At 67.5% G+C, this 113,151-nt stretch carries 96 protein-coding genes (1 of these 96 only partly in view); 56 read left to right on the forward strand and 40 right to left on the reverse strand.

The window, feature by feature from the left end; genetic code table 11:
• Positions 1–259 precede the first annotated feature (259 nt).
• Together AC1DW3_RS10960 and AC1DW3_RS10965 are read right to left on the reverse strand one after the other, a co-directional pair.
• Positions 260–1,051: an ABC transporter substrate-binding protein gene (locus AC1DW3_RS10960; RefSeq protein WP_477931327.1), complete on the reverse strand. Its 792-nt coding sequence runs from the start codon at positions 1,049–1,051 to the stop codon at positions 260–262.
• A complete protein-coding gene (locus AC1DW3_RS10965) occupies positions 1,048–1,713 on the reverse strand; it encodes an HD-GYP domain-containing protein (protein WP_477931329.1) in 666 nt (221 codons plus the stop codon). Before AC1DW3_RS10965 ends, AC1DW3_RS10960 begins: the two co-directional genes overlap by 4 nt.
• 121 nt (positions 1,714–1,834) lie before the next feature.
• On the opposite strand from AC1DW3_RS10965, the gene AC1DW3_RS10970 reads away from it, so the two are divergent.
• The 7 genes from AC1DW3_RS10970 to AC1DW3_RS11000 all read left to right on the forward strand — a co-directional run bounded on the left by AC1DW3_RS10970 (position 1,835) and on the right by AC1DW3_RS11000 (position 7,739).
• Complete coding sequence (locus tag AC1DW3_RS10970) at positions 1,835–2,383, forward strand: response regulator (RefSeq protein ID WP_477931455.1); 549 nt, start codon at positions 1,835–1,837, stop codon at positions 2,381–2,383.
• Positions 2,384–2,397: 14 nt separating this feature from the next.
• Positions 2,398–3,132: a response regulator gene (locus AC1DW3_RS10975; RefSeq protein WP_477931331.1), complete on the forward strand. Its 735-nt coding sequence runs from the start codon at positions 2,398–2,400 to the stop codon at positions 3,130–3,132.
• A gap of 151 nt (positions 3,133–3,283) precedes the next feature.
• Entirely contained in the window at positions 3,284–3,745 is a 462-nt protein-coding gene (locus tag AC1DW3_RS10980) for a response regulator (protein ID WP_477931333.1), read from the forward strand.
• A 104-nt stretch (positions 3,746–3,849) separates the two neighbouring features.
• The gene (locus AC1DW3_RS10985) at positions 3,850–5,415 is read left to right on the forward strand and encodes a DUF1800 domain-containing protein (protein ID WP_477931334.1); all 1,566 of its coding nucleotides are present in this window, start codon (positions 3,850–3,852) and stop codon (positions 5,413–5,415) included.
• A 5-nt stretch (positions 5,416–5,420) separates the two neighbouring features.
• A complete protein-coding gene (locus AC1DW3_RS10990) occupies positions 5,421–6,665 on the forward strand; it encodes a DUF1501 domain-containing protein (RefSeq protein WP_477931336.1) in 1,245 nt (414 codons plus the stop codon).
• 130 nt (positions 6,666–6,795) lie between these two features.
• A complete protein-coding gene (locus tag AC1DW3_RS10995) occupies positions 6,796–7,152 on the forward strand; it encodes a hypothetical protein (RefSeq protein ID WP_477931338.1) in 357 nt (118 codons plus the stop codon).
• Positions 7,153–7,235: 83 nt separating this feature from the next.
• Positions 7,236–7,739, forward strand: a complete 504-nt coding sequence (locus AC1DW3_RS11000) for a hypothetical protein (protein ID WP_477931340.1) — start codon at positions 7,236–7,238, stop codon at positions 7,737–7,739.
• Between the two features lie 6 nt (positions 7,740–7,745).
• Here the strand turns inward: AC1DW3_RS11000 and AC1DW3_RS11005 are convergent, their stop codons facing one another.
• The 3 genes from AC1DW3_RS11005 to AC1DW3_RS11015 are packed head-to-tail and all read right to left on the reverse strand — an operon-like array spanning position 7,746 to position 11,362.
• Positions 7,746–8,345: a DUF6151 family protein gene (locus AC1DW3_RS11005; RefSeq protein WP_477931341.1), complete on the reverse strand. Its 600-nt coding sequence runs from the start codon at positions 8,343–8,345 to the stop codon at positions 7,746–7,748.
• A gap of 37 nt (positions 8,346–8,382) precedes the next feature.
• Complete coding sequence (locus AC1DW3_RS11010) at positions 8,383–9,720, reverse strand: DUF1501 domain-containing protein (RefSeq protein ID WP_477931343.1); 1,338 nt, start codon at positions 9,718–9,720, stop codon at positions 8,383–8,385.
• 1 nt (position 9,721) lies between these two features.
• On the reverse strand, positions 9,722–11,362 hold the full coding sequence (locus AC1DW3_RS11015; protein WP_477931345.1) for a DUF1800 domain-containing protein: 1,641 nt from the start codon (positions 11,360–11,362) through the stop codon (positions 9,722–9,724).
• 204 nt (positions 11,363–11,566) lie between these two features.
• On the opposite strand from AC1DW3_RS11015, the gene AC1DW3_RS11020 reads away from it, so the two are divergent.
• The 6 genes from AC1DW3_RS11020 to AC1DW3_RS11045 all read left to right on the forward strand — a co-directional run bounded on the left by AC1DW3_RS11020 (position 11,567) and on the right by AC1DW3_RS11045 (position 18,772).
• Positions 11,567–12,844, forward strand: a complete 1,278-nt coding sequence (locus AC1DW3_RS11020) for an efflux RND transporter periplasmic adaptor subunit (protein WP_477931347.1) — start codon at positions 11,567–11,569, stop codon at positions 12,842–12,844.
• Between the two features lie 672 nt (positions 12,845–13,516).
• Positions 13,517–14,215, forward strand: coding sequence for an ABC transporter ATP-binding protein (locus tag AC1DW3_RS11025; protein ID WP_477931349.1), 699 nt, complete (start codon positions 13,517–13,519; stop codon positions 14,213–14,215).
• Positions 14,216–14,219: 4 nt separating this feature from the next.
• On the forward strand, positions 14,220–15,494 hold the full coding sequence (locus AC1DW3_RS11030) for a TolC family outer membrane protein (RefSeq protein ID WP_477931351.1): 1,275 nt from the start codon (positions 14,220–14,222) through the stop codon (positions 15,492–15,494).
• A complete protein-coding gene (locus AC1DW3_RS11035; RefSeq protein WP_477931353.1) occupies positions 15,494–16,801 on the forward strand; it encodes an ABC transporter permease in 1,308 nt (435 codons plus the stop codon). The genes AC1DW3_RS11030 and AC1DW3_RS11035 overlap by 1 nt, the downstream gene beginning before the upstream one ends.
• Positions 16,802–16,859: 58 nt before the next feature.
• Entirely contained in the window at positions 16,860–18,086 is a 1,227-nt protein-coding gene (locus AC1DW3_RS11040) for an ABC transporter permease (protein WP_477931354.1), read from the forward strand.
• A 62-nt stretch (positions 18,087–18,148) separates the two neighbouring features.
• On the forward strand, positions 18,149–18,772 hold the full coding sequence (locus tag AC1DW3_RS11045) for an alpha/beta hydrolase (RefSeq protein ID WP_477931355.1): 624 nt from the start codon (positions 18,149–18,151) through the stop codon (positions 18,770–18,772).
• Between the two features lie 6 nt (positions 18,773–18,778).
• On the opposite strand, the gene AC1DW3_RS11050 is transcribed toward AC1DW3_RS11045, so the two are convergent.
• The 3 genes from AC1DW3_RS11050 to AC1DW3_RS11060 are packed head-to-tail and all read right to left on the reverse strand — an operon-like array spanning position 18,779 to position 20,602.
• A complete protein-coding gene (locus AC1DW3_RS11050; RefSeq protein WP_477931356.1) occupies positions 18,779–19,606 on the reverse strand; it encodes a DUF6279 family lipoprotein in 828 nt (275 codons plus the stop codon).
• Between the two features lie 58 nt (positions 19,607–19,664).
• Positions 19,665–20,141 (reverse strand): BON domain-containing protein, encoded by a 477-nt coding sequence (locus AC1DW3_RS11055; RefSeq protein WP_477931357.1) that lies wholly within the window; start codon positions 20,139–20,141, stop codon positions 19,665–19,667.
• The gene (locus AC1DW3_RS11060; RefSeq protein WP_477931358.1) at positions 20,138–20,602 is read right to left on the reverse strand and encodes a DUF6265 family protein; all 465 of its coding nucleotides are present in this window, start codon (positions 20,600–20,602) and stop codon (positions 20,138–20,140) included. Before AC1DW3_RS11060 ends, AC1DW3_RS11055 begins: the two co-directional genes overlap by 4 nt.
• Positions 20,603–20,930: 328 nt before the next feature.
• On the opposite strand from AC1DW3_RS11060, the gene AC1DW3_RS11065 reads away from it, so the two are divergent.
• From AC1DW3_RS11065 to glcF, 8 genes are read left to right on the forward strand one after another with little or no spacing between them, the layout of a single operon-like run.
• A complete protein-coding gene (locus AC1DW3_RS11065) occupies positions 20,931–21,416 on the forward strand; it encodes a retropepsin-like aspartic protease family protein (protein WP_477931359.1) in 486 nt (161 codons plus the stop codon).
• On the forward strand, positions 21,413–22,336 hold the full coding sequence (locus AC1DW3_RS11070; RefSeq protein WP_477931360.1) for a TraB/GumN family protein: 924 nt from the start codon (positions 21,413–21,415) through the stop codon (positions 22,334–22,336). Before AC1DW3_RS11065 ends, AC1DW3_RS11070 begins: the two co-directional genes overlap by 4 nt.
• Positions 22,337–22,368: 32 nt before the next feature.
• On the forward strand, positions 22,369–23,151 hold the full coding sequence (locus AC1DW3_RS11075) for a PhaM family polyhydroxyalkanoate granule multifunctional regulatory protein (protein ID WP_477931361.1): 783 nt from the start codon (positions 22,369–22,371) through the stop codon (positions 23,149–23,151).
• Between the two features lie 31 nt (positions 23,152–23,182).
• A complete protein-coding gene (locus AC1DW3_RS11080) occupies positions 23,183–24,040 on the forward strand; it encodes a substrate-binding periplasmic protein (RefSeq protein ID WP_477931362.1) in 858 nt (285 codons plus the stop codon).
• A 12-nt stretch (positions 24,041–24,052) separates the two neighbouring features.
• Positions 24,053–25,531, forward strand: coding sequence for an FAD-linked oxidase C-terminal domain-containing protein (locus AC1DW3_RS11085; RefSeq protein ID WP_477931363.1), 1,479 nt, complete (start codon positions 24,053–24,055; stop codon positions 25,529–25,531).
• Positions 25,528–26,598, forward strand: a complete 1,071-nt coding sequence (gene glcE, locus AC1DW3_RS11090; protein WP_477931364.1) for a glycolate oxidase subunit GlcE — start codon at positions 25,528–25,530, stop codon at positions 26,596–26,598. Before AC1DW3_RS11085 ends, glcE begins: the two co-directional genes overlap by 4 nt.
• Complete coding sequence (locus tag AC1DW3_RS11095) at positions 26,598–27,377, forward strand: class I SAM-dependent methyltransferase (RefSeq protein ID WP_477931365.1); 780 nt, start codon at positions 26,598–26,600, stop codon at positions 27,375–27,377. The genes glcE and AC1DW3_RS11095 overlap by 1 nt, the downstream gene beginning before the upstream one ends.
• Before the next feature lie 4 nt (positions 27,378–27,381).
• Complete coding sequence (gene glcF, locus AC1DW3_RS11100) at positions 27,382–28,629, forward strand: glycolate oxidase subunit GlcF (protein ID WP_477931366.1); 1,248 nt, start codon at positions 27,382–27,384, stop codon at positions 28,627–28,629.
• Between the two features lie 69 nt (positions 28,630–28,698).
• Here glcF and AC1DW3_RS11105 read toward each other — a convergent pair whose 3' ends face one another.
• Positions 28,699–28,983, reverse strand: coding sequence for a hypothetical protein (locus tag AC1DW3_RS11105; RefSeq protein WP_477931367.1), 285 nt, complete (start codon positions 28,981–28,983; stop codon positions 28,699–28,701).
• A 137-nt stretch (positions 28,984–29,120) separates the two neighbouring features.
• Between AC1DW3_RS11105 and AC1DW3_RS11110 the strand changes: the two genes are divergently transcribed.
• Positions 29,121–29,786 carry a response regulator gene (locus tag AC1DW3_RS11110; RefSeq protein WP_477931368.1) on the forward strand — a complete coding sequence of 222 codons (666 nt, stop codon included), beginning with the start codon at positions 29,121–29,123 and terminating at the stop codon, positions 29,784–29,786.
• A gap of 98 nt (positions 29,787–29,884) precedes the next feature.
• Here the strand turns inward: AC1DW3_RS11110 and AC1DW3_RS11115 are convergent, their stop codons facing one another.
• Together AC1DW3_RS11115 and metK are read right to left on the reverse strand one after the other, a co-directional pair.
• On the reverse strand, positions 29,885–31,426 hold the full coding sequence (locus AC1DW3_RS11115; RefSeq protein ID WP_477931369.1) for a methyl-accepting chemotaxis protein: 1,542 nt from the start codon (positions 31,424–31,426) through the stop codon (positions 29,885–29,887).
• A 140-nt stretch (positions 31,427–31,566) separates the two neighbouring features.
• Positions 31,567–32,748 (reverse strand): methionine adenosyltransferase, encoded by a 1,182-nt coding sequence (metK, locus tag AC1DW3_RS11120; protein ID WP_477931370.1) that lies wholly within the window; start codon positions 32,746–32,748, stop codon positions 31,567–31,569.
• 130 nt (positions 32,749–32,878) lie between these two features.
• On the opposite strand from metK, the gene AC1DW3_RS11125 reads away from it, so the two are divergent.
• The 6 genes from AC1DW3_RS11125 to AC1DW3_RS11150 all read left to right on the forward strand — a co-directional run bounded on the left by AC1DW3_RS11125 (position 32,879) and on the right by AC1DW3_RS11150 (position 38,994).
• The gene (locus AC1DW3_RS11125) at positions 32,879–33,757 is read left to right on the forward strand and encodes a lysophospholipid acyltransferase family protein (RefSeq protein ID WP_477931371.1); all 879 of its coding nucleotides are present in this window, start codon (positions 32,879–32,881) and stop codon (positions 33,755–33,757) included.
• A gap of 78 nt (positions 33,758–33,835) precedes the next feature.
• On the forward strand, positions 33,836–34,675 hold the full coding sequence (gene dapF / locus AC1DW3_RS11130; protein ID WP_477931372.1) for a diaminopimelate epimerase: 840 nt from the start codon (positions 33,836–33,838) through the stop codon (positions 34,673–34,675).
• Positions 34,672–35,382 (forward strand): DUF484 family protein, encoded by a 711-nt coding sequence (locus AC1DW3_RS11135; RefSeq protein WP_477931373.1) that lies wholly within the window; start codon positions 34,672–34,674, stop codon positions 35,380–35,382. The genes dapF and AC1DW3_RS11135 overlap by 4 nt, the downstream gene beginning before the upstream one ends.
• Positions 35,379–36,302, forward strand: coding sequence for a tyrosine recombinase XerC (locus AC1DW3_RS11140; protein WP_477931374.1), 924 nt, complete (start codon positions 35,379–35,381; stop codon positions 36,300–36,302). Before AC1DW3_RS11135 ends, AC1DW3_RS11140 begins: the two co-directional genes overlap by 4 nt.
• Positions 36,299–37,816 carry a hypothetical protein gene (locus AC1DW3_RS11145; protein WP_477931375.1) on the forward strand — a complete coding sequence of 506 codons (1,518 nt, stop codon included), beginning with the start codon at positions 36,299–36,301 and terminating at the stop codon, positions 37,814–37,816. Before AC1DW3_RS11140 ends, AC1DW3_RS11145 begins: the two co-directional genes overlap by 4 nt.
• The gene (locus AC1DW3_RS11150; protein WP_477931376.1) at positions 37,813–38,994 is read left to right on the forward strand and encodes a class I SAM-dependent rRNA methyltransferase; all 1,182 of its coding nucleotides are present in this window, start codon (positions 37,813–37,815) and stop codon (positions 38,992–38,994) included. The genes AC1DW3_RS11145 and AC1DW3_RS11150 overlap by 4 nt, the downstream gene beginning before the upstream one ends.
• Before the next feature lie 56 nt (positions 38,995–39,050).
• Here the strand turns inward: AC1DW3_RS11150 and AC1DW3_RS11155 are convergent, their stop codons facing one another.
• Both AC1DW3_RS11155 and AC1DW3_RS11160 read right to left on the reverse strand, forming a co-directional pair.
• The gene (locus AC1DW3_RS11155) at positions 39,051–40,103 is read right to left on the reverse strand and encodes an NF038122 family metalloprotease (RefSeq protein WP_477931377.1); all 1,053 of its coding nucleotides are present in this window, start codon (positions 40,101–40,103) and stop codon (positions 39,051–39,053) included.
• An 86-nt stretch (positions 40,104–40,189) separates the two neighbouring features.
• Positions 40,190–40,660, reverse strand: a complete 471-nt coding sequence (locus AC1DW3_RS11160; RefSeq protein WP_477931378.1) for an Lrp/AsnC family transcriptional regulator — start codon at positions 40,658–40,660, stop codon at positions 40,190–40,192.
• 136 nt (positions 40,661–40,796) lie between these two features.
• Between AC1DW3_RS11160 and glmS the strand changes: the two genes are divergently transcribed.
• Positions 40,797–42,656 (forward strand): glutamine--fructose-6-phosphate transaminase (isomerizing), encoded by a 1,860-nt coding sequence (gene glmS / locus AC1DW3_RS11165; protein WP_477931379.1) that lies wholly within the window; start codon positions 40,797–40,799, stop codon positions 42,654–42,656.
• Positions 42,657–42,872: 216 nt separating this feature from the next.
• Here the strand turns inward: glmS and AC1DW3_RS11170 are convergent, their stop codons facing one another.
• Positions 42,873–43,391, reverse strand: a complete 519-nt coding sequence (locus AC1DW3_RS11170) for a hypothetical protein (protein WP_477931380.1) — start codon at positions 43,389–43,391, stop codon at positions 42,873–42,875.
• Between the two features lie 371 nt (positions 43,392–43,762).
• Positions 43,763–44,653, reverse strand: a complete 891-nt coding sequence (locus AC1DW3_RS11175; protein ID WP_477931381.1) for a hypothetical protein — start codon at positions 44,651–44,653, stop codon at positions 43,763–43,765.
• A gap of 317 nt (positions 44,654–44,970) precedes the next feature.
• Between AC1DW3_RS11175 and AC1DW3_RS11180 the strand changes: the two genes are divergently transcribed.
• Together AC1DW3_RS11180 and AC1DW3_RS11185 are read left to right on the forward strand one after the other, a co-directional pair.
• Positions 44,971–45,585 (forward strand): OmpA family protein, encoded by a 615-nt coding sequence (locus tag AC1DW3_RS11180; protein ID WP_477931382.1) that lies wholly within the window; start codon positions 44,971–44,973, stop codon positions 45,583–45,585.
• 480 nt (positions 45,586–46,065) lie between these two features.
• Positions 46,066–47,424, forward strand: coding sequence for a sensor histidine kinase (locus AC1DW3_RS11185; protein ID WP_477931383.1), 1,359 nt, complete (start codon positions 46,066–46,068; stop codon positions 47,422–47,424).
• Between the two features lie 82 nt (positions 47,425–47,506).
• Here the strand turns inward: AC1DW3_RS11185 and AC1DW3_RS11190 are convergent, their stop codons facing one another.
• The 3 genes from AC1DW3_RS11190 to AC1DW3_RS11200 form a co-directional block, all read right to left on the reverse strand.
• Entirely contained in the window at positions 47,507–48,796 is a 1,290-nt protein-coding gene (locus AC1DW3_RS11190) for an MFS transporter (RefSeq protein ID WP_477931384.1), read from the reverse strand.
• Between the two features lie 117 nt (positions 48,797–48,913).
• Positions 48,914–50,308 (reverse strand): sensor histidine kinase, encoded by a 1,395-nt coding sequence (locus AC1DW3_RS11195; RefSeq protein WP_477931385.1) that lies wholly within the window; start codon positions 50,306–50,308, stop codon positions 48,914–48,916.
• A complete protein-coding gene (locus tag AC1DW3_RS11200; RefSeq protein WP_477931386.1) occupies positions 50,305–50,961 on the reverse strand; it encodes a response regulator in 657 nt (218 codons plus the stop codon). Before AC1DW3_RS11200 ends, AC1DW3_RS11195 begins: the two co-directional genes overlap by 4 nt.
• 136 nt (positions 50,962–51,097) lie before the next feature.
• Here AC1DW3_RS11200 and AC1DW3_RS11205 point away from each other — a divergent pair, with 136 nt between their 5' ends.
• The 3 genes from AC1DW3_RS11205 (at position 51,098) to AC1DW3_RS11215 (ending at position 53,025) form a co-directional block, all read left to right on the forward strand.
• Entirely contained in the window at positions 51,098–52,285 is a 1,188-nt protein-coding gene (locus AC1DW3_RS11205; protein ID WP_477931387.1) for a serine hydrolase domain-containing protein, read from the forward strand.
• 109 nt (positions 52,286–52,394) lie between these two features.
• The gene (locus AC1DW3_RS11210) at positions 52,395–52,601 is read left to right on the forward strand and encodes a hypothetical protein (RefSeq protein WP_477931388.1); all 207 of its coding nucleotides are present in this window, start codon (positions 52,395–52,397) and stop codon (positions 52,599–52,601) included.
• 223 nt (positions 52,602–52,824) lie between these two features.
• The gene (locus AC1DW3_RS11215) at positions 52,825–53,025 is read left to right on the forward strand and encodes a hypothetical protein (RefSeq protein WP_477931389.1); all 201 of its coding nucleotides are present in this window, start codon (positions 52,825–52,827) and stop codon (positions 53,023–53,025) included.
• Between the two features lie 4 nt (positions 53,026–53,029).
• On the opposite strand, the gene AC1DW3_RS11220 is transcribed toward AC1DW3_RS11215, so the two are convergent.
• Genes AC1DW3_RS11220 through AC1DW3_RS11240 form a run of 5 tightly spaced genes read right to left on the reverse strand, consistent with a single transcriptional unit; the run spans position 53,030 to position 58,230 of the window.
• On the reverse strand, positions 53,030–54,208 hold the full coding sequence (locus tag AC1DW3_RS11220) for an alginate lyase family protein (protein ID WP_477931390.1): 1,179 nt from the start codon (positions 54,206–54,208) through the stop codon (positions 53,030–53,032).
• A complete protein-coding gene (locus AC1DW3_RS11225) occupies positions 54,205–55,233 on the reverse strand; it encodes an ABC transporter ATP-binding protein (protein WP_477931391.1) in 1,029 nt (342 codons plus the stop codon). The genes AC1DW3_RS11220 and AC1DW3_RS11225 overlap by 4 nt, the downstream gene beginning before the upstream one ends.
• Before the next feature lie 5 nt (positions 55,234–55,238).
• Positions 55,239–56,072: a carbohydrate ABC transporter permease gene (locus AC1DW3_RS11230; protein ID WP_477931392.1), complete on the reverse strand. Its 834-nt coding sequence runs from the start codon at positions 56,070–56,072 to the stop codon at positions 55,239–55,241.
• Positions 56,069–56,938 (reverse strand): carbohydrate ABC transporter permease, encoded by an 870-nt coding sequence (locus tag AC1DW3_RS11235; protein WP_477931393.1) that lies wholly within the window; start codon positions 56,936–56,938, stop codon positions 56,069–56,071. Before AC1DW3_RS11235 ends, AC1DW3_RS11230 begins: the two co-directional genes overlap by 4 nt.
• A complete protein-coding gene (locus tag AC1DW3_RS11240; RefSeq protein WP_477931394.1) occupies positions 56,935–58,230 on the reverse strand; it encodes an ABC transporter substrate-binding protein in 1,296 nt (431 codons plus the stop codon). The genes AC1DW3_RS11235 and AC1DW3_RS11240 overlap by 4 nt, the downstream gene beginning before the upstream one ends.
• Positions 58,231–58,362: 132 nt before the next feature.
• Between AC1DW3_RS11240 and AC1DW3_RS11245 the strand changes: the two genes are divergently transcribed.
• Positions 58,363–59,364, forward strand: coding sequence for a LacI family DNA-binding transcriptional regulator (locus AC1DW3_RS11245; protein ID WP_477931395.1), 1,002 nt, complete (start codon positions 58,363–58,365; stop codon positions 59,362–59,364).
• Between the two features lie 272 nt (positions 59,365–59,636).
• Here AC1DW3_RS11245 and AC1DW3_RS11250 read toward each other — a convergent pair whose 3' ends face one another.
• The gene (locus AC1DW3_RS11250) at positions 59,637–60,632 is read right to left on the reverse strand and encodes a LacI family DNA-binding transcriptional regulator (protein WP_477931396.1); all 996 of its coding nucleotides are present in this window, start codon (positions 60,630–60,632) and stop codon (positions 59,637–59,639) included.
• 67 nt (positions 60,633–60,699) lie between these two features.
• On the opposite strand from AC1DW3_RS11250, the gene AC1DW3_RS11255 reads away from it, so the two are divergent.
• The 5 genes from AC1DW3_RS11255 to AC1DW3_RS11275 are packed head-to-tail and all read left to right on the forward strand — an operon-like array spanning position 60,700 to position 67,694.
• Positions 60,700–62,502: a hypothetical protein gene (locus AC1DW3_RS11255; protein ID WP_477931397.1), complete on the forward strand. Its 1,803-nt coding sequence runs from the start codon at positions 60,700–60,702 to the stop codon at positions 62,500–62,502.
• Positions 62,503–62,538: 36 nt separating this feature from the next.
• Positions 62,539–64,956: a TonB-dependent receptor gene (locus AC1DW3_RS11260; protein WP_477931398.1), complete on the forward strand. Its 2,418-nt coding sequence runs from the start codon at positions 62,539–62,541 to the stop codon at positions 64,954–64,956.
• A gap of 5 nt (positions 64,957–64,961) precedes the next feature.
• Positions 64,962–65,723: a 2-dehydro-3-deoxy-D-gluconate 5-dehydrogenase KduD gene (gene kduD, locus AC1DW3_RS11265; protein ID WP_477931399.1), complete on the forward strand. Its 762-nt coding sequence runs from the start codon at positions 64,962–64,964 to the stop codon at positions 65,721–65,723.
• 4 nt (positions 65,724–65,727) lie between these two features.
• A complete protein-coding gene (locus tag AC1DW3_RS11270) occupies positions 65,728–66,396 on the forward strand; it encodes an IclR family transcriptional regulator domain-containing protein (RefSeq protein ID WP_477931400.1) in 669 nt (222 codons plus the stop codon).
• A 50-nt stretch (positions 66,397–66,446) separates the two neighbouring features.
• Positions 66,447–67,694, forward strand: a complete 1,248-nt coding sequence (locus AC1DW3_RS11275; protein ID WP_477931401.1) for a GDSL-type esterase/lipase family protein — start codon at positions 66,447–66,449, stop codon at positions 67,692–67,694.
• Here AC1DW3_RS11275 and AC1DW3_RS11280 read toward each other — a convergent pair.
• The 3 genes from AC1DW3_RS11280 to AC1DW3_RS11290 are packed head-to-tail and all read right to left on the reverse strand — an operon-like array spanning position 67,681 to position 70,264.
• A complete protein-coding gene (locus AC1DW3_RS11280) occupies positions 67,681–68,391 on the reverse strand; it encodes a ribonuclease activity regulator RraA (protein WP_477931402.1) in 711 nt (236 codons plus the stop codon). The genes AC1DW3_RS11275 and AC1DW3_RS11280 overlap by 14 nt on opposite strands.
• A gap of 11 nt (positions 68,392–68,402) precedes the next feature.
• Positions 68,403–70,130, reverse strand: a complete 1,728-nt coding sequence (araD, locus tag AC1DW3_RS11285) for an L-arabinonate dehydratase (RefSeq protein ID WP_477931403.1) — start codon at positions 70,128–70,130, stop codon at positions 68,403–68,405.
• Entirely contained in the window at positions 70,127–70,264 is a 138-nt protein-coding gene (locus AC1DW3_RS11290; protein WP_477931404.1) for a hypothetical protein, read from the reverse strand. The genes araD and AC1DW3_RS11290 overlap by 4 nt, the downstream gene beginning before the upstream one ends.
• Before the next feature lie 46 nt (positions 70,265–70,310).
• Between AC1DW3_RS11290 and galB the strand changes: the two genes are divergently transcribed.
• Positions 70,311–73,073 carry a beta-galactosidase GalB gene (gene galB, locus AC1DW3_RS11295; protein ID WP_477931405.1) on the forward strand — a complete coding sequence of 921 codons (2,763 nt, stop codon included), beginning with the start codon at positions 70,311–70,313 and terminating at the stop codon, positions 73,071–73,073.
• A 262-nt stretch (positions 73,074–73,335) separates the two neighbouring features.
• On the opposite strand, the gene AC1DW3_RS11300 is transcribed toward galB, so the two are convergent.
• The 3 genes from AC1DW3_RS11300 to AC1DW3_RS11310 all read right to left on the reverse strand — a co-directional run bounded on the left by AC1DW3_RS11300 (position 73,336) and on the right by AC1DW3_RS11310 (position 75,702).
• The gene (locus AC1DW3_RS11300; RefSeq protein ID WP_477931406.1) at positions 73,336–74,781 is read right to left on the reverse strand and encodes an IS1182 family transposase; all 1,446 of its coding nucleotides are present in this window, start codon (positions 74,779–74,781) and stop codon (positions 73,336–73,338) included.
• A gap of 246 nt (positions 74,782–75,027) precedes the next feature.
• A complete protein-coding gene (locus AC1DW3_RS11305) occupies positions 75,028–75,453 on the reverse strand; it encodes a hypothetical protein (RefSeq protein WP_477895244.1) in 426 nt (141 codons plus the stop codon).
• A gap of 63 nt (positions 75,454–75,516) precedes the next feature.
• Positions 75,517–75,702 (reverse strand): DUF3606 domain-containing protein, encoded by a 186-nt coding sequence (locus AC1DW3_RS11310; RefSeq protein WP_477895246.1) that lies wholly within the window; start codon positions 75,700–75,702, stop codon positions 75,517–75,519.
• A 360-nt stretch (positions 75,703–76,062) separates the two neighbouring features.
• Here AC1DW3_RS11310 and AC1DW3_RS11315 point away from each other — a divergent pair, with 360 nt between their 5' ends.
• Complete coding sequence (locus AC1DW3_RS11315; RefSeq protein WP_477895248.1) at positions 76,063–77,634, forward strand: methyl-accepting chemotaxis protein; 1,572 nt, start codon at positions 76,063–76,065, stop codon at positions 77,632–77,634.
• Between the two features lie 232 nt (positions 77,635–77,866).
• Here AC1DW3_RS11315 and AC1DW3_RS11320 read toward each other — a convergent pair whose 3' ends face one another.
• Complete coding sequence (locus AC1DW3_RS11320; protein WP_477931407.1) at positions 77,867–79,759, reverse strand: diguanylate cyclase domain-containing protein; 1,893 nt, start codon at positions 79,757–79,759, stop codon at positions 77,867–77,869.
• A gap of 360 nt (positions 79,760–80,119) precedes the next feature.
• On the opposite strand from AC1DW3_RS11320, the gene AC1DW3_RS11325 reads away from it, so the two are divergent.
• Genes AC1DW3_RS11325 through AC1DW3_RS11335 form a run of 3 tightly spaced genes read left to right on the forward strand, consistent with a single transcriptional unit; the run spans position 80,120 to position 84,671 of the window.
• Positions 80,120–81,988: a sodium:solute symporter family protein gene (locus AC1DW3_RS11325; protein WP_477931408.1), complete on the forward strand. Its 1,869-nt coding sequence runs from the start codon at positions 80,120–80,122 to the stop codon at positions 81,986–81,988.
• Positions 81,989–82,021: 33 nt separating this feature from the next.
• Entirely contained in the window at positions 82,022–83,725 is a 1,704-nt protein-coding gene (locus AC1DW3_RS11330; RefSeq protein ID WP_477931409.1) for a DUF5060 domain-containing protein, read from the forward strand.
• Positions 83,712–84,671, forward strand: coding sequence for an MOSC domain-containing protein (locus tag AC1DW3_RS11335; RefSeq protein ID WP_477931410.1), 960 nt, complete (start codon positions 83,712–83,714; stop codon positions 84,669–84,671). The genes AC1DW3_RS11330 and AC1DW3_RS11335 overlap by 14 nt, the downstream gene beginning before the upstream one ends.
• Here the strand turns inward: AC1DW3_RS11335 and AC1DW3_RS11340 are convergent, their stop codons facing one another.
• The 9 genes from AC1DW3_RS11340 to AC1DW3_RS11380 form a co-directional block, all read right to left on the reverse strand.
• Entirely contained in the window at positions 84,672–86,246 is a 1,575-nt protein-coding gene (locus AC1DW3_RS11340) for a methyl-accepting chemotaxis protein (RefSeq protein ID WP_477931411.1), read from the reverse strand.
• Positions 86,247–86,492: 246 nt separating this feature from the next.
• Entirely contained in the window at positions 86,493–87,545 is a 1,053-nt protein-coding gene (locus AC1DW3_RS11345; RefSeq protein ID WP_477931412.1) for a LacI family DNA-binding transcriptional regulator, read from the reverse strand.
• A gap of 128 nt (positions 87,546–87,673) precedes the next feature.
• Entirely contained in the window at positions 87,674–88,570 is an 897-nt protein-coding gene (locus tag AC1DW3_RS11350; protein WP_477931413.1) for a carbohydrate kinase family protein, read from the reverse strand.
• Positions 88,567–89,793, reverse strand: coding sequence for an AGE family epimerase/isomerase (locus AC1DW3_RS11355; protein WP_477931414.1), 1,227 nt, complete (start codon positions 89,791–89,793; stop codon positions 88,567–88,569). The genes AC1DW3_RS11350 and AC1DW3_RS11355 overlap by 4 nt, the downstream gene beginning before the upstream one ends.
• 27 nt (positions 89,794–89,820) lie before the next feature.
• Positions 89,821–90,921: a glycoside hydrolase family 26 protein gene (locus AC1DW3_RS11360; protein ID WP_477931415.1), complete on the reverse strand. Its 1,101-nt coding sequence runs from the start codon at positions 90,919–90,921 to the stop codon at positions 89,821–89,823.
• 120 nt (positions 90,922–91,041) lie between these two features.
• The gene (locus AC1DW3_RS11365; RefSeq protein ID WP_477931416.1) at positions 91,042–94,050 is read right to left on the reverse strand and encodes a TonB-dependent receptor; all 3,009 of its coding nucleotides are present in this window, start codon (positions 94,048–94,050) and stop codon (positions 91,042–91,044) included.
• Positions 94,051–94,096: 46 nt separating this feature from the next.
• On the reverse strand, positions 94,097–96,604 hold the full coding sequence (locus AC1DW3_RS11370; RefSeq protein WP_477931417.1) for a beta-mannosidase: 2,508 nt from the start codon (positions 96,602–96,604) through the stop codon (positions 94,097–94,099).
• A 234-nt stretch (positions 96,605–96,838) separates the two neighbouring features.
• A complete protein-coding gene (locus AC1DW3_RS11375) occupies positions 96,839–98,956 on the reverse strand; it encodes an SGNH/GDSL hydrolase family protein (protein ID WP_477931418.1) in 2,118 nt (705 codons plus the stop codon).
• 112 nt (positions 98,957–99,068) lie between these two features.
• Positions 99,069–100,970: an RICIN domain-containing protein gene (locus tag AC1DW3_RS11380; RefSeq protein ID WP_477931419.1), complete on the reverse strand. Its 1,902-nt coding sequence runs from the start codon at positions 100,968–100,970 to the stop codon at positions 99,069–99,071.
• A gap of 312 nt (positions 100,971–101,282) precedes the next feature.
• Here AC1DW3_RS11380 and AC1DW3_RS11385 point away from each other — a divergent pair, with 312 nt between their 5' ends.
• The 11 genes from AC1DW3_RS11385 to AC1DW3_RS11435 form a co-directional block, all read left to right on the forward strand.
• Positions 101,283–102,791 carry a tryptophan halogenase family protein gene (locus tag AC1DW3_RS11385; protein WP_477931420.1) on the forward strand — a complete coding sequence of 503 codons (1,509 nt, stop codon included), beginning with the start codon at positions 101,283–101,285 and terminating at the stop codon, positions 102,789–102,791.
• The gene (locus tag AC1DW3_RS11390) at positions 102,788–104,302 is read left to right on the forward strand and encodes a tryptophan halogenase family protein (RefSeq protein WP_477931421.1); all 1,515 of its coding nucleotides are present in this window, start codon (positions 102,788–102,790) and stop codon (positions 104,300–104,302) included. The genes AC1DW3_RS11385 and AC1DW3_RS11390 overlap by 4 nt, the downstream gene beginning before the upstream one ends.
• A gap of 152 nt (positions 104,303–104,454) precedes the next feature.
• Positions 104,455–105,408 (forward strand): Bug family tripartite tricarboxylate transporter substrate binding protein, encoded by a 954-nt coding sequence (locus tag AC1DW3_RS11395; protein ID WP_477931422.1) that lies wholly within the window; start codon positions 104,455–104,457, stop codon positions 105,406–105,408.
• Between the two features lie 1,059 nt (positions 105,409–106,467).
• Complete coding sequence (locus tag AC1DW3_RS11400) at positions 106,468–106,917, forward strand: Hsp20/alpha crystallin family protein (RefSeq protein WP_477931423.1); 450 nt, start codon at positions 106,468–106,470, stop codon at positions 106,915–106,917.
• Between the two features lie 25 nt (positions 106,918–106,942).
• Positions 106,943–107,335 (forward strand): Hsp20/alpha crystallin family protein, encoded by a 393-nt coding sequence (locus AC1DW3_RS11405; RefSeq protein ID WP_477931424.1) that lies wholly within the window; start codon positions 106,943–106,945, stop codon positions 107,333–107,335.
• A 16-nt stretch (positions 107,336–107,351) separates the two neighbouring features.
• Positions 107,352–107,888, forward strand: coding sequence for an Hsp20/alpha crystallin family protein (locus AC1DW3_RS11410; RefSeq protein ID WP_477931425.1), 537 nt, complete (start codon positions 107,352–107,354; stop codon positions 107,886–107,888).
• A 281-nt stretch (positions 107,889–108,169) separates the two neighbouring features.
• Positions 108,170–108,478, forward strand: coding sequence for a hypothetical protein (locus tag AC1DW3_RS11415; RefSeq protein ID WP_477931426.1), 309 nt, complete (start codon positions 108,170–108,172; stop codon positions 108,476–108,478).
• Positions 108,479–108,609: 131 nt separating this feature from the next.
• Positions 108,610–109,608, forward strand: coding sequence for a hypothetical protein (locus AC1DW3_RS11420; protein WP_477931427.1), 999 nt, complete (start codon positions 108,610–108,612; stop codon positions 109,606–109,608).
• A gap of 406 nt (positions 109,609–110,014) precedes the next feature.
• Positions 110,015–112,426, forward strand: a complete 2,412-nt coding sequence (locus tag AC1DW3_RS11425) for a catalase (RefSeq protein ID WP_477931428.1) — start codon at positions 110,015–110,017, stop codon at positions 112,424–112,426.
• Positions 112,427–112,459: 33 nt separating this feature from the next.
• Positions 112,460–112,990, forward strand: a complete 531-nt coding sequence (locus AC1DW3_RS11430; protein ID WP_477931429.1) for a low affinity iron permease family protein — start codon at positions 112,460–112,462, stop codon at positions 112,988–112,990.
• Between the two features lie 49 nt (positions 112,991–113,039).
• Positions 113,040–113,151, forward strand: the beginning of a protein-coding gene (locus tag AC1DW3_RS11435; RefSeq protein ID WP_477931430.1) for a hypothetical protein. Its footprint extends 137 nt past the window's final position; 112 of the gene's 249 nt are visible here — the first part of the coding sequence; its start codon is at positions 113,040–113,042; its stop codon lies beyond the right edge, outside the window.

The following is a 113,151-nucleotide window of genomic DNA, read 5'->3' on the forward strand; positions in this document are numbered from 1 at the left end:
GGCCTGCCATGGGCCAGAGGCCCATGTCCTTCCGTAGGCACAAGCAGTCCGCAGGGACTGCTTGTGTCCGACTCCAGTTCCCTAGCCGGCCCGCACAGGCGATGTGCCTGGCGGTCGATCCGCCAGGCATCGCCGCCCCCTCGGGGGCTGAGGCCGGACAGGGCGCGCCCAGTGGGCGCGGTGTGCCTGCCGAAGGGCTGCGGCACAAGCCGCGGCGCGGTCTGCAAGACCGGCCAAGGTACGCCTTGGACGGGGGGCATCAGTTACTGCGCACGATGGCGCTGAGGCCGTGGCGTTTGGCGGCGGCCTGCAGCCGGCCGTCGCGCTGCATGCGGCTGACGAATTCGTCCACCGTGGCCAGCCAGGCGGCGTCGCCAGGCTTGACGGCATAGGCATAGGGCAACACGAAGAAGGGCGTGGGCGGCGCGACGAGGCGGGCCCAGTCGGCGTTGTCCAGCAGTCGGCGGCTGTAGGGGTAGTCGGTCATGAAGGCATCCACGCGGCCGGCCTCGAGCTCGCGCTCGCGCGTGTCCGGCGGCCGCACGACGACGAGGTTAGCCTGTTTGAGGGCCGCCGCCATGACGGGTTCCATGAAGGTGCCGGCCTGCACGGCGATGCGCACGCCCGGGCGGTCCAGGTCTTGCCATTGCTTCACGACCCGGCTGCTGCGCGTGGTCACCGCATAGATGTCGCTTTCCAGGTAGGGCCGGCTGAAGCGCAGCACCTGGGCGCGCTGGGGCGTCATGCCGACGGCGAACATGGCGATGTCGCAGCGGTCGCGCTGCAGGTCTTCGACGAGGGTCGCGAAGGACGAGTCGACATAGACCGGCTTGACCTTGAGGTCGGCGGCGAAGGCGGCCGACAGGTCGATGTCGATGCCGGCGAGCTGGCCGGTGCGCGGGTTGCGCAGCGAGACGCCGTAGTAGTCGGGCCAGATGCACACGCGCAGCTCGCCGCTTTCCTGCACGCGCTGCGAGGCGGTGGCGGCGGGTGCCGCGCAGGCGGTGGTGGCGGCCAGCAGGCCGAGCAGGGCGGCGGCCAGCCGCCTCATGCCTGGGCTCCCGGGCGCATCGCGTTGACGTGGTCGCGCAGGGCAATCAGCTCGGTCGCGTGGCTCAGGAAGGCGGCGACGATGGCGGGGTCGAAGGCGCTGCCGGCCTGCTCCGCCAGCATCGCCAGCGCGCGGTCGTCGGCGCGGGCCGGGCGGTAGCTGCGGGGCATGGTCAGCGCGTCGAAATAGTCCACGACGGCAACGATACGCCCAGACAGCGGGATGGTCTCGCCCTGCAGCCCCTCGGGATAGCCGCTGCCGTCCCAGCGCTCGCGGTGGTGCAGCGCGATCTCGGCCGCGAGCGCGAACAGCGGCAGGCTGGAACCCGCGAGCAGGGCCGCGCCGCGGCGCGGTTGGGCCTGCCGGCGGTGGCGCTCCTGGTCCCGCGTCAGCGGCCAGGGCGGTTCGGTGCAGCTGTCGGCGGCGTCGAGCTCGCCGACGTCGTGCAGCGGGGCGGCCAGGCGCAGCTGGCGGGCGCTGTCGGCGTCCAGCCCCAGGCGCAGGGCCAGGGCTTCGGCCAGATGCCCGAGGCGCACGCGATGGGCGCTAAGGTCCGCGGCCGGTTCGGGCGGCGGCAGCGTCAGCGGTGGCGTGGGCAGGTCGAGGGTGGCGGTGGGCAGCATGGCGAATTCCTTGCAGATCTCGCATTCTCTGAGCGTCATCAGTTTTATCAAATATGCCGACTCGGCCATTGCTGGCAAATTCGGCAAAATATGGCGGGTGAACCGCGCCCCGACCGTGCCCGATACCTGTTCGACCACCGAAGCCGCCCAACAGCTGGGCATGGCGGTGCGGTCCGTGCAACTGATGGTGGACCGCGGCGAGTTGCAGGCCTGGAAGACCCCCGGTGGCCATCGCCGCATCCTGCGCAGCTCATTGGAGGCCTGGCTCACCGCCCGCGCGGGTGCCGCGTCGACAGCGCTGCCAGCCGACGCCCGGACCGGCGTGCGGCCCGTGACGCTGCTGCTCATCGAAGACTCGGTGCACTTCCAGAACCTCATCAGCCTGGTCGTCAAGCGCGAGTTGCCAGAGGCCGAACTGCATGTCGCTTCCGACGGCATCGCCGGCCTGGCCATGGCCGGCCGCCTGGAACCAGACGTGCTGCTCATCGACATCCTGCTGCCCGGCATCGACGGCGCAGCGCTGATCACCAGCCTGCGCTCGCACCCGCAGTTCGCGCGCAGCCGTCTCATCGTCGTCACCGCACTGGACGAAGCCCAGCGCGCGCCCTACGCCTTTGCGCTGGACGGTGTGCCGCTGGTGCACAAGACAGCCCTTGTCACCGAGTTGCCACGGCTGCTGGTCGAGGCCGCCCAGGCCCAGCCGGCCTGAGTGCGCACCCATCAATGGCCGCGCGCCTGCTGCTGATCGAGGACGACGCGTCGATCGCCCGTTTCGTTGAACTGGCGCTCGAGGAATTGCCCGGCCATGACGCCGCCGCGCCCGCGGTCGAACTGACGGTCGTGCGCCGCCTGGCCGATGCGCGCACGGCGTTGGCGGCCGGCGGCTGGCAGCTCGTCATCAGCGACCTGATGCTGCCCGACGGCTCGGCCGAAACCCTGCTGGCCGAGGGCCTGGCGGAATCGGCCGGCGCACCGCCGTGGGTGGTCTTCAGTGCCGGCGTGCACCCCCAACGCCATGCCGCCCTGGCCGCGCTCGGCGTGGTGCGCACGCTGCGCAAGCCCGTGCCGCTGGCCGAGCTGCTGGACACCATCGGCGAGTTGCTGGGTAGCCGCGGCGCCAGCGCGGCGCCCGCCGTGGCCGTCCTCGGTGTCGACCCGGTGCAGCAGCATTTCGGCGGCGATCGCGGCCTGTACGAGAGCTTTCGTGCCGGCTGCCTCGAACGTTTCGCCGACGATCTCGCGCAAGGCAATGCGGCCGTCGCCAGTGGCGACGCACCGGCGCTACGCCGCGTCGCCCATGGCCTGAAAGCCGTGCTCGAGTTGCTGGGCCACCCCAGCCTGGCCGCCCAGGCCCTCGTGCTGGAAACGGCCGCCGCGGACTGGGCGCCGGGTCGCCCCCTGCCGGAAGGCTGGTTGCCGCTGTCCCGGGCCGTGGCGGAACTGCGCCGGCGCACTTAGGGCCTGCGACGCCGCGCCGGCTGGCCCTAGACCAAGCGCGCGGCAAGCGTCGCGCAATATTTGGCAAATCCTCTGCGACCCCACCCGTTCAGGGGCAGAGCATTGATCGTCTGTATTAATAGATTTGATAATTGCAGCAAAATCCAACGCCATGCTGCTATGCGCCTCGCCTGCCGACAACACCCCGACCGACCCGAACTTCGGCTGCCTGCCGGCTGCTGCTGAAGGGGCGGGCATGACGACCAGCCAGGTTCTCTACGTCGAAGACGATCCGGTCAACGCGATGCTGATGCAGGGCATCCTGGAGCTGCGCCCGGGCTGCAGCCTGCTGGTGGCCCGCAGCGGCGCCGAAGCCCGGCGCCTCGTGACGCAGGGCCGTGTCGACCTGCTGCTGTGCGACCTGCGCCTGCCCGACATCGGTGGCGACGAGTTGCTGGCCCAGTTGCGCGAAGCCGGCCTGCCCGAAGACGTGCCGGCCCTGCTGGTGACGGCCGAATCCGAATTCGTCGCCTCGCAGCTGGCGCGCCGCCATGGTTTCGACGGCTACTGGAGCAAGCCGCTGGACGTGGCAGCCACGCTGCGCAGCCTTGAGCACTGGCTAGGGAAGCGCTGAAGCTGGAAACAGCCTCGCGCTGACACAAATCTTTGCGCATTGGCCACAAGGCCTTGCGCCCTCGGCAGGATGCTTCGGTGAAAGACGGACACCGGAGACCGCCCATGAAAAACCGCCGCTTTGTGCTGAGCAGTGCCGCCGCCCTGGCGAGCGGCGTCATGCTGGCGGCGCGCCGCAGCCAGGCGGCGGTCGCGGTGGCTGCTCCGGCCCTGAGCGCCGATGAGCGCGCCCTGCATGCGCTCAACCGCCTCGGCTACGGCCCGCGCCCGGCCGACGCCGCCGCGATGGCCGCCCAGGGCGCCGACAAATGGCTGGAGCGCTTCCTCACCGAACAGCTGGAGCCGCGCCGCCTGCCGCAGCCGGAAAGCCTGAGCACCCGGCTGGCGGGTCTGGACGTCCTCAAGCTCGGCCAGGCCGAGTTGCTGGGCCGCTACCGCGAGGCGGTCAAGGCGGCCCGCGAGGCCCGCCGTGAACAGGCCCAGGGCATGAAGGCCGATGCCGATGCGTTGAACGCGGTGCGCGAGAAGATCCGCCCCCTCGTCGCCCAGGCCGCGACGGCCCGCCTGTCGCGGGCGCTGCAGAGCCCGGCCCAGCTCGAGGAGGTGATGACCGAGTTCTGGTTCAACCACTTCAACGTCTTCGCCGGCAAGAACGCGGTCGGCGTCCTCGTGGCCGACTACGAACAGCGCGCCATCCGGCCGCATGTGCTCGGGCGCTTCCGCGACATGCTGGGTGCCACCGCCAGGCATCCGGCCATGCTGATCTATCTCGACAACGCCCAGAGCGTCGTCGCCGGCTATGAACCGCCGCAGCGCGCCCGCCGCTTCCTGGCCGAGCGGCCGGAGCTGAAGGCACGCGTGCCCAGCGGCCTCAACGAGAACTACGCCCGCGAGCTGATGGAGCTGCACACGCTGGGCGTGGACGGCGGCTACAGCCAGCATGACGTGACCGAGCTCGCGCGCATGCTGACCGGCTGGGGCCTGGACTCGCGCAAGGCCCTGGTGGGCGGCACGGGCGATTTGTTCGTGTTCGATGCGCGCAAGCACGACCACGGCAGCAAGACCTGGCTGGGCCAGACCGTGAAGGGCGCCGGACAGGCTGAAGGCGAACACGCGCTGGACGTGCTGGCCGCGCACCCGGCCACGGCCCGCCACCTGGCCGCCAAGTTCGCCCAGGCCTTCGTGGCCGACGACCCGCCACCCAGCCTGGTGCAGAAGCTGGCCGACAACTTCAAGGCCACGGGCGGCGACCTGCGAGAGTTCACGCGCACGCTGATCCGCGCCGACGAGTTCTGGAGCCGCGAGGCCTACCAGGCCAAGTTCAAGACGCCCTATCAATACCTGCTGTCCAGCCTGCGCGCGCTGGACCTGCAGCCGGCCAACCAGCAGAACCTGCTGGGCGCCCTGGCCCAGGCCGGCCAGCCGCTGTACGGCGCGGCCACGCCGGATGGCTACAAGAACACGGCCGCCGCTTGGCGCAACCCCGAGGCGTTGACGCAGCGCGTGCAACTGGCGACGACGCTGGGGCAGCGCAGTGGCATCAGTGCCGAGAAGCTGACCAGCACCCTTGGCGCATCGGTCAGCGAGCCGACCCGCCGCACGCTGGCCGCCGAGCCCGCCGGACAACAAGTGGCTCTCCTTCTCGCCAGCCCCGATTTCATGAAGAGGTGACCGCCATGCTGCGTCGTCAACTGCTGCACTTTGGCGCCTTCACCCTTGGCGGTCTGCCGGTGTCTCTCGTGCAGGCCCAGGGCCAAAACGGCGAGTTCAGGCAGAAAAAGCTCGTCGTCGTCATGCTGCGTGGCGCGGTGGATGGCCTCTCGGTCGTCGCGCCCTATGGTGAGCGCGAATACGCCGCCAGCCGTCCGCAGATCGCACTCGCGGCACCGGGCGCCGAGGACGGCCTCATCAAGCTCGATTCGCTGTTCGGCCTGCACCCCTCCCTGGCACCGCTGAAGCGCCACTGGGACGGCGGCCAGCTCGCCTTCGTGCATGCCAGTGGCTCGCCCGACACGACACGCTCCCACTTCGACGCCCAGGACTATTTCGAATCCGGCACGCCGGGCCGCAAGTCCACGCCGGATGGCTGGATGAACCGGCTGCTGACGGCCCTGCCGGGTGAGCCGGCGCCGACGCGCGCCATCAGCCAGGGCAGCACGCCGCCGCGCATCTTTGCCGGCACGGCCAGCGTCGCCAGCCTCGGCCTGGGCCCCAACGCCATGCAGCGCCGCGCCATCGACGACCCGCAGATGCAGGCCGGCCTGGCCAAGCTCTACGCCAACGACGCCCAGCTCAGCGGCACGCTGCGCGACACCTCGCGAGCCCGTGAGGAAATGAGCCGCAGCATGGCCGCAGCCGAGCCCAAGTCGATGGACCCGAGCGCCGACGCCGGCGCGCCGTCCGCACGCAGCTTTGCCGCCGACGCGCGCCGCCTGGGGCAGCTGATCCGCAAGGACGCCCACACCCAGCTGGCCTTCACGGCCGTGGGAGGTTGGGACACCCACGTCAACCAGGGCGCCGCCCGCGGCCAGCTCGCCAACCGCCTGGCCAGCCTGGGCGAGGGCCTGGACGCTTTGACCGCCGGCCTGGGCGACACCTACAAGGACACCGTCATCGTCGTCGTCAGCGAGTTCGGCCGCACGCTGCGCCAGAACGGCAACGGCGGCACCGACCATGGCCGCGGCAACGTCATCTGGCTGCTGGGCGGCCCGGTGGCCGGCGGCCAGATGCTGGGCGAATGGCCGGGCCTGGACGCCAGCGCCCTGGCCGATGGCCGCGACCTGGCCGTGCGCACCGACTTCCGCCAGGTGCTGGCGCCGCTGCTGCAGCGCCATCTGGGCCTGTCGGAAACCGCACTGGCAACAGTGTTTCCCCAAGCCCCGCAAACTTGGCGTTATGCAGACAAGCTGCTGCGTGCCTGAGGCATGCAGCAGCAGCGTTCAATCAGATGGGAGAACGACATGATGCGAAGCGCTTCCTCCTTGTTCGGGCTGTGCCTGTGGGGCGCCGTGCTGGCCTACTGCTTCCTCGTCGCGGTCGGGGCCTGAGGGCGTGCCCGTCGTCGACGTCCTCTGGGCCGGCGCCCTGCCGCCGGCTGCCGAGGCGCTCGCCGCTCATCTGGCCGACGTGATCGGCGACGTCCTCGGCCTGGACCCGGGGCGGGTCTGGGTCAGGCTGGACGGCATCGGCCACTACGCCGAGAACGGCGGTCCGCTGGAAGGCGAGCCACCGGTCTTCGTGCGCATGCTGCATGCGCGCCCGCCGGTGGGCGAGGCGCTGAAGGCCGAGATCACCGCGCTGACGGCGGCCATTGCGGCGGCGGCCGGCCGGCCGACCCATCTCGTGCATCTCGAGTACGCGCCGGCTGGGGCGGGGCGTGTCGCCTTTGGCGGCCGCCTCGTCGAATAGGGCACCCCACGAACGAAGTCGTCGCGGCGCATGACGTCTGCGTTGAGGCTGGCAGCATTCGCCAACCTTCCAACACTGTCGCCATGCGCCCACTCCTTCCCGGTCTTGTTCTCGTGGCTTTTGCCTGCACGGCGCAGGCCGAATCCATGCAGAGCTGCGATGAGGCCGTCGTCCTCTACTCAGCGCCTCAGCTCATCCCGCTGAAGGACCATGTCACCATCAAGCGCCTGGCCGTGCGGCCGGCGGCGCCGCCGGCAAGCGATGAGGCCGAAGACAAGCGCTGGGCACCGCAGCGCACCGCCGCCTTCACGCGGGTGACCCAGCCGGGTCTCAACGGACCGGACACGGTGGCCCTGCAGATCTTCTCGACCAAGACCCGCGCGCGCTGGCGCATGGACTTCGACCACGAACTCGACAGCGTCGAGGCCCAGTGGCTCAACGAAGAGCTGCTGTTCGTGCGCGCCTGGTGGGGACGCATCGTGTCCACCGACCTGATCTTCGACGTCGGCAGCGGCCGCTTCCTGTACGCGAAGGAAGCGAACTACGGGCTGCTGACCCAGCCCTGCGCCAAGCCTCAGCCGAAATAGCCGCCCTCAGCCCACCCGCTTGGCCGCCGCCAGTTCCGCGGTCGAGAGCACTTGCGGCTTCGCGACCGGCATGCCGGTCTGCGGATTGAAGAACGGACTGGCCCGGTAGGTCCCGCGCAGACGGCCCTTGATGATCATGGCAAGGGTCTTGACGATGCCGCTGAACATGCCGGCCGCCTTCGGCTTGCTGTCGCCCAGGGCACCGTCGACGCCGACGCGCATCGTGACCGGTCCGAATGATTCGTCCACGGAGGGCTTGCCAGGGCCGAGGCCCGTGTGGATGAGGCCGACGAAATCGGCCTTCCGGTCCGCGAGCGTGTTGCCTATCGGTGTGCGGCAGCAGCTCGCATACCAGCGCAGCATGCCCTTGTCGGTCAGTCGGATGCAGGCCAGCCGTTGCTGGCCCTGCGTGAACACGACGTGGGATGCCGGGACCTGGACGATGTCGGTGCCGCCCTGGCGGTCCAGCGTGTCCTGCGCGCCCAGATGCCGGGCAAAGGCCTGGCAGTCGGTGCAATGGCAGACGCAGCGATTGGACGGGCGCGTGGGCTCAAGCAGGCCGCGGAGCTGGCCGCAGCGGCACTGGATCTTGTGGTTGTCGGGCATCGGGCGGTTGTACCAGTCGATCCTTCCAGTTTTGTCATCAGCCGAAGTAGCCGAGGTTCTTGACGCTGAAGTTGGCCAGGTGGGGGAAGACGCCGCCGAGGTCGGCCGCGCCGACGCCGAACCAGCTGGCCAGCGTCGCGCTCATCTGGTCCACCGACGTCGTCGGCAGCCAGCGGCCTTCATCGCCGGAGTCGTCCGGCCCGCCGAGCACGAGCTGGGGCATGCGGCCATAGAGGCCACCCTTGACGGCGCCGCCGAGCACGAACTGGTGGTTGCCCCAGGCGTGGTCGGTACCGCCGCCCGAGGCCGGTTGCAGGGTGCGGGCGAAGTCGCTGGCGGTGAAGGTGGTCACCCCATTGGCGACGCCGAGTTGCTGCATCGCGTCGTAGAAGGCCTTCAACGCCGGGCCGAGGTCGGCGAAGAGCTGGTTCTGCTGGTTGAGCTGGTCGTTGTGGGTGTCGAAACCGCCCATGCTGACGAAGAAGAGCTGGCGCGTGACGCCCAGGCCCGAACGGCCCTCGATCATCTTGGCCACCGTCAGCAGCTGCTGGGCCACGCCGCTGTTCAGGCCATTGAAGAGGCCGGCGACGCTGCCGGTGCCGGACAGCGCCGTGTTCAGCACATTGCTGGCCTTGACGGCCTGGTTGAGCACGCTGGCCGCGGCACGTTCCTCGGCGTTGGCATAGGGCTGCTGCAGCAGGCTCTGGTAGAGCTGGTAGAGGGGGCTGGCGCTCGGGTTGTTGCCGAAGCCCTTGATCGCGAAGCTGGTGCCGGAACCGACGGTCAGGCCGGCGTTGCTGGCGCCGTTCATGAAGACGTTGTTGCCGCTGACCGACAGCGCCATGGGCACCACGCCATTGCTGGCCTGCAGGTCGGCGATGCGGCCGCCCCAGCCCGTCACCGAGGTGGCCTGGTTGCCGCTGAAGGATTGGCCACGCTGCCATTGGTCCTGCTGGTCGTCGTGGGAGAACAGATTGCTCGGCCGCTGCGCATTGGCCGCGTTGAACTCGGCCTTGGTCATGGGCCTCACGAGCGGGCCGACATTGGCCTGCACGGCCAGGTGGCCCTGGTTCCAGATGTCGGCCAGCGGCGTCAGGGCCGGGTGCAGGCCGACGCCGCCGCCGTTCAGTGGCGCGAGGGCCGATTGCGGCAGCGTCAGCCCGCCGGCACCGGCGGTGCCGCGCGCCCTGGCATAGGCAGCGTAGCTGGCCGCGTCGGTCGGGATGACCATGTTGTTGCCGTCGTTGCCGCCATAGAGGAAGACGCAGACCAGGGCGCGGTAGTCGCTGCCCAGCAGGGGCGCGGCCAGCGAGGGCAGGGCGGAGGCGCCGGCGAAGGCCGCGGCGTGGGAGAGCAGATGGCGTCGGGACAGCATTTCAGTTCTCCACCAGGTATTCGGGCGACATCGCGGCGAGGAAGAGTGCCGCCTTCGCGCGGTCCAGCGGCTTGGTGGCCGGTCCGATCTGCGCTGCTTTCAGCAGGGCTGTCTGCAAGCTGCTGCTGGCGCGGCCGGCGAAGAGCACGCGGTTGATCTCGGCGACGAGGCTGGCCGGCGTCGCCGCCAGGGCCTGCCAGCGGGCCAGGTCGATCTTGGTGCCTACCGAGCCGGCCACCGTCGGGTCGGCCGCCACGCCCTTGCCGTTCAGCGCCGTCTGCAGCACGCCGCTCAATTTGAAGGCGGCGCTGGCGTTGAAGACGCCGAAGGCCGGGCCGTCCAGGGCCGGGTTGTCGGGCAGGTCGTAGTCGGGCGGGAAGAAGTTGAAGACGCTGGCCGGGCTGTAGACGGTCTGGCCCAGGCCGGCGGCCTGGCTGCGCAGCCAGACGCCGTCACTCGTGCCACCCAGCGCACGCAGCAGATGGGTCAGTTGCAGGATGGGTTCGCGCAGCTTGCCGAAGTTGGCGGGTGCCTGCGGCGTGATCGTCTCGGGATCGGTCAGGATGGCCTGCAGCACGGCCTTCATGTCGCCGCGCTTGTTGCGTTGGCCACCATTGAAGGTCGTGGCCACGCGCTGCACATAGGCCGGGCTGGGGTTGGCCGTGACGAGTTGCTGGATCAGCTGGCGGCCGATGAAGACGCCGACATTGGGGTGGTTGAAGATGTTGTCGATGGCCGCGTCGAGGTCGGCCTGGGCCGTCTGGCCGCCGGGCAGCACGGTGCCGTTGAGCAGCTTCTTGCTGCCTTTGTCATGGTGGTCGTCGAAGGCGACCATGGGCGCGTCGTAGTAGCTCGGGTTGCCGAACTTGTTCTTCGTGGCACCCGGCCGCGGCGCATAGGTCCAGCCGGTGAAGGCATGGGCGAAGCCTTCGACGGTGTCCTGGTCATAGCTCGGCAGCGGCTGGCCGCTGCTGTCGAGCTTCAGGCTGCCGTCGAGGTTGAGCTGCCACAGGCCGATGGAGAAGAGCTGCAGCACCTCGCGGGCGTAGTTCTCGTTGGGCTCTATGCCCTTGGTCGGGTTGGCCTTGTCGTTGTTGGCCATGTTCAGGAAGCGCCCCATGGCCGGGGACAGCGTCACTTCCTTCAGCACGTCGCGGAAGTTGCCGAAGGCGTTGCGCAGGAAGATGCGCTGGTAGTTGGCCATCGCATTGGGCAGCTTGATGACATTGCCCGACACGACCAGGATCTCCGACAGGGCCAGCGCCGTGCGCTGGCGCAACTGGTCGGGCTGGTTCACCGCGTTCGCGAAGAACTGCACCTGCACCGGGAACAGGCTGTAGTTGTCGCGCTTGCAGGTGGCCGGCGAACCGGCGGGGCAGCCCTTGCTGGAGTCCGGGTCGACATAGGGCACGCCGCTGAAATCGGATGTGGCCAGATTGAATTGACCCGTGATCCAGGCCGTGCGGCCGCGCGCGATCAGGTCGCTGACCGCGGCGTCCGTCGGGCCGAAGCTGGCCAGGGCCAGAAAGCGCCGGGCTTCGGATTCGGTCATCGTGGTGGTGGTCGGCGGCGTGTCGGCAGCCAGGGCGGGCCAGCTCAGGGCGGCCAGCGCGGCCCACAGGCAAAGTCGGGCGAAGGGCATGGTGGTCTTTCGAAGCGGCGCCATCTTTGTTGGCGCCGCTCGTGTCGTCTCGCCACCATTTGTTCAGTTTGGTAAGCAAACGATGCGGCGGGTTGCGGACATTGTTCGGACTGTCCGCAAGCTGTCCGCGGACAGTCCCGGCGCTGCCAAGCCGTTGATTTGTCACGCGCGGCGGCCTGGCACGTGGCTTGCGAAATACCGGCCATGAACACCCGCTTTCGCGACACCACCGAGCAGGACCGCCCCGTGGCGCCCCAGTCCCGGCGCTGGCCCTGGCTGGTCGGCGGCGGCGCCGCCGTCGTGGCCGTGCTGGCCCTGACCAGCGGCGGCCGTATCAAGCAGATGCTGTCCGCCGACCAGGCGGTCAGTGTGGCCCGCCTGTCCCTGGCCACCGTCGACGTCGGGCCGCTGACGCGCGATGTCGCCGGCGAGGGTCGCGTCGTCGCCGCCCAGAGCCCGACGCTGTTCGCGCCCGGCGCCGGCACCGTCACGCTGGCCGTGCAGGCCGGCGACCCCGTCAAGCGCAACCAGGTGCTGGCCCGCGTCGACTCGCCCGAGCTGACCAACCGCCTGGCCCAGGAACGCAGCAATGTCGACGCCGTGAAGGCCGACCTCGCCCGCGCAGAGGTCGAGGCCCGCCAGCAGACCGCGGCGCTGCAGAGCGCGTTCGAGAACGCCCGCATCGACCAGCAGACCGCCGCCAACGACCTGGCCCGCCAGACCCAGGCCTTCGAGGCCGGCGCCACGGCACGCATGCAGGTCGAGCGCGCCCAGGACGCACTGGCCAAGGCCAAGCTTGCGCACGATCAGGCCCGCGACCTGCGCGGCCTCAAGACCGACAGCCTGGCCCTGGACGTGCAGGCCAAGAAGAGTGCGCTGGCCCGCCAGCAGCTGCTGGTGGCCGACCTGGAGCGCCAGGTGGGCGAGCTGTCGGTGCGCTCGCCGGTGGACGGCCAGGTCGGCCAGCTCTTCATCCCCGACCGCACCAATGTCGCCCGCGACGCCAAGCTGCTGTCCGTCATCGACTTGTCGGCGCTGGAAGTGCAGATGCAGGTGGCCGAGAGCTTCGCCCGCGAGCTGCAGCCCGGCATGCCCGGCGAGATCAACGGCAACGGCCAGCGCTGGGCCGGCCAGGTCAGCTCGGTGTCGCCCGAGGTCGTGGGCGGCGAGGTCTCGGCACGGTTGCGCTTTGCCGGCCAGCAGCCCGAGCAGCTGCGCCAGAACCAGCGCCTGTCGGTGCGCGTGCTGCTGGACAAGCGCGACAAGGTGTTGGGCGTGACGCGCGGCAGCTTCGTCGACGACGGCGGCGGCAGCTATGCCTATGTGGTGCGCGGCGGCGTGGCGGAGAAGGTCGCCATCAAGCTGGGTGCGCGCTCGCTGGAGCGGGTCGAGGTGATCTCGGGCCTGTCGGCCGGGGACCGCGTCGTCATCTCCGGGTCGGACAACTTCAAGGGCGCGGAGCGCGTCCTGATCGCGGATTGAGGTTGTGGGCGTGATGCTGAGTCAGGTTGCTTTTGCGAAGAGTCTTTCGACTCGGTGCATCGCGCCGGGAGTCCGCCCCGGCAGGGCGGGTAACTTTTCTCTGACGCGCCAGAGAAAAGTCACCAAAAGAGGAGCGCTCAATGCAATCCGCACTCGAGCGGCGGCATGCGCTCGCTTTGCTCGGACTGGAGCACGCCCCCAAGCGACCCGCTGCGCTCTCGCTGCTGTCCCTGTGAAGAGAACCATCCATCGCCCCTTCACGCCGGTTAACGCCGGCTGCACGCCGGGCTCATCAGGAAATACCGAACAGCCACGTCGCCCGAGCGACGCCGCATGGGGCTGTTCTGGTGAGCCCGGCGTGCAGCCGCGCGTCGAACGGGCCGCTGATGCGATGAGCTGCCCGGGTGACAAGTCGTGTGCGAGAGCGCAGCGGTTCGCTTCTTGTCGCCATGCCGCTGGCCGTTTTCGCGCGCCGCTCATCGCGGCGTCGCGATCGTGTGCGGTTCAGGGCCTCTTCTTTGGTGACTTTCTTCTGGCCCCGCAGAAGAAAGTTACCCGGCCGCCGGGACGGACTCCCGGCACCTCGCCACCAGGCAAGCACCGCTTAGGCAACCAAGTCGTCGGCCAAGCTGACCGCCACCAAACCCACTCCGAGTGAACAGGACAACCCCCATGCTTCAGATGGAAAAACTGCAGAAGGTCTACCGCACCGAGATGGTCGAGACCTATGCGCTGCGCGACTTCAACCTGACCGTCAACGAGGGTGAGTTCGTCGCGGTGACCGGGCCCTCCGGCTCGGGCAAGACCACCTTCCTGACCATTGCCGGCCTGCTGGAGGCCTTCAGCGCCGGCCGCTACAAGCTCGACGGCATCGACGTCAGCCGCATGGGCGACGCCGAGCGCTCGCGCATCCGCAACCAGAAGATCGGCTTCATCTTCCAGGCCTTCAACCTGATCCCCGACCTGAGCGTGCTCGACAACATCGAGGTGCCGCTGCGCTACCGCGGCTACGGCAGCGCCGAGCGCAAGAAGCGCGCCGCCGATGCGCTGGCCCGTGTCGGCCTGTCGGCCCGCGGCCGCCACTACCCGGCCGAGCTGTCCGGTGGTCAGCAGCAGCGTGTCGCCATTGCCCGCGCCCTCGCCGGCGAACCGCGCCTGCTGCTGGCCGACGAACCCACCGGCAACCTCGACAGCGCGATGGCGCGCAGCGTCATGGAGCTGCTGGAAGAGCTGCACCGCGACGGCGCCACCATCGTCATGGTCACCCACGACCCCCAGCTGGCCGCCCGCGCCCAGCGCAATGTGCACGTCATCGACGGCCAGGTCGTCGACCTGACCGCCGAATTGAAGACGACCCTGGCCGTCGCCTAAGCCCATGCGTCCTTTGATCCTCGTCCTCGCGCTGCTGACCGCCACCGCGGCCCGCGCCGACGACCTGCTGCAGGTCTGGGCCCAGGCGCGTGCGGCCGACCCGCTGCTGCGCCAGGCCGCGGCCTACAACGGCGCGCAGGAAGCCGCCTCGCGCGAAGCCCGCGCCGCCCTGCTGCCGCAGTGGAGCCTGCAGAGCAGCGAGCAGCGCGAGAACGGCAGCGGTGCCCGCGTGCGCACGACGACGAGCAGCCTCAGCCAGCCCCTGGTCGACCTGGCCGCGCTGCGCGAATGGGATGCCAGCCGCAGCCAGGCCTCCGCCCAGTCCGCCCGGCTGGCCGCCGCCGAGCAGGCCGCGCGGGCGCGGGTGGCCGATGCCTATTTCGGCCTGCTGTCGGCCCAGGCCCAGCTGGCCACGGCCCGCGCCAATGAAGAGGCCTTCGCCCGCCAGGTCAGCGAGGCCGACACCCGCTTCAAGGCCGGTCTGTCGGCCCAGGTCGAGGCCGACCAGTCGCGCGCCTACCGCGAGCTGGCGCGTGGCAACACGCTGGCCGCCGAACTCAATGTGGCCGATGCGCGCGAGGCGCTGGCCCAGCTGACGGGCACTCCCGTCGCCGCACTGCAGCCGCTGCGCCGTGCGCTGACCGCCCAGCCATTGCCGGACGACGCCGAGGCCTGGGTCCAGCGCGCGCTGCAGGCCAACCCCGCACTGCGCGCGCTGCAGCTGGACGTGCAGGCCAGCGAGCAACGCATCTCCGCCGCACGCGCCGGCCATCTGCCCACGCTGAGCGTGGGTGTGGACACGACGCAGCGCCGCGGCGATGGCGTCTCGGCGCTGGACGCCAGCCGCACGCCGACGCTGATCGGGCTGCGCCTGACCGTGCCGCTGTTCGCCGGTGGCTCAGTAGCCGCCGCGGCCGACCGCGCCGGCTTCCAGCGCGACGCCGCGCGCGAGCAGCTCGAAGCCGGCCGCCGCGCCGTGCTGCGCGAGGTGCGCGCCCAGCATCTGGCCGTCGGCCAGGGCGAGGTGCAGCTGCGCTCCACGCAGGTCGCCGTCGAGGCCGCCGAGCGCGCGCTCGAAGCCACCCGCACCGGCCTCACGCTCGGCACGCGCAGCACCACCGACCTGCTCCTCGCCATCCAGACCCTGGCCGGCGCGCAGAACGCGCAGACCCAGGCCCGCCACCGCCATGTGCTGGCCCTGCTGGCCCTGCACCAGGCGGCCGGTTCGCTCGGTGACTCCGAGCTCACCACCGTCAACGCCCTCCTGGAGAAAAACTGATGTTCCTCCACTACCTCGAACTCGCCTGGCGCAACACCCTTGCCGCCAAGGGCCTCTCCGCGTTGATGGTCTTGGCCCTGGCCCTGGGCATCGGCGCCTGCATGACGACGCTGACCGTTTACCACGTGCTGTCGGGCGATCCGATCCCGCACAAGAGTGCGCGTCTGTTCAATGTGCAGCTCGACGCCTCGGACATGGTCGGCTGGAAAGCCGGCGAAGAGCCCAACTTCGACCTGACCCGCTTCGACGCGACGGCGCTGCTGCGCGACAAGAAAGCGATGCGCCAGACCATGTCCAGCGGCTTCAACACCGCCGTAGGCCTGTCGGACGCCCAGGTCAAGCCGATCTTCTCGGGCGTGCGCATGACGTCGGCCGACTTCTTCGCGATGTTCGATGCGCCCTGGCAATACGGCGGCGGCTGGAACGCGGCCGACGACGAAGCCGAGGCGCGCGTCGCCGTCATCTCGGCGTCGCTGAACGAGAAGCTCTTCGGCGGCGCCAACAGCATCGGCAAGGAAGTCATCGTGCGCGGCCAGCCGCTGCGCATCGTCGGCGTGCTGAAAGCCTGGAAGGTGCAGCCGCACTTCTGGGACCTGACGCTGGGCAGCTACACCGAGACCGAAGACTTCTACCTGCCGTTCTCGACGGCGATGGCGCTCAAGATGGGCCATTGGGGCAATATGAATTGCTGGGCCCGTGGCGCCAACGGCGGCAGCTCGCTGGACCTGAACGCCAGCTGCTCCTGGATCCAGTACTGGGTCGAGTTCGCCAAGCCCGAGGACGCTAGCGCCTACCGCGACTACCTCGTCGCCTTCTCCGAAGCCCAGCGCAAGGCCGGCCGCTACGAGCGCCCGACCAATGTGCGCCTGCGCGATGTGATGGACTGGTTGGGCTCGCAGAAGGTGCTGCCCGCCGACGTGCGCCTGCAGACCTGGCTGGCCTTCGGCTTCCTGGCCGTCTGCGTCGTCAACATGGTGGGCCTGCTGCTGGCCAAGACCCTGCGCCGCAGCGGCGAGATCGGCGTGCGCCGGGCCCTGGGCGCGACCCGCGGCGACATCTTCAAGCAGTTCGTCGTCGAGGCCGGCCTGCTCGGCCTGGCCGGTGCGCTGCTGGGCCTGCTGTTCGCACAGGGCGGGCTGTGGCTGGTGCGCCAGAGCCCGAACGAATATGCCCGCCTGGCCGAGCTCGACGCCAGCATGCTGGCCCTGACGCTGGGCCTGGCCCTGCTGGCCAGCCTGCTCGCCGGCCTGCTGCCCGCCTGGCGTGCCGCCCTCGTCACCCCCGCCGTCCAACTGAAAGTCTCTTGACTTGTGTGCCAGACCGCCCGAGCGAAGCGAGTAGCTCGGGCATCAACTGACTGAAAACATGTTCACAGACCTCATGCCCATCCTGTCCACGCTGCGCCGCCACCGCATCGCAGCCGGCCTCATCGTGCTGGAGGTGGCGCTGTCCTGCGGCATCGTCACCAACGCGCTGCACCTCATCCAGACCCGCGTCCAGGCGCTGAACACCGACAGCGGCCTGGCCGAGTCCGAGATGGCCGTGCTGACGCTGCGCGGCAGCAAGCCGCAGCCGCCCGAGCGCACCGCGAGCATCGTGGCCGAGGACATCGCGCAGGTGCGCGCCATCCCGGGCATCAAGGCCGCCACGGTGGCCAACCAGATCGTCTATGGCAACAACAGCAACAACAGCGGCGTGTCGATGGAGCCCGACAACAAGGGCGTGCGCATCAGCGCGGCGCAGTACGCGGCCGACGACCAGATGCTGCCGACCTTCGGGCTCAAGCTGCTCGAGGGCCGCAACTTCACGGCCGACGAGATCCTGGACGGCTTCCAAGTCTTCAGCGTCTCCGATCCCAAGATCGGCCAGCTCATCATCAACAAGTTGATGGCCGACAAGCTCTTCCCCGGCGTCTCGGCGGTGGGCAAGACGGTCTACATCTTCGGCAACTCGCCGTCGACCGTCATCGGCGTCGTCGACACGCTGACGCACACCCAGCTGCACCGCGCCCGCGGCGGCAACGACGGCGGCAACGCGATGATCCTGCCGCTGCGCGGCGGCGGCTCCTACATCATCCGTGCAGAGCCGGGCCAGCTGGACGCCAAGATCAAGGCCGCAACAGCCGTGCTCGAAGCCGGCAACAAGGGGCGTGTCGTCACCCAGGCCAAACCGCTGACCGAGATGCGTGCCGATTTCTATGCCCAGGACCGCGCGATGGCCTGGCTGATGGGCGGCGTCTGCGTGGCGCTGCTGCTCGTCACCGCCATGGGCATCGTCGGTCTGGCCAGCTTCTGGGTGCAACAGCGCACCCGCATGATCGGCACGCGGCGCGCATTGGGCGCCACCGAGACCCAGATCCTGCGCTACTTCCAGCTCGAGAACCTGCTGCTGACGACGACCGGCATCCTCATCGGCCTGGGCGGCGCCTGGGGCCTGAGCCAGCTGCTGATGCAGAGCTATGAGCTGCCGCGCCTGCCCGGTGCCTACCTGATCGCCGGCGCGCTGGTGCTGTGGCTGCTGGGCCAGCTGGCCGTCTGGGTGCCGGCACGTCGGGCCGCGCGCCTGTCCGCCGTGGCGGCGCTGCGCTCCTAGGGTCTGGAGCGGGCCAAGGCCCGTCTCGCCACCGGCCTGGCGCGCTCTGGCAGGATGAGGGCATGAGCCGTGCCGTCACATCCCGCCGCTCGTGGCGGCGCCTTGCCGCCGTGGGGCTGCTCGCGGTGCTGGGCCTGCAGGTCGGCTGCGCCACGCTGGACGAGCGCCAGCGTGACTGGATCTTCCAGCCCGGCGACCGCACCTGGGCCGGCGGCCTCGCCGCGGCGCAGGGCATGGAAGACGTCTGGATCGCCTTCGACAGCCGCGTCGACTACCGCGGCTTCGGCCGCAGTTCGGCGGGCCTGCCGTCGGAGGCCATGGCCGCCGAGGATGCCCGCGCGGCCTGGGACTGGCTGGCGCGCCAGCATCCGGCGCAGCGCCGCTTCATCTTCGGCCATTCACTGGGTGGCGCCATCGCCGTGCAGCTGGCCAGCGAGGTCGGCGACGAGGATGGGCTCATCGTCGAGGGCAGCTTCACGTCCATCCCCGACGTCGTCAGCACCTTCCGCTGGGGGTGGCTGCCGGTCTCACCGCTGATCACGCAGCGTTTCGATGCGGCCTCGCGCGTTGCCGACATCGGCTCGCCGCTGCTGGTGGTGCATGGCAGCCAGGACAGCCTCATTCCCCACCGCCTCGGCCAGGCGCAGTACCGCGAGGCGCTGGCCGAGCTGTTCGCGCTGCGCTGAACAGACTCAGCTCGCCGTCTGCAGGCTGCGCAACTCGTTGGCCCAGTCGGCCCAGTGCTTGCGCACCTGGGCGCGCTGGTCGCCGTCCAGGCCGTTCAGCAGCTTCAGCAGGCTGGCGGTGACCTCGTCACGGTAGGGCTGCTCGGACGGCAGCGTCAGCGCATTGCTCATGAACAGCGCGTTGCCGCCGGCCAGGTCCTGGCGTGACCAGGCCTTCAGCGCCTCCACCGTGCGTGCCTGCCGCGTGGCGCGGCCCTGGGCCATGGCGGCCAGGTCGAAGTGCCAGCCCTGCGCGTCGGCGCGGGCCTGCTTGCGCGTGGAGCGGTCCAGGTCGCCCAGCCAGCGTTCCAGATTGGTCGTGTAGCGCTTGGCGCGCTCGCCCGGGCCGCCACTGCCGGCGTGCTTGTCGCGCCATTCGGCCGTCTTCTCGTCCATTTCCTTCTGCAGGTGCTGCCACTGCTCGGGCCGCAAGTCGGCCAGGATGGGCGCGGCCAGCGGCGCGGCCTGCTGCAGGCAGCGCTCCAGGCTGGCGCGCGCGCCGCGCTCCAGCGCCAGCAGCTCGTCCGGCGTCACGCCGTTGTCCAGCGCCGTGTTGGCCTGGCGCAGCAGCGCCAGCCAATGCGGCAGCTCTTCGCGGCGGTGCCAGGCCTGCCAGGCCTGCAGCTTTTCCTTCAGCCGACTCTCCTGGCTGCTGTCCAGGTCCAGATAGTGGTCGGCCCACAGGCCGACCAGCAGCGGCAGCTGGTTGTAGGCCAGCGTCAGGCTGGAGCAGCCGATCAGGCCCAGCAGGGCCGTCAAGGTGAGCAGGGTGGCAAGTCGCTTCAGCAGTCGCATGGGCAGCATCGTGACAAGGCCGGGCGGCGTTGTCTGGCCTGGGGTCTTGCGGGTCGATTCATGGGCCGCCCAGGCGTCGATAAGGGACAGCGCCACCCCGGCCGACCCGCACCAGGGCCAGGGCTTGCTGCACGTCAGGCAATCCGCGTGCCTGCGCCTCCAGCTCGGCGGCCTGTTCGGCGCGCTCGACGCAGCCTTCCAGATAGACCACCCGGCCCTGCACGGTGAACCACAGGCTGCTGGGATGCAGGGCCACCGCGCCGGCCAGCCGCAGGCGCAGGGCCTGGGCGATGGCGGCGTCGTAGTGGAAGGCATTGGGTTCGCGGCATTCACCTTGGAGCCAGCAGGTCGTGCCGCGCTCGGCGCGGTGGTGGGCCTGCACGCGGGACTCGGCCGCGGTGACGCGCGGGCCGAGCGGCTCGGGGCAGCCGGCGATGTCGCTGGACACGGCCTCGAAGGGGTCGTTGAAGCGGTTCAGCGCGGCCTCGTCGGCGCTCCCCGCCAGCAGCAGTGCCAGCAGCGACAGGGCTTTCAAGGGCAGGCCGTGCGTTGCATGGGGAAGTCGATGCCGCGCTCCTTGCCCTTCATCGTGCCCTCGATGCGCGCGGTCAGCCGGTCGGCGGCCTCGCGCCGGTAGATGACGCGTTGCGGGAAGTCGTGGCCCGCGTTCTCGAACACCGCCTCCGCCTCGCCTGAACGCAACAGCCCGAATTCGGTGGGTGGCCGGCCCTGGGGCTGGGCGACATAGCTCAGCTTGCCGTCGGCATCGGCGCGGATCTGCATGAACTCGAACTCGACGACGCGGCCGTTCTTCAGGGTGCGCGCCATGCCCAGCATCAGGCCGCCGGCCGGCGCCATCCACTGCTCGACCGAGCCGGCCTCGCGCCCCTGCTGCACCCAGCAGCCGGCCAGCCACTCGACGGGCGCGAAGGGGTTGGCCTGGGCCGAGGCGCAGGCGGCCAGGAGGAGGGCGGGGAACAGCTTCAAGAGCTTCATGCGCTTCATGTCATGGATTCTGAGCCGCGCGGTTATCGTTGGCGCCCTCACAAACCCAGGGGGCTGTTTACGCTACGGGAATCGGGTGCGTTGCCACTCAAAAGCCCGCGAGCAAGGCGCGAAGTCGAAGCTGGGGTCATCCCCAGCGAGGCTTCGCAACGCCGCGCGCGGGCTTTCGAGTGACAACCCGTTGGGAGAGTGTCTGCGCAGGCGCATGGCATCGTTGCGCGCTTTGCCTGGGCATGAGCCCAGGCGGCGTCGCACGCCTTGCCCTGCGCCCGCGCAGGCACTCTCGCACCGATTCCCGTAGCGTAAACAGCCCCCCACCGTGTCCCATCCGGATCTGCCGCACACCCTCAAGCTGTTGACGATCTGGCTGCTGGTCGGCCTGGTCATCTTCCTGGGCTTCCAGTACTGGGAGCATCAGCGCCAGTCCAGCCGCTTCCAGCTGGCGGGCGAGGCCATCGTGCTGACGCGCGGCGACGACGGGCATTTCCACTGGCCGGGGCGGGTCGCCGGCATCGAGGTCGACTTCCTGGTCGACACCGGCGCCACGACGACGGCCCTGCCCCAGGCCCTGGCCGAGCGCGCCGGGCTCAAGCCCCTGGGCGCCGTGCGGACCCATACCGCCGGCGGCGCCGTGCGCGGCTTCCTGGCGCGGGCCGACATCGTGCTGGAAGGCGGCGTGCGCGCCGACAAGCTGGCGGTGACCGTGCTGCCCGACCTGGGCGCGCCGCTGCTCGGCATGGACGTGCTGGGGCGCCTGCATTTCAGCCAGAAGCCCGGTGAACTCCGCATCGAGCCCAAGCCATGATTCGAGCCCTTTCGCTTTCCCTCGCCATCGCCTTCACGCTGCTCGTGGGCGTGGCGCAGGCGGCCTGCCCACCGGAACCCAGGGTTCCGACGCCGGAGCAGATCAAGTCGTGGCTGGCTCGTGCGCCCGACCGCGGCCTGCTGTGGCGCATCAGCCGCGATGGTCACAGCAGCTATCTGTACGGCACCCTGCATATCGGCAAGCCGGAGTGGATCATTCCCGGTCCGGCCCTGCGTGCCGCCTGGGACGCCACCGAGGTGCTGGCCGTGGAGCTGGACCCGGCAGACGTGCCCGCGGCGCTCGAAACGGTGCAGAAGCAGCCGCTGTCGCCGGCGCAGGCCAGGCGCGTGGATGCGCAGGCCCGTGCGGCCTGCCTGCCGCCCCAGGCCCTGAGCACGCTGCCGGCCATGCTGCAGCTCAGCATGCTGACGCTGCTGGAGGTGCGGCGTGACGGCTTCGACGCCGGCTTCGGTCAGGATCTGTCCCTGATCGCGCGCGCCAACGCCGAAGGCCGGCCGGTGCAGTCGCTGGAGAGCGTGCAGGAGCAGCTGGCGGCGCTGGAACCCGCGGCTGCGGAATTGCCGGTCATCGTCGACGCCGCGCTCAAGCAGATGCAGCGCGGCCAGGTGCGGGCGCCGCTGCGCAAGCTGGCCGAGGCCTGGTCGCGCGGCGACCTCGGCACCTTGGCCGACTACCCGCGCTGGTGCGCCTGCGCCGACACGCCGGCCGAGCGCGCCTGGCTCAAGCGCGTCAACGACGACCGCAACGGCCCGCTGGCCGCGCGCATCACCGCCCTGCACGCCGCCGGCCAGCGCCTGCTGGTGGCCGTGGGCGCCTTGCACATGAGCGGGCCCCAGGCCCTGCCCAGGTTGCTGGCCGAGCAGGGTTTTACCGTCGAAGCCCTGCTGCCCGCGAAGTAGCATCCACAGCGTTGGACGATCCAGGAGACACCATGAGCGACAACAGCTTCACCAAGTTCGTGCCCGGCTTCGAGTTCCTGCAGGGCCTCGTCAAGAACGCCGGCTCGGCCCTGCCCGGCATCGGCCAGTGGGTCGCGCCGACGCTCAACCCGGAGGAGCTCTCCAAGCGCATCGAGGAGCTGCGCACCGTGCAGTTCTGGCTGGAGCAGAACGCGCGCATGCTGGCCGCCACCATCCAGGCGCTGGAGGTGCAGCGCATGACGCTGTCCACGCTCAAGTCCATGAACGTGCCGCTGGCCGACCTGCGCGACAGCCTCAAGCTGCCCAGCGGCGACGGCACCTCCTGGCCCGGCATCCCGCCCGAGATCCTGGCTGCCGCCGCGCCCGTAGCCCAGGCCGCCGCCAGCACGGCGGTGAAGACGGCCGCCACCTCGGCCAAGACCGCGGCCAAGGTGGCGGCCAAGACCGTGAAGAGCGCCGGCGACGCGGCCAAGGCCGTGGCCGACAACCCCGCCGGCGTCGTCGACCCGACGCAGTGGTGGACGGCGCTGAGCCAGCAGTTCACGCAGCTGGCCACCTCGGCCATGAAGGACACCGCCACCGATGCGGCCAAGAACCTGGCCGGCACCCTCGTCAAGCAGAGCTTCGACGCCGCCAGCGACACGCTGAAGCGCGCCGCCAGCGTGCCGGCCACGGTGGTCGGCAGCGTCGCCAAGGGCTTTGCGTCGGGCGCCGCGCCCAAGCCGGCGGCCCGGACCGCTGCCAAGACCACCACCACGAAAACGGCGGCCAAGACCGCGCGGCGCAAGGCTTGAGGCCGGGGCGCGCCCAGGCCGCGAGCGGGCGATGAGGCGCCGGCCGCTGCTGTTCATGCTCGCGGCGGGCGCCGCCGCCGAGGCGCCCGCGCGCGCCAAGCCGCTGGTCTACCCCCAGCACGACCCCGGCCGTGTGCCGCAATGGCACTACATGCAGGAGGTCATCAAGCTGGCCATCACGCGCAGCGGCACCGACTACGAGCTGCTGGAGTCGCCCGTGCCGATGACGCAGGCGCGCGTCGTGCGCGAGCTGGCGGACCGCAGCGGACGCATCGACCTGTGCTGGACCATGACCAGCATCGAGCGCGAGGGCCAGATGCTGCCGGTGCGCGTGCCGATGGATCGTGGCCTCATCGGTTGCCGCATCGCCTTCGTCCGCCCCGAGGACGTGGATCGCTGGCGCGATCTGCGCGACCTCAGCGAGCTCTCGCGCTACGTTGCCGGCCAGGGCCAGGATTGGCCGGACACCGGCATCCTGCGCGCCAATGGCCTGCCGGTGCAGGGCATCAGCCGCTACGAGGCGCTGTTCGACATGCTGAGGCTGCGCCGCATCGACTACTTCCCGCGCGCCGTCTTCGAGATCGACGACGAGGCGGCCACGCCGCAGGCCCACGACCTCGTCATCGAACCCCATGTGCTGCTGCGCTACCCGGCGGCCTCCTATCTTTTCGTGCGCCCGGATCGGCCGCAGCTGGCAGCCGAGCTGCAGCGCGGCATGGATTCGGCGGCCAGCGACGGCAGCCTGGCCCGCCTCTTCCAGCAGTATTTCGGCGACCTGATGCGCCGCCACCACCTGGCCCGGCGCCGCCAGCTGCTGCTGAAGAACCCGCTGCTGCCGCCCGAGACGCCGCTGCACAAGCCGGCCTACTGGCTCTCCCTCGAAGGCTAAAGTGGGCCCGCCATGAATGCCCCGCTGGACCTCGCCGCCCGCCGCGCCGCCCTCATCGCGGCCCTCGCGCCGCTGCTGCCCGCCCACGCCCTGCTGCACCAGGCCGAGCAGACCACGCCCTATGAATGCGACGGTCTGACCGCCTACCGCCAGCGCCCGCTGGCCGTGGCCCTGCCCGAGACCGAGGCCCAGGTGGCGGCTGTGCTCAAGGCCTGCCATCGCCTCGGGGTGCCCGTCGTCGCGCGCGGCGCGGGCACGGGTCTGTCGGGTGGCGCGATGCCGCATGAGCTGGGCGTCACGCTGGCCCTGGCCAAGTTCAACAGGATCGTGTCGCTGGACCCGCTGTCGCGCACGGCCCGCGTGCAATGCGGCGTGCGCAACCTGGCAATTTCCGAAGCTGCCGCGGCCCACGGCCTCTACTACGCGCCCGACCCCAGCAGCCAGATCGCCTGCAGCATCGGCGGCAACGTCGCCGAGAACAGCGGCGGCGTGCACTGCCTGAAATACGGCCTGACGCTGCACAACGTGCTGCGTGTGCGCGGCTTCACGGCCGAGGGCGAGCCCATCGAGTTCGGCAGCGAGGCGCTGGACGCCCCGGGCCTGGACCTGCTGGCCCTCGTCATTGGCAGCGAGGGCATGCTGGCCGTCGTCACCGAGGTCACCGTCAAGCTGGTGCCCAAGCCGCAGCTGGCGCGCTGCATCATGGCCAGCTTCGACGATGTGCGAAAGGCCGGCGACGCCGTCGCGGCCATCATCGCGGCCGGCATCATCCCGGCGGGCCTGGAGATGATGGACAAACCGATGACGGCCGCCGTCGAGGACTTCGTGCATGCCGGCTACGACCTCGAGGCCGAGGCCATCCTGCTGTGCGAGAGCGATGGCACGCCCGAGGAGGTGGCCGAGGAGGTAGCGCGCATGGAGGCCGTGTTGCAGGCCAGCGGCGCGACACGCTGCCAGGTCAGCGCCGACGAGGCCCAGCGGCTGAAGTTCTGGAGCGGCCGCAAGAACGCCTTTCCGGCGTCGGGCCGCATCAGCCCCGACTACATGTGCATGGACTCCACCATCCCGCGCAAGCACCTCGCCACCATCCTGCTCGACATCCAGCAGATGGAGAAAAAGTACGGCCTGCGCTGCGCCAACGTCTTCCATGCCGGCGACGGCAATCTGCATCCGCTGATCCTGTTCGATGCCAACGACCCCGACCAGCTGCACCGCTGCGAGCAGTTTGGCGCCGAGATCCTGGAGCGCAGCGTGGCGCTGGGCGGCACGGTGACGGGCGAGCATGGCGTGGGCGTGGAGAAGCTCAACTCGATGTGCGTGCAGTTCAGCGCCGAGGAGCGCGAGCAGATGCTGGCGCTCAAACGCGCCTTCGACCCGGCGGGCACGCTGAACCCGGGCAAGCAGATCCCGTCCCTCTCCCGCTGCGCCGAGTACGGCCGCATGCATGTGAAGCGCGGCCTGCTGGCCTTTCCGGAACTGGAGCGGTTTTGAGCTTTGCCGACCTGCAGACCCGATTGCGCGATGCGCGCGAGCCGCTGCGCATCCAGGGCCATGGCAGCAAGGACTTCTATGGCGAGGCGCCGCAGGGCGAGCTGCTGTCCACGCTGGAGATGAAGGGCGTGACGGCCTACGAGCCCAGCGAGCTGTTCGTCAGCGCGCTGGCGGGCACGCCGATCGCCGATGTCGAAGCGCTGCTGGCCAAGCGCCACCAGCGCCTGGCCTTCGAGCCACCGCGCTTCGGGGGGCGCGGCACGGTGGGTGGCATGGTGGCCGCCGGCCTGTCGGGGCCGACGCGGGCGGCCTTGGGGTCGGTGCGCGACCACCTGCTCGGCGCCGTGATGATCAACGGCAAGGGCGAGCTGCTGAGCTTCGGCGGTACGGTCATGAAGAACGTCGCCGGCTTCGACGTCAGCCGCGCGCTGGCGGGCTCGCTGGGGCAGCTCGGCCTCATCACCGAAGTCACGCTGAAGGTGCTGCCGCTGCCGGCCGCCATCGCGACGCTGCGCTTCGATTTCGACCAGGCCGCCGCGCTGATGGCGATCAACCGCTGGGGCGGCGAGCCGCTGCCCATCGAGGCCAGTGCCTGGTGGGACGGTGCCTTGCTGCTGCGCATGGCGGGTGCCGAAGCAGCCGTCGAGGCGGCCTGCCGCAAGCTGGGGGGCGATGTCATTCCGCAAGACATGGCCGAGCCTTTCTGGACCGGCCTGCGCGACCACAGCGACGAGTTCTTCATCGGCGCCGAGCGTGCCGTGGCCGGTGGCGCGCGACTGTGGCGGCTGTCGCTGCCGAGCACGACGCCCGAGCTGAAGCTGCATGGCGAACAGCTCATCGAATGGGGCGGCGCCCAGCGCTGGGTCGTCACACCGCTGCCGCCGGCCGGCGTGCGCGAGGCGTCTGCTGCGGTGGGCGGTCATGCGACGCTGTTCCGTTCGCTGGACAAGAGCGGCGGCGTGTTCGCGCCGCTGAGCACACCGCTGGCGGCCATACACAAGCGGCTCAAGGCCAGCTTCGACCCGCATGGCGTGTTCAACCCGGGCCGGCTCTACGCCGCACTGTGATGAACCTGCCCATCCATGACGCCGCCCAGCGCGGCTACACCCAGGCCCCCGACAGCTACCAGCGCGGCCGGCCAGAGTACCCGCAGGCGCTGGCGGCCTGGTTGGAGACAGCGCTCGGCGTGCGTGCAGGTGCGCGGGTGGTCGACCTCGGCGCGGGCACCGGCAAGTTCACCCGGCTGCTGGCCCGCACCGACGCTGCGGTGACAGCGGTGGAGCCGGTCGACGCGATGCGCGAGAAGCTGTCGCAGAGCCTGCCCGGCGTGCGGGCGCTTGCGGGTACGGCGGAGGCCCTGCCATTGGCTGATGCCGAGGCCGACGTGCTGGTCTGCGCCCAGGCCTTCCACTGGTTCGCCAATGGCCAGGCCCTGGGCGAGATGCACCGCGTGCTGAAGCCCGCCGGCCGGCTCGGCCTGGTCTGGAATGTGCGGGACGAATCCTGCGACTGGGTCGCGGCGATCACCGAGATCATCACGCCCTACGAGGGCGATGCGCCGCGCTACTACACCGGCCAGTGGAGGCGCCCTTTCGAGGGGCAGACGCTGTTCGCGCCGCTGCAGCTGACGGAGTTGCCCCATCGCCATGAGGGCTCGTTCGAGCAGGTCGTCATCGACCGCATCGCCTCGGTGAGCTTCATCGCGGCACTGCCCCAGACCGAGCGCGAGATCGTGGAAGCGAAGTTGCGGGCACTCCCGCTGCGCTTCGCCGCGTTGCGCGAACCCGTGATCGCCTTCCCCTATGTGACGCAGGCCTGGTGCGCCGAGCGTCTTGCCAGCAACTGACGGCATGCAAACCACCCTCGCCCCCGAATTCGCCGGCACCCCCGAGGGCACCGAGGCCGAGGCCATCCTGCGGCGCTGCGTGCACTGCGGCTTCTGCACGGCGACCTGCCCGACCTATCAGCTGCTCGGCGACGAGCTGGACGGCCCGCGCGGCCGCATCTACCTGATCAAGCAGGTCATGGAGGGCGTGGAGCCGACGCGCGAAACCCAGCTGCATCTGGACCGCTGCCTGACCTGCCGCAACTGCGAGACGACTTGCCCGTCGGGCGTCGAATACGGCCGCCTGGTGGACATCGGCCGCCGCGTCGTCGATGCCAAGGTCGAGCGGCCCAGCGCCGAGCGCCGGGTGCGCTGGCTGCTGAAGGAGGGGCTGACCTCGCCGCTGTTCAAGCCGGCGATGAAGCTGGGCCAGATGTTCCGGCCCCTGGTGCCGGCGTCGCTGAAGGACAAGGTGCCGGCCAGGCCGCCGGCGACCGCGCACGACTGGCCGACGCGCCAGCTCAATCGCAAGGTCGCGCTGCTGCTGGGCTGCGTGCAGCCGGCCATGGCGCCCAATATCAACAGCGCCACGGCCCGCGTGCTGGACGCAGCGGGCATCCAGACCGTGGTGGCCGATGGCGCGGGTTGCTGTGGCGCCATCCGCGAGCACCTGGGCGACCACGAGGCCGCGCTGAACGACATGCGCCGCAACATCGACGCCTGGTGGCCGCTGGTCTCGGGCCTGGGCGAGCGTGTCGAGGCCTTGGTCATGAACGCCTCGGGCTGCGGCGTCATGGTCAAGGACTACGCCCATCTGCTGGCCCACGACCCCGCTTATGCCGACAAGGCCAGGCGCGTCAGCGAGATGACCAAGGACCTCAGCGAATTGCTGCCCGAGCTGGTGCCTGCACTGAAGAGCCGCCTCAAGGCCAAGCCGGGCTCGCTGGCCTATCACCCGCCCTGCACGCTGCAGCATGGCCAGCAGCTCAAGGGCGGCGTGGAAGGCGCGCTGCGCGACCTCGGTTTTCGCATAGCCTGCGCGCCGACCGACAGCCACCTCTGCTGCGGCTCGGCCGGTACCTATTCGGTGCTGCAGCCCGAGCTGTCCAGGCAGCTGCGCGACCGCAAGCTGGCGGCGCTGGCGCCGCTGCAGGCCGAGCAGATCGTCTCGGCCAATATCGGCTGCATCCAGCATCTGCAAAGCGGCACCACCCAGCCGGTGCGGCATTGGGTGGAGGTGCTGGACGACGCGTTGAGAGGGGTGAGCGGGTAGCGGGGTCAGCCAGTGACGGGGTGTCGACCCAAGGAGGACGATCGCCACCCTGCTCCCCGCCTCGGGGGCTCAACCAGCGCCACGCACTTCGCGCGCCAAGGCCTCGTTGACCTGTTCCAGCTTTTCGGCGGACTCGCTGAGGCGTTCCTCGACCTTCTTCGTCTCGGCGACCGCCCGCTTGACGTCGCCGTCACTCGAACCTTTGGCGAGCTTGGTGTCAAGGACCGCATGCACGACAGCCAGATCGTCAGCGGCGCGCGCCACTTCCTCGGTAGCTTCCTTGTTCTTGGTCAGTGCTTCGTCGAGCGGTGACGCATCCCGCTTTCGCTGCGAAACAGGCAACTCGTTAGACATGGCCTCTCCTGGAGCAGTTTTCCCGCTTGGCGTGGTGCATCCGCCCTCTCCGTGCAGGGGCAGCGCGTCGTCCTACATTATGGACACAGCACGCCATGTATAAATGTTCTTGCCCACTTGGCGCCGGCTGGACGAACATGCCTATCGCGACCATCTTGATCGAAGATAGTGCTGCAATCCGGTCAAGCCTGATTCCGGCCTTGGAAGAGTTTGCGGACGTCGAAGTCATCGCCACCGCCGAGACGGCGGATCAAGGCATCGCGGCGCTGAAGGCGCATGCGGACCAGTGGCGACTTGCGATAGTGGACATGTTGCTGAAAGCGGGCAACGGACTCCAGGTTCTGCGCGCCGGAAGAGCGCGCCGCAGCGATCAGTACATGATCGTCTTGACCAATTACGCCACGCCGGACATTCGACGAAAGTCGAGCGAGTGCGGCGCCGATGCAGTGTTCGACAAGTCAACCGAGATCGACCAGTTCCTGGAACTGTGCAGGCAATATTCGACCGACCAGACCCCTCAAGCTGCCAATGGCCCAAGCGCCCCGCCGCCCGGCGAAAGCGACGAGGGAGATCCGGCCCGCAAAGCGGTGATCGGTGTCGAAGAGCTGATGGAGCGTGTTGAGATTGACCGGGTCCTTACCGAGGCTGTGAGCGAACTTGTGGAAAGGAACGCAGCGGCCGTTCGTGATCATCTCGAGCGGAACGGTCTCGCCTCGAATGTGCCCGCGACCAACGAGCCAAAATCTGATCAGGAGAATGGCGCGAGTGGCTCGACGCCAGAGAACATGCCCGACGGCGAATGATGTGAGAAATGCCTTGGCGCGCCGCAGGCTCACTTTCGCACGGCGCGAGTTGCTCCGATGAAGGTGTCAGGCGCGCGGAGCGGATATGCCGGCTTGGTCTAGACGCGGAAGGTCGAAACGAGCTTCACCAGCTCGTCCGCCTGCTGCTTCAGGCTCTCRGCCGCTGCGGCACWTTCCTCGACCAGGGCGGCGTTCTGCTGCGTGGCCTGGTCCATCTGCGTGATGGCCTGGCCGACCTGGCTGACGCCGGTGCTCTGCTCGCGGCTGGCCGAGCTGATCTCGCGCACGATCTGCGCGACGCGGCCGATGGCCGTGACGACCTGCTCCATGGTCTGGCCGGCCTTGTTCACCAGCACGGCGCCCTGTTCGACGCGCTCGACGCTGTCGCCGATCAGGCCCTTGATCTCCTTGGCCGCGTCGGCGCTGCGCTGGGCCAGCATGCGCACCTCGCTGGCGACGACGGCAAAGCCGCGGCCCTGCTCGCCGGCGCGGGCGGCCTCGACGGCGGCATTCAGCGCCAGGATATTGGTCTGGAAGGCGATGGCGTCGATGGTGCCGATGATGTCGCCGATCTTGCGCGAGCTCTCTTCGATGCCCTTCATGCGCTGCACCGCCTCACCGACGACCTCGCCGCCCTGGCGCGCCACCTGGCTGGCGTCATGCGCGAGCTGGTCGGCCTCGCCGGCGTTGTCGGCATTGAGCCTGACCGTGGCCGACAGCTCCTCCATCGACGCTGCCGTCTGCTGGATGGCGCTGGCCTGCTGCTCGGTGCGGGCCGACAGATCGTTGCTGCCGTGCGAGATCTCGGTGCTGGCCGTCGCCACGCCGTTGGCGTTTTCGCGCAMCGAGCCGACGAGATGGCGCAAGGCCTGCTGCATCTGGCCCAGCGCCTGCGTCAGCTGGGCGGTCTCGTCGCTGCCGACACTGCGGATGTCGCGCGACAGGTCGCCGCGGCCGACCTCCTCGGCCTCCTGGATGGCCTCGCGCAGCGGGCCGACGACGGAGCGCGTGATCAGCCAGGCGGCCGCGACGCCCACGCTCAGGCAGGCGATGGCGATGACCAGCATGATCATCTGCGTGCGGCGCGCTTCCTCCATGACCTGTTGGGTCTCGACGCGCACGCGCTCGCCCTGGAAGTCGGCCATGCGGCTGATGGCCGCAACATAGGCTTCAGAGGCCGGGCGCATCTTGCCCTCCAGCGTCTGCAGGGCGGCGTCGGCCTCGCCGGCCTTGAGCTGGGCGAAGACCTGGTTGCGGATGTCGACATAGGCCTTGCGCGCGTCGGCGATCTCGGTGAGCAGGGCCTTGCCGCGCTCGGTGTCGACGACCTTGGTCAGGCCCTCCTGCAGCTCGGTGATCTTGGCGCTGGTCGTCTTGATGGCGGGCGAGAAGAACTCGGCCACCGGGCCAGCGCCGCCGGCGCGCGCGACCGCATCGGTGCGGGTGACGTTGAGCTGGGTGGCGGTGCGCCAGTCCTGGGCCATGTCCTGGCGGCGCTGGAGCTCCACCAGCAGGTCGATGTGGGGGCCGACGGCGCCGATCTGCCGGTAGCTCACACCCAGGGCCACCGCCAGCAGCAGCAGCACCAGGCCGAAGCCCAGGCCCAGCCGGGTCCCGATTCGCATGGATTGCATGTTCATCACCGCCTCCAGGTTGATGGCGCGGCGGGCGGCTGTGATCGCGCACCCTGCCGGTGCGTTGACTCTACGTCCGTGCGTGGCGGTTGGTGCAAGGAAAAACACCGCCTGAAGAGGCGGTGTTTGCTCCGAGAGACGAGGGTTTACAGGCCGGCCGCCTTGCGCAGCGCCTGAGCCTTGTCCGTGCGTTCCCAGGTGAACTCCGGCTCTTCGCGGCCGAAGTGGCCGTAGGCGGCCGTCTTGGAATAGATCGGGCGCAGCAGGTCCAGCATCTGGATGATGCCCTTGGGGCGCAGGTCGAAGTGCTCGTTGACCAGCTTGGCGATCTGGTCGTCGGGGATGACGCCCGTGCCTTCGGTGTAGACCGTCACGTTCATCGGGCGGGCCACGCCGATGGCGTAGGCGACCTGGATCTGGCACTGGCGGGCCAGGCCGGCGGCGACGATGTTCTTGGCGACGTAGCGCGCGGCATAGGCGGCGCTGCGGTCGACCTTGGACGGGTCCTTGCCGGAAAAGGCGCCACCGCCGTGGGGGCAGGCGCCGCCATAGGTGTCGACGATGATCTTGCGGCCGGTCAGGCCGCAGTCGCCCTGCGGGCCGCCGACGACGAAGCGGCCGGTCGGGTTGATCAGGTACTTGGTGTCGGCGTTGATCCACTCCTTGGGCAGCACCGGCTTGATCAGCTCTTCACGGATGGCTTCGTAGAACTCGTCCGTCATGCGGTCGCCGAGCGAGTACTCGGGCGCATGCTGGGTGGACAGCACGACGGTGTCGATGCTGTGGGGCTTGCCGTCCACATAGCGCATCGTGACCTGGCTCTTGGCGTCCGGGCGCAGGAAGGGCAGGCGGCCGTCCTTGCGCAGCTGGGCCTGGCGCTCGACGAGGCGGTGGGCGTAGTAGATCGGCGCAGGCATCAGCTCGGGCGTCTCGTCGCAGGCATAGCCGAACATCAGGCCCTGGTCGCCGGCGCCGATGTTGAGGTGGTCGTCGGAAGCGTGGTCCACGCCCTGGGCGATGTCGTTACTCTGCTTGTCGTAGGCGACGAGGACGGCGCAACCCTTGTAGTCGATGCCGTACTCGGTGTTGTCGTAGCCGATGCGCTTGATGGTGTCGCGCGCGACCTGGATGTAGTCGACGTGGGCGTTCGTCGTGATCTCGCCGGCCAGCACGACCAGGCCGGTATTGCACAGCGTCTCGGCGGCCACGCGGCTGCGCGGGTCCTGCTCGAAGATCGCGTCCAGGATGGCGTCCGAAATCTGGTCGGCCACCTTGTCGGGGTGTCCTTCAGAAACAGATTCAGACGTGAAGAGGAAATCGTTCGCCACTTTTAAACTCCGGTTGCTTTGTTGACGGCGTCGCCGTTGCTCCAGGAGGATGCGGCGAACGCTTTAGCGGGATTTATGGATCGCCCCGCAAGTAGTTCAGTAACTCGGCGATCCGGCGATTATAAGAAACATGGGCTTGGTCTTTCGTTTGTTGTCCCGGCTGCCCTTGGCGCTTTTGCACGCTTTGGGCGGGCTGCTGGGCTGGGCCGTCTATTTCGCCTCGGGGGTCTACCGGCGGCGCTTCCAGGCCAATGTGGCCCAGGCGGGGGTGGCCTGGGGTGACGCGCGGCCGGCAATTGCGGCCGCCGGCCGCATGGCGGCGGAGCTGCCTTGGCTGTGGATAGCCACCAAGCGCCAGCCATTGGGCGACAGGCTGCGCTGGGAGGGCGGCGAGCTGATTGCCGCGGCCCTTGAACAAAAGCGCGGCCTTGTCATGCTGACGCCGCACATGGGTTGCTTCGAGATCTGCGCCCAGGCCATTGCCGAGCGTTTCACGACGGCCGAGGCGCCCATCACGGTGCTCTACCGCCCGGCGCGCCAGGCCTCGCTGCGCGAGGTGATGGCCGGATCGCGCGAGCGCGCTGGCCTGGCCACCGCGCCGGCGTCCCTGGCCGGTGTGCGCCAGATGATCCGTGCGCTGCGCAAGGGGGAGGTCATCGGCCTGCTGCCCGACCAGGTGCCGCCGGACGGCCTCGGCGTGTGGGCGCCCTTCTTCGGCCAACCCGCCTACACGATGACGCTGGCCGCCCGCCTCGTGCAGCAGACGGGAGCGGCGGTGCTGTTGATCTGGGGCGAGCGTCTGCCCGGCGGGCAGGGCTTCGTCGTGCATGTGCTGCCGGCGCCCGACATCGCCAAGGACGCACCGGCCGAGGCGGCCGCCGCGACCATCAATGCCGCCATGGAAAGCGTGATCCGGCGCGCACCGGGGCAGTACATGTGGGGCTACCACCGCTATAAGCAGCCGCGTGGCCTGGATATCGGGGCCGCCCCCGATAATCCGGTTCCATGAACATGCCCCCACGCTCACTGCGCTCGCTGCCCCCCGAGGGGGCGCGTCAGCCCCTTCGGGCGGCCGGGCAGGACTGACATGAGATTGCGCTTCACCAAGATGCACGGCGCCGGCAATGACTTCGTCGTCATCGACGCGACGAAGCAGCCCTTCGCGCTGACCAAGGAGCAGATGCGCCTGCTCGGCGACCGCCGCTTCGGTGTCGGCTGCGACCAGATCCTCGTCATCGAGCCCAGCCAGGACGCCGGCGCGGACTTCCGCTACCGCATCTTCAACAACACCGGCGACGAGGTGGAGCATTGCGGCAACGGCTCGCGCTGCTTCGTGCGCTTCGTCGTCGACGCCGGGCTTACGACCAAGCGCGAGATCCAGGTCGACACGATGAATCGCCGCCTGCTGCTGAAGCTGCAGGACGACGGCCGCGTGACGGTCAACATGGGTGCGCCGGCCTTCGAGCATGCGGCCCTGCCTTTCGACGCCCGGGGCCTGACGCCGCGTCTGGTGAACGGCTTCGAGCTCTGGCCCATCGAGGGTGCGGAGCTGGGCGTCGTCTCCATGGGCAACCCGCATGCGGTGCAGCGCGTCGACGACGTCGAGACGGCGCCGGTGCTGACCCAGGGCCCGCTGATCGAGCAGGACTCGCATTTCCCCCGGCGCGTCAACGCCGGCTTCATGCAGGTGCTGGCCCGCGACCGCATCGCGCTGCGCGTTTTCGAGCGCGACGCCGGCGAGACCCTGGCCTGCGGCACGGGCGCCTGCGCGGCCGTCGTCGCGGGCATCCGCGCTGGCTGGCTGGACGAAACGGTGGAAGTGCAGACGCGCGGCGGCCTGCTGCGCATCGAATGGGCGGGTGGCGAGAACCCGGTGCTGATGACCGGCCCCGCAGTGAAAGTTTTTGACGGAGAGATCACGCTGTGAGTTCCAACCCGGCCGCTGACGCGGTGCAAGGCATCACCGAAACCGACATCGCCAACTACCTGGCGGCCACACCCGGTTTCTTCGAGCGCCACGCGGCGCTGCTGGCCAGCGTGCAACTGCAGCACCCGCATGGCGCGCGCGCCGTGTCGCTGCAGGAGCGCCAGGCCGAGATGCTGCGCGACAAGATCAAGGGCCTGGAGATGCGGGTCATCGACATGATCCGCAACGGCCAGGACAACGTCGCCATCGCCGACCGCCTGCACCGCTGGACGCTGGCCGTCATGCGCGCCGTCGGCACGCCCGAGCTGCCGAACGTGCTGCTGGCCGAGCTGCGCCACCAGTTCATGATCCCTCAGGCCGGCCTGCGCCTGTGGGGTGTGGCGCCCGAGCACGAGGCGTTGGAGTTCGCCGCCTCGGTCAGCACCGACGTGCGCAGCTTCGCCTCCAGCCTGAGCCAGCCCTATTGCGGCGTGAACTCGGGCTTCGAGGCGGCGCGCTGGCTGGGCCTGTCCGAGAGCGGCGGCACGGCGACCTCGCTGGCGCTGATCCCGCTGCACCAGCCCAGCGCCAACGAGGACAAGCCCTTCGGCCTGCTGGTGCTGGGCTCGCCCGACCCGACGCGCTACACGGCCGAGATGGGCACCGACTTCCTGACCCGCGTCGGCGAGATTGCCAGTGCCGGGCTGGCGGGGTTGCTCGCTGCATGATGGAGCTGGCGCAGGACTTCACGGAGTTCTTGCAGCACGCCCGCGTGCAGCAGCGCCTGAGTCCGCGCACGCTGCGCATCTACACCGATGGCCTGGAGCGCCTGCAGGCCATGCTGGCCTCAAGCGCCATCGATGCGCGCGCCCTCAGCATCGCCCAGGCGCGCCGCCTCGCCGCGCTGCTGCATCGCGAAGGCCTGGCGCCCAAGTCGATTGCGCTGCTGCTGTCGGTCTGGCGCAGCGCCTACCGCTGGCTGGGCCTGCAGGGTCGCGTCGCGCTGAATCCCTTCGATGGCCTGCGCGCGCCCAAGGCGCCCAAGCCCTTGCCCAAGGCCCTGGGCGTGGACGATGCGGTGCAACTCGCCGCCTACACGCCCGAGGCCGCGGCCGACCCGGTGCTGGAGGCGCGCGACCGCGCCATGGTCGAGCTGCTCTACGGTGCCGGCCTGCGTGCTTCCGAGCTGACGGGCCTGGACGCCCAGGCCAGTCGCCAGGCCGACGGCTGGGTCGACCTGCAGGCTGGCGAGGTGCATGTGCTGGGCAAGGGCGGCAAGCGCCGCAGCACGCCGCTGGGCAAGGCCGCGGCCGAGGCGCTGAGCGCCTGGCTGGCCGTGCGGCCGCAAATGGCGGCGGCCGGCGAGGCGGCGCTCTTCGTCGGTTCGCGCGGGCATCGCATTGCCGGCTCGACGCTGCGCGCCATGCTCAGCGCGCGCGCCGTCGCGGCCGGCAGCCCGGCCCATGTCCACCCGCACATGCTGCGCCACAGCTTCGCCTCCCACCTGCTGCAGTCCAGCGGCGACCTGCGCGCCGTGCAGGAGCTGCTCGGCCACGCCCACATCACGACGACCCAGGTGTACACGCAGCTGGACCACCAGCACCTGGCGCGTATCTACGACGCCGCGCACCCCCGAGCCAAGAAATGAGATTCCAAATCACGGCTTTGGCCGCGCTGGCTGCCATGCTGCCGACGACGACCTGGGCTATTCCCGACGACGCCCCGTTTGCCCGTGTCGACACGCTGCGCCCCGCGGCGGTCGAAGGCAACTGGACCCGCATGAAGATGCCCGACGGCGGCCGCACCGCCTTCGCATCGCTCAGCTACATGATGGCCCTGGACGATGACTGGGGTTTCGGCCCCGGCGTCTACGGCGCGGCCAAGGGCAACTACGGCGGCATCTTCACCGTCGGCTTCACCGGCCAGCGGCGCTGGCGGCTGAGCAGCAACACCCATCTGGCGGCCAGCCTGTATGTCGGCGCGGGCGGCGGGCTGTCGAGCCAGCAGCTGCGTTTCGGCGGCGGCCTGATGCTCAGGCCCGAACTGTCGCTGCGCACCGAGGCCGGCGCCTGGTACACCGGCATCGGCATCTCGCAGATCCGTTTCCCCAGTGGCAATGTGAAGAGCGGCGTCGGCCTGAGCTTCTCGATCGGCCGTTCGATGGGCTTCGCGAGCTTCTCGCCCGACGATGCCGGCCGCCCGGGCCGCGCCAGCCAGCGCACCGGCCTGCAGTTCGATGAGATCTCGCTGATCGGCGGCTATGAGTCGCCGCGCTCCGTCAGCGTCGACCGCAACGGCGAGCGGCGCACGCGCCGCGTGGGCAAGGCCGGCGCGGAACTGCGCCAGTACATCGTCGATGGCAGCTGGTGGGGCATCGAGGCCGCGGGTGCGGCCCAGGGCGGTGCCGACGGCTATATGGAAGTGCTGGGCCAGATCGGCCAGGACTGGGCGCTGGGCTCGCCGCAGCTGCGCATCGGTGGCCAGCTCGGGGCGGGCCTGGCCGGTGGTGGCAACCTGGATACCGGCAGCGGCCTGCTGCTGCGCGCCGGCCCGACGCTGCGCTGGATCACGCCCTGGGGGCCCAGCCTGCGTTTCGACGCGGGGCTGACCCATGCCCCGCGCGGCAACTACAGCGCGCGCTTCGTGCGCGCCGTGATCTCGATGCCGCTGGACCGTGCGCCCGTGGCGCTCGCCGATGACAGCGGCGGCACGGTGCGCGGGCAGCAGCTCGGCGCCAGCGTCATGCACCTGCCGCGAGTGCGCTTCAAGGATGGGCGCCGCGAAGCGGTCAGCAGCCTGGCCGTGACCATGTCGCGCGAGTTCACCTCCAGCCTCTACGGCACGGCGCAGGCCGGCAGCGCGGCGGCTGGTCATGCGGGTGCCTATTCCTTCGGCCTGCTGGGCCTGGGCGTGCAGAGCGCGCCGCTGTGGAACGGCATGCGCGTGGGCGCGGAATGGCTGGTCGGCGCGGCCGGCGGCGGCGGCGTGCAGGTGGGCGGCGGTGCCGTGACGCAGGCCGAGCTGTGGGCGCAATGGCGGGTCGGCGAGCGGCTGCGCCTGCGCACCGGCCTCGGTGAGTTCCGCACCATGCGCGGCAGCAACCAGTCCACGCCCGTGCTCCACCTCGGGCTCAACTACGCCTTCGGGACGCTGCAGCGATGAAGAAAGTTGTCATCCGGCCCGGCAAGGAGCGCTCCCTGCTCAAGCGCCACCCCTGGGTGTTCGAGAGCTCCGTCGCGCGCGGCGGTGGCGACTCGGGCGAGACGGTGCGCGTCGAGTCGGCCGACGGCGCCTTCCTGTGCTGGGCGGCCTTCAGCCCTCAGTCGCAGATCCGCCTGCGGGCCTGGAGCTTCGACGAGGCCGAGCGCATCGACGCGGCCTTCTTCAAGCGACGCATCGAGCAGGCGGTGGCGATGCGCAGCCGGCTGGCCATCGCGTCGGACGCCTGGCGCCTGGTGCACGGCGAGGCCGACGGCCTGCCCGGCCTCGTCGTCGACCGCTATGGCGACACGCTGGTCGCGCAGTTTGGCAGCGCCGGTGCCGAGCGCTGGAAGGGCGCCATCGTCGATGCGCTGCTGGCCGTGACCGGCCTCGCGCGCCTCTACGAGCGCTCCGACGCCCAGGCCCGCGAATGGGAAGGCCTGCCGGTGCAGACGGGCTGGCTGCGTGGTGAGGGCGACACGGCGCTGACCATCCGCGAGCACGACTGGCGGCTGACGCTGGATGTGGCGGAAGGCCACAAGACCGGTTACTACCTCGACCAGCGCGACAGCCGCCGCCGCTTTGCCGACGCGGTGAAGCAGTACGGCTGCAAGAGCGTGCTGAACTGCTTCAGCTACACCGGCGGCTTCTCGGTCGCGGCGCTGGCGGGCGGCGCGAGCGAGGTCGTCAGCGTCGACTCCTCCGGCCCGGTGCTGGCGCGTGCCCAGGCCCACGTCGAGCTGAACGGCTTCGACGCGAGCCGCCACCAGGCCTGGGATGCCGACGTGAATGCGACCTTGCGACGCTGCCTGCAGGAGGGCCGGCGCTTCGATGCCATCGTGCTCGACCCGCCCAAGTTCGCGCCCACGGTCGCCCACGCCGAGCGTGCCGCGCGGGCCTACAAGGACATCAACCGCCTGGCCTTCATGTTGTTGAACGACGGTGGCCTGCTCTACACCTTCTCCTGCTCAGGTGGCATCTCGCCCGACCTCTTCCACAAGATCGTCGCTGGCGCCGGCCTGGACGCGGGCGTGGACGGTTATATCGTCGAGCGCCTGTCGGCCGCGGCCGACCATCCGCAGACGGTCTGCTTCCCGGAAGGCGACTACCTGAAGGGCCTGGGCCTGCTGAAGCGCTGAGGCCCGGCAAAGAAAAAGCGGCCCCGCGGGGCCGCTTTGCATTGCAGGCTCGGGCTTCAGTCGCGCTGGCGGCGGCGTGCCAGGCCGATGGCGGCGAGGCCGCCGAGCAGCAGGGCGTACTGGCTTGGCTCCGGCACGGCGGCGGCCAGGTCCCAGCCGATGGCGTCGAAGGCCATCAGGTCGCTGGCGCTGGCGTCGTAGGACTGGCCGTTGACGACGAAGGGGCGCATCAGCGTGATGACGCTGGTGCCGAAGTGGCTGGCCTGCTGGCCGTTGCCATGTGCGACGCCGGTCGAGAACGGCTGGACGGAAGTCGCGCCGCCGTCCAGGGAGAAATAGGGCGAACCGCCGAGTGTCAGGTCGCGCTTGCCGGCGGCCGAGTAGCGGTACAGGTCCAGCGACGAGTACCAGGCCTGGGTTTCCAGCGGGCCGCATTGGGCGGCGTGGTCCACGCAGAAGTCGATGCTGTCCACGCCCGAGACGAAGCCCAGGGCGTGGCCGATCTCGTGCTCGGCCACCGTGATGAAGTCGACCTTGTTGGCCGGCACCTGGCCATTGATGCGGGCGTAGGCGAAGCTGTTGGCGAAGGCATTGCCGAAGGTGATGCGGGCATCCGGGGAGGTCGCATCGGTGGGCGTGGTGCCACCGAGGGCCTTGGCATTGGCCGTGGTGAGGCTGAAGAGCCGGTTGTTGGCCGAGCCGTCGTTGTCGAAGCGGGTGGTCAGGTCGCCCTGGGTGGCCCAGAAGCTCAGGCTGCTGGTGTTCGGCAGCGTGGCGACGGCGGCAGCGTCCGTGGCCGACTTCTGGTCGGTCAGCAGGCTGCTGCGCAGCGAGCCATAGTTGAGGGTCGTCAGCGCCGATCGGGTGGAGCCCAGCACGCCGGCGTCCAGGTCGGCGAAGGCGATGCTGACGTAGACGGTGACGTTGTCCGTGAGCCTGCCCGACCAGTAGTTGGCCGCGGTCTGGAAGGCGCCCAGTTGCTGGGCGGTCATGGGTGTGGCTCCCACATCGTTCAGCACGATGTTCAGGGCCTGGGCGGTGGGGGCCAGGCCGGCGAAGCCGACGGCCAGCGCGAAGGCGGCGGGGCGCAAGGACTTGCGGAACAGCATGGGAAGAGCTCCGATCGGGGGGAGCAAGATTCTGTCGGCTGCGGGAACGGCTTTTGCCCCCCGGGCTCGCGGGGGACCATGTGAAGTTAGGGGGGTGGCAGCGCGATGCGCGTGTCGAACTTGGCCCGCTTCACGCTGAAGAAGGCCTTGATGTTGCGCACATTGGCGTCCTGGGTCAGCAGGCGCTGCGTGAAGGCCTGGTAGGCCGGCATGTCGGCCAGCTGGACGATGAGCACGAAGTCCGGCCCCGGGGACACCCGCCAGCACTGCTGCACGACCGCCTCCTGCACCGCGCGCGCCTCGAAGGCATCCAGGTGCTCGGCACCCTGGCGGTCCAGCGTGATCTCGAGGATGGCGGACAGGCCGGCGCCCAGCTTGTCGGGCGACAGCAGGGCCACGCGGCGTTCCACGATGCCGGTCTCGACGAGGCGCTTGACGCGCCGCAGGCAGGTGGCGGGCGACACGGCGACGCGGGCGGCCAGATCCTGGTTGCTCAGGGAGGCGTCGTCCTGCAGGGCGCCCAGCAGGCGGAGGTCGATGCTGTCCAAATCAATCATTTTTCTCACTTATGTGATTGAATATTTCTTCGGTGAAGTATCGAGAAATTTTCCTTCATGAAACGAGAAATATTGCATCCATTCGCCGCGACACCCTGCCTAGGATGCTCACCATTCCTCGAACGGAGACTTCTCTATGTGCGGCATCGTCGGCGCGGTCAGTCAGCGCAACATCGTTCCCATCCTTGTCGAAGGCCTGAAGCGCCTCGAATACCGCGGCTATGACTCCTGCGGCGTGGCCGTGCATCAGGACGGTGGCCTCAAGCGCGCCCGCAGCACCTCGCGCGTCGCCGAACTGCAGGCCCAGGCCGACCAGGACGGCATCTCCGCCGGCACCGGCATCGCCCACACCCGCTGGGCCACCCACGGCGCGCCGGCCGTGCACAACGCCCACCCGCACTTCTCGCCCGGCGCCAACGCGACGGCCGACGCCGTCGGCCGCATCGCCCTGGTGCACAACGGCATCATCGAGAACCACGACGAACTGCGCGCCGAGCTGAAGGCGCGCGGCTATCAGTTCTCGAGCCAGACCGACACCGAGGTCATCGCCCACCTCATCGACCACCTCTACAGCGGCGACCTGCTCGACGCTGTGCAGCAGGCCCTGCCGCGCCTCAAGGGCGCCTATGCCGTGGCGGTGTTCTGCCGCGACGAGCCGCACCGCGTCGTCGCCGCCCGCGAGGGTTCGCCGCTGATCCTGGGCGTGGGCGAGCAGGAGAACTTCGTCGCCTCCGACGCCATGGCCCTGGCCGGCGTGACCGACCAGATCGTCTACCTGGAAGAGGGCGATGTCGTCGACCTGCAGCTCGGCCGCTACTGGCTGAGCCGCCTGGACACGACGACCGGCCGCTACCAGGCCGTGCAGCGCGAAGTGAGGACGGTGCATGCCCACAGCGGCGCCGCCGAGCTCGGCCCCTACCGCCACTACATGCAGAAGGAAATCTTCGAGCAGCCGGTGGCCATCGCCAACACGCTGGACGCGGTGACCAGCATCAGCCCCGAACTGTTCGGCGACGGCGCCTTCCGCATCTTCAAGGAAGTGGACAACGTCCTCATCCTGGCCTGCGGCACCAGCTACTACTCAGGCTCGACCGCCAAGTACTGGCTGGAGAGCATCGCCAAGATCCCGACCAGCGTCGAGATCGCCAGCGAGTACCGCTACCGCGACAGCGTGCCCAACCCGCGCACCCTGGTCGTCACCATCAGCCAGAGCGGCGAGACGGCCGACACCATCGCCGCGCTCAAGCATGCCCGCAGCCTGGGCATGAAGCACACGCTGACCATCTGCAATGTGGCCACCAGCGCCATGGTGCGCGAGTGCGAGCTGGCCTATATCACCCGCGCCGGCGTCGAGATCGGTGTGGCCTCCACCAAGGCCTTCACGACCCAGCTGGTCGGTCTCTTCCTGCTGACGCTGGCGCTGGCCCAGACGCGTGGTCACCTCAGCGAGGCCGACGAGGCCGAGCACCTGAAGGACTTGCGCCACCTCCCCGTGGCCGTGCAGGCCGTGCTGGCGCTGGAGCCGCAGGTCATTGCCTGGAGCGAGGAATTCGCCCGCAAGGAAAACGCCCTGTTCCTGGCGCGCGGCCTGCACTACCCCATCGCCATGGAAGGCGCGCTCAAGCTCAAGGAGATCACCTACATCCACGCCGAGGCCTATGCCGCGGGCGAGCTGAAGCACGGCCCTCTGGCCCTCGTCACCGCCGAGATGCCCGTGGTGACGGTGGCACCGAACGACGCGCTGCTGGAAAAGCTGAAGAGCAACATGCAGGAAGTCCGCGCCCGCGGCGGCCAGCTCTATGTCTTCGCCGACGGCGACACCGCCATCGAGAGCGAAGCCGGCCTGCACGTCATCCGCATGCCCGAGCACTACGGCCAACTGAGCCCCATCCTGCACGTCGTGCCGCTGCAGATGCTGGCGTATCACACGGCTTGTGCGCGCGGGACGGATGTGGACAAGCCGCGCAATCTGGCGAAGTCGGTCACTGTGGAGTGACCGGGGCCGCATGGCTGACTCCCTGACGCCAACAAATAGAGTCCGTCGGGCATTAATAAAGTCCGTCGGACTCATCAATGAAGGCGCAATTGGCGCCTACCTTGGCCGCAGGACGCATGGCTTCCAAGCTTCATGTGGGACAACAACTTCGTGGACGGAAGCGACTCGAATGTGAGCGAGACGCTGCCCTAACGGCGTTGAGGCGGCCGGCCGCAGCTACCGGTGGCAGTCGAAAGCCGGGTGGTACATGGCAAAGCCGTCCGAGTCCTTGACCTGTACCGCCGCATGGACCTCAATCGCCTCGCAAGGTAACTCCATCACACCGAAGCGTGGCCGGCGGGGGGAGCCGGTCTCCGAGCCGTACGAATCTAGAAGCAACTGCGAGGCGCCGTCGGTGGCCTTCAGCACGACGACCCACACGTGGGAGTCGATGCCCTGCGCCTCCGACGCCACCCAGTAGGGCAGTTGATGCCGTTCGGCGTGTTCGACGCATTTGAGCGCCGCGACGCGAGCGGCGCCCAGAGCAACGAAGCCGCAGGCGCGCAACCCGTCGGGGACGATGCCGAGCACCGCTCCTTGCGCCTCGGCCTGCCACATCCTCGCCTGCTGCTCCTGTAGCGCCGTCAGCTCCGCTTGCGACAGCCATGGCCGGCCGTCCAGGCAAACCAGGCACAAGCAGGTCCCGACCCCGCTCAGCAGCGAGGCAAGGATGTCGAAGCCGGGATTGACGAACATGGCCTGACGCGGTCGTGGCGTTGGACGCCATGTTGTCGCAGGCCATCCCGGCCCGGCATCCCTTCAATCCCTGAGGCGAAGTGACGGCGATGGCCGGGCGGCGTCACGCTGTTGGTGACCAGCGATCCGCTCAGTCAAGCTGGAACTGAGTCCGCAGAATTAGTTGGGTTGACCGATTGAAGTCGGTCACCGTGGCATTGACCTCCCACAGGCCCGACGGGTCCGTAGCATCGCCAGATGGCCATGACGACTGCCTGCTGGTTGGTCAAGAGGAGTTCGGCGCACGCATACCGATTGGCGCCGCAGAGCGCCAGTGAGTGGCGACAGCGCCTATCCGCCGAGCCCGTCACTGCTCCCTCGCGTCGCGTTCTTCAGCGAGGTGTGAAGAACAGCTTGTCGGGAATCGCCTGAAACGGCGCGATCCAGAGACGATTGTCGAGTTCGAAGATCTTCGGGGGCAGCCGTCGTTGTCCATCGATCAATGGGCCGATGTGAGCATCCCGCGAAAGGATCGATCGCGCACTTCCATCGGAGAAAATCGCAGACAGACCAGCAGTCAATGCCTCGGCCAGGGCAGGCTGGCGCAACTGGACCGCGAAGACCCGAGCGAATTGGTAGTGGATGCACCAGTCCTCAAGCAGCACGGCCGACGGCGCCAGATGTCCAAACAGTTTCAGCAAATGGCTGGCCTCATCGACTCCCAATGGGAACGCGTCGAATCGCCCTGCTTCCAGCATCCGAAACAGCGACAGAAACTCTGCCTCCTGTACCTTGAGTCCCGCAGCGCGAAGGATGCTGGTATCCACCCAATCAGGGCCTTGGCCGAAGCTCAACTTGCGCAGGTCTTCATAACTGTGCAGGCTCCGCAGGCGATCAAGTCGGTCGCGATGCACCAGCATCACACGGTAGCCACTGAGACCGAGATCCAACGGAAAGGGCAGGATCAGTCCGCGCTCAGCCACCTTGGGCGAGGCTCCGGTGTCCATGACATTGACGCCACCGGTCTCGAGCGCCAAGAGGGCACGCATGGATGACAGCTGCATTGCACTCAGCCGCAGCGTGTACTGCCGCCCCGACGCCGCCAACGCAGCGTTCAGCATCTTGAACGCATAGCTGTCCGTGGGCCGTTCATGCGTACGCGGGTACACAAACTCAAGCACCTGCTCGGCCGCCGAGATGCCGGACAGGGCCGCGGCGGCGCCGAACACAAGACCGCGACGCAGCAGCAACTGGTCAAAAGCGCTTCGACGTTTCGGGCCCATGGAGGGGATTCTGCTCGCAAGCCGTCCAGAGATGAATGCGCAGCCATCCACGGCACCCGCCCATGGCGCAGCTTCGGCGAGGGGCCGACGCAGGTCGGGGGCGGCATGTTCAGCGAAGGACAAATCAAGACTTTCACCGACCAGGACAGCCGAAAGCCTGGACGGGCATCAGCCGATCTGTGCCCGCCGCGCCGGAGCGCAGAACGGTAAGGCTTTGTTCGGCCTGGTTAACGGCGCAAGGATTGCTCACAGCTCGGTACGTTTTTCCGTGGAGGACTGCCTAGAGTCGCGCTCTTTCTTCCTCCACGAGACCACCGATGTCGAGACTTTCTCCCCTGATCATCGCCAGCAGCGTCCTGCTGCTGAGCGCTTGCGCCACCAAGGAATTCGTCAAGGAGACCGTCGCTCCGGTGCAGACCAGCGTGGACGGCCTCGGCACCCGCGTGCAGGCGCACGACGACGGCCTCAAGGCCCTGGATGGCCGGCTGCAGGGCAGCGAGGCACGCATGCTGGCCCTTCTGCAGCAGGAGGCAGCAGCGCGAACCCAGGCCTTCAACAACCTGCCCAAGCCGCCCAGCCTGCTGATGAGTACCGTGCTGACCGATGACAAGATCAAGTTCAGCTCGGGCCGCGCCCAGCTCACCGAGCAGGCCGGCCAGGAACTCGATCAACTCGTCGCCAAGCTCAAGGCCGACAACCAGCCGGTGTTCATCGAAATCCAGGGCCACACCGACGCCACCGGCAGCGACACGATCAACCAGCAACTGGGCCTCAAGCGGGCCGAAGCCGTGCGCCTGCACCTGTCCCGCGCCGGCCTGCCGCTGGCGCGCATGGCAACGATCAGCTATGGCGAATCTGCGCCCCTGGCCGACAACAACACCCGCGAAGGCCGCAGCACGAACCGGCGTGTTCAGCTGATCGTGATGCGCTGAGCGGGCGGGGAGCCGCTCAGCTCTTGCCCGGCATCACCCCCCTGCCTGCGCGACGCGAACACCGCGCTCGGATACGCCGGCCGGCCGCGACTGCCGTTGCATGCCGACGCTGCCGTGGGGTTGGTCTCGCCTCCGTGAGCACGCCACCCCACGCACTGCTCCACATGTAGCGCAGCACGCCTTCGGTCGCAAGGCCTGGAGCAAGTCACGGCGGTTGAGGATGGCCAAGCCATCGCGCGGCCGTGCTGTTCACCAGCGCGCACCGCAGGGATGCCGTGGTTCGCTACATTGCGCATGCAACCGCGGCAATCTGCCCGGATCACCGGAGCGGCCCTTGGCAGCTGGTTCAGACCCTCGTGCCAAAAGGCTGCTTGCCGCGCCGCCCAAGGTCAAGCCTGCCGCCGCCTCTACGGTTCACAGGCGCCCGACGGCGATCCTCTGCGCCGCCGTGTCAGCAGATGAAGCAATGCTGGAGGGGCCATGGACGTCCTGAAAGTCATCAAGCGCAACCCGCTGATCTTTCCGATGGCCTGTGTGGGGGTGTTCGCGCTGATCTCCATCAGCGAAGGCGCGTACTGGCAGTCCACCCGGACGCTGGATCGGCTGGGTGCCATGGCCATCGTGCCCACGAGCCTGCAGGAACTGCAATGGGGCGTGCTGGATGCCGAGGCGGCCCGGAAGACCGATGCCCCTGCCATCACGGCCGAGTCGCGCCAGGCGCAATGGGCGGCCTATGGCCAGGCGTTGCAGACGATTGCCGGCGCCTTCACCGCGCTGGACGCCTACTACGCGGACCAGGCTCAGCCGAAGGCCCTGCTGACCGGCTTGCATCAGACGACGGCAGCCAAGCTCGCAGGGGGAGGTTCCGATGCGGAGCAGATGGAAGCGATTCGCGCGCTCAGTGCCCAGCTGCTGCAGTACGAGGCCCGTCATGTGGTCGCCGGCCGGGGCAGCCTCTACGACACCTTGCTGATGGGGCGCGTCGGCGTGGCCTCACTCAGCATGATCGGACTGCTCACCCTTTTCATCGCCTTGCGGCACCGTACGGCACTGGAGTTTCAGCGCAGCGAACAGCAGCGCCTCATCCAGGCCGCGCACGATTTGCTGGAACTGGAGGTGCTGGAGCGAACCACCGAGCTGACCGAGCTGACCTACCACCTGCAGACCGCCCGTGAGGACGAGCGTGCACGCCTGGCGCGTGACCTGCACGACGAGATGGGCGCTCTGATGACTTCCGCGAAGCTGGATGCGGCGCGCATCCGCGCGCGGCTGGGCGCGCTGCCCACTCCGGCGCCCGAAGCCCTCGAGAGGCTGACCCACCTCATCTCAACCCTGAACCAGGGTATCGCGCTGAAACGTCGCATCGTGGAGGACTTGCAACCGTCCTCACTGACCCTGCTCGGCCTCGTGCCGACGCTGGACATCATGGCCCGCGAGTTCGGCGCCAGTTCGGGTCTGCATGTGCAGTGCCAGCTGGAACCGGTGCAGTTGAGCGCCCGCGCCAATCTGATGATCTACCGGCTGGTGCAGGAGGCATTCACGAACATCGGCAAGTACGCGCAAGCCAGCCAGGTGTGGCTTGCGCTGAGCGGCCACGACGGGCGGGTGGAAGTGTCGATTCGCGACGACGGCGTGGGTTTCGACACGCGGCAGCCGCTCCGGTCGGCCCATGGTCTCGTGGGCATGCGCTTTCGCGTCGAAGCTGAAGGCGGCACGATGACCATCGTGGCGGCACCCGGCTTGGGCACCTTGATCTCGGCCAAACTGCGGGAGCAGCCGCAGCCGGCACGGGACGGCCCGCAGTCCGTGGAGGCTTCGGTTCCGGATCGTCACGATTGAATTCAACAGCGGCTTGAGCGCGGTCTCCTGCGTATGCGTTCGTCGAACTGCGACTGCCGCGGCCCACTGCGGTGCCTCTTCGTCACCTGAACACCCCCGGGTACTGCCGCCGATACCAATCCACGATGTCCTCGTGTTCCAGCGTCAGGAATTCCTTGAGCCGCGGCACAGCGAGGAAACCCAGCACGCAGATGGCCATCAGCAGGCCCCAGGCCGCGTACACCAGCGTCACGCTGTAGCTCGCCAGCGCCATGCCGACCAGGGCGGGGCCGATGGCGCCGGCGATCTGGGTGCTCATGGAGCCGGCGGCGAGCATGCGGACGCGGTATTCGCGGGGAATCGCCAGCGCACGATGCGTGGCGCCCACCAGGCTCATCGAGGCGTTGCAGAAGCCCGCCGCCATGAGCCCGGCCAGCATCGGCAGCGGCGAGGCGCAAAGGCCGACCATGGCCAGCGCGATGCCCTCGAGAACGCCCAGGCCGACCCGCACGCGATAGCGGCCGAAACGCTCCACCAGCAGCCGTGAGCCGAAGAGGCTGCCGACCAGGGCACCGAGCGAGAGTGCGCCCAGGCCGAGGCCGAGCCAGCTGCCCTGCAGGCCGAGGGCATGCACCTTGATCGGCACCAGCAGGCCCACGGCAGGCCCCTGGAAGATCCACACGGCGAAGTTCACCAGGGTCCAGCCGCGCTCCATGGGCACCCGCCATCTGGCGGCGAGCCCGGCGCGCAGATCGCTCCACCACGCGGCAAACCCCCGGCTCGCTGGCCGCGAACCGGTGCTGCGCGGGATGCGCGAAGCGACAAGCGTCGCGGCGGCCAGCAGGATGCAACAGCAGCACAAGGCCGCCGTGACGCCCACCGACCCGAGCAAGGCGCCGGCCAGCACCGGCCCGAGGATGCCGCCCAGCGCATGCGTGGCCTTGCGCAGGCGGATCGCCGTGGCGAGTTGCGCCGATGCGATGAGTTCCGCCAGCACGGCGTCACGTGCGGGGTCCACGAAGGAGGTGGCGACGATCTGCAGGATGGACAGCGCGGCGAGGGCCGCGACGCTGAAAACGCCGGCACAGGAAAGCGCCGCGAAGGCGGTGGCAACCAGGCACAGGGCCGCAAGCCCCCAGCTGATCTGGCGGCCCTTGCAGATGCGGTCGCCAAAGGGGGACAGGGCCGGCGCGACGATGAAGGCCGCGAGGGCCAGCGTCACGCTGAAGGTGGCCATCGCCGGGGCACCGCCGCTGCTGGTGATCCACCATGGCAGGACGACCGCCATGCTCAATCCGCACAGCAGGGTGAGGAAGTCGGTCAGCAGCAGCACGCGCAAGGCGCGATTCGCGGCGAGGACGGCGCGGGTTTCAGCAGGAATGAAGAAGCGCATGCGGCGGACGCTGGCGCGCCCGGTGGGGTTTCGTGGGCGCGCAGCGTAGCAATTGCCTGGGCTCGCACGAGGCGAAGTCGGTCACCGTCGACCTTCCCGAGCTGCGGGTGATCTGCGTCAGGCCTCCCCTGGCGCCAAGCCCCTGGCGCTGAACGCGACGCCCCGGCCCTCCAGGCCCGGGCCGACGGTGATGGTGCCGTCGAGGCTGTGCACCACCTGACGCACGATGGCCAGTCCCAGGCCGCTGCCGCTGGCCCCGGTCTGATCGGCGCGCCAGAAGCGTTCGAACACGCGGGGGCGGTCGGCCTCGGCAATGCCGGGCCCGTCGTCGGCCACCTGCAGCTGCACACCGTCGGCATCCTCGGCCAAACGGACCCCGATGCGGCTGCCGCGCGGGCAATAGCGCAGCGCGTTGTCCACCAGGTTGCCGAGCAGCGAACGCCACAGCGGCGGCGGGATGCGGCTGGACAGTTGGTCGGGTGCGTCCAGCGCCAGCTCGATGCCGCGCGCCTCGGCGAGCGGCAACAACTCGACCAGTTGGGCGCGGGTCTGCTCGGCCAGGTCGGTGGCGCGCTCGGGCGTGACCGCACCGATGGATTCGATGCCTGCCAGCGTGAGCAGCTGGCGGCTCAAATGAGCGGCGCGCGCGACGGCGGCATCCAGCGCCTGGGAGGCCTGCTCGCGTGCGCCTGCGTCGCTGGCGCGTCGCAGCACATGGGCCTGGGCGCCGATGACGGCCAGCGGCGTGCGCAGCTCGTGCGCGGCCTCCTGAATGAATTGCTGCTCACGCTCGCGCTGCAGGCGCAGCCGGCCCAGCATCGCGTCAAACGCCTGGCCCAGCGGTTGCAGCTCGGCCTGCGGCAGGTTCACGCCGAGCGGGCGCAGGTCCTGGGCATCGCGCTGGGCCAGGCGCTGCACGAGATCACGCAGCGGATGCAGGCCCCGGTACAAGGCCAGCCAAAGCGGCAACAGCAGGACCGGGAGGGCGATCAGCAGGTAGAAGCGCAACTGGCGCGCAACGTGCCATAGCGCCGGTGCCGCGGTGCGCCTGGGTTCGGCCAATCGCAGTGAGCCCAGCGGGCCGTCAAGGCGATAGGTCCAGTACGCCTGCGCTGCCAGCTCGCCGTCGGCGCGGCCAGAGGGCAGGGCGCGCAAGGCCTCGCGCAGCGGCGGGTGGGACTCGTACAGGATGCCTCCACCAGCAGCCAGCCAGAGCACGGCCACCTGTCCGGGCCGGTGCTCGGGGTCGAAGCTGCGCCAGTAGTTGATGTCGTCGATCAGGGTCCGCAGGGCAACCACGCGATCCGCCTCGGGTTTGTCGAGCAGATAGGCGGCGTAGTCGTCGGTGGTCCTCTGCAGACCGACGTGGTTGTCCGAGCCGGCGCGGAAGCGGTAGTACTCCCAGGCCAGGATCTCCAGCCCGACCAGCGGCAGCGCCGCGAGCAGCACGAAGGCGATGCGCCGGCTGAGAGACGGCTGGCGCAGCGCGCGCCAGAGGCTGCGCCACTTCATGCGAGCAGCCGGTAGCCAATGCCGCGCACCGTGCCGATGCGCTCGGGCCCGATCTTGCGGCGCAGATTGGACAGGTGCATCTCCAGGTTGGCGAAGTCCAGGGCCTCGCCCAGCGGGGCGAGCTTCTGCGCCAGCCTGCCCTTGGGAACAACCTGGCCTGCTTCGGCGGCCAGCAGATTGAGCAGGTCGAACTCGCGCGGGCTCAGTTCAATCCAGCGCTCATCGATGCAGACTTCGCGCGCCCGTGGTCGGATGCGCAGGTCACCGAAGCGCCAGTCCTCGCTGGCCTGGCGTGCACTGCGGCGCAGCAGTGCGCGCAGTCGCGCCATCAGCTCGGGCATCTCGAAGGGCTTGCCCAGGTAGTCGTCGGCGCCCCCGTCCAGGCCTTCCAGGCGCTCGGCCAGGCTGATGCGGGCCGTCATCACCAGCAGCGGCGTGTTGGCACCCTGCTCGCGCCAGCGCCTGAGCAGCTGCAGGCCGCAGCCATCGGGCAGGCCGAGGTCCAGCAGTACCGCGTCCTGCTGGGTGGGATCGAGCTGCGGGGGAGCATCCACGACCCGGCGCAGCCATTGGCTGCTGAAGCCCTCGACCCGCAACGCGGCCTGCAAGGCGTTGCCGAGATCGAGGTCGTCTTCGATCAGGAGGATGTGCATGGCCTCAGTATCGAGGCGGGTTGGACCGAGATCTGCCGGCAGCCAAAGGTCGGCCAAAGAGCGCCACCGCCGCCGCGGCACGGCACCCTCCTGCCAGGGCACACTGCGCCGCCTCGAACACGCTTCAGTCGCTGTCATGACCATGCTCCAACGCCGCCTCGTCCTGCAATCGCTGTGGGCCCTGCCACTGGTGGGATGCGGGGGCGGGGGCGCAGATTCGCCCGCGCCGGCGGACCGAGCACTGCCGGTTGTCAGCACCCAGCCCGCCGGCATGGCGCAGACCGCCAACACCGCAGTGGACGACGTCATCCAGCAGCAGCTCGTCGCGCAAGGCATCCCGGGCCTGAGCCTGGTGGTCGCCCGTGCCGGCAAGATCATCTACGCCAAGGGCTACGGCTACGCCAATCTTGAGACTGCCACGCCGGTGCAGGTCGAAGACCGCTTCGAGATCGGCTCGATCACCAAGTCGTTTGCCGCCACCGCCGTGATGCTGCTGGTCGAAGAAGGCCGTCTCTCGCTTGACGACAAGCTGGCGCCCCACCTCGGTCCTATGCCTGCCGCCTGGAGCGGCATCACGATCCGCCATGTGCTCAATCACAGCTCGGGCCTGCCGGAGTACCCGGACGATGCCTTCTACGGCGCCCTCGATCGAAACCAGGGCTTTTCCGAGGCGGAGCTGCTGGCGCGTTTTCAGACCTATGCGCTGAAGTCCGCGCCCGGCTCCGCCTATCTGTACAGCAACGTCGGTTATGACCTGCTGGGCCTCCTCATCCAGCAGGTCAGCGGGCAGTCCTATGGCGAGTTCCTGCGCCAGCGTGTCTTCCAGCCGCTGGGCATGGACAGCGCGCGCGTGATGGCGCCGGGCGAGTCGGAAGCCGGCAACGCGGTCGGCTACGAGCGCGGGCAGGTGGGCACTGCGCCCAAGCCTTATCTCTACAACGCGGCCAGTCGCAGCTATCTGGGCCTCGCGGCCAGCGGCATCCAGGTCAATGCCCTGGACCTGGCGAAGTGGGATGCTGCCCTCTACACCGAACAGATCCTGAAGAAGGCCACGCTGGACCTGATGTGGACCCCCAACTCCCTGGTGCAGGCGGCGACTGCGACGACGCCGGACATCTACTACGGCCTGGGCTGGCAGCTGCGCACCCAGCAGGGCCACCGCTGGGTCTACCACTCCGGCGGCATGCCCGGCTATGTGACCGAAATCATGCGCTACCCCGATGACCAGCTGACGGTCATCGCGCTGAGCAACCTCGATGAGAACCACGCCAACGTGCGCCTGATCACCCGCGCGGTGTCGCCCATCTTTCAGCCCGGGCTGTAGCAGCCGCTGACATCCTGTATCAACCTTGCCCGTCAACCGTGTCGGTGTGCCGGCGTTCAAAGGAGGCCGATGGCCATGACCCCTCGGCACTTTGACGGAAGCACCGACCATGACCATGCTGACCCTCACCTTCAACGGCCCTTCGAGCCAGGCCCGCAAGGCACTCGGAGGCCTCCTGCAGCGCTACCGCACGGCCTATTTCGTGGAACGCAGCAGCAATGAATATGCGGTGACGGCCGACGACCTCACCGCGGCCGAGCTCGCGAGGCAACCGCTGTGGTCGATTCGCGTGACGCAGGCGGCTTCGCAGCGTTGAGCATGCGGCTGGCCGATGAGCCGCTGAAGACGCAAGCCGGGAGTTCTTGACAGGGCGTGTAGGTGATTCTTTACGTCACCGGAAATGTCAAGAGGGTGGCTGCGCGAGTGCAGCGCAAGTTCGTGAACTAAGCGGCGACCGGGGCGCGTTTGTCGAGCGATGGTGGTGACGCCTGCAGGGGCGTTTCGTACCATTTCGACAGAACGTTAGCAAAGTCGCCCAAGTGGAAAACGTAGTTTTGTGGCGGGTCATCTATACCCGGCGGGTCACGCTGCAGAGCGACAGTTTCTGCTCGGGCCCGTGGCATCCGAGCAAGGCCTATATCGAGCAGGTGGCGGCCGAGCTGCGCAAGACCAAGCCGGTCGGCGTGCAAAGCAACAAGCAGGCCTCCAACGGCGCCTGCACCTGGCTTTCGCAGGCGTGACTCGCTAGGCCTTGGCGGGCGCAGGCCAGAGCAGCCAGTCGAGGTCCGAGGAGCGCGCCGCCGCAAGGGGCTCCAACAAGGCTTGCTCGGCACCCGTGGCGCGGCGCACCATCAACAACACAGACAGCAGCTTGTCGGGCTCCAGCGCGGGCTCGGTGGGCGTGGCGTGCTTCCAGCTGGCGGGCGCCAGCGCCGCCGCCTGCAGATAGGCGATGGCCTGCAGCAGGCGCGGCTCGCGCCACAGCGCGCGGTCGTATTGCGCCAGGTGCGTCGCCGCCTCCAGATTGAAGGCGCAATAGTGGAAGGGCCGCGTGCGCGACAGCTCGCGAGGCATGCGGCCGTCGGCCTCGATCTGTGGCGTGATGCGGCGCGCCACGACGGTCGCCAGCCTGGCCCGCGCCTTGTCGGCCTGACCGGTGAAGAGCAGGTAGTTCACCAGTTGCGCGTCGAAGAACATGCCGTGGTTGTTGTCGGCCTTGTCTTCGTCGCGGGCGATGGGGCTGGTCTGCATCCATTGCGTGAACTCGCCGAACCACTGGCGCAGTGCGGCAAGGTCGGCATCGGGCAGGGCACCGCGCGCGTTCAGCAGCAGGGCCGCGTCGATGACCATCCACAGGTTGCGCGTGTCGATCAGCCCCTCGGCGCGGCCCTCGACGATGCCGGGGATGCCCTGGCCGTAGCGCAGATGCGGGGTCATGCGCGTCTCGGGCGCGAGGAACCAGTGGCGGATCGCGGCGGCGGCCTTGTCGGCATGGCTGTCCGGCGCGCCGAAGTGATGGGCCAGCGCCAGCTCGAAGACATCGCGGCAGAAGGCCTGCATGCGGTCGGAGTCCAGCGCGTCACCGGCCACCTGCGGGTTGCGTTGGCCGTCGCGGCGGATATAGGGCAGGCCGTTGGCCGTGTCCGGGTTGGGCCACCAGTAGGGGCCCATGCTCATGTAGTCGTTGCGCGAACCCGAGGGCGGTAGCAGCTTCTTGTCGGTGACGCTGCGCAACGGAGTCTTCAGGGCCTTGGCGGCACGGGCGAGCAGGGCCGCGTGAGCCGCGGCGAGGTGCGGATCGCCTGCGGCAAGGCGACGCTTTGTTTCGTCGAGCGCACTTCGATCCAGCGTCAGCAGCGGGGCTTCGCTGGCCGCATGAGCCTGGCTCATCAGCAAGCCGAGCAGCAGGGCTCTTCGCTTCATGCGGCCTCCTGGCGCAAGCCGCTCTGCGTATCGAAGAAATGCAGCCGGTCGCGCGTCGCCGACACGCTGATGCGGTCGCCGGCATGCAGCCCGGGCCGATCCGCGATGTTGATGACCAGCGGGCCCGTCGCGCTTTGCAGGTTGAGCTGCGACTGCGCGCCCATGAACTCGACGGACTCGACGGTGCAATCGAAGACCGCGGCCGCATCCGGCGCTCGGCCGAGCTGCAGATGCTCGGGGCGAACGCCGACCTGCAGCCGCGTCGCATCCAGCGCAGTCGCGAAGCCCGCTGGCAGCGTGCAGAAGTTCATCGCCGGCGAGCCGATGAAGCCGGCGACAAAGCGATTCGCCGGGCGGTCGTAGAGCTCGGCCGGGCTGCCGCTCTGCTCGATGCGGCCGTCGCGCAGCACGACGATGGTGTCGCCCATGGTCATGGCCTCGACCTGGTCGTGGGTCACGTAGACGGATGTCGTGCGCAGCCGCGCATGCAGGGCGCGGATTTCCTGGCGCACCGCGCTGCGCAGCGCGGCATCGAGGTTGGACAGGGGCTCGTCGAACAGGAAGGCCGCGGGCTCTCGCACCATGGCGCGACCCATGGCCACGCGCTGGCGCTGGCCGCCCGACAGGGCCGCCGGCCGGCGCTCCATCAGCGGCTCCAGGCTCAGCATGCGCGCGATCTCGTCGACGCGGCGGCGGATCTCCGCGGCCGGGCGCTTCATCAGCTTCAACCCGAAGCCCATGTTCTCGCGCACCGTCATCTGCGGGTAGAGGGCGTAGCTCTGGAACACCATGGCGATGTCGCGCGCCTTGGGCGGCTCATGCGTCACGTCGCGACCAGCGATGTGCAGCTGGCCGCTGGTCACATCCTCCAGCCCCGCGATCATGCGCAGCAGCGTGGACTTGCCCGAGCCGCTGGGCCCCACGAGCACGCAGAACTCGCCGTCGGCGATGGACAGCGAGACGTCACGGATGACGTCGGTCTGGGCGAAGCGTTTGCCCACGCCCTTCAATTCGATGGCAGCCACTCTCACTAGCCTTTCACGGCACCGGCCAGCAGGCCGCGGTTGAAGGATTTCTGCAGGCCCAGGTAGACGAGGATGCTGGGCAGCATGGCGATGACGCTGATGGCGATGAAGACGGCGGGCTTCATCGTCTCGTCGGCGCGCACGGTGGCCAGCGCGACGGGCAGCGTGTAGAGGGACTCGTCGTTGGTGACGAGCAGGGGCAGCAGGTACTGGTCCCAGATCATGATGAAGCCGAAGACCGCGGCGCTGCCGAGTGCCGGCTTGCACAGCGGCAGGATGACGTGCCAGAAGATCTGCCAGTCGCTGGCGCCGTCCACGCGCGCGGCCTCTTCGAGGTCGGCCGGAATCGCGCGCATGAACTCGCTCAGCATGAAGATGGAGAAACCCCAGCCGACGACCGGCAGGATCATGCCCAGATGCGTATCGTGCAGGCTGGCGCCCACGAGCGGCAGCTTGCCCAGCACGATGAAGAGGGGAATGGCGATGACCTCGTCGGGCAGCATCATGGTCGACAGGATCAGGAAGCTGACCGCCGCCAGGCCGCGGAAGCGCTTGCGCGCCAGCGCGTAAGCCGCGAGCGCGCTGACCGACAACTGCAGCACGGTGCCGACGAGCACGACGACGAGGGAGTTCAGCAGATAGCGCCAGACCTTGGCCTCCACCCAGGCGTAGCGGAAGTTCTCCAGCGTCGGCTGCTCGGGCCACCACAGCAGCCGGCCCGGCGCGATGGTGACGCCGGACAGGGCCGTCATCAGGAAGGCCCAGAAGGGGCCGGCGAAGACGATCAGCACGAGGCCGTAGAGCAGGGCGCGCGGCGCCCAGGAGAACGCGGATTTCATCGACGGCGGCGCCAGGCGAGGTAGACGGCGGTGAGGGCCGCGGTGAAGAGGAAGAGCAGCGTCGAGGCGGCGGCGGCGAAGCCGTAGTCCAGCTCCTGGAAGCCCTGCTTGTAGATCTGCGTCATGACGACCTCGGTGCTGCCGGCCGGCCCGCCGCCCGTCGTCGCATAGACCTCGGTGAAGACACGGAAGCCGCGGATGAAGCCCAGTGTGCAGATGACGGTGATGGCCGGCGCCAGGCCGGGCAGCGTCACGGCGGTGAAGCGCTGCCAGGCATTGGCGCCGTCGACGGCCGCCGCGTCGTACAGCTCGCTGTTGATGCCGGCCAGGCCGGCCACGAAGATGACGGTGTCATAGGGCACATGCTTCCAGACATGCATGCCGATCAAGGCTGGGAGGGCCTGGGCCGGGTCGGCCCAGAAACCCTGTGGGCCTATGCCGATGAGGCCGATCAAGGCGTTGACGACGCCATCCGGCGTGGGTGCATAGAGGATGCGCCAGACCTCGGCCGCCACCGCGGCGCTCGTCACCGCCGGCAGGAACATCGCCGTGCGGATGAAGCGCATATGCCGCGCCGTGCCCTGCAGGGCTTGCGCCAGCAGCAGCGCGATGGAGGCGGACAGCAGCACGGTGACAAAAACGTAGAGCAGAGTGCGGCCGGCGGCGTCGCGCAGCGCGGCATCGGCCAGCGCGCGCTCGAAGTTGCGCCAGCCGACGAAGCTGTCGGCGCTGCCGAAATTGACCTTGTGCAGGCTCATCACCAGGCCCTTGGCCATGGGGATGAACTTGAACCAGGTGAAGACGATCAGCGCTGGCGCGAGGAAGAGCCAGGGTGCCAAGCGGCTGAAGTTGCGGCGCGTCGTCATTGCGCCTCCTGGCGGGCGAGCTCGGCGTTGAAGCGATTGTTCAGCGCGCGCAGCTCGCCGGGGATGTCCTTGCTGCAGTGGGCCAGGATGGCGTTGAAGCCGTCGGCCGCGATCTGCGTCAGCCGCGACCAGTTGCGCGCCTGCGGCATCGGGTGGCCATGCTGCGCGTACTCCTGCGCCACCATGGCCCAGCGCTCGTCGCCGTGCGCAGCCGCGGCCTCCAGGTGCTTGTTGACCGGCAGGCGCACGACGGGCATGCCGCCCTCGGGCGGGTGCATGCCCACGGTCTGGCCTTCGGGAGAGATCAGGAACTCGACGAACTGCCTGGCGCGGTCCGGCTGCTGGCTGCCGCGCGTGATGTAGGCCAGTTCGCCGCCGGCCAGGCTGGCGCGCTGGCCGCCAGGGCCGGCGGGGACGGGCACGGCCTCAAACCGGCTGCGCCCCGGCTCCTTGTCGAACAGCGCAAGGTGATAGGGCCCCGACACATAGAGGCCGGCCTGCCCCGACGTGAAGGACTTGTTGGTCTCCTGCGTGTTCGCGTTGATGGCATTGGGCTGCACGCTCCGGTCTTCGCAGACGAGGCGGCGGAAGAAGGAGAGGGTGGCGACGGCGGGGGCCTCGTCCAGCGCACCATGCGGCTTGCCGTCCGCACCGGGGCGCATGAACTCGCCGCCGGCCTGGAAGAGGAAGGAGCTCAGATACCAGGCCGCATAGCCACGCGCCGCGGTGGCGGGCAGGGCCAGGCCATAGGTGTCGCGGCGGCCATTGCCATCCGGGTCGCGCTCGGCAAAGGCGCGCGACAGCTGGGCCAGCTCTTCCCAGGTGCGCGGCACCGGCAGGCCCAGCTTCTCGCGCCAGTCGCGGCGGATGAAGAGCACATGGGCCTGCACCGACACCGGCACGCCATAGATGCGGCCGTCGGGCAGGGTGGCGGCGCGCCAGGCGCTGTCCAGCAGATCGTCGGCGCCGGCGATGCGGCTGCGGTCGATCTCCATTGCCACGCCCATGTTGACGAGCTGACCGGCCGTGCCGATCTCGTTGACGATGACATCGGGCAGGTGGCCGCCGACGGCGGCGCGCGCCAGGCGCTGCTCGAAATCGGTCAGCGCATTGAAGTACTCAATGCGGATGCCGGTCTTCTTCGTGAAGGCTGCGGCGATGGCGTCGTAGGTCTTGCGGCCGTCCTTGGAAGAGCGCGTCCACACGCGCAAGGGCTCGTCGGGCGGCGCGGACCGCGCCGCCATCGGCAGCAGCGCCAATGACAACGCAATCAAGGTAAAGCGGTTAACCATTCCATCATTGTTGCGGCAGAGGCTCGGCAAGTAAACAGCGAGCCGTCTAGCGAAAACCCTGGCAACAAAGGCTTGAAGCGGACTTCCATTTTTTGGATCGCTCACTATCATCAAGTTAAACGCTTCACCAAAATGATCAAGAAACGACTCCCCACCCTCCGCGACGTGGCCGAAGCCGCCGGCGTCTCCGTGGCCACGGTCTCCAAATACTGCAGTGGCGGCCAGCGTTTCTCGGCGGGCGTCGAAGCGGCCATCCAGGCGGCCATCGACAGCCTCGGCTACCGCACCAACCACATGGCCCGCTCCATCGCGACGGGCCGCAGCGGCGCGGTCGGCCTGGTGGTGCTGGACCTCGGCAATCCGCACTTCACCGGCATCGTCAAGGGCGCCAGCCGCGTGGCCCAGGCCAATGACTACAGCATGGCCTTCGTCGACACGGCCGAGAGCAAGGCGCCCGAGCGCCATCTCGTCGAGACGCTGTCGCGGCGCGTGGACGGCCTCGTCGTCAGCTCACGGCTGGCTGATGAATCCATCGAGTGGCTGAAGGCCCTGGGCAAGCCGGTCGTCTTTTTCGGCCGCTATGGCCACGAGGGCGTGCACAGCGTGGGCTCGGACGGCTATCTGGCCGGGCTGATGATCGGCCGCCACCTGATGTCGCTGGAGCACCGGCGCGTGGCCTATGTGGGCTTCCCGTCCTCGCGCTGGAATGCCGAGCGCATCCGCGGCTTGAGCGACGCGCTGGCGGAAAAGGGCCACAAGCTGCAGATGCTGGACGTGGACGCGCCGTCGCCCGAGGCCGGCGAATCGGCCGCTTCGCGCCTGCTGCTGGGCGGCGAGCGGCCCGATGCCATCGTCACCTACAACGACCTGATCGCGCTGGGGCTGATGAACGAAGCGCGTGCTTTGGGTGTGGAGATCCCGCGCGATGTCTCCATCGCCAGCTTCGACGACATCGCCTACGGCCGCTACACCAGCCCCACGCTGACCTCGGTGGCGATGAACAGCGAGCAGATGGGCGAGGTGGCCATGCAGCGCCTGCTGCAGCTCATCAACGACGAGCTGGCGCATCCCTTCGACGAAGTGCTCGCGCCGCGCCTGGTCGTGCGCGAGTCCACCTGCCGGCGAGCGCCATGACCGTCCGACCAGGAGCCTGCGCGGCCAAGGGCGTGGCCCGCGCCGGGGTGAGTTGCGGGGCCAGGCTAGGCGCCGGCGAGGCGTGGGTCGGGACCCACAACGAGCCGGCAACGCCGCATGGCCCCGCAAATCGCCCCGGCCCTTCGGGTTGGGCCTGGCAGGGGCGCATGCTGCGTTGCTCATCGTTGCGGGCGCGAGCCCGCGGCCTCCTCGCGCCTTGCCTGTGCCCCTGCCAGGCCCAACGCGGGCTACGCCCTTGGCCGCGCAGGCTCCTAGGCGGCGGCTCGGGTCGAGCCCCGCACGACGAGTCGCGGCGTCATGTCGTGGGCGCGTGCCGGGGCGGCCTCGCCGTCTATTGCCGCGATGAGGTCGCGCATGGCCCATTCGCCCAGCGCATCCGCATGCAGGTCGACGCTGGTCAGCGGCGGGCTCAGGAAACGGCCGAAGGGCATGTTCTCGATGCCGGCCACCGACACGTCCTGCGGCACCGTCAGGCCCAGGTGGCGCGCCTCGGAAATGAGCCCCATCGCGATGAGGTCGTTGCAGGTCGCGATCGCCTGCGGCCGCTTCTGGCCGAGCAGCAGGCTGGAAGCCAGCTTCGCGCCATCTTCTGCCGTCGGGCTCACCACCTGATGCACGGCCAGCTCGACGCCGGCCGCCTGCAGCGAACGCTTCATGCCGAGCAGGCGCTCGGCATTGCCGGGCTGGGCCTCGCAGGCGATGTAGGCAATGTCGCGGTGGCCCAGGCTCAGCAGGTAGCGGCCCAGCATGGCCGCGGCCTGCTCGTCGCCGCTCGGCGCCTCGGAGGGCTCGCTGGCGCGGCCCAGGTCCACGAAGGGGCGGCCATAGCTGGCCAGCAGCTTGCGCGCGGCGGGCGGCAGCGCGGCGGCCAGCACGATGCCGTCGACCTGCATGCCGGTCACGCGGGCCAGCTCGCGCTCGGGCGATTCGCTCTGCAGCAGGTCGACGAAGAGCAGGTCGTAGCCCAGGGCGGTGGCGGCGCGGCTGGCGCCCTTGATGACGGCCGCGGTGTAGGGGTTCTCGACGCCGTAGACCAGGGCCGCGATGGCGCCGGAACGGCCCGTGACCATGCTGCGTGCCGCCAGGTTGGAGCGGTAGCCGACCTGCTCGATGGCCTCGGCAATGCGGCTCTCGACGGCCGCCGTGAAGCGCTGCTTGCCGTTGACGTATTTGGAGACCGCTGCCGTCGACACCCCGGCCAGCTCGGCGACATCGCGCAGGGTGGCTGGAGATTTTGCGGGGGACATGATGGGCTTGTGGGCGGCGCTGGATTGGCGCGGATTCTCTACCAAGGCCACAGCGATCGGAGCCGCCATGCGCGCTGATCGCTACGAGCCGCCGCTCAAGGCCATGCCGCTGAACGCGCTGGTGCGCGGCCAGCTGCTGCCGCAACTCGCGGGCTACTTCGCGCTGCTGGCCGCGGACGGCGTCGACACGCGCTTCAACGGCGCGCCGGTGTTCGGCCAGGGCGATGTCTTCCTGCCCGGCAAGGTCGCCATAGGCCTGGCACACCTGCTGACGCTGACGCCGCGCAGCGATGTCGCTTTCCCCGGCTATGTCGCCGGCACGCGCCGCCTGATGGCGCTGCTCAGCGAGATGCGCAGCGACAGCTGGGGCATCTACTACGCGCTGATGGCGCTGAACCGCCTGCGCAAGGCCGGCCTGCTGGACGCCGCCGTCGATGCCGCGAGCCTGGTGCGCTTTCGTGAACGGCTGGACTGGCGTGTCTTCGTCGATGAGAAGACGCTGCGCCTGAAGGCCCTGCCGACCAACTACTACGGCGTCGCCTTCGGCATCGCGCGGCTGCGCATGCTGATGCAGTGGGAGGACGCCAGCGCCGGCGAAGCCCTGCTGGCCAAGACGCTGGACCACTACGAACGCTACTCGGGCGAGTTCGGCTTCTCGGACGAGACCGAGGGCGAGGGCCGCTTCGACCGCTACAGCATCCTGCTCGCCGCGGAGTTCTGCGAGCGCTTCATCGAGACCGAGCTGCCCGTCACGCCGCGGCTCAAGACCCTGCTGGCCCAGTCGGTCCAGCTGGCCCTGCAATGCGCCGGCTCAGGCGGCGACGGCTTCGGCTTCGGCCGCAGCATCGGCCCTTACGGCGACACGGGCGTCGTCGAGATCCTCGCCACCGCAGCGCGTCTGGGCGTGCTCGATGCCGAAGCGAGCCGCTATGCCTATGCCTTCTGCGTGCGCGCGGCGGCCAAGTACGTCGACTTCTGGTTCGACCCCGCGCTGAACTCGGTCAACCTGTGGAAGCACGGCCGCAGCACCGACGGCTACCGCGGCCCGCACCGCATGCTGGGCGAGAACTTCTCCATCATTCACCAGCTGCTGTCGACCTGCGAGCTGTGGGACGAGATCGGCATGGCCGACCAGGTACCGCCCGCGGACCTCGATGCCTGGCTGGAGCGGAGCCAGCCCGACTTCAAGCTGAACTGGTTCGCGCGCGGCAGCTACGAGCGCGCCCTGGTGACGCGGCGCGATCGCGGCCTCGTCTTCAGCTTGCCGCTGATCAACGGTGGCGTGGGCCAGCACGACAACGCGCCCTACTACCCGATTCCCTTCTCGCCGCGACTCATCGAGGGCCGGCCCGAGAGCGGTGCCGCCCATGCCCAGCTGCTGCCGCGCCTGCTGCTGGCCGACGGCAGCACCTTGCTGCCGACCTCCTTCATCACCGACATCAAGAGCTGGCGCGATGGCGACGATCACGTCGTCAGCTACAGCCAGCCCGGGCTGAACCGCGTGGGCGCGCGCCAGCCCGTGCTCGATACCCGCGTGACGCTGACGACCGAGTACCGCTTCGGCCCCGGCCGCATCAGCCGCACCGACGTGCTGCGCCCGAGCGCTTCGCTGGCCATCGCTTCGCTGAGCCTGGAGTTCGCCTGCTTCTCGTCGGGCGCCGCCACCGAGGGCATGGCGGTGGCCTTCGATGCCGGTGTGGTCGCGCGCTTCGAGGCCGAGGGCTATGAGCGCCTCGATGTGCAGGAGCCGCCCGCCAGCGCCCTGCGGGGCCTGACCAGCGGCCCGTCGCGCACGCATCTTCATTTCTCGGGAACAGCTCCGCAGAGGGCCGGCCCGCTTCAAGTCCGGTGGACGTTGATCTACCGCTAGCCCACCAAGCCATCAAATAAAACGGAGACAAGACAAATGAACGAGGTCACATCCAGGCGCGTGACGCCCATCGCCGCGGCGCTGCTGGCCCTGGCCGCGCAGTCGGCACTGGCACAGCAGGCCGCCAAGCCCAAGGAAGAGGCGGCTCCCGACAGGAACCAGCTGGAGCGCGTCGAAGTCACCGCCAACAAGCGCGTGGAGAAGCTGGAGAGCGTGCCGCTGGCGATGTCGGTGTTCACTGCTGAGCGCCTGGAGCGCAGCAATGTGCGCTCGCTGGAGGACGTCATCGAGCTGACGCCGGCGCTGTCCGTCACCTATGGCACGACGCCGGCCAACAACGGCCTGAACATGCGCGGCATCGGCACCTCGTCCATCGGCATCGGTGTCGAGTCCGATGTCTCGGTCATCATCGACGACATCCCCATGGGTGCCCAGTTCATGGCCTTCAAGGACCTGGCCGACGTGCAGCGCGTCGAGGTGCTGAAGGGGCCGCAGAGCACGCTGTTCGGCAAGAGCGCCATCGCCGGTGCGATGCTCATCACCACCAAGCCCATCGGCAGCGCCATCCGCGGCGATGCCAGCGCCTATGTGACCAACGACGGCGAGCAGCGGCTGCGCTTCTCGGTGGGCGGCGAGATCGCGCCCCGGCTGGGCATTCGCGTCGCGGCGGCCGCCAGCCAGTTCGACGGCAACCTCAACAACCTCAGCACCGGCAAGAAGGTCAACGGCAGCAGGGACCGCACGCTGATGATGAAGCTGGCCTGGCACCCGACCGACGACATCGACGTCGAGTTCACGCCGACCTACAACAAGACCCGCAACGACTGCTGCACCTTCGCGCTGACCAGCTTCGGCACCAACAACCAACTGGCCGGCTACCAGAACGGCGTCGCGGCCTTGCCCGCCACGCTCTTGCTGGCCGGCATCACGCCCGGCCCCAACAACCGCGACATCCGCATGGATGCGCCGACCGGCATAGCGTCCGAGATCAAGGGTGCGGCCCTGCGCGTGAACTGGGCCCTGCCCAATGGCATGGCGCTGACCTCGATCACGTCGGCCCAGCGCTACACCGCCAACGACTACCGCGACCAGGACTTCACCGACGTCCACACGCTGCTGTCCTACCCCATCACGGCCGGCAAGTCCGTCGAGGGCCGGGACGCGGGCTATGTGCAGTACGGCACCTACGTCATCGACTCCAAGACGCAGGAGCTGCGCCTGACGTCGGCCGACCAGGGCAACTTCCRCTATGTGGCCGGCCTCTGGTGGGCCAGCAACGCCATCGACCGCTTCTTCAATCGCGGCTTCGACGGCATCGCGCTGTCCACGCCCATCGCCTATGTCGGCGACACCTCCAACCGCAACACCGCCATCTACGGCCAGGCCACCTGGGAGTTCCTGCCCGACACCACGCTGGTGGCCGGCCTGCGCCAGAACCGCCAGGTCTCGGGCTACTCCCTGACGCTGAGCAACCCGCTGCCGGCCGTCTTCACGCCGACGGCCACCTACTCCAGCCGCGGCAACAAGGAAGACTCGACGACCGGCAAGCTCAGCCTGCAGCGCCAGTTCACGCCCAGCCTGATGGGCTATGTGATGACGTCGACCGGCTACAAGGGCAAGGCCTATGACATCACCAGCGGCCTGACCGCTGCCACCGCCGCCCAGCAGCCGGTGGCGTCCGAATCGGCCAAGCACTATGAGCTGGGCTTGAAGGGCAACTTCTTCGCCAACCGGCTGACGGTCAACCTCGCGGTCTTCAACACCAAGTTCAAGGACTACCAGCAGAACTCCGGCAGCTTCCTGCCCGGTACGTCGACCTATGTGACGCGGCTGAACAGCATCGGCGGTGTGCAGACGCGCGGTGTGGAGCTGGACGTGGCCGCCCTGGTCACGCCCAACTTCATCGTCAACGCCGACGTGGCCTACACCAAGGCCACCGTGTCCGACTGGCCCAACGCGCCTTGCTACAACGTGGCGGGCTCGCCCAACGGCGGCTTCAACCTCGAGTGCGTGCGCGCCAACCCCATCTACGGCGGGCAGAACACCCAGGACGTGACGGGTGGCGTCATGCCCAATGCGCCGAAGTGGAAGCTGGGCATGTCCGGCCGCTATGACCTGGCGCTGCCGGATGCGCCGTTCAATGTCTTCTTCAGCGGCAATCTGCGCCGCCGCACCTCGGTGCTGACCAACATCAACCAGGACCCGACGCTGGCCTCCCCGGCCGTGACCATCGTCAACGTCGGCTTCGGCTTCAAGGACAAGGCCGGCAAATACCAGCTGGGCTTCTACGTCAACAACCTGTTCGACCACCACTACGCCAACACCGGCTACAGCGGCCTGGGCACCTGGCGCGTGAACCCGACCAACAGCGGCTCGTCGTATGCGCACACGACGTGGACGCCGGCCCGCGACGCCTTCAGCTACTCGGCGGTTCGCCTCGATGTGAAGTTCTGAACAACATGGGCAGCACAGCAGCATTCAGCCTGGAAGGGCGCACGGCCGTCATCAGCGGCTGCAACACGGGCCTCGGTCGGGCCATGGCCGTGGCGCTCGCCGAGGCCGGGGCCGACATCGTCGGCCTCAACCGCAGCGAAGCCGCCGGGCTGGGTGAGGAGATAGCCCGCTGCGGCCGGCGCTTCCTCGACCTGCGCGTGGACCTGGCCCACAGCCCTTCCGTCGAGCTGCTGGCCGCGGCCGCCGCGCTGACCGGCCGCGTCGACATCCTCGTCAACAACGCCGGCATCATCCGCCGCCGCGCGGCCCTGGAGTTCAGCGAGACGGACTGGGACGACGTCGTCGACGTCAACCTGCGCGCCGTCTTCCAGCTCAGCCAGGCGGCCGCGCGCCGCTTCGTGAGCCAGGGCGGCGGCGGCAAGATCGTCAACATCGCGTCCATGCTGAGCTTCCAGGGCGGGCTGCGCGTGGCCTCCTACACGGCCAGCAAGAGCGGCGTGCTCGGCCTCACGCGGGCGCTGGCCAACGAGTGGGCGCCGCTGGGCATCAACGTCAATGCGATCGCGCCGGGCTATATGAGCACCAACAACACGGCCGAGCTGCGCGCCGACGAGGAGCGCAACGAGGCCATCCTCGGCCGCATCCCGGCCGGCCGCTGGGGCAGGCCGGAGGACCTGGCCGGCGCCGTCGTCTTCCTGGCTTCGCGTGCGGCCGACTATGTGCATGGCCACACGCTGGCCGTCGACGGTGGCTGGCTGGCGCGGTGATGCCATGTCCAAGGATTCGGTCGCTGCCGTGCAGCAGGTGTTCGCGCTGCTGGAGGCCGTCGGCCACCACGGTGTGGCAACGCTGACCGAGCTGTCGGCACGCACCGGCCTCGCTCCGCATGTCGCACGGCGCCTGCTGCAGACCATCGCCGGCCTGGGCTATGTGGATGAACTTGAAGGCAACTGGGTGCTGAGCGCGCACACCTTCGAGCTTGGGGCGCGTGCCCTGCAACTGCCCGACCTTGTGGACGCTGCCAAGCCTGCCATGCGCGCCGTGGCCGAAGCCCTGGGCGAGGCCGTGCAGCTTGGCGCGCTGGAGCAAGGCGAGGTCGTCTGCCTGCACAAGATCGACTCCACCCAGGCCCTGGGTCTGAGCCTGTCCATCGGCCAGCGCCTGCCGCTGCATGGCTCGGCCATTGGCCGGGCCTTGCTGGCCTGGCGCGGCGATGACGAAGCGTTCGCGCACATCCGGCGGCGCGGCTTCAGCGAGCAGAACGCCTTGCAGGTACACAGCATCGCCACGCCCATCTTCGACCGTGGCGGCCAGGCCATCGCCGGCCTGGCTGTCCATGTGCCGGCGGTGCGCTTCAACGCGAGCACCACGGCGCAACTGGCGACACGGCTGCGCGCTGCCAGCGGCGCCATCTCCCAAGGTCTCGGCTGGGCGGCCTGAACTCGGGATCGCCCGGATGACATCAGGAATGGTTGCGATACCATTTTCGAATGAACAAATCCTTGATGGCAGGTCTGCTGGCCGTGGCCCTGATGCTGGCGGGCTGCGCCAGCGCGCCCCGCGGCGATGGACAGTGGCAGGCGGCCTGGGGCAGCGCCCAGTTGGAGCAGGCGCCGCCGCCCAATGCGCCAACCTTGTGGCGCCAGCCGATGCGCGACGTCAGCCTGCGCCAGATCATGCGCGTGGACGCCGCCGGCCCCGCGCTGCGCGTGCGCATCAGCAACCTGTTCGGCAACGAGCCGCTGAGCCTCGGCGCGGTCAGCGTGGCTCTGGTGGATGGGGTGGTGTTGAACGGTGCCAGTCTTCGCTCGCTGAGCTTTGGCGGCCGCCGCCAGATCGACGTGCCGGCGCATGCCGAGATCTGGAGCGACCCTCTCGAGTTCGCCATCCCGCGCCAGGCCGACATCGCCGTGCAGATGCATGTGCAGGCCGGCCCGGCGGTGGCTACCGTCCACCCGGGTTCGCGCATCCGCAGCTGGGCCGTCGAGGGCAACCGCGTGGGCCTGGCGGACTGGCCCGAGGCCGTTGCGCAGGAGGGCTGGTGGCATCTGGCTGCCGTCGATGTGCGCGCCGCCAAGCCGGCGCCCGTGCTCGTCGCGACGGGCGACTCCATCACCGACGGCTATGGCGTGCCCTCGGGCAGCTACCAGCGCTGGACGGACATGTTGTCGCGGCGCCTGGCCGCCGAGAAGCGCGAAGCCAGCGTCGTCAATACCGGCATCGGCGGTGGCCGCCTGCTGCGCGATGGCCTCGGCCCCCACCTCGTGTCGCGCTTCGAGCGCGATGTGCTGGCGCGCAGTGGCGCGACCCATGCCGTGGTGCTGATCGGCGTCAACGACTTCGGCATCAGCCACCGCGGCCGACCGACGACCGCCGAGTCGCGCGCCACCCTGCTGGCCGAGCTGAAGGCGGGCTTCACCGACTTGGCGCGACGTGCTCGCGCCCGCGGCGTCTGCTTGATCGCCTCGACCGTCATGCCCTACTCGGGCAGCGGCTATTACGCGCCCCAGGCCGAGAATGAGGCCGACCGCCAGGCGCTGAATGCCTGGCTGCGCGAGCCGGGCCGCTTCGATGCGCTGCTGGACTTCGACGCGCTGATGCGCGACCCGGCGCGACCGGCCTATCTGCGCGCCGAGGTCGACAACGACGGCCTGCACCCCTCGCTGGCCGGCTATCGCGTGATGGCCGAGGCCTTCCCCGCCGAATTGCTCGACAAGCGTTGCGTCAGCGCCCCTTGAGCTGCCGCCAGGCCGCGAAGTCCGCGGCCACGTCGGCATCGGTCGGCGGGTAGAGGCCCAGCACGCTGCGGCCGGCCATCACCTTGTCCTGCACATAGTCCTCGAAGACGGTCATCTCGACGGCTTCGTCGGCGATCGCGTCTGCGATGTTCGCCGGGATGACGATGACGCCCTCGGCATCGCCGACGACGATGTCGCCGGGGAAGACCGGTGCGTCACCGCAGCCGATGGGCTCGTTGATGGCGATGGCCTGGTGCAGCGTCAGGTTGGTCGGCGCGCTGGGGCGCTGGTGGTAGGCCGGGAAGGCGTACTTGGCGATGTCCGGGCTGTCGCGAAAGCCGCCATCGGTGACGACACCGGCGACGCCGCGCACCATCAGCCGCGCCACCAGGATGCCGCCGGCCGAGGCCGCACGCGCGTCCTTGCGGCTGTCGATGACGAGCACCGCGCCTTCGGGGCATTCCTCGACGGCCTTGCGCTGCGGATGGGCGCGGTCCTTGAACACGCTGATGTCGTTCAGGTCCTCGCGCGCCGGGATGCAGCGCAGCGTGTAGGCGGGGCCGACCATATTGGGCAGGCCGGGGTTGAGCGGCCTGACGTCCTGGATGAACTGACCGCGCAGGCCGCGCTTGAACAAAGCGGTGCACAGGGTGGCGGTGCTGACGCCCATCAGCTTCTTGCGAGTGTCTGGATTCATGGCGTTCTCGTTCAATAGATGACCGGCTCCGGCACCGGCGCGCCGAACTGGGTTTCAAGAAAATCGAAGTCGCAGCCCTCATGGGCCTGCAGGATGTGGCGGCCGAACATCCAGCCATAGCCGCGCTCGTAGCGCGGCGGCGGCGGCGTCCAGGCGGCACGGCGGGCGGCCAGTTCTGCGTCGCTGACTTCGAGGTGGATGCTGCGCGCCGGCACGTCGACGGTGATGCGGTCGCCCGTCTTCACCAGCGCCAGCGGGCCGCCGATGAAGGCCTCGGGGCTGCAGTGCAGCAGGCAGCCGCCGTAGCTGGTGCCGCTCATGCGTGCGTCCGACAGGCGCAGCATGTCGGTCACACCGGCTTTCAGCAGCTTGGTCGGGATGGGCAGCATGCCCCACTCGGGCATGCCGGCGCCCTTGGGCCCGGCGTTGCGCAGCACCAGGATGTCGTCGCCCGTCACGTCGAGGTCGGGGTCGTCCACCGCGGCCTTGAGACTGGGGTAGTCGTCGAACACCAGCGCGCGGCCGGTGTGCTGCAGCAGGTGTGGCGCCACGGCGCTGGGCTTGATGACGACGCCGTCGGGTGCGAGGTTGCCGCGCAGCACGGCCAGCGCACCTTCGGCGTAGATGGGGTTGTGCAGCGGCCGGATCACGTCGTCGTTGAAGACCTCGGCGCCGGCGATGTTCTCGCTCAATGTGCGGCCATTGACCGTCATCGCCGACAGGTCCAGCTTGTCCCGCATGACGTTCATCAGCGCCGGCAGGCCGCCGGCGTAGAAAAAATCTTCCATCAGATAGGCGTCGCCGCTGGGCCGGATGTTGGCGATGACGCCGACATGGCGGCTGGCCGCATCGAAGTCGTCCAGCGTGACCGCAAGCCCAGCGCGGCGGCTGATGGCAACCAGGTGAATGATGGCGTTGGTGCTGCAGCCCATGGCCATGGCAACGGCGATGGCGTTCGCGAAGCTGCCCTGACTGAGCATCTTCGCCGGCGTCAGGTCCTCCCACACCATCTGCACGATGCGCCGACCGCATTCGGCCGACATGCGGATGTGGTTCGCGTCCGGCGCGGGGATGCTGCTGGCACCCGGCAGCGTGAAGCCCAGCGCTTCCGAAATTCCCATCATGGTGGCCGCCGTGCCCATGGTCATGCAGGTGCCGTGGCTGCGCGCGATGCCGGCTTCCATCTCGGCCCAGGCCTGGTCAGACAGGCGCCCGGCACGGCGTTCATCCCAGTACTTGAAGGCGTCGGATCCTGAGCCCAGCACCTGGCCGCGCCAGTTGCCGCGCAGCATGGGGCCGGCCGGCAGATAGATGCAGGGCAGGCCCATGCTGAGGGCGCCCATCAAGAGGCCCGGCGTGGTCTTGTCGCAGCCACCCATCAGCACGGCGCCGTCGACCGGATGGCTGCGCAGCAGCTCCTCGGTCTCCATCGCGAGGAAGTTGCGATAGAGCATGGACGTCGGCTTGACCATGCTTTCACTCAAGGAGATGGCCGGCAGCTCCAGCGGCCAGCCCCCGGCCTGCAGGATGCCGCGCTTGACGTCCTCGACCCGCTGCTTGAAGTGGGTGTGGCACTGGTTGGCATCGCTCCAGGTGTTGACGATGGCGATGACGGGTTTGCCGATGAAATCCTCGGCCGCGTAGCCCATCTGCAGCACGCGACTGCGATGGCCGAAGCTGCGGAAATCGTCCTTGGCGAACCAGCGCGCGCTGCGCAGGTCCCCTACCTCTTTGCTCATGCTTGCCCTCGATGCTGGATCAGCCAACCCGGCGCATCTTGCAGCGCATCCGCCAGGGCGCGCAGCCCGACCGAGAGGTGGGCATAGACCGGGGCGGCCCTGACCTGGGCTGCGGTGCTGTCGGTGAGATTCATGGGCCGGTCGCGATGGCTTCAATGGGAGCGCTATCATAAAACCATGATGGCCACGGGCGCTCAGCGTTTTCACCAGAAGGATGCGCATTCCGCACCAGCTTTGACCAGCCTGGGCATGGTGCTGTTGGCGAGCTTGCTCTGCGTCCCCGCAGCAGCCCAGCGGCTTGTGCCCGACCGTTTGACCGAGCAACTGGCGCCGCGCGAGCGCATCGCGCTGGATACCGGCTGGCGGTTTCGGCGTGGCGACCCGGATGCCGCATCGGCCGCGCTGGTCTACGACCGCCGGCCCGAGGTGAAGCAGTCGGCCGATGGCCGGGTGGCCGACGCGCAGCCCGAGGTTGCGGCGCGAATCGAGACGGGTGGCGATGCGGTGCTCAAGCCCTGGATACTGCCCAGCGGCAATGCCTTCATCCGCGACCCGGCGCGCCGCCACACGCGGCCGGAGGGCAACCCCGGCGGTGATCTGCCCGTCATGCAGGCCGGTTTCGACGACAGCGGCTGGCGCGCCGTCGCGCTGCCGCATGACTGGGCCATCGAAGGCCCCTTTTTCGAGACGGGCCCGTTTGGCGGCATGGGCCGGCTGCAGACCTGGGGGCCGGTCTGGTACCGGAACAAGCTGAGTCTGCCGGCGACCGACCGCGGGCGTGCCATCTTTCTCGATGTCGACGGCGCGATGGCCTATGCGACGGTCTGGCTCAACGGCCATCTCGTCGGGGGCTGGCCCTATGGCTACAACTCCTGGCGCTTGAACCTGACGCCGCATGCCGTGCCCGGCGGCGTGAACCAGCTCGTCATCCGCATGGACAACCCGCCTGAGTCGGCGCGCTGGTATCCAGGCGCGGGCCTGTATCGGCAGGTGTGGCTGACCAAGACGGATGCGGTGCATGTCGGCCATTGGGGCAGCGTCGTGCGCACGCCCGAGGTGTCGGCGACAAAGGCGACGGTCCAGCTCTCGCTGACCCTCGACAACGACGGCGACAAGCCAGTCCGCGTTGATGTGCTGACCGAGGTCTTCGCTCCTGACGGCCGGGTCGTGGCTCGTATCCCGCGCAAGGGTCTGACCCTGCCGGCACGTGGCCAGGCCAGCACTGTGGGCTCTGCTGTCATCCCCAGACCTCAGCTCTGGGGCCCGCCGCCTCGGCAGCACCCTCATCGTTACCTGGCGCGCACGACGCTGTCCCGCGGCGGCCGCGTGATCGACCGCTACGAAACGCGCTTTGGCATCCGCTCGGTGCGCTTCGATCCCGACACCGGCTTGCACGTCAACGGCCAGCCCGTGCGCCTGCAAGGCGTCAACCAGCACCACGACCTCGGCGCCCTGGGTGCCGCCTTCAATAGGCGCGCCGCCGAGCGCCAGCTGGAGATCCTGCAGGCCATGGGCGCCAACGCCATCCGCCTGGCCCACAACCCGCCGGCGCCCGAACTGCTGGAGCTGACAGACCGCCTGGGCCTGCTAGTCATTGACGAGATCTTCGACGCCTGGGAGCGCAGGAAGACGCCGCTGGACTTCCACCTGATCTTTCCGGACTGGCACGAGCCCGACCTGCGCGCCATGCTCAGGCGCGACCGCAACCATCCGTCGGTTGTCATGTGGAGCACCGGCAACGAGGTGGGCGAGCAGTACACGGGAGAGGCGGGTGCCGCCGTCGCACGGCAGCTGCAAGCCATCGCCCGCGAGGAAGACCCGACCCGCCCGACAACCACGGCGATGAACTTCGCCAAGGCCGACATGCCGCTGCCGGCCGAGGTCGATGCCATCGGCCTTAACTACCAGGGCGAGGGCATACGCCAGGACGCCGAGTTCGAGGGCACGGACCGCATCCGCACGCCGCCGCAATACCCGGCCTTCCATGCGCGATTCCCGGGCAAGCTGGTCTTCAGCAGTGAGACCGCCTCGGCCTTCAGCAGCCGTGGCGTCTATCTCTTCCCGGTCACGCCGGCCCACAGCTCGATCACGCGCGATGGCCGCGGCGGCGACTCGGTGGCGCGGCAGGTCAGCGGCTACGAGCTGCATGCGGTGGACTTCGGCGCCTCGGCCGACAAGGTCTTCGCGGCGCTGGACCGCCACCCCTTCGTCGCCGGCGAGTTCGTTTGGACGGGCTTCGACTACCTCGGTGAGCCCACGCCGTACTACGACTCGCGCTCGTCCTATTCGGGCATCGTCGACCTGGCCGGCTTCCCAAAGGACCGCTACTGGCTCTACCAGTCGCGCTGGCGGCCGGAGCTGCCCATGGCCCACATCCTTCCGCACTGGACCTGGCCCGAGCGTGTCGGCCAGGTCACACCAGTACACGTGTTCACCAGCGGCGACGAGGGCGAGCTCTTCGTCAACGGGCGGCCGCAGGGGCGGCGCAAGAAAGCGGCCTTCGAGTACCGGCTGCGCTGGGACGAGGTGGTTTATGAGCCGGGCGAGATCAAGGTGGTGACCTGGCGCGGCGGCAAGCCCTGGGCCAGCGACACGGTGCGCACGGCCGGCGAGCCTGCACGGCTGCACCTGGGCGCCGACCGCACCGAGTTGCGCGCCGACGGCCAGGACCTGTCCTTCATCACCGTGCGCATCGTCGACGCGGCCGGCCAGACCGTGCCCCGCGCCGCCCACCGCCTGCGCTTCAGCCTGCAGGGCCCGGGCGAGATCGTCGCCACCGACAACGGCGATGCGACAAGCTTCGAACCCTTCCCGTCCACCACGCGCCCCGCCTTCAGCGGCCAGGCGCTGGTTATCGTGAAGGCGACGGGCGCGGGCACGCTGACGGTGCGCGCGCAAGCCGAGGGGCTGGCCGGCGGGGAGCTGGTGCTGCGGGTGCGCTGAAGCTGCGAGGCCTGCGCCGGCGCAGACAAGGCATGAGCTTCATTGCGCCGGGTGCTTCAGTAAGGAGCGGCCGGAAAAATGAGCCGTTGAACGGCTGATTCAGGCTGAGACTGTGTGAGAACGCGCGAGCAACGGTGCCAATAGGGCAGCTCGCTCGGTTTTGACTGCCAGTTGTCCGAAGTGGGCCTATAAATCGACTGTGATTGGCATCTGGACGTCTGGAAGGCCGCCGCCACCCTCTAGTGGCGCATCCAGACGGCGCTTACGCGCCCATCGCTCTCATTGCCTGGATCAGCGGCGCGATGCCCAAGATGCGCATCACTCGCTTCAGGTTGTAGGCCAGAACATGGAGGCTCATTTCGGTTCCCACGTTGACAAGCCGTCGCGTCAGGAAGTGCGTTGAGCCCATCCAGTGTTTGAGGGTCCCGAAGACGTGCTCGATGGTTCGCCGGCGCACCTTCATGGCATCGGGCTCGCGTTCAAGCCGCTGCTGCACCGCCTCCATCACAGCTTCATGCTCCCATCGCCTGATGCGGCGGAACTGACTCGTCGTGCACCGCTCCTTCATCGGGCAACGAGGACAGGCGCTCGGCCAGTAGGTGCGTGTCTGCAAGCCCCTCTCGTCGCTGGTGTAGCGATAGATGGCTCGCTGACCGGCGGGGCATTGGTATTCGTCATCTCGGGCGATGTAGATGAAGTCAGTCTTGTCGAAGCGCCCCTCGGCCTTCGCGTTGGATGTCATGGGCTTGGGCACGTAGGCCGCGATGCCCTCGTCTTCACAGGCCTTGAGCTCGACACCGTTGTAGTAACCCCGGTCCGCGAGCGCTTGTAGCTCGGTGGCGCCCATGGCTTCACGTGAGGCCAACGCCATCTTGCGCAGCTGTGACCGGTCGCTACTTTCGTTGGTGACTTCGTGCGCGACGATCAAGTGGTTGTTGGCATCGACCGCCGTCTGAACGTTGTAGCCAATGATCGCTGAGCCAGGTCGACTGGTGGCCATGGCGCGTGCGTCGGGGTCAGTCGTTGACAGCTGTCCGTCGGGCTCGGACTCCAGCTTGACTTTGATCTCATCCAACTGCTGCATGCGCTGGCGCAGCTTCTTGATCTTCTCTTGCACCCGCTCCGTCTTGGCTTGCAGTCCGGCCAACTGTGTTCGGTCTGCTGTTTCCAACCCGTCCAGATAGCGCTGAATGCTCTGCTCGATGTGTTCTTGGAATCGGTCAATCTTCACCCCAGTGAAGTTGCGGTCACGGTTGTTGACTGCCTTGAACTTGCTGCCGTCGATGGCCACGATGGCCTGCGAGAGCAGACCCAGTTCGCGGCACAGCACGACGAAGCGTCGGCAGACGTTGCGCACGCCCTTGCCGTTGTCGTGCCGGAAGTCGGCAATGGTCTTGAAGTCCGGCGCCAGGCGGCCGGTCAGCCACATCAACTCAAGATTGCGCTGGCATTCGCGCTCAAGGCGCCGGCTGGATTGGATGCGGTTGAGGTAACCGTAGATGTAGATCTTCAGCAGGACTGCCGGGTGATACGACGGACGGCCCGTCGTCGCTGGGTTGGCGCCTTCAAAGCCCAGCTCCTGCAGATCCAACTCATCGACAAAGGCGTCAACGACTCGGACCGGGTTGTCTGCGTCGACGAAGTCGTCAAGGCACTCGGGTAGCAGCGTGACCTGGTGTCGGCCTTCTCCCTCGATGAATCGCTTCATGTGGCAGCCCGTGCTGTGGCGTTCACAAAATTTAGGCGGCGGTGCGTCCAATCAAAGGAGGGTTTTCACACAGCCTCGGCTGAGTGCTGTCGCTCGGATTCATCAGTTGTGGGGCAGCAATGTGCCCATAGCAGACCTCGGTGGAAGCCTGGGTCCAGGCTGGTCTGCGACATTCGCAGGCCGATGCATGAGCTACAGCAACCACGAAAACCGGTCATTGAGCGCTGCTGGGCCTGACCGTCAGCTTCACCCACGGGCCCGGTCGCTCGACCACGGCGCAAGCATCGTGGCGGCACGAATGACCGCTCTCGCCCGCCGCGGCAGTCGCATCCCGACCCATTGCGGCCATTCGCCTTGCGGATGGCGACCGGCCGCTGTATACGTTGCAGTCGGCCGAATTGGCTGGGCTGGCGACGCATACAGACATCCGAACAGCACACCGTCGATCGCTGCTTCGACGTAGCGCGCTTCCCTGTCCTTGGCATCGCCAGGCAGAGCCGTGATCACCGGCACGAAGTCGCTGTGGCTGAGCAACGCCACGCCGTTCCAGGTCTTCTGGCCGAGGACCAGGCATTTGTAGCCCGCAGCGGCAAGTGCCTCCGTTGTGAAGGCTTCGGTCGTCGCCTTCAGCTCATCAACTCGACGGCGTCGCGTTGCGTGCGAGCAAGCCAATCGAGCAGCAGATCAAGCCGCTTGGTGACATTGTTGCTGTTCCAAGTGGCGACCCGCACGGGACTACCGCTTCGTGCTCTTGAGGTGCGCTTCCACTCCAGCGGCGTCATTGCCAACGGCCGCAACGGCTGCCTTCAACTGCTCTGGGGTGACGCCGAATTTCTTGGACCAGTCGCGAACTTCATAATCTCCAGACAGGCTGATGCGCTTGCGGTCTTGGCCACCGGGTTTGGATTTGTCGTCCGACATGTTGTGCTCCTACAAGAGCACCAACCGTAGTGCGAACGTCGCGACGCGCATGTCGGACAACCGCGCAAAAGTTGCTTTGGTTCCCCGATGTGATCGCCGCGACACCCAGCGTGGCCGCCAGGTCCGCGGCAGCGGCTTCAGGCTGCCAGCGGCGCGTTGTCCCCGGCGGGCTCGGCGCTGCGAAGAAAAGTTTCGCAAAACGAATCAACTGGCGGGCTCGTCGTCGACGAGCCGATCCACAAACCTAGCCGGCTTCGTTCAGCAGGAGCGCCGCTTGCCCGTCCTCGCCCGCCGTATGGACCTGAGAGCAACGGCGGCGTGCCCTCTGCCTAGTTCAACACCCTCGCACAAGGAGACATGATGTTCGCTCACCTTCGCCTCAGCGCTCGTCTCTTGCTGGCCTTCTCGGCCCTTATCCTTCTCGGTGCGCTTGTCGCAGCTTTCGGCATCAGCGGCCTGTTCAAGCTCAATAACGTCAACGACGCCCTTTATCAGAAGGAGCTGCTTGCGATCTCGTATGTGAAGGAGGCCAACATCAACCTCATCTACGCAGCGCGCGCGCGTGGGCAGTTTGCACTTGCGACTTCCGACGAGGAGCGCCAGGCGGCGCTTCGGACATTCAAGCAGTCGGTGGCCGATATGCGAGATTGGCTCGACAAAGCCAAGCCACTGTTCTACGCCGCGCGCGGCCGCGCGGAGCTCGAGAAGCTCGAAACCATGATTGGCGTCTGGTTGCCGGCTGTCGACGCCTATCTTGCAGCAGCAGGTAAGAAGGACATGCCAGCCAAAGACCCAGAAATCGCTGGTCTGGATGCCACGGTCAAGCAGACGAACAAGGCAGTCGATGACCAACTCACGCTGTTGACGAAGCTGAAGGAAGAGAACGGATCTGCGGCGTCGAAGGACGGCACGGAGCTGTTCCGAACGATAAGCCTCATCATGATTGCGCTGACGCTAGTGAGCGCAGTGAGCGGCATTGCCATTGGCGTCCTGCTGACGCGCGGCATCACGCGATCCCTGGGCGGGGAGCCGGGTGCTGTGGCGGAAATCGCGAACGCAGTGGCGTCTGGTGATCTGACGACAAGAATCGACACCTCTCGGGCGCAGCCAGGGAGCGTGGTTGCTGCGATGAGCCAGATGCAGCAGTCGCTGTCGGAGATTGTCAGCAAGGTTCGGTTGAGCAGTGACAGCATCGCGACGGGGTCGTCGCAGATCGCAACAGGCAACGCCGATCTCAGTCAGCGTACGGAAGAGCAGGCAGCCAATCTCGAGGAAACGGCAGCGTCGATGGAAGAGCTAACGGCGACTGTTCAAACCAATGCTGAGACGGCGCGTACCGCGACGAAGCTCGCCGGATCGGCCGCTGACGCGGCGCAACACGGCGGAAACGTCGTCGGCCAGGTGGTGGCAACAATGGAGGGCATCACGGCGTCGAGCCGCAAGATCGCCGACATCATTGGAGTCATCGACAGCATCGCGTTCCAAACTAATATCCTCGCGCTCAATGCAGCAGTTGAAGCGGCGCGGGCTGGCGAGCAGGGTCGCGGCTTCGCTGTGGTGGCCACTGAGGTACGCACGCTGGCTCAGCGCTCCGCCTCGGCGGCCAAGGAGATCAAGAGCTTGATCAACGAGAGCGTGGAGAAGGTCGAGACTGGAAGCCAGCAGGTCGGCGAGGCGGGCAGAGCCATGGATGAAATCGTCGCGCAGGTCAAGCGTGTCAACGCCCTCATCAACGAGATCAGCTCCGCGACGCACGAGCAGACCCAAGGAATCAGCCAGATCGGCGACGCGGTCAATCAGCTCGACCAGGTTACGCAGCAGAACGCGGCCTTGGTCGAACAGAGCGCCGCCGCTGCTGAAAGCCTGAAGACTCAAGCAGCGACTCTCGTCTCAGCCGTCAGCGTATTCAGGCTGTCGCATCAAGGGATCTGATTGCTCGACTGTCTGTATCCCGCTGCAAACTGGATCCGAGGCAGGCGGCGCCCGTTTCAGGCTGGCCGCTGCCGCTCGGATCCGTCAGTCATGGGGCAGCAATGTGCCCGAAGCGGACGCTCACCGAGGTCCGTTTTTCGGAAAGCCTCCGCGCTGCGTTATCACTCTCAAGGTTCATTACCAATGTCGGCGGCTCGGCGCTGGACTCTTCTCGCGCTGCAAGGCCCGCCGATCAACCAGGAGCGATGCGCAGCGTACGGCTGGCGTCTAACAAGGCGAGCAGGTTCGGATCTCGCTCGCGGGTACGAAGGAAGCTCAACGAAATGGTCTGGCGGATCGCAAAACGTGGCTCGAGGGGAATCAACCGCACTGTCGGTGGCAGTGAGGCTCGGACCCGTCCCGGCAGCAGGGAGCAGCCCATTCCGCCGCCTACCAGGTGCATCAGCGAAAAGATGTCGTTGGTGGTCATCACCACCTGTGGCTCGAAGCCCGCGACCGCGAACGCATCTGCGAATCTGCTCTGGGTGACGAACCCCTGCTGCAGGCTGACAAACTTCTCATCGGCGCAGCTGGCGAGGTCGACGGACGCTTGCAGCGCATATGGCGAGTCCGCCGGCGCGGCGAAGTACAGGTTGTCCTCGAACAGGGGTTCCGACCTCAGATCCTCTGCGCCCTCCGGCAGGCCAAACACTGCTGCATCGATGAATCCATTGCGTAGCTTCTGCACCAAGTCCACGTTGGAGCCGAGGATGAGTTCTGCCTGGAGCTCTGGCTGACGCACGTTGAGCGCCATGATCAGAGAAGGCACCGTGCCACTGGTCAGTGAATACAGCGAGCCAATGCGGATGCTCTGGGCCGTGTCGGTTGCAGAAGCTTGCGTTTCGAGAGTGCCTGGCTCCTTGGACGGGAGCACGGCGGCGCGATCGCGTCCGCCTTGCTTGGCTCTGTAGAGCGCCTGGTCGGCCCTCTGGAGCAGAGATCTCGGATCCTGGCCGACGGCCGGGTGGGCCTCTGCAATGCCAATACTGCAGGTCAACGAATGTGCATCCCCTCCTCTGTCGACACGCATGGCCCTGATTTGAGCCAGCAGTCGCTCTGCCATCACTTGGGCACCATGCAAGTTCGTCTTGGGCAGCAGGACGGCGAACTCTTCACCGCCGTACCGAAAAACTGCATCGCCAGACGTTCGCATGGAGCCGTTCAAGGTCTGCGCCACCGCCTTTAGGCACTGGTCTCCAAAGGGATGCCCGTGGGTGTCGTTGATCGACTTGAAGTGGTCGATATCCACCATCAGCAGCGACAGCGCGCTGCCGGCGATCGCCGCCTGGTCCCACTCATTGACAAGCCGCCATTCGAAACTGCGCCTGTTCTGCACCTGGGTCAGTGAATCGGTCTTGCTCACCACCTCCATGGCCTGGGCCTTCTCCTCGGCGCCGACCCGGCTCATCACAGTCGCCCAGTAGTCGTTGCTGACCACCGCGGAGGAGCGGATGAGATAGAGGTAGACGATGGGAGCGAGACCCACCATCAGTTGATGGTGAAGCTGGTCGCCCAACAATCCCGCCACAAACATGGGCAGCAGGGCGATCGCCGGGTAGGCCAGCCGAAGCGCTGGATTGATTGCCATCACCATGGCGCCGGTGGTTGCAGCGGCAACCGCCGCCGTCACCAAGACCCACCAGACATCGTCTCCCCAACCTGCGAGCACGCCATGTGCGCCGATGCTGCCCCAGTAGCCACCGTTCAACAGAATGGCAAGCACCAGATACATATTGGCCTTGATGGGGTCTTCATCCATCAAACGGGGTAGGCGACGCACCAACACCACGCGCATCGCTGCGATGGCTGAGAGCAACAGCGTGTGCGCTAGCACGACGGTCGGAGCTTTGGACCAAAGGCCGCCGATCAGACAGATCACCAGCCACACCGCGACAAAGATGACGATGCCGGCGTTGGTCCGGCTGCAGGTGTCGGCCACGCACTGGAGGGCCAGGGCCTGGTGGAGAGCGGCGCTCTTCAGCGCACGGTCTCGTGGCACCGGATCGAACATCCGCGAGCACGCCACAGAAGTCTTCGAGCCATTCCCTCCGCTAAGCATGCCGACACGCTGACGATGGCTGGGCATCGATCAGATCTGCAAACAGGGTTCGGGGACCGAGGAGTGTGAGGACGGTCATGGCTGTACAGCGGGAGAGCTGTGCTGCCAATTCTGCGACGGTCAAGCGTTGCGCAACATTTCGGCGGAAGTCTTGTCGTGCATTCCTGTGCGAGTAGGGTGCGCTCAAACAAGGCGGCGGCCGATGCGTCGCCGCAGTGCGCGCACCTCGAACCTCGGCCCAGGTGGTAACCCTAGCTCTCCCCGCACAAAGATGCGCAACAATTGCATCGTTTAATAAACGCAAAGCAAGTTTGAATTCTTGCTGAGCGCCTGCTGCATCGGTACCGGCGCCGCAGCGGCCTGAAACCAACAACTAGAGGAGCAACGATGCAGCTGTCCGCCATCGATCTCAGCATCATTTTTGGCTACATCGTGCTGACCGTCGCCCTCGGCATGTGGGTCTCCAAGCTGGCCTCCAAGAGCCTGCGCAGCTACTTCCTGGCTGGCAACAAGCTGCCCTGGTGGGTGCTGGGTCTGTCGAACGCCTCGGGCATGTTCGATGTCGCCGGCACCATGTGGATGGTCGGCCTGATGGTCGTCTACGGGGTCAAGAGCCTGTTCATCCCCTGGGTCTGGCCCGTGTTCAACCAGATCTTCCTGATGATGTTCCTGGCCGTCTGGCTGCGAAGGTCCGCCAAGCTCACCGGGGCGGAATGGATCAACTTCAGGTTCGGCGAAGACGGCGGCGCCAAGGCCTCCCACTTCGTGAACGTCGCCTTTGCACTCATTGCCGTGGTCGGCATGATTGCCTACGGGTTTCTCGGCATCGGCAAGCTGGCCGCCGAGTTCATCCCCTATCAGTTCAGCGCCGACCCGCTGCTGAACGACAAGATCTACGGCGTCATCATCGTGGCGCTGACCACCCTCTATTCGGTCAAGGGCGGCATGTATGCCGTGGTGGTGACCGAGATCCTGCAGTTCTTCGTCAAGTTCTTCGTCTGCATAGGCGTCGCCATTCTCGCCATGCAACTGGTCACGCCGGAGATGCTCAAGGCGGTGGTGCCGGACGGCTGGCACAGTCTGGCCTTCGGCACGCACCTGAATCTGGACTGGGTCGGCCAGGCGAACAGCGGCGCCGCGGCCAACCAAGTCGTCGCGCAGTCGGCGGCCAAGGCGGTCGAAACCGAGGGCTATGCGCTGTTCGCAGCCTTCCTGGGCCTGGTCTTCTTCCAGGGCTTTTTCAAGTCGCTGGCCGGCCCGGTCCCCAACTACGACATGCAGCGGCTGCTGTCGGCCAAGTCGCCGTCCGACGCCGCCAAGATCAGTGCATTCGTCAACGTCACGCTGCTGTTCCCCCGCTATCTGATGATCGCGGGACTGGCCGTGCTGGCCCTGGCGTTCATCGGCCCCGAGTGGACACGTCTGAAGGCTGAAGCCGCAGCGCAGGGCGTGGCCTTCAAGGGTGACTTCGACACCATCCTGCCCTTTGTCATCAGCCACCTCATGCCGCCGGGCTTCCTGGGGCTGGTGCTGGCCGGCATGCTGTCCGCCTTCATGGCGAGCTACTCGGCCTCGCTGAATGCCGCGCCCGCCTATATCGTCAACGACATCTACAAGAAGTACCTGAGGCCGGACGCCGAGCAGAAGGTCTATGTGCGCCTCAGCTACATCGTGTCGACCGCGTTCGCGGTGATCGGCACGGCCATCGGCTGGCAGCTGACGTCCATCAACGAGATCGTGGCGTGGATCGCCACCGGCCTGTTCGGCGGCTACACGGCGGCCAATGTCATCAAGTGGTACTGGTGGCGGTTCAACGGTACCGGCTACTTCGTCAGCATGGCTCTGGGTGTCGGCATTGCGCTGCTGCTGCCCGTCTTCAAGATCAACGAGCTGCAGGCCTTCCCGTTCGCATTCGCCTTGTGCTGCATCGCGGCCGTCGGGGCCTCGCTGCTGACGCCAGCCACGCCCATGCCGGTGCTGAAGGAGTTCTATCTCAAGACCAGGCCCTGGGGCTTCTGGGGGCCTGTCCATGAGGCGCTGAAGGCCGACCAGCCGGACGTCCAGCCCAACCGCGACTTCAAGCGCGACATGATGAATGTCGCCATCGGCCTGGTATGGCAATCGGCCATCACCGCTGCTGGCATGTTCGTGATCCTGCGCGAATGGAAGCAGCTGGCAGTCGCCACGGCGACCACTTTGGTGGCCACCATCGTTCTGAAGTTCACCTGGTGGGACAGACTCCGCGACGAGCCCTGACACGTTGACGCCAACATCCGCATTCCTCGCACCATGAAGCAGATCCTCCTTCGCCTCCTTCCCCTCCTCCTGCTGGGCGGCGCCCTGAGCAGCAGCGTCCACGCGGCCACAGCGACGTTGTCCTCCCAGGACGTCAAGCAATACCAAAAGCTGGACTTCTCCTTCGACCTGGTCGCCGAATGGCGCAGCCCCTTCGACGCGGACGACATCAGCGTCGACCTGGCGATCACGACGCCGAGCGGCCGCCAGCTCGTGCTGCCGGCCTATTTCATTGCCGGTGCCAGCCAGCAGGCCTCGAGCTGGCGCGCGACGCTGGCGGCGAAGGAGGTGGGCGAGTACCAATACAAGGTTGTCGTACAGGACGACGGCAAGCCTCGTCGCGCCGACATCGCAGGCCGCTTCACGGTCGGAAAGGGAACGGGCAAGGGCTTCCTGCATGTGCGTGACTCCTGGCTGCTGCAGTTCGACAACGGCGAGCTGTTCCGCGGCGTCGGCGAGAACCTCGCCTGGGAGAAACGCGATATCGACGATTCCAAGTTCTTCAAATCACTGCACGAGGATCGCCGCTTCAATTACGACCAGATGCTGGAGAAGCTCGCCAAGCATGGCGGCAACTTCGCGCGGGTCTGGATGATCTACTGGAACCTGCCGCTGGACTGGCAATGGGTGGACAACAACGCCCGCTACCAGCCGAGTTCATCGCGCTTCAATGAAAGCGGCATCCGGCGCATGGACGAACTGCTGCGCATCGCCGAGGCGCAGGGCGTGTATCTGATGGTGGCCCTGGACAGCCATGCGGGCCTGATCGAGACCGGTTGGGAGCGCAGCAGCTACAACCGCAAGAACGGTGGCGCAGCGGCGACCCCGGCGGAGTTCTTCAGCTCACCAGCGGCCAAGAAGCGCTACAAGGACAAGCTGCGATTCCTGGTTGCGAAGTGGAGCCACAGCTCGCATATCGCCGCCTGGGAGTTCTTCAACGAGGTGGACAACGCGATCTATGCGGACAAGGCCAACCCCATCCCGGACCGGCTGGTCACGGCGTGGCACCGCGAGATGAGCGACTACCTCGCCAAGATCGATCCGCACGGCCACATCATCACAACCAGCATCTCGCACCGCGAGGTGGCAGGCCTGAACGACCTGCCGCACATCGACATCAACCAGAAGCACATCTACAAAGGCCTGGAGTCCATTCCGGCCACGCTGCAGCAGCTCAGCGCCCGCCACAGCAAGCCTTACGTCATCGGCGAGGCGGGTTATGAATGGGACTGGCAGAAGAACTTCGACGACTTCGCCGACGGCATGAAGGGCGACTTCAAGCGCCAGCTCTGGTATGGCCTCTTCAATCCGACCCCCATCCTGCCGATGTCCTGGTGGTGGGAGTACTTCGATGAGCGAGGCATGGTGCCCTACTTCCGCGGCGTGCAGGAGATCAACCAGCGCATGCTCAAGGCCGTCGGCGGCGGCAAGTTGAAACCCGTCACCATGACGGCGAGCGGCGCCGGCGTCAGGCACTTCGCCGTCGCCGCCGGGTCGTCGACCTTCGTCTACCTCTACAACCCCGGCCACACCGCAGTCACGACGGCGCTGACCTTCTCGGGGCATCAGCGCGCAAAGGGCGCCGTGACGGCTTACAACCCGGAACGCCAGTCCGCGCAGCCCTTCACCGGCAGCCTCGACGCCATCGAGCTGCAGGCTCATCAGGACCTGATTCTCATCCTCGATGCGCAACCCTGACGCTGAGGGACCTCGGCGGGTGCGGCTGTCGGGCCTGTGGATCTATCCCGTCAAATCCTGCGGCGGCTACGAAGTGGCGGCGGCGCAGGTGTCACCGCGCACCGGCGTGGTCGGTGACCGGGGGTGGGTGATGCTCACCCCCGACGGGCGTCAGGCCTGGATGGGGGAGTTCCATCGCATGGCACTCATCCAGGCTCGCAACGACTGCGACGGCCTGGTGCTCAGCGCGCCAGGCATGGCCAACTTTCTCGTGCCCTTCGACAACACCAGTCAGGCCTGCACGGTGCAGATGTGGAACGACATCGACAAGCGGACCGAAACTTTCACCGCCAGCGACGCCGGCACGGCGGTTAGTGAGTGGATTCAGGCCGCTATCGGCCAGCCCTTCCGGCTGGCCCGGCTGGGGCGCGAGGGCGTCGAGCGCCAAGCCCTGCTGCCCCTGCACATCGTCTCGCTGGCTTCATGGCGCGAGCTGAACCGGCGTCTGGCATTGATAGGGCAGCCGCCCGTGGAGATCGAAAGATTTCGCGCCAACCTCGTCGTCGATGGGGACGGCACGCAGTTGCTGCCGTTCGCTGAAGAGGCTATTGCAAGCATCAGCTGGCTGCACAGCGGGTTGGGCGAACCGCTCATCACGACGCGGGAAAGCCTGTGTGTTCGCTGCGTCATACCCAACATCGATTTGAAGACAGCGGATGCGGGGAAGCAACCGCTGGCGCTGCTTGCCGCCATGAGTCGTGAGCGCGACCTGCGCGCACCGACCTTCGGCTTCAATGGCGCGGCGCGAGCAGCAGGCAGGCTCGAACGCGGCATGATTGGGTGCGCTCATACTGAAACTACCAATCTCGCACGAACGAAGAGAGCCGCGCCTGGCTATGAGCGGGCGGACGCGGGCGGGCTGTCGCCGGCTCACTCGGATACGCGAGCGACCCGGCGCTCGTCCTAGCTAGCGAGCAGAGCCATCCAGGCGGAACTGCTCCACAGCCCCAGTCAACAACTGCAGCTGCTGGCGCAGACTATCGGCCGCGGCGGCGGACTCTTCAACGAGCGCTGCGTTCTGCTGGGTCATGTGATCCAACTGCGCCACGGCACCATTGATTTGACCGATTCGCGCGCTCTGGTCGGAGGCGCCGGCGGCGACCTCGCCGATCATGTCGCTGACCTTCTGCACCTGCTGGACGATCTCCTGCATCGTCGCGCCCGCATGCTGCACTAGGCGTGAACCGGCCTCGGCGCGTTCCGTGCTGGCGGCGATCAGCGACTTGATCTCGCGCGCCGCGCCCGCCGAGCGCTGGGCCAGGGCGCGCACCTCGCTGGCGACGACGGCGAAGCCGCGCCCCTGCTCGCCCGCTCGCGCGGCTTCCACGGCCGCGTTCAAGGCCAGGATGTTGGTCTGGAAGGCGATGCTGTCGATCAGGCCGACGATGTCGCCGATGCGGCGCGAGCTGTCGTTGATCTGGTCCATCGTCGCGACCACCTCAGCCACCTCCTGGCCACCGCGGCGCGCCACCTCGGCGGCGCCCTCGGCCAGTTGGCGGGCCTTGCCGGCCGCATCGGCGCCCAGGCGCACGCCGCTGGTCAGGTCTTCCATCGAGCTCGTCGTCTCCTCCAGGCTGGCCGCTGCCTGCTCGGTGCGGTGGCTCAGGTCCTGGTTGCCCGAGGCGACCTCGCCGCTGGCCGTCTCGATGCTCTGGGCTGAGGTCTTCACCTGGCGCACCAGCTCGCGCAGGCTGGCCTGCATGGCGTCCAGCGCGCGCAGCAGCTCCGAGGCTTCGTCGCTGCCCTCGATACGGATGGCATTGTTCAGGTCGCCGCTGGCGATGGACTGGGCCACTGTGCCGGCATAGCGCATGGGGCCGATGATGGTGGACGAGTTGATCAAGGTCAGCGGCACGACCAGCAGGATGATGACGATGAGAACCGCCAGTGAGCGCCAGGCAATGCGGCGCATCTCGGCGGCGAACTCGGTCTCACTGGCTTTGGCCTGCTGGTCAATCAGCGTGGCGATGGTCTCGACGCGCTTCTCCATCTCACCCATCGCGGCCTTGGGTCGATTGAGCATGCGATCGGCCACGCGGGCCGTGTCGAAGCCGCCGGCCTCGATTTGCTTGAGCACGTGCTCCGCGCCGGTGCGGTAGTCCTGAAGAAATTTGATCGCTTCCGTTGCGGCGGCCTTGTTGTCCTCCTGCTTGGCTTCCTGCAGGCCCTGCAAGGCCGTAGCGAGGCGTTCTGCGGCGGCATTCCAGCCCTGGCGGCGCTGCTTGACCTGGTCTGGCTCCTCATACGCGATGACCATCTCCTTCTCGAGCAGCCGCACCTCGGCAAGGGCCTGGCGGATGGTGCTGAGGAGTTGGAGATCGTGCATCGCGTGCGTTGTCACGTCGGTGTTCAGCGCCATCAGCTGACGCCCGCCTATCAGTCCCATGAGACCCAAGGCCACGAACGCCAGCAGCACCAACACGATCGTGCCATTCATGCGGGCACGGATCGAGAAACTGCGCATCCATGTCGTTAGGTTCATGCTGATGTCTCCAAGTCTGATCGGCGACCATGCTAGTGAAGCGCCCGTCAATGGCAAGGACCTCCGTCACATGGAAGCGGAATGGGACGGATTGATTGAGAGCGCAGGCGCAGACGTTCAGACCGTTGCTTAAATCAGCGTGCGGCCGCAACGGCCCATCGGACGACTTCACCTCTACCGCAGTCCGGCTGGCGGGCAACGAATCGGTGCCTCATCCGACTCGTACAAGTCAACCCGCTTCAGGCTTCACCCGGCGATGACGGCCTCTGGTAACTTGCCTAAGTCACGAGATGCACGCGATTGCGCAGTTTCTGAACTGCCTCGCACCACCAACTCGACGGGCAACAGGGTGTCGCCCGGCTCGATATCGCCTTCGATCAAGGCCATGGCGGCGGTATAGCCCAGGGCTTCCTTGTCGAGCTTGACCGTCGAGAGGCTGGGCTCACTGTGGCTTGCAGCCTCGATGTCGTCATAGCCGACGAAGCGGATGTCTTCCGGTACGCGGATGCCGGCCTCCCGGCAGGTTTCTATAGCGTGCAACGCCGTCAGGTCGTTGTAGCAAAAGACAGCGTCGGGCCGCTCGGGCAGTGCAAGTAGGCGCCGCATCGCGTCACGCGCGGCTTCGTCGTAAGCCAGCTCGGGGTCCAACGTGATCTCGAGCTCGGGATCGGCCAGGATGCGTGCCTCGAACAGGGCACGCCGGAATCCCTTGGCGCGCAGCGCGATGGAGTGGTGCACCGGCGGGCCGAAGATCGCCGCCACGCGCTTGGCGCCGCCGTCGATCAAATGGCGCGTGGCGAGCAGCGCCCCCTGCAGGTTGTCATCGTTGACGCATCTCAGACCCGGCACGAAATGATCCGCCAACACCAGAGGCAGCTCGCAGGCACGCAGAGCCTCCAGACATTCCGTGTCGAAGTAGCCCACGCTGAGCAGCCCATCGGGCTCGTGCCGCTTGATGCGGGCCACGATGTCGTCGCTGGGCGCCACCGAGAGGACGCTCAACACGACCTCATCGCCTTCGCGGCAAGCCGTCTCGACACCGTGCAACACATAGGAATAGAAGAGATTGGCGGTCATTGAACCCACCAAGCTGCGGTTGTAGACCAGCACGACGCGGCGCGGCCGGCCGCTGCGCAGACGCCCAAGGTCGTAGCCATGCTCCTCGGCAACGCGCATGACTTCCGCACGGGTGCTGGCCGAGGGCCCCGGCTGTCCCTTTAGAGCTCGAGACACGGTGCCAATCGAGACGCCCGCCAGACGCGCCAACTCGCGGATCGTCAAATTGGGCTTCACAGTCATGCCGACATCCCTGCTTGTTTGATAAACATTAGGCATCCATTGTGGCACCGGAACCCTGTTTCATGGAGCCGGGCAAGAATGATTTGCGAAATGTTTATTTGATTACTAAAACAACAGCGGCTGAGATGTCAGGCCAAGGCAGCGTCCAACTCTGCGCGGGTTGGGGCCGCAGCACCTGCGCGGCTGCAGGCCAGGCTGGCCGCAGCGAGTGCATGGGCCAGTTGCTGCGGCGGGGACAGTTGCAAATCCAGCGCGAGCAGCAAGCCGGCCATGCTGGCATCGCCGGCGCCCACGGTGTCGACAACCTGGACCGGCAGTGGCGGGCGACTGATGGGTTCCTGCCCGGGAGCGAAGAGCGTCATGCCGCCCGCCCCCTGGGTGTAGAGCCAGGTAGCCTGTGGATTGGCCTCGCGCAGGGCGGTGAGCGACGCCTGCGGTGCCTGGCCGGGAAAGTAGCCGGTCAGGTCCTCATCGCTGAGTTTGACCACCGCGGCGCGGCGCACGAAGCGCTCCAGGCGCGGCAGATCCTGGCGCGTCATGATGGCGCGGTGGTTGGGGTCGAAGGCCAGGCGCACCGTGGGCGGGAGGGACTGCGCGATGTGCTCCAGAACTTCCCCCAGCGRCTCGCGCACCAGGCTGATGCCGCCAAACAAGACCCAGCGCGCCTGCGCATCCCAGTCGGAGGGCAGCAGAGCGGGGTCGAAAGCGAGGTCGGCACTGCGCTCACCGATGAAGAAGTAGTGCGGCGGGTCAAGCCGGTCGACGACGGCCAGCAGCGGCGGACGGCCCTTGATACGCTGGATGAATCGCACATCGAGGCCAGCTGCCCGGCTGGCCTCGTGCAAGGCGTCACCGAAGCTATCGACGCTGATAGCACCGGCCCAGGCGGACGGCAGGCCCAGAGCGCTGCAAGCGCGCGCGACATTCCAAGGCGCTCCGCCGCACAAGGCGCGAAAGCCCTCCGCGCCGTCGGTCACGAGGTCGGTCAGCGCCTCGCCAAAGCTGATCAGTACAGGAGCGGTCATGCGGCAAGTGGGGCGACGGCTGGCGAAACACGGAGGGCTGCCATCACGTCCTGGCAGGCGCCCATGGTGTGGTAATCGGTCTTGCCGGCGGGGCTCTTCTCGTCGGTGAGCTTGGCGTTGTTGGGCGCGAGGATGCGATACCAGGCGCCGTGCTCGTGGTCGACGAAATGTTGCCAGGCATAGGCCCACAGGCGGTCGTACCACTGCCAGTAGCTGTCGTCACCGGTTCGCACGGCCAGCCAGGCAGCCGCGGCCAGGCTTTCCGCCTGCACCCAGAAGTACTTGTCCGCATCGCAGACCTCACCACCCGGCGCGAAGCCGTAGACCAGGCCGCCGTGGGTGGCGTCCCAGCCATGACGCATGGCCGTGTCGAAGAAGTGCCGGGCCGTGTGCACCAGCCAGTCCGGCGCCGAAGCACCGAGGCGGCGCTCCAGCATCAGCAGCAGCTTGGCCCACTCGGTCAGGTGACCTGTCTGGAAGCCCCAGGGCCGGAAGATATTGGTCTTGTCGTCGCGGTTGTAGTCCCAGTCAGGCGTCCAGTCGGGCTTGTAGTGCTCCCAGACCAGGCCGCCGGCAAGGGCCGCCTGGCGCTGGGCAATGGACGTCGCGAGGGTCAACGCACGGTCGAGGTAGCGTTGCTCGCCGGTCGCCGCGTGGGCGGCCAGCATGGCCTCGCAAGCGTGCATGTTGGCGTTCTGGCCGCGGTAGGAGCCGACCTGCCAGTCCGCCGTGGCCTCGTCCGCGTAGAGGCCATGGTCAGGCTCCCAGAAGTGCCGCTCCATCAGCTCAAAGGTGGCGGCAATGCCCTCGCGAGCGCCAGGCGCGCCGGCTTCGGCGGCGTGCGAATTGGCCAGCAGGACGAAGGCCAGACCGTAGCAGTGGTTGGCGCTGTCGGTGACACGGGCCCGGCCTTCGTGCCAATCCAGCACCCAGGCGTAGCCGCCCTGAGGCTGCGCATGAGCATCGTTGACGAAGGCCAGCGCGTGCGCCACATCGCCCACCGAGCCGCCGAACCAGCGCCAGGCCAGCGCGTGGTTGAAGACGAAGCGCGTGCTGCTGACGAGGTGGCGGGTGCGGCGGTCGTAGACGCTGCCGTCGTCCTTGAAGAACTGGAAGCAACCGCCGGTCGCGTCTTTCACGCGCGGTGCATAGAAGGCCAGCGTGTGGCGCATATGGCCCTGCAGGAACTGCGGGTCACGGAACTTGGGCAGAGGCGACATCATGCTGGCTTCCATCTCAATGCGAACCGCTCACTTCCATCCCGGCATCTTGTCCAGGGTCACTGCGTTCGGCGAGGCGTAGAGGCCTGGCAGTGCCGCCTTGTTGCGGGCGTCGTCGATGAAGTCGGGCCACAACATCTGGAAGACCCACTTCGGCTGCGCCTCCAGTTGGGCGGCCGTCGGCACGTACTGGTTCTCGCCGATAGCGATCGGCTTGCCGGCCGCAGCGCGCAGCATGGTCTGGTAGTTGAAGTCGGTGTAGCCCTTCATGTAGATGTCCAGCGACGCGATGTCGAAGTACTCGTTGCCAGGGTTGTAGGTGTCGACGTCGGTGCCGAGCGTGTCGAAGTCCTGCACGTTCCAGACCCAGATGATGTTGTCCAACCCCTTGGTCTTGGTCAGGTAGTCGTGCGTCATGCGGTACAGCGCCGGCGTGCTGTAGGTGCCGGTGTGGCATGCCCACCAGAAGACGCATTGGTTCATCTCGTGGAAGGGGCGGAACATGACGACGACGCCGGCATCCTCCAGCTGCTGGAAGTAGGTGGCCAAGGTGTCCAGGCGGCCGATCCAGTTCTTGTGCAGCGTCGTGCCCGGCGTCAGCAGGTCCTTGAACTGGGCCTCGCTCAGTTTTTCCGGGTTGGCGCCGCCGATGTCGTCCCAGCTGCACATCTCGTCGCGGGTGGGGGCGCAGGCGTGATAGAGCAGGTTGACAAGAGCGCCGCGCTCGAACTGCTTCTTCGCTTCGGCAATCATGGTGGGACGGGCGTTGACATAGTTGCTGCCGAACAGGAAGTCGCTGCTCCACAAGGCGGCCGGCTTACCGGTGATGGCCTCCAACCGGGCCGAGTCGCTGTAGGGCGTGGGCGAGTTCTTGTTGTGCATGCCCATCAACGTCTTGGTGCCGGAGATGCTGGCGATGTAGTCCAGGATCTTCTTCTTGACGGGGGCCGCCGATGAAGGGCCCGGCGCGGGAGCCGGCGCGGGGGCGGGTGCAGGCGCCGGGGCCGGCGCTGCTACGAAGGGGGCCGAGGGCGTGGTCTGATTGCTGTCCAAGCCGCCGCCGCCGCAGGCAGCCAGTGATGCCGCTACCGCAAACGCGGCGGCAAGCGCGGGAATTCGCTCGTTCTTCATGGTGTTTCTCTTGAGGTTGTGATGCGAGGGGACGAACGCCGCCAGAACCGTCTCGCGGACGGCCCAGCAGCGTCTCTCGTGGCCTCGCGACAGGCCCCTGAAGGGCCGCAGGTGGTGGGGTTAGAACTTGGCGCGCACGCCGATCAAGTACTTGCGCTCGTAGACGTTGTTCCAAGCCTTCTGGTCGGCCCAGGTCACGTAGTAGCGGTCGTACTCGTTGGTCAGGTTGGAGACCTGGCCATAGACCGAGAACTTCGAGTTCACGTCATACGACACCGACGCGTCCACGTAGTTGGTGGCGGCTTGATACAGCGTCAGCCCCGTCCAGCCCTGGTAGTTGTTCTGGTCGGCGCGCTTGGAGCGGTGGTTGTGCGCCAGGCGCACCTGCAGGCCATTGCGCTCGTACCAGAGCACCAGGTTGGTCTGCAGCCGCGAGTTGTCGCCGAACAGCACCTTGTTGCCGGCCAGGTCGTTGCCTTGCGTGTCGGCCAGCGACAGCGTGGCGGTGGCCTCGACGCCCAGGCCGGACAGGAAGCCCGGCAGGAAATCCAGCCGCTGCTTGGTGCCGATCTCCATGCCCTTGAGCTTGGAGCCCTTCTGTTGGATCACGCTCTGCACCGTGGCGCCGCGGCGCACGACACCGTCCAGGTCGGGCAGGTCGGGCCGRTTGATCGAGCCGCTACCGATGGAGGTGGCGATGTCGATCTTGTAGAAGGCGAGGCTCACCAGACCGCCCGGGCGGTTGTACCACTCGAAGGACAGGTCCAGGTTCTTGGAGCGCCAGGGGTCGAGGTCGGGGTTGCCGTCCTGGTTGCCGCTGAGCACGCGGAAGATGTTGGGCGTGACCGAGGTGTCGATGCCGTAGTTCAGCCGCAGGCCGCCGCCCCAGTTCTGCAGGTCCAGCAGAGACATGTTCTTGGCATACGCCAGGCGCACCTTGACGTCCTGCACTGGGTCGATGACGAAGTTGAAGGCCGGCAGCGTGTCGGAGAAGCTGCGTGATTTGACCGTCACGCCGAGGTCGGCGGCAGGTGCACCGTAGGGCCGGCTGGCGCCCACGTCGTGCTGCTGGACATCGAACTTGGTCTTGATGTGCTTGACCCCCAGGTTGGCGCTCCAGGGCATGTCGCCCAGATAGCCCTTGGTGTTGCCTTGCACGTAGAAGGAGTCCTGCTTGAACTCGATGTGGTACGACTGGCCGGGGTTGATGGCCTCGACCTCGCCCGGATAGAGGCGCTCGTGGAAGGCCGCCGGGTTGTCCATGGCCTTGGCGCTCAGGCCGTACACGGCCGGGGTGTTGCCAGGCATGTTCTGCAGCAGGCCGTACTGGCCGAGCAGGGTCGGGTCGTTCATCTTGCGCGTCAGGCCGGCGGTGAAGGCGCCGGCCGCATTGCCCGCCGTGCATGCGCTGTTGTCCAGGCGCACGTCGAAGGCCTTCCACTTGACCAGGCAGCCGTTGGGGTCGCTGGCGCCCTGGCCCTTGTAGACCGGCGCGAGGCGGTCGAAGGCGAAGTTGTCGACTTCGCGGCTGCCATGGCGCACGCCGAAGTCCACGCTGGTGTTGGTGCTGAAGGCATAGCTGCCGTCCAGGCGCAGCGCGCTGCTCTTCACGTTGGCGTGGTTGTTGTTCTCCGAAGAGATGGTCTTGAGCGCGTAGTTTGCCGGATCGCTGAAGCGGCTGGTGACCGATGCCGGCAGCGTCCATTGCGGATGCTCGCCTGTGTAGTCCACCGACGCGGGCACGGTCAGGGAGCGGATGCCGCCGGCATTGAACGCCAGCGTGCCTTGCGGGTAGTAGCCGATGCCCTTGGACCACTGGTTGCCATCGGTCAGCGAGAACTGGGCGTAGGAGTTGTCCAGGTCGCGATTGGCCTTGCCGTACAGGGCCCGGGCCTTGAGCTTGAGCGCGCCGCCATTGTCCCAGTCCAGCTCCAGGTTGGCATTGGTGGACTTGGCCTTGGTGACGGCGGTTTCGCTGAGGCTGTCGAGGTTGGCGATCAGCACGTCGTACTTCTGCACGGTGTTGAGCGTGTAGCCGCCGTTGCCGCCGCCATAGCCGGCGGGCAGTTGCACCTTGGGCGTGGACTTGCCCGGCGTGAACTGGGCGCCCGACCAGGAGGTGTTGCTCATCTCCAGACCCGCGCCACGGTCGTACTGGTCCTGCTTGGTGAAGAAGGCCTCGGCAGTCAGGCGCAGGTCGTCGGTGACGTCTGCCTGGAAAGCGGCATTCACGCCCGCACGCTTGCGTTGAATGTTGCGCTTGAAGGAGCGGTGCGCGTCGTCGTTGAAGTAGGCGTCGGTGGCGGTGCCGTTGCCGTTCACGTCATAGCCGATGACGGTGCCACCGGCATTGGTGACGGGCGTGCCGCGAGGCACGCCGTCGGCGCGGAAGGTCTCGCCGGACAGGCCCTCGTTGCGCACGCTGAAGGCGCCGCCGTACTTGCCTTCACGGGCGGTGTAGCCGTTGCTGTCGCTGACCGCCGCGCCGAGCAGGAAGCCCAGGCCGTTGCCGGTGTAGGCGACCAGTCCGTTCACCGAGGGCGAGGCGGCGTCCACCTTGTTGCCGTTGCCGTACTCGGCGGCGACCGAGGTCAACCAACCCTTGCGCAGGTCCAGCGGCCGGATGGTGCGCAGGTTGACCGTGCCCGAGATGCCGGCGCCCAGCAGCTTGCCGGTGGACGACTTGTAGACGTCGGCGCCCGCGAACAGCTGCGACGGGATGTCCGAGTAGTTGGGGCGCACGCTGGTGATGCTGCCGGCGGTGATGAACTCCTCGCCGTTGAGCAGCGTGCCGACCTGGGGCAGGCCGCGGATGTTGACCGCCGTGCCCTCGCCGGCCTCGCGGCGGATCTGCACGCCGCTTATGCGTTGCAGGGAGTCGGTGATGGTGGCGTCGGGCAGTTTGCCGATGTCCTGGGCGGTGATGGAGTCGACGATGGTCGCCGCGCCGCGCTTGAGATCGATGTCGCGCTCCTGCGACTTGCGCAGGCCAGTGACGATGACGGTCTCGAGCTGCTCGGAGGACTTGCTCGCATCCTGGGCGTGGGCGGTCGTCAGGCAGCAGGCGAGCGCGCTGGCGACGGCGGTCGCGGTCAGCGCGGGGCGGATGCGGGATCGGTGGGTTCTCATGTGTGTCTCCTCGTGTTATCGGTGGTGGGAAGGGTGGGATGGGCGCTCAGCCCAGTTGCCAGGCGGCATGCGCCAGGGCGGTAGCGGTGATCGGCGTCGTCGTGTTGCCTTGGAAATCCACGCGCACGGGCGCGCCGGGTACCAAGTCGATGAAGTTGTCTTCGAAACGCAGGCCCGGCGCGTCCAGCCACAGGCCCTTCAGCGGGCGCCGCACGCTGAGCCACAGGCTTGACGCGCCGCGCTCGGCCTGCAGCCCGGCAGCGGGCAGGTCATGGAAGCGGAAGGGCTCGGGCCAGGCGCAGTCGCGGGCCAGGTCCTGGTCGCCGGCCTGCAGCAATGCTGTGGCGATGACAGGGGTCGAAGGCAGCGCCAGCGTGAGCGGCACCTCCGTCGTACCGTTGGCAGCCACCACCAATTCGAGCCGTTGCTCACCTTGGGGCTGGCCCTGCAGGTCATGCAGGCGCACAGTCAGCGTGACGGGCGCGTCAGCCTGCCGCGATGACATCACCCAGACACGCAGGCCATCGGCGCCCTGCCGGACGGCGACGCTGAGCGGCGCGAGTGCGCGTCGGACGGCATGCCAGGCAGGCTTGGCGGCGCCGCTGGAATCAATCAGCGCCCAGCTGGTGCTCGGCCAGCAATCGTTGAGTTGCCAGACCAGCGCACCGCCCACACCCCGCGCACCCGGGCGCTGCCAGCGCCGGCGATAGTCCTGGTAGGCGTAGCGCATGGCCTCGGCCTGCACGAACTGGGTGGAGTACACCTGGTCGGCCAGCGTGGGGCCGACGCGCAGCGTGTCGGCCAGGTAAACGGCCAGGCGCCGATGGCCGTCCATCATCTGCAGGCCGGCCTTGTTGTGCCAGGCCAGGCTTTCGCTGTGCGGATGCAGGTCGGCGGCGGGCAGCGCCTGCTGCAGCAGGGCCAGCGATGGATGGGACTGCATGCCGAACTCGCTGACGAAGCGGCCTTCGAACTTGCAGTAGTCCGCATAGGGCGCCATCTGCCCGTGCCAGACCTCCCAGGTGTGGCGGTCTCCCACGCTCTGATCGCTCGACAGCTTGACCTCGCCCTCGGCCGGCGAATAGGGGCTGCCCGGCCAGTAGGGGCGGCCGGGGTCCAGCGCGGCGCACAGCTCGGGCAGCACTTGCTCGTAGATGCGTCGCGCGGGCATGTCGTCGTTCTTGCCGGGGCCGTAGCGGCCGAAGGTCTCGGCGATCGCATAGTCCTCGTTGTTGCCGCACCAGATCGCCAGGCTGGCGCGGTGGCGCAGCCGCTTGATGGCGGCGGTCGCCTCCTGCTTCACGCTCTCGACGAAGGCGTCATGGGCCGGGTAGATGCCGCAGGCGAAAAGAAAGTCCTGCCAGACCAGCAAGCCGAGCTCGTCGCAGGCGTCGTAGAAAGCCTCGTCCTCGTAGATGCCGCCGGCCCACACGCGCAGCATCACCATGTTGGCGTCGCGCGCCTGCTGAACGCGCTCGCGGTAGCGCTCGGGCGTGATGCGATTGAGCAGGTTGTCGTCCGGGATCCAGTTGGCGCCCCCCGTGAAGAACTCGCGGCCGTTGACGCTGAAGTGGAAGGACGAGCCCTGTTCGCCTTCAACGGGTTGCTGCAACAACTCCAGGCGACGCAGGCCGAGCTTGCGCTCGCTGCGGTCCAGCACGTCGCCATTGGAGGCGCGCAACTCAAGCACCAGTCGGTAGAGCGATTGCGCGCCCATCCCGGATGGCCACCACAGCTCAGGCTCGGCCACGGTGAGCTCGGTCACCACGGAGCGCACGGCATCCGCGTTCACTGCCCGCCTTGCGATCTCGCGTCCATCCGGCGCGAACAAGACATGGAGCAACTCGCTCGCGGACCGCGAGCTCGACCCGGTCAGTTCGGCTTGCACGGACACGGTCGCCACGCTGTCGTCGCAGCTCCACCGCACCGGCGTGCAGACGTCCGCAATGCGCTGGGTATATGCCTGCAGCCGCACCGGCTTCCAGGGGCCGCTGGTCAGCAGCACCGGACCCCAGTCCCAGCCATAGTGGTAGGGCGCCTTGCGCACATACAGGCGGCTGCTGTCGCCATTCCACAGCGGCAGCTTGGTGTGCTCGGCCTCCACTTCCCGACCGCGGCGCAGCGCCGAGTCGAAGGTCAGCACCATGCGGTTGCGGCCCTCGCGCAGCCACGAGCGCACCGGCAGCCGATGCGGCACGAACATGTTGTCGCTTCGCAGCAGGCAATGGTCGTTCAGCCAGACCTGGGCAAAGGTGTCCAGACCTTCGCAGAGCAGGTCAAGCTCGCCAGTCGCAGGCAGTTCAGCCAGCTCGAAATCCAGGCGATAGACCCAGTTGCGCTGCGCCACCCACTGCACGTCGCGCTCGTTCATCGCGAGGTGGGGGTCGGGAATCAGACCAGCCTGCAGCAGGTCCTGATAGACGTTGCCCGGCACCTGGGCGAGGTGCCAGCCATCGGCGGCGTCCAGCACGGCGTCCAGGGGCTCGTTATCGTCGAACGCGCGGCAAACCCAATCGCTGGGCAGATGAAGGTCGGTAAGGGCAAGGGTCGTCATGGCAAGGCCGGGCAGCAGGATCGGCGTTCGTTCTGGCTTTGTTAAAACAAAATAAACAACTCTTGTTGTTTACATGTATTGGAGTGTGTTCTTTCCGATCTTGCCTGGCAACTAGGGGGAAACATCGATTGAGCGCGTTCGTTTTGTTTTTGCAACATCTATTTGTTGCGTAAACGAACGCGTTCGCGCTGCTCAGAGGCCCCGATGCCTTAACGGGGCCCCTGCAGGTCGGCCTCAGAAGATCAGCAGGTCGTCCAGATAGCCGCGGAATGCCCCAGTGGCATCGGCGCGGTCGTAGCCGACGTTGATCTCGACGATGGTCTTGCCGGCCGCCACGGCGCCGACGTTGCTGCTGACGAGGTTCCACGCGCCCTGCACCAAGCGGCCGCCGGCTCCTTGTTGCGATGGGCTGAGTCGCACGCCGTGCTGGTCCACTGCGGCCGTGTTGCGCAGCCAAGTGCCATCCGAGAAGAGCAGGTCGATGGCGACATAGCCGCCGCTGGTGCCACTGCCGGACTCAACAGCCGGGAAGATCCAGTAGGACAGGTTGGTGGTCGCCGTCACAGGGATGTTGACGGCGAACAGGCGGTTGTAGGAGTAGCTCTGGCTGGCGCTGTTGTCGCGCCCCTGTAACAGCAGCGAGCCCGCCCCTGCGTGTGCCGTCACGCCGACGCGTGGCGACGATTCCATCGCGCTCTTGCCGCAGCAGTAGCCGCCGACATTGGCGCTGGCACGCACGGTGTCGCTCCAGTTGGGCGGTGCATCGGTGGTCTCGAACCCCGTGGCGAATGGCGTCTGGGTAATAGACAGTTCGTCTACCGATGCGCTGAACGACCCTGTCGCGCCAGGCTGGTCATAGCCGATGGCGATTCGCTGAATGGTCTTGCCAGCGGCCACCGCGCCGATTCTGGAACTCACCAGATTCCACTGCCCCACCTGCAGCTGGCCGCCGGCACCCTGCGCATTGGGGTGCAGCGTGACGCCGCGCTGGTCGACAGCACCGAGGTTGCGCAGCCAGTTGCCGTCGGTGAACAGCACATCCACCGCGGTGGAGCGGCCGTTGAGGTTGTCCGGTCGAATCCAGTAGGACAGCACCGTATTGGCCGCCACGGGCAGGGTCACGTCGTAGACCCGGTTGTACGAGTAGGACTGCGTGGCGCTCAGGTCGTTGCCGGCGATGCGCAGCGCGCGTGCACCCGCATGAGCGGCTGCGGTCGAAGTGCCGCTGTCCATGCCGCCCGCCATGCCGGCGCCGTTGGTGACGTTGGCGCTGAACTCGACGGTGTTGCTGCGCGCCGCCGGCTCGCCCTGCTCGAAGCTGCTGAAGAAGCCCGTGACGGCGGGCTTGAGCAAGGGGCCCAGCAGCTTGGCGACCTTGGCGTGTCCGGCGTCGGTCGGGTGGGTGCCGTCGGTGAAGTCGGCCGGCACGAGCCAGTTGCTGGTGTCGACGAAACGCACGCGCGCATCACCCGCCGCCACGCGGGACTGCACGGCGGCCCGGGTCTGGTCGGCGTAGGCGCCGTTGAACAAGCGCATCGCGAAGATCTCGGCCGACGGGTACTTGGCGCGGATGCCCTGCAGGAAGGAGGTGTAGGCCGCCTGGAAGGTCGCCGTCGACACATTGAAGGCACTGTCGTTGGTGCCCAGGTTGATGACCACCGCGCGCGGCTGGTAGGCGCCGAAGTCCCAGTCGGGCGCGCCGGGGAAGTCCACGGTCTTCTGCTTGAAGAACTGCCGGCTCATGCCGATGGCATTGGGCGAGTAGCACTGGAGCTGGTCCACCAGGCAGATGCCGGTGTAGGCCACCTGGGTGTGGTCGGCGCCCAGTTGCTCGCCAATCAGCCAGGCGTGGTCCGACAAGGCCTGCTTGGAGTTCAGATAGCCCGCGACGATGGAGCCGCCGACGAACTCGATGGTGTTGTGGCGCACGGCGGGCAGGGATGTCCATGCGCCGCTGTCCAGCGCCAGGCCCTGGAACTTCAGCACGTCGCTCTGATACTTGGCCGCGATGCGCAGGCTGTGGGTGCCGTTGGCGAGCGGGCTGGGCGTCAGGTTGACCGTGCCGGACCGGCCCTCGTAGAGCACGTCGGGCCCGCCATTGATCGATGCGTAGAAATTGGCCGGCGCGGCGAGCTTCACTGACACGCGCGTTCCATTGAAATTGACTCGCAAGTACGAGCCGCCGTAGTAGCTGACGGCCTGGCTGGGCGAGGAGCGGTCCCAGCGCCCGACGTAGACGATGTTGGCGTCTGCCGGTGCGCCGTCGCCAGTACTGGCGGCGGCAGGCAATGTCGACAGGCCCTGGGCTGCAGCCACGCCAGCGGCCAGCAGCAGTTTTGCGAACGAATTCATTGCGGTGTCTCGATGATTGTTTTTGGGGTGCGCGCCGGCCACCGCATCGCGGTCGGCCGGCACACTCAAGCGGCGTCGGTGCGGCAGCGCGCGCTGCCACGCCGACCCGGGCTCAGCGCCAGCCCGGCATCTCGTCCAGCGTCAGCACGTTGCTGGCGCCGTACAGACCCGGCAGCGCGGCGCGGTTGCGCGGGTCGTCGATGAAGTCGGGCCACAGCATCTGGAAGATCCACTTCGGCTGGGCGGCCAGCTGCGAGGACGTCATGACGAACTGGTTCTCGGCAATGGCGATGGGCTTGCCGGCCGAGATGCGCTGCATGATGGTGTAGTTGGCCTCGGTGTAGCCGTTGATGTAGATGTCCAGCGAGGCGATGTCGAAGTAGTCGGGGCCCGGCGTGTAGGCGTCGACATCGGTGGCCAGGCTGTTGAAGTCCTGCACGTTCCAGACCCAGATGATGTTGTCCAGTCCTTTGGTGTTGGCGAGGTAATTGCGCGTCAGGCGGAACAGCGCGGCGCTGCCGTACTGGCCGGTGTGGCAGGCCCACCAGAACACGCACTGGTTCATCTCGTGCAGCGGCCGGAACATCACGACGACGCCGGCATCCTTGAGCTGCTGCAGGTAGCCAGCCAGCGTGTTGAGGCGACCGATCCAGGTGTTGTAGAGGGCCGTGCCGGGCGTCAGCAGTTGCTGGAACTGCGCGGGAGTCAGCTTGGCCGGGCGGGAGCCTCCGATGTCGTCCCAGCTGCAGTACTCGTCCCGTGTCGGCGCGCAGGCGTGGTACGTCAGGCTGACGGCCGCGCCCTTGCGGAACTGGTTGGCCGCCTCGGCAATCATCACGCTGCGGTAGTTGAGGAACTCGTTGCCGAATCCGAAGTCGCCGCCCCAAAACGACGACGGCCGCCTCGCGATGGCATCGACTCGCTGGGTGTCGCTCGTCGGCGTGGCCGAGTTTTTGTTATGGACACCCACCAACGTCTGCCGGCCGGAGATGCCGTAGAAGAAGTTCATCATGTTCTGCTTCAGCCGCGCCGTCGGCGAGCCCGCCGACACCGTGGTCGGGGTGAACGTCCAGCGCTGGTTGGTCTGGCTGCTGCAGCTCCATTGCTGGACGTTGGCGCCGTCGGTCGTGTACTGGCCCGCGACATCCAGGCATTTGCTCGAATGACGGGCGACGACCTGGTAGCGGCCCGAACCGACGTCGTTGAGCGTGAAGCGCTGGTTGTCGGTATTCGTCGCGCTCCACAGCTGGATATTGGCGCCATCGGCCGTCGAGGCTGCGGCGACGTCGGCGAGCCTGCCGCTCAGGATGTTGGCGATCTGGTAGTAGCCGTTGGCGTCTCGCGTGATGTCGAAGGCCTGGGCTGCGCCGCCGTTGCATGCGTACTGCTGCAGGTTGGTGCCGTTGGCCGTACCCGAGGCGGCGGTGTCGAGGCATTTGCCGCTGTGCTGCGCCGTCAGCGTGTAGCGGCCGGGCGAGATCGTGGCGCCGATGGACTTGGCCACGAAGCGAAAGCGCTGCTGCGGATTGTTGTTGCAGGCCCATTGCTGGACGTTGGCGCCATCGGCTGTCGAGCCGCTGGCGACATCGACGCACTTGCCGCTGTTGCGGTTGATGAGAGTCCACTCGGTTGTGCTGCCGCTGACCTGCTGCACCGTCCAGCGCTGTGCCGTGGTGCCGTTGTCGGTCCAGATCTGCACATTACCGCCGTCGTTGCGGGAGGCGCTGGCAACGTCCAGCGCCTTGCCGTTGATGGCCGTCAGCAGCTTGTGCTCGCCCGCAGCGGTCTGCGCCAAGTCCCAGGCCTGGGCCAGCCCGCCGTTGCAGGTGTATTGCTGCACATTGGTGCCGTCGGCCGTGCCGGCCGCGGCCACGTCCACGCACTTGCCGCTGTGCACGGACACGAGCTGGTACCGGCCCTGAGCGGGCGGCGCGGCGACGGCGGCCTGGGCGGCAGCTGACAGAAGAATGGCGAGCGGTAGGGCTCTAGGCGGGGCAAAGGAAAGGGTTGGCATGGTTGTCTCCGTGTTTTTGGCCTGCGGCGAGCGCTCCACCATCCAGCGTTGGATGGCGGGACGTTTAACTTCGGCGTTGGATCTTTACGAAAGATGTAAACATTGATCAACAAAACTATGTTTACATCAGATTCCAGTGTGTGAGTCACACGGAACCCCAGCAAATAGGTGTAAACGCGGGCGAAGACGGACAAACTTGTGAATATTTGTTGTGGCAACATTAATGTGTTCCATAAACACATTCGCTGACCAGGGTCGATCAAGCTGCGCGCGCCGAGCGCCTCACCACCAGCGAACTCGCTTGAGCGCACGATGACTGAACGGGTATTGATCATTGGAGGCGGCACCGCCGGCTGGATGACGGCGCTGGCCCTGGCCAGACGCGCCCGTCCCGGGCGGCCGCTGGCCGTCACGCTGGTGGACTCCGCAGCCATCGGCAGCATCGGCGTCGGCGAAGCCACGGTGCCGGCCATCCTTGACTACCTCACCAGCGTGCAGGCCGACGTGCCGGCGCTGATCCGCGACAGTCGCGCCACGCTGAAGGCCGGCATTGCCTTCCAGGACTGGCGCGCCGTGGGTCAGCGCTACTTTCATGGCTTCGGCCTGTATGGCGCCAGCGCCGGCGGCGTGGGCTTTCATCAGGTGTTGGCCTGGTTGAACGCGCAGGGCGACGCGGAGGAGCTGCGGCTGGAAGACTTCAACCTGTGCGCGCAGATGGCCCTGCGCGGCCGCTTCGCCGCCCCGGCCGCCCAGCCGCAGGCCGATCACGACATCTACCGCTGGGCCCTGCACCTGGACGCCGGCCTTTTCGCCCAGCACCTGCGCCGCCAGGCGCTGGACAGCGGCGTGCAGCACCTGGACGGCGTGTTTGAGCATGCCAACATCGACCCCGACAGCGGCGCCCTCACTGCCATCACGCTGACCGACGGCCGCCGCCTGGAAGCCGACCTCTTCATCGACTGCTCGGGCTTTCGCGGCCTGCTGATCCGCCAGGCCCTGCAGCAGCCCTGGGTCAGCTGGCGCCACTGGCTGCCCTGCGACCGCGCCGTGGCTCAACCCACCGTCGGCACCGGGCCGGCCACGCCCTACACGCTGGCCCAGGCCCTGTCGGCCGGCTGGCGCTGGCGCATCCCGCTCCAGCACCGGGTGGGCAACGGTCACGTCTATGCCTCGGCCTTCATGAGCGACGAGCAGGCCCTGCAACTGCTGCAGGCCCACCAGGACGGCGAGCCGCTGGCGGAGCCGAACTGGATTCGCTTCGACCCCGGCCACATCGCCCAGCCCTGGATCAGGAACGTCGTGGCCATCGGCCTGTCGGCGGGCTTCCTGGAGCCGCTGGAGTCCACCGGTATCACCCTCATCCACTCGGCCATCGACAAGCTGCTGGCGCTGTGGCCCGACGGCCCGCAGGCGCCCGCGCTGGCGGCCGAGTTCAACCGCGCCTCGCTGCTGGAGATGGAGCGCATTCGCGACTTCCTGGTGCTGCACTACGCGCTGAGCGAGCGCCGCGACAGTGAGTTCTGGCGCCACGTCACCGCGGCACCGCTGCCCGACACCCTGGCCCACAAGCTGGCCGTCTTCCGCGCCAATGGCCACTTCGTGCGCCATGAATGGGAGACCTTCCAGGACCACAGCTGGCTGGCGGTCTACGACGGCCTGGGCGTGCGGCCGCAGCAGCTGGACCCGCGCCTTGCCCGCTTCCAGGCCGCCGACGTGCGCCGGAGCTGCGAGGCCCTGCAGGCCGACATCCAGCGCCGCGCCGAACAAGCTCCTCTGCCCGATGCCGAGATCCTCGGTACGGCTCTTCAGGCCACCCCATGAACACCCCACCCGCCCCACCTGTGCAGCGCATCGTCATCCTGGGCGGCGGCAGCGCCGGCTGGATGGCAGCCGCTGCCCTGTCCCACGCCTTCCACGGCAAGCGCAGCATCCACGTCGTCGAGAGCGAAGCCATCGGCACGGTCGGTGTTGGGGAGGCCACCATCCCGCAGATGCGCGCCTTCAACCACGCGCTCGGGCTGGACGAGAGCGAGTTCCTGCGCCGCACCCAGGGCACTTTCAAGCTCGGCATCGAGTTCGTCGATTGGGGGCAGCGGGGTGAGCGCTATCTGCACACCTTTGGCAGCGTGGGCCGCGACCTGGGCCTGGCGTCGTTCCATCACTTCTGGGTGCGCATGCACCACGAGGGCAAGGCGCTGCCGCTGGACGCCTACGCACTCAACAGCCTGATGGCGGAAGCCAACAGGTTTGCCCGCGAGGCCCGCCCCCTGCAGGGTGAGGGGCTGGGCGTGCCGGTCTCGTATGCGTATCACTTCGATGCCGGGCTGTACGCTGCCACGCTGCGCCAGATCAGCGAGGCCCGGGGCGTCCGCCGGACCGAAGGCAAGGTCGTGTGCGCGCTGCAGCGCCCATCGGACGGCTTCGTCACGGCGCTGCAGATGGAGAACGGCGAGCAGATCGAGGGAGACCTGTTCATCGACTGCAGTGGCTTTCGCGGCATGCTCATCGAGGACACCCTGCACACCGGCTACGAGGACTGGACGCACTGGCTGCCCTGCGACCGCGCGGTGGCCGTCCCCTGCGAAAGCGTGGCGCCTCTCACCCCGTTCACGCGCGCCACGGCGCGCGCCGCGGGCTGGCAGTGGCGCATTCCGCTGCAGCACCGCATCGGCAATGGCCATGTCTTCAGCAGCGCCCACATCAGCGAAGACGAAGCCACGGCGCAACTGCTGGCTCACCTGGACGGGCCCGCCCTGGCCGAGCCGCGCACGCTGCGCTTCAAGACGGGCAAGCGCAAGAAGATGTGGCACAAGAACGTGGTGGCCATGGGCCTGGCCAGCGGCTTCCTGGAGCCGCTCGAATCCACCAGCCTCTACCTCGTCCAATCCAGCCTGTCGCGGCTGATCAAGTTCTTTCCCGACGGCGACTTTCATCAGGCCGACATCGACGAGCACAACGCCCAGGCCGACGAGGAGTTCGAGCGCATCCGGGACTTCATCATCCTGCACTACCACTTGACGCGACGCGACGACTCGCCGTTCTGGAAGCAAGTGCGGACGATGTCGATACCCGAATCACTGCATCGCAAGATGGCGGCCTTTGGGCGTGCCGGCCATCTGCATCCCGCCCACCTCGACCTGTTTTCGGACCCCAGTTGGTTGCAAGTCATGATCGGTCAGGGTCTCGTTCCGCAGCGTCACCATCCCCTGGCCGACCATCTGAGCGGAGCGGAATGCGAGTTTTTCCTCCAGCATGTGAGCAAGCAACTTCAGTCCATCGCCATGAAGTTGCCCGACCATGCCGACTACGTTCGGAACTACTGCACGGCCTAGCGACGTTGCGGCGACCGCTGTTACGGGTGCGATCTTGATCCACTGGGGACACTGGCGTACGGTGACGCCGTGCCATCTGACGGCAGTTGCCAGCTCGACGTCTTGAGCGTTTGAGCCTGGCAACGTGACCACCAAGCTATAGGAGAACCACGATGAGACGCCGTACCTTCCTGCCAACGATGCTGGCCACCCCTTGGTTGGCTCAAGCACAGGCCAGCAAACCTGTGACCTGGATCGTTCCCTTCCCTGTGGGAGGCGGCACGGACGCGTTCGCGCGCCCGCTGACTGCAGCGTTGACAAAGCAGATGGGCCGTCAGGTGCTGATCGACAACAAGGGTGGCGCCGGAGGCACAGTGGGAGCCGGCATCGCCGCAAAGCTCGCACCGGACGGCAGCAACTTCTTTATGGGGGCCGTCCACCACACGATCGCGCCCTCGATGTACCCGCGACTTGACTATCGCCTGGAAGAGGACTTCATTCCCGTCGCGCTGCTCGCCAGCGTGCCTCAAGTCATCGTCGTTCATCCTGGCCAATTGCCGGTTGGCGACCTGAAGGGACTGCTGGCGGCCGTGCGCGCCAAGCCTGGCAAGCTGAACTACGCTTCCGCTGGCAACGGCACGTCGCATCACCTCGCAGGTGAACTGTTCAAGCTGAATACCAAGACGTTCATCACCCACATCCCATACCGTGGCGCAGGCCCGGCACTGCAAGACTTGGTTGCCGGCCAAGCGGAGCTGATGTTCGACGGCTTGGGCTCCTCGGCGTCGCACATCAAGTCCGGCCGCATCAAGGCGCTCGCGGTCGCTGCGAGCAAACGCGCCGTTGGTTTTCCGGATGTCCCAACCGCCGCCGAGGCCGGCGTGCCGGACTATGAAGTCTCGACTTGGTATGGGCTGTGGGCTCCGAAAGGCACTCCACGGGAAGCCATCACAGCAATGCAGGCCGAGCTGCGGACCGCGTTTGCAACTGACGAGGTTCGCAAAGTTTGGAACGGGCTTGGCGCCGACATACCCAACCTGTACGGCGATGCTTTCGGTCGAATGGTCAGCAGCGAAACCAAGCGTTGGGCGGAGGTGGTGAAACGGTCTGGAGCCAAGCTGGACTAATTGTTCTGCTGACCAGCAATCGCCTACACCGGATAGTTCCCGTTCTCGGACCTCGGAAGACCGCAGTTGATTGGGCGCATGGGATGGTTGGCTGCCGGCGCGCGCATTTATCAGCAGCCAACTTCGGCGCGCTCTGACTCTCGCTGAAGTCGTGACAGAAAGCCCGCCCCAGTTCGGACAGACGTCCGGTCATTGCAGCCGACCTGCGCCTGTTTCGCTGGCTGGGCGGCTGAACTTCGTTGAGCGACCGCTTCTTGGATCCCTGATAAGTCCGTGCGAGCTTCCGTTTTGGGCACATTGCTGCCGCATGGACTCCGGCCGCGACCGTCAGCACCCGCTGCACAGCGGTCCATCAACGGGTGCTGGCCGCCTCGCGCCGGTTCGAAACTTTGACACTTGAGGTTGGGTCCCGCGGACCTGTCGTGTCGATACTTTGACAGCGAGTTCGACACTTTGTTATCAACTCCCTGCCACCCGTCGTGGCGCGCTTGGGTCGCGCCGGTTTCAATCCGAAGCGTGAGCAGTGCGCCTGCAATGATCACGTTAGCTGCCCATCCGGGTCAACTACTCCCGTTGCCCGAAGTCAAGTCGTTCGGCAGCGTAGCGACGAAGATGGGGTCAAGTCGTGCATGTGCGTCTTAGGTGCGAAGACCAGCTAAAGGAGGGTCATGAGCATTCATGTGCACTGTGAAGCCGACGCCCGTCTCGACGCCGTGAAGGCTTCAAACCGCATCAGCTGCGGGCGTTGCGGCCGGCTCCGATAGCAGGTAGTCCACCTGCATCTCAGCTTGTAGAGCGCGTCGCTGCTGGAACCTGAATCGCACGCAGCTCTGGCGCATTAACGCCGAGTTGGAGGAACTCGGCGAGCGGTGTCCTTCCCTCCGATCGGTACAGCTCGAAGGTGCTGGCCGCTACGCGATGGCAAATAGTCTCCAGCGGCCAGCATCCCCTAATTTAAGGGGCAAATGATTACTCTTGAAATGTCCTGGCTTGCTCCTAATTCGGCTGCGACCGGCTGAACGCCCCGGCCGGTGAACACCACTGAACGGAGATCAAGCCATGTTCAACTCATTGCTGACCCATCCGAACAGCCTGTTCGGACAATTTGACCGCTTGCACCGCGAGCTCGATGAGATCTTTGGCATCTCGGGGCTGCCCACCAGCATTCGCTCGGTGGCGACCGGCACCATGCCGCAGATCAACGTCGGCCGCACGCCGCAGAGCGTGGAGGTCTACGCCTTTGCGCCGGGACTGGACGCCAGCAAGATCGAGGTCACCCTGGACCGTGGCGTGCTGCGCCTGGCCGGCGAACGGGTGCCGCCCGCGTCCGGCAGCGAACGCCAGCGCTTTTATGCGCGCGAGCGTGCCACCGGCCGCTTCGACCGGACAGTCGCGTTGCCTGACGACGTCGACCCCGACCAGGTCAAGGCCAGCTACCGCGACGGCGTGCTGCAGGTGAGCATCGCCCGCCGCGAAGCAGCGCAGCCCAAGCGCATCGCCATCCAGTAATCGCTGCCTTGAAGGAGTCAACATCATGAGCAAGGAGATCACTCAAAACGACACGCCCCAGACGGCCCTGGACACCGCCGCCACCGAGCGCGCGGCCACGCCGGCTGTGGACGTCTTCGAAGACGAAACCGGCATCACGCTGCTTGCCGACATGCCGGGCGTGCCGCGCGACCAGCTGGAGCTGCACGTGGAAGGCGACTCCCTCCTGATCGAGGGGCGCGTCCAGCCGCAGACGCCGAACGGCCTGGAGGCCATCTATGCCGAACTGCGTGTGCCGCGCTACCGCCGCGGCTTCACACTCAGCCGCGAGCTCGACACGTCCAAGATCGACGCCAACCTCAAGGACGGCGTGCTGACGTTGCGCATCCCGAAGCAGGCGCACGCGCAGCCGCGGCGAATCGCCGTCAACGCGGGGTGACCGGAGGGCCGAAACCATGAACCATCTTGCAAAGCAGTTGAAACATGGCGCCGGCCAAGCCTGGGAATCGCTGACGGAGGGCTGGCGCGAGCTGGGCTCCCGAGCCGGCAATGCGTTGACGCGCTTCTGGAGCGACGATGATGACGCGCAGCCTGCCAACGCGGGTGGCAGCGGGCCGACCGTGGCCGGCAAGTCAGATCGCTGCCTGCCGCCGGCCCGCTGGTCCTTCATGGCGGTGGATGTCTACGGAGCGCATGACAGGCTCGTCGTTCGCATCGAGGCGCCCGGCATGGCGCAAGAGGACTTCCAGATCGAGATGAGCTCGCCGGAGGTGCTCAGCGTGCTCGGACGCAAGCGCCGCGACCGCGAACACGCGGGCAGCAGCTATGCGCTGGTGCAATGCGCGTACGGCACCTTCCGGCGGGACATCCGATTGCCGACCCCGGTGGACGTCGAGCGTGCCAAGGCCACTTATGAGGCCGGCGTGCTCCGGATCGAGCTGCCCCGGCGCGAGCTGGCTTCGCACCGACGCATCGAAGTGCGCGTGGCGTGACCTCTTAGGTGTCACCGTGCAGTCCTCACGGCAGCCCGCCGACGCGGGCTGCCGTGGGGGCCTCCCAACCCCTTCTCCTTTGTGAACGCCTGAATCGATTCGGATGAGGACTGAATCATGGCCAAGTTGAATGCTTGCACAGCCACGTCTGGGCGCGCGCCCCGTTCGCGCACGTCCATGACGCCCTCCCAGATCCGGGCCTATCTGCTCGCGCGCGAAACGCTGCGACGTATCGGGCAAGCGGCCTCGGCCAAGAAGCTGCAGCCAACGGAGGTGCGCCAATGAGCACCGAGTGCTATCGCGTCAAGGTGCCCGAGGGCAGACGGTTGACCGGCTTCACGGTGGCCGGGCAGCGCGTGACCCTGCTGCCGGGCGAATATCACGTGCACCGCTTGCGGCCCAAGGCGGCGTTGACCGGCGCAGCCGCGTTGCGCTTCGTTGGCGCTCATGGATGTGGCAACGACGTACACATCAAGCTGCCCGACGACGCCGACGTGAGCAAGGTGCTGTCCGTAGAAGTACAGCCGGCCGAAGAGCCTTGTGTCCGCCAACGTCCCGGCGCTGGCCGCGACGTGCTCCGTTCGGTCTAGTCGGGTCCTTGATGCTGTTACAGCTGAGGCAGGCACGAGGCTTGCCGTCCTACCTCCGGTTTGCCCGCAGTCTGGCAGTTCAGAGTGCCTCGCCTCCGGACCATGCTGCACAACAACTTTCGGAGACGTTTATGAATGAAACTTCCGTGGCTCGCGAACCCTTCGCAACGCGTCCGAGCATCAATCCGATCTTGCCAGCTGAGACTGCCGGTCACGGCGTGTGCTGGGGTGCAATCTTTGCTGGGGCCGCCGGTGCCGCTGCGCTGTCCCTCCTCCTGCTCATTCTTGGTGTCGGGCTGGGCTTGTCGTCAGTCTCACCATGGGCGAGCGAGGGCGTGTCCGCAGAAGCGTTCGGCTTTTCCACCATCCTGTGGCTGACGTTCACCCAGCTTGCTGCTTCAGGCATGGGCGGATACCTCGCTGGCCGACTGCGTTCGCGCTGGTCTTCGGTCCATACGGACGAGGTCTATTTCCGTGACACCGCGCATGGCTTCCTTGCCTGGTCAATCGCCACGCTGCTGACGGCTGGTGTGCTCGGCTCTGTCGTAGGCACGATCGTCAGCGGCGGCGCCAAGGCGGGCGCGGCGGTGGCCGGGACAGCTGCAACCGCGGTAGCTGTTGCAGCTCCCGCGGTTGCGAACGCTGCAAGCGCCGCCGGGGGCAATGGGTACTTCGTGGACTCTCTGTTCCGAAAGGACTCGATGACGGCCGCATCTCCCGCTGCGTCGGCGAGCGCGCCGGCCTCCAGCGCATCTGCGATCGCCTCAACAACCTCGCCGCAACCTGGGCAGTCTGGCGACTCCGGTCAGCCGTCTGGCGAAGCGCTGAGGATCTTCGCCAACGCCGCAGCAGCCGGTTCCTTGCCTCAGGAAGATGCCCGATATCTCGGTCAGCTGGTTGCCCAGAAGACCGGCCTGTCCCAAGCGGATGCCGAAAAGCGCGTGACAGACAGCTTCAACCGCATGCAGGCCAAGGCCATGGCGGCGAAGGAAGAAGCGAAGGCGGCTGCCGACAAGGCTCGCAAGGCCTCGGCGATGGCGTCCCTGTGGTTCTTTGTCTCGTTGCTGGTCGGCGCCTTCGTGGCCAGCTTTCTGGCGACGCTCGGTGGTCGCCACCGAGACCAGTTTTAAAACACTTGGAGTACTGCAATGCGCTCTCTTCTTCTGTGGTTCCTGGGCGTGCCCATCCCCATCATCATCCTGATCGCGCTATTTGTGAGATGACTGCTGATCTCCATGCTGCGCTCGCGACTGCCGCGGGTCAGCCGTTCCACGCCTCGCTGGTTCGGGCTCGTGAAGCCACGCAGACCTGCCTGTGCGCCCCTTTCGACGCCATGCGTGCCCAATACGCTGGCGCCGTTCAGGCAGGTCTTGTGCCGCGATCCTTGCTGGCGTCCGCCCAGTTCGAGAGGTCGCTCGACAGCCTTGAAAAGCTTTGCCTTGGGCCGTTGGCCAGGCGACGCTGAACCAACGGTTTTTCCTTTCGCAGCGCCGGCGCGACCGGCGTGCGTGTCATCCACCTCGCTGAAAGACCATCATGGCCACCCGCAAATCCGCTCCCCCGCAGGCGAAGACTGCTGCGAAGGCAGCTGCTCGTAACACCGACAGCGCACCAGCGACTCCCGGCGAGCCCGGCAACGACGAACTCGCACTGAGAGCGGCCGAAGTAGGTGAGATGGCCGCCGCGGTCCCCTTCAACGCCAACAAGGCCGGCGAGCACGGCCTGGCAAATGGTCTCAACCCCGCGGCCGGTGCCACGGTCGAGCCGCCTTCTCGTCGTCCAACCGCCAGCACGCTGTCGGAGGCCAACACGTCGGCCAAGACCGGCGGTTCAGCCCCCGACGGCAGCAATCCGACCACCGGCCCGCTTGACCGCGTGCGTGTTGACGGCGGTGGCCAGCCGCTGACCACCAACCAGGGCGTGCGGATCGCCGACAACCAGAACTCGCTGAAGGCCGGCACGCGCGGTCCCGTGCTGCTTGAAGACTTCATCCTGCGCGACAAGCTCACACACTTCGACCACGAACGCATCCCAGAGCGCATCGTCCATGCCCGTGGATCTGCTGCCCACGGATTCTTCGAAGCCTACAAGGGCATCCCGCACCTGACCAAGGCCGCCCCTTTCAAGGAGGCCGGCAAGATCACCCCGGTGTTCGTGCGCTTCTCGACCGTCCAGGGTGAACGGGGCTCAAAGGACACCGCGCGCGACGTGCGCGGCTTTGCGGTCAAGTTCTACACCGACGAAGGCAATTGGGACCTGGTGGGCAACAACATCCCAGTGTTCTTCATTCAGGACGCGATGAAGTTCCCGGACCTGGTCCGCGCCGTCAAGCCCGAGCCTCACCATGCCATGCCTCAGGCGGCCAGCGCGCACGACACCTTCTGGGACTTCGTGTCCCTGATGCCCGAGTCCACCCACATGCTGATGTGGGTCATGAGCGACCGTGCGATCCCGCGAAGCTACGCGACGATGCAGGGCTTCGGCGTGCACACCTACCGCCTCGTCAACGAGGCTGGCGAGTCCGTGTTCGTCAAGTTCCACTGGACGCCCAAGGCTGGCACGCACTCGCTGGTCTGGGACGAGGCCGTCAAGATCTCAGGCGCGGATCCCGATTACCACCGCCGCGATCTGTGGGAACGCATCGAGAGCGGCGCGTTCCCCGAGTACGAGCTGGGCCTGCAGGTATTTACGGAAGAACAGGCCGACAAGTTCAGCTTTGACATCCTGGACGCTACCAAGCTGATCCCTGAAGAGCTGATCCCGATCCAGCCCGTGGGACGCATGGTGCTGAACCGCAACCCCGACAACTTCTTCGCCGAAACCGAACAGGTCGCTTTCTGCACGGCCAACATCATCCCGGGGCTGGACTTCTCCAACGATCCCCTTCTGGCCGGCCGCATCCATTCCTACGTCGACACCCAGATCAGTCGCCTGGGTGGGCCGAACTTCCACGAGATCCCGATCAACTCGCCTATCGCGCCGGTGCACAACAACCAGCGCGATGGCATGCATCGCCAGGCCATTCACCGCGGCAAGGTGGCGTATGAGCCCAACTCACTGGGCGGCGGCTGCCCCTTCCAGGCTGGTGCAGCCCAGGGCTTCACGTCGGTGGCTGCACGCCTGCGTGCGCGCGAAGACCAAGCCAAGGTGCGGGCCAAGCCCGAACTGTTCGCTGAGCACTTCAACCAAGCAGCCCTGTTCTTCAATAGCCAGACACCGGTCGAGCAGGCCCACATCGCAGCAGCGTTCCGTTTCGAGCTGAGCAAGGTCACAGTGCCGGCGATCCGCCAGCGCGTCGTGTCCATGCTCCTCAACGCGTCTGAGGACCTTGCTGCCCAGGTGGCTGAAGGTCTGAACATGAACCCGCTGCCCGATCCGATGCCACGCGCGACGGATCGCAAGATCAAGCCCGAGGTCCAAACGTCACCCGCGTTGTCGCTCACCGCCCGTCCCGGTGACGGTTCGATCAAGGGCCGCAAGGTCGCGATCCTTGTCGCTGAGGGGTGTGTTGGCCAGAGCGTGGCCGACGTGCACGCGAAGCTTCTTGCGGCCGGCGCCGTTCCACGTTTCGTCGGCCCTCGTATCGGGCCTGTCGCCACGGCAGACGGCGTCGCGATCGAAGCTGACGCTTCTACGGAGAACGAACCGGGGTTCCTTTTCGACGGACTGGTGCTGCCCGACGGCGAGCCCGCCGTTGCGGCGCTGTCGTGGGATGGCCACGCGATGGAAGCCATCCGTGACCAGTACCGCCACTGCAAGCCAATCCTCGCCCTCGGCACGGCGTCGCAGTTGCTCGACATCGCCGGCATCGAGCCTGCGCTGCCGAACGGGGAGCCGGATCCCGGTCTGACGATCACGGCGGATGCGGTTTCTGGTGCGGCAGGTTTCATCCAGGGTCTGGCCAAGCATCGCCATCCCGAGCGTGAAACCGACCCACCCGCCGTCTGAGACCGCGTACCAGCCCACCTGTTGGAGGACTTCATGACCACTCCGGCCACAGATCTGAAAGAGACGGGCGTGCTGGGCTCCATGCCCAGCACGAACACCGCGAGCTACGCCCGCCGGTCTGCGCTGCTGACAGGTTTCGATCACTTCGCGTCGGCAGCGACACGGTGGTGTGGGACGCCCGTGGCGTTCTGCCTAGCGCTGGCCACGGTGTTGATCTGGGCGGCACTTGGGCCACTGAATTCCTATTCCGAGAAATGGCAGCTGGTCATCAACACCGGGACGACCATCGTCACCTTTCTGATGGTGTTCCTGATCCAGCAGAGCCAGAACAAGGACAGCGTGGCGTTGCATCTGAAGCTCAACGAGCTCCTGGCGGCGCACAAGACGGCGAGCAATCGGATGATCGGTATCGAGTCGCTCGATGAACAGGATCTGCGTGAGGTCGCAGCGTTCTACACGCGTCTGGCAGAACGTGCCAAGACCTCCGGCCCCATCAAGGAGGTTCACTCCATCGACGAAGACGGTATGCCGACTTCGGAACCTCCTGCGCGAGAGCACCAGTAAGGGCACGCGCTTTGCCACGTCCAAGGTCTGGAACTTTCTATCCACGCCTATGTCATTCCACCTCAGCCTCATCGACATGACCGCTGGAACCGATCAGCCCGCCCAGCGGCAACAACAGCAGCAGCCGAGCCCAGAGCATCAAGGCCAGCAGTCTCAGCAAG

Source organism: Roseateles sp. P2_H4, assembly GCF_056403315.1.

Bases quoted from the DNA above. Each gene is read 5' to 3' on its own strand.
- AC1DW3_RS11430 (WP_477931429.1), top strand. From the start codon at position 112,460: ATGACCACTCCGGCCACAGATCTGAAAGAGACGGGCGTGCTGGGCTCC.
- AC1DW3_RS10975 (WP_477931331.1), top strand. From the start codon at position 2,398: ATGGCCGCGCGCCTGCTGCTGATCGAGGACGACGCGTCGATCGCCCGT.
- AC1DW3_RS11140 (WP_477931374.1), top strand. From the start codon at position 35,379: ATGATGGAGCTGGCGCAGGACTTCACGGAGTTCTTGCAGCACGCCCGC.
- AC1DW3_RS11395 (WP_477931422.1), top strand. From the start codon at position 104,455: ATGAGACGCCGTACCTTCCTGCCAACGATGCTGGCCACCCCTTGGTTG.
- AC1DW3_RS11270 (WP_477931400.1), top strand. From the start codon at position 65,728: ATGTCCAAGGATTCGGTCGCTGCCGTGCAGCAGGTGTTCGCGCTGCTG.
- AC1DW3_RS10985 (WP_477931334.1), top strand. From the start codon at position 3,850: ATGAAAAACCGCCGCTTTGTGCTGAGCAGTGCCGCCGCCCTGGCGAGC.
- AC1DW3_RS11380 (WP_477931419.1), bottom strand. From the start codon at position 100,970: ATGCCAACCCTTTCCTTTGCCCCGCCTAGAGCCCTACCGCTCGCCATT.
- AC1DW3_RS11240 (WP_477931394.1), bottom strand. From the start codon at position 58,230: ATGGTTAACCGCTTTACCTTGATTGCGTTGTCATTGGCGCTGCTGCCG.
- AC1DW3_RS11160 (WP_477931378.1), bottom strand. From the start codon at position 40,660: ATGATTGATTTGGACAGCATCGACCTCCGCCTGCTGGGCGCCCTGCAG.
- glmS (WP_477931379.1), top strand. From the start codon at position 40,797: ATGTGCGGCATCGTCGGCGCGGTCAGTCAGCGCAACATCGTTCCCATC.
- AC1DW3_RS11045 (WP_477931355.1), top strand. From the start codon at position 18,149: ATGAGCCGTGCCGTCACATCCCGCCGCTCGTGGCGGCGCCTTGCCGCC.
- AC1DW3_RS11220 (WP_477931390.1), bottom strand. From the start codon at position 54,208: ATGAAGCGAAGAGCCCTGCTGCTCGGCTTGCTGATGAGCCAGGCTCAT.
- AC1DW3_RS11040 (WP_477931354.1), top strand. From the start codon at position 16,860: ATGTTCACAGACCTCATGCCCATCCTGTCCACGCTGCGCCGCCACCGC.
- AC1DW3_RS11230 (WP_477931392.1), bottom strand. From the start codon at position 56,072: ATGAAATCCGCGTTCTCCTGGGCGCCGCGCGCCCTGCTCTACGGCCTC.
- AC1DW3_RS11170 (WP_477931380.1), bottom strand. From the start codon at position 43,391: ATGTTCGTCAATCCCGGCTTCGACATCCTTGCCTCGCTGCTGAGCGGG.
- AC1DW3_RS11415 (WP_477931426.1), top strand. From the start codon at position 108,170: ATGAGCACCGAGTGCTATCGCGTCAAGGTGCCCGAGGGCAGACGGTTG.
- AC1DW3_RS11125 (WP_477931371.1), top strand. From the start codon at position 32,879: ATGGGCTTGGTCTTTCGTTTGTTGTCCCGGCTGCCCTTGGCGCTTTTG.
- AC1DW3_RS11390 (WP_477931421.1), top strand. From the start codon at position 102,788: ATGAACACCCCACCCGCCCCACCTGTGCAGCGCATCGTCATCCTGGGC.
- AC1DW3_RS11345 (WP_477931412.1), bottom strand. From the start codon at position 87,545: ATGACTGTGAAGCCCAATTTGACGATCCGCGAGTTGGCGCGTCTGGCG.
- AC1DW3_RS11145 (WP_477931375.1), top strand. From the start codon at position 36,299: ATGAGATTCCAAATCACGGCTTTGGCCGCGCTGGCTGCCATGCTGCCG.
- AC1DW3_RS11205 (WP_477931387.1), top strand. From the start codon at position 51,098: ATGACCATGCTCCAACGCCGCCTCGTCCTGCAATCGCTGTGGGCCCTG.
- AC1DW3_RS11355 (WP_477931414.1), bottom strand. From the start codon at position 89,793: ATGATGTCGCCTCTGCCCAAGTTCCGTGACCCGCAGTTCCTGCAGGGC.
- glcF (WP_477931366.1), top strand. From the start codon at position 27,382: ATGCAAACCACCCTCGCCCCCGAATTCGCCGGCACCCCCGAGGGCACC.
- AC1DW3_RS11420 (WP_477931427.1), top strand. From the start codon at position 108,610: ATGAATGAAACTTCCGTGGCTCGCGAACCCTTCGCAACGCGTCCGAGC.
- AC1DW3_RS11185 (WP_477931383.1), top strand. From the start codon at position 46,066: ATGGACGTCCTGAAAGTCATCAAGCGCAACCCGCTGATCTTTCCGATG.
- AC1DW3_RS11370 (WP_477931417.1), bottom strand. From the start codon at position 96,604: ATGACGACCCTTGCCCTTACCGACCTTCATCTGCCCAGCGATTGGGTT.
- AC1DW3_RS11325 (WP_477931408.1), top strand. From the start codon at position 80,120: ATGCAGCTGTCCGCCATCGATCTCAGCATCATTTTTGGCTACATCGTG.
- AC1DW3_RS10970 (WP_477931455.1), top strand. From the start codon at position 1,835: ATGGCGGTGCGGTCCGTGCAACTGATGGTGGACCGCGGCGAGTTGCAG.
- AC1DW3_RS11290 (WP_477931404.1), bottom strand. From the start codon at position 70,264: ATGAATCTCACCGACAGCACCGCAGCCCAGGTCAGGGCCGCCCCGGTC.
- dapF (WP_477931372.1), top strand. From the start codon at position 33,836: ATGAGATTGCGCTTCACCAAGATGCACGGCGCCGGCAATGACTTCGTC.
- AC1DW3_RS10980 (WP_477931333.1), top strand. From the start codon at position 3,284: ATGCTGCTATGCGCCTCGCCTGCCGACAACACCCCGACCGACCCGAAC.
- AC1DW3_RS11255 (WP_477931397.1), top strand. From the start codon at position 60,700: ATGCGCGCTGATCGCTACGAGCCGCCGCTCAAGGCCATGCCGCTGAAC.
- AC1DW3_RS10990 (WP_477931336.1), top strand. From the start codon at position 5,421: ATGCTGCGTCGTCAACTGCTGCACTTTGGCGCCTTCACCCTTGGCGGT.
- AC1DW3_RS11310 (WP_477895246.1), bottom strand. From the start codon at position 75,702: ATGTCGGACGACAAATCCAAACCCGGTGGCCAAGACCGCAAGCGCATC.
- AC1DW3_RS11060 (WP_477931358.1), bottom strand. From the start codon at position 20,602: ATGAAGCTCTTGAAGCTGTTCCCCGCCCTCCTCCTGGCCGCCTGCGCC.
- araD (WP_477931403.1), bottom strand. From the start codon at position 70,130: ATGAGCAAAGAGGTAGGGGACCTGCGCAGCGCGCGCTGGTTCGCCAAG.
- AC1DW3_RS11405 (WP_477931424.1), top strand. From the start codon at position 106,943: ATGAGCAAGGAGATCACTCAAAACGACACGCCCCAGACGGCCCTGGAC.
- AC1DW3_RS11190 (WP_477931384.1), bottom strand. From the start codon at position 48,796: ATGCGCTTCTTCATTCCTGCTGAAACCCGCGCCGTCCTCGCCGCGAAT.
- AC1DW3_RS11050 (WP_477931356.1), bottom strand. From the start codon at position 19,606: ATGCGACTGCTGAAGCGACTTGCCACCCTGCTCACCTTGACGGCCCTG.
- AC1DW3_RS11425 (WP_477931428.1), top strand. From the start codon at position 110,015: ATGGCCACCCGCAAATCCGCTCCCCCGCAGGCGAAGACTGCTGCGAAG.
- AC1DW3_RS11340 (WP_477931411.1), bottom strand. From the start codon at position 86,246: ATGAACCTAACGACATGGATGCGCAGTTTCTCGATCCGTGCCCGCATG.
- AC1DW3_RS10960 (WP_477931327.1), bottom strand. From the start codon at position 1,051: ATGAGGCGGCTGGCCGCCGCCCTGCTCGGCCTGCTGGCCGCCACCACC.
- AC1DW3_RS11195 (WP_477931385.1), bottom strand. From the start codon at position 50,308: ATGAAGTGGCGCAGCCTCTGGCGCGCGCTGCGCCAGCCGTCTCTCAGC.
- AC1DW3_RS11200 (WP_477931386.1), bottom strand. From the start codon at position 50,961: ATGCACATCCTCCTGATCGAAGACGACCTCGATCTCGGCAACGCCTTG.
- AC1DW3_RS11315 (WP_477895248.1), top strand. From the start codon at position 76,063: ATGTTCGCTCACCTTCGCCTCAGCGCTCGTCTCTTGCTGGCCTTCTCG.
- AC1DW3_RS11030 (WP_477931351.1), top strand. From the start codon at position 14,220: ATGCGTCCTTTGATCCTCGTCCTCGCGCTGCTGACCGCCACCGCGGCC.
- AC1DW3_RS11155 (WP_477931377.1), bottom strand. From the start codon at position 40,103: ATGCTGTTCCGCAAGTCCTTGCGCCCCGCCGCCTTCGCGCTGGCCGTC.
- AC1DW3_RS11020 (WP_477931347.1), top strand. From the start codon at position 11,567: ATGAACACCCGCTTTCGCGACACCACCGAGCAGGACCGCCCCGTGGCG.
- AC1DW3_RS11320 (WP_477931407.1), bottom strand. From the start codon at position 79,759: ATGCCCAGCCATCGTCAGCGTGTCGGCATGCTTAGCGGAGGGAATGGC.
- AC1DW3_RS11080 (WP_477931362.1), top strand. From the start codon at position 23,183: ATGAGGCGCCGGCCGCTGCTGTTCATGCTCGCGGCGGGCGCCGCCGCC.
- galB (WP_477931405.1), top strand. From the start codon at position 70,311: ATGGCCACGGGCGCTCAGCGTTTTCACCAGAAGGATGCGCATTCCGCA.
- AC1DW3_RS11235 (WP_477931393.1), bottom strand. From the start codon at position 56,938: ATGACGACGCGCCGCAACTTCAGCCGCTTGGCACCCTGGCTCTTCCTC.
- AC1DW3_RS11180 (WP_477931382.1), top strand. From the start codon at position 44,971: ATGTCGAGACTTTCTCCCCTGATCATCGCCAGCAGCGTCCTGCTGCTG.
- AC1DW3_RS10965 (WP_477931329.1), bottom strand. From the start codon at position 1,713: ATGACGCTCAGAGAATGCGAGATCTGCAAGGAATTCGCCATGCTGCCC.
- AC1DW3_RS11005 (WP_477931341.1), bottom strand. From the start codon at position 8,345: ATGCCCGACAACCACAAGATCCAGTGCCGCTGCGGCCAGCTCCGCGGC.
- AC1DW3_RS11000 (WP_477931340.1), top strand. From the start codon at position 7,236: ATGCGCCCACTCCTTCCCGGTCTTGTTCTCGTGGCTTTTGCCTGCACG.
- AC1DW3_RS11025 (WP_477931349.1), top strand. From the start codon at position 13,517: ATGCTTCAGATGGAAAAACTGCAGAAGGTCTACCGCACCGAGATGGTC.
- AC1DW3_RS11360 (WP_477931415.1), bottom strand. From the start codon at position 90,921: ATGAAGAACGAGCGAATTCCCGCGCTTGCCGCCGCGTTTGCGGTAGCG.
- AC1DW3_RS11400 (WP_477931423.1), top strand. From the start codon at position 106,468: ATGTTCAACTCATTGCTGACCCATCCGAACAGCCTGTTCGGACAATTT.
- AC1DW3_RS11300 (WP_477931406.1), bottom strand. From the start codon at position 74,781: ATGAAGCGATTCATCGAGGGAGAAGGCCGACACCAGGTCACGCTGCTA.
- AC1DW3_RS11275 (WP_477931401.1), top strand. From the start codon at position 66,447: ATGAACAAATCCTTGATGGCAGGTCTGCTGGCCGTGGCCCTGATGCTG.
- AC1DW3_RS11410 (WP_477931425.1), top strand. From the start codon at position 107,352: ATGAACCATCTTGCAAAGCAGTTGAAACATGGCGCCGGCCAAGCCTGG.
- AC1DW3_RS11015 (WP_477931345.1), bottom strand. From the start codon at position 11,362: ATGCCCTTCGCCCGACTTTGCCTGTGGGCCGCGCTGGCCGCCCTGAGC.
- AC1DW3_RS11070 (WP_477931360.1), top strand. From the start codon at position 21,413: ATGATTCGAGCCCTTTCGCTTTCCCTCGCCATCGCCTTCACGCTGCTC.
- AC1DW3_RS11085 (WP_477931363.1), top strand. From the start codon at position 24,053: ATGAATGCCCCGCTGGACCTCGCCGCCCGCCGCGCCGCCCTCATCGCG.
- AC1DW3_RS11095 (WP_477931365.1), top strand. From the start codon at position 26,598: ATGAACCTGCCCATCCATGACGCCGCCCAGCGCGGCTACACCCAGGCC.
- AC1DW3_RS11075 (WP_477931361.1), top strand. From the start codon at position 22,369: ATGAGCGACAACAGCTTCACCAAGTTCGTGCCCGGCTTCGAGTTCCTG.
- AC1DW3_RS11010 (WP_477931343.1), bottom strand. From the start codon at position 9,720: ATGCTGTCCCGACGCCATCTGCTCTCCCACGCCGCGGCCTTCGCCGGC.
- AC1DW3_RS11330 (WP_477931409.1), top strand. From the start codon at position 82,022: ATGAAGCAGATCCTCCTTCGCCTCCTTCCCCTCCTCCTGCTGGGCGGC.
- AC1DW3_RS11250 (WP_477931396.1), bottom strand. From the start codon at position 60,632: ATGTCCCCCGCAAAATCTCCAGCCACCCTGCGCGATGTCGCCGAGCTG.
- AC1DW3_RS11385 (WP_477931420.1), top strand. From the start codon at position 101,283: ATGACTGAACGGGTATTGATCATTGGAGGCGGCACCGCCGGCTGGATG.
- AC1DW3_RS11110 (WP_477931368.1), top strand. From the start codon at position 29,121: ATGCCTATCGCGACCATCTTGATCGAAGATAGTGCTGCAATCCGGTCA.
- AC1DW3_RS11375 (WP_477931418.1), bottom strand. From the start codon at position 98,956: ATGAATTCGTTCGCAAAACTGCTGCTGGCCGCTGGCGTGGCTGCAGCC.
- AC1DW3_RS11035 (WP_477931353.1), top strand. From the start codon at position 15,494: ATGTTCCTCCACTACCTCGAACTCGCCTGGCGCAACACCCTTGCCGCC.
- AC1DW3_RS11335 (WP_477931410.1), top strand. From the start codon at position 83,712: ATGCGCAACCCTGACGCTGAGGGACCTCGGCGGGTGCGGCTGTCGGGC.
- AC1DW3_RS11150 (WP_477931376.1), top strand. From the start codon at position 37,813: ATGAAGAAAGTTGTCATCCGGCCCGGCAAGGAGCGCTCCCTGCTCAAG.
- AC1DW3_RS11105 (WP_477931367.1), bottom strand. From the start codon at position 28,983: ATGTCTAACGAGTTGCCTGTTTCGCAGCGAAAGCGGGATGCGTCACCG.
- kduD (WP_477931399.1), top strand. From the start codon at position 64,962: ATGGGCAGCACAGCAGCATTCAGCCTGGAAGGGCGCACGGCCGTCATC.
- AC1DW3_RS11245 (WP_477931395.1), top strand. From the start codon at position 58,363: ATGATCAAGAAACGACTCCCCACCCTCCGCGACGTGGCCGAAGCCGCC.
- AC1DW3_RS11280 (WP_477931402.1), bottom strand. From the start codon at position 68,391: ATGAATCCAGACACTCGCAAGAAGCTGATGGGCGTCAGCACCGCCACC.
- AC1DW3_RS11210 (WP_477931388.1), top strand. From the start codon at position 52,395: ATGACCATGCTGACCCTCACCTTCAACGGCCCTTCGAGCCAGGCCCGC.
- AC1DW3_RS11175 (WP_477931381.1), bottom strand. From the start codon at position 44,653: ATGGGCCCGAAACGTCGAAGCGCTTTTGACCAGTTGCTGCTGCGTCGC.